This window comes from Achromobacter sp. K91, from assembly GCF_003576205.1.
GTDB classification, from domain to species: Bacteria; Pseudomonadota; Gammaproteobacteria; order Burkholderiales; family Burkholderiaceae_B; genus Achromobacter; species Achromobacter aegrifaciens.
This window is the reverse complement of record NZ_QWFB01000026.1, coordinates 338376-450665: the sequence shown is the minus strand read 5'-3', so window position 1 is coordinate 450665 and position 112290 is coordinate 338376. Positions and strand designations below refer to the sequence as shown.

General features: G+C 65.4%; 109 protein-coding genes and 2 tRNA genes (2 of these 111 running past the window's edge). 64 read left to right on the top strand and 47 right to left on the bottom strand.

All coding sequences use genetic code 11. The features are described 5' to 3' along the window. A protein-coding gene (locus tag DXK93_RS09300; protein WP_054455364.1) for a glycosyltransferase family 4 protein crosses the window boundary here: on the bottom strand, window positions 1–423 show its 5' end (the start). It extends 702 nt beyond the left edge of the window; the window shows 423 of its 1125 coding nt (coding positions 1–423); the start codon lies at window positions 421–423; its stop codon lies off the left edge, out of view. After that, window positions 420–1412, bottom strand: coding sequence for a hypothetical protein (locus DXK93_RS09295; protein ID WP_119449895.1), 993 nt, complete (start codon window positions 1410–1412; stop codon window positions 420–422). Before DXK93_RS09295 ends, DXK93_RS09300 begins: the two co-directional genes overlap by 4 nt. A gap of 321 nt (window positions 1413–1733) precedes the next feature. On the opposite strand from DXK93_RS09295, the gene panB reads away from it, so the two are divergent. The 3 genes from panB (at window position 1734) to DXK93_RS09280 (ending at window position 4153) form a co-directional block, all read left to right on the top strand. Continuing rightward, window positions 1734–2579, top strand: a complete 846-nt coding sequence (panB, locus tag DXK93_RS09290; protein ID WP_119449894.1) for a 3-methyl-2-oxobutanoate hydroxymethyltransferase — start codon at window positions 1734–1736, stop codon at window positions 2577–2579. A gap of 56 nt (window positions 2580–2635) precedes the next feature. After that, the gene (locus DXK93_RS09285) at window positions 2636–3745 is read left to right on the top strand and encodes a YcjF family protein (protein WP_119449893.1); all 1110 of its coding nucleotides are present in this window, start codon (window positions 2636–2638) and stop codon (window positions 3743–3745) included. Window positions 3746–3940: 195 nt separating this feature from the next. Further along, window positions 3941–4153, top strand: coding sequence for a DUF1059 domain-containing protein (locus DXK93_RS09280; RefSeq protein ID WP_054455373.1), 213 nt, complete (start codon window positions 3941–3943; stop codon window positions 4151–4153). Between the two features lie 106 nt (window positions 4154–4259). Here DXK93_RS09280 and DXK93_RS09275 read toward each other — a convergent pair whose 3' ends face one another. Further along, window positions 4260–5300 (bottom strand): ornithine cyclodeaminase, encoded by a 1041-nt coding sequence (locus DXK93_RS09275; RefSeq protein WP_119449892.1) that lies wholly within the window; start codon window positions 5298–5300, stop codon window positions 4260–4262. A gap of 124 nt (window positions 5301–5424) precedes the next feature. Between DXK93_RS09275 and DXK93_RS09270 the strand changes: the two genes are divergently transcribed. The 3 genes from DXK93_RS09270 (at window position 5425) to DXK93_RS09260 (ending at window position 8072) form a co-directional block, all read left to right on the top strand. Further along, the gene (locus DXK93_RS09270) at window positions 5425–5850 is read left to right on the top strand and encodes an Lrp/AsnC family transcriptional regulator (RefSeq protein WP_119449891.1); all 426 of its coding nucleotides are present in this window, start codon (window positions 5425–5427) and stop codon (window positions 5848–5850) included. A gap of 254 nt (window positions 5851–6104) precedes the next feature. Then, window positions 6105–7037 (top strand): N-carbamoyl-D-amino-acid hydrolase, encoded by a 933-nt coding sequence (locus tag DXK93_RS09265; protein WP_175162049.1) that lies wholly within the window; start codon window positions 6105–6107, stop codon window positions 7035–7037. Between the two features lie 90 nt (window positions 7038–7127). Beyond that, complete coding sequence (locus tag DXK93_RS09260; RefSeq protein WP_119449890.1) at window positions 7128–8072, top strand: ornithine cyclodeaminase family protein; 945 nt, start codon at window positions 7128–7130, stop codon at window positions 8070–8072. A gap of 19 nt (window positions 8073–8091) precedes the next feature. Here DXK93_RS09260 and DXK93_RS09255 read toward each other — a convergent pair whose 3' ends face one another. Further along, window positions 8092–8991, bottom strand: coding sequence for a LysR substrate-binding domain-containing protein (locus DXK93_RS09255; protein ID WP_119449889.1), 900 nt, complete (start codon window positions 8989–8991; stop codon window positions 8092–8094). Window positions 8992–9113: 122 nt separating this feature from the next. On the opposite strand from DXK93_RS09255, the gene dkgB reads away from it, so the two are divergent. The 3 genes from dkgB (at window position 9114) to DXK93_RS09240 (ending at window position 15838) form a co-directional block, all read left to right on the top strand. Next, window positions 9114–9917 (top strand): 2,5-didehydrogluconate reductase DkgB, encoded by an 804-nt coding sequence (gene dkgB, locus DXK93_RS09250; RefSeq protein ID WP_119449888.1) that lies wholly within the window; start codon window positions 9114–9116, stop codon window positions 9915–9917. Between the two features lie 143 nt (window positions 9918–10060). Further along, window positions 10061–13585: an AAA domain-containing protein gene (locus DXK93_RS09245; protein WP_119449887.1), complete on the top strand. Its 3525-nt coding sequence runs from the start codon at window positions 10061–10063 to the stop codon at window positions 13583–13585. 228 nt (window positions 13586–13813) lie between these two features. Further along, window positions 13814–15838 carry a hypothetical protein gene (locus DXK93_RS09240; protein ID WP_119449886.1) on the top strand — a complete coding sequence of 675 codons (2025 nt, stop codon included), beginning with the start codon at window positions 13814–13816 and terminating at the stop codon, window positions 15836–15838. A gap of 20 nt (window positions 15839–15858) precedes the next feature. Here the strand turns inward: DXK93_RS09240 and DXK93_RS09235 are convergent, their stop codons facing one another. Continuing rightward, complete coding sequence (locus tag DXK93_RS09235) at window positions 15859–16638, bottom strand: fused MFS/spermidine synthase (protein WP_119449885.1); 780 nt, start codon at window positions 16636–16638, stop codon at window positions 15859–15861. 159 nt (window positions 16639–16797) lie between these two features. On the opposite strand from DXK93_RS09235, the gene DXK93_RS09230 reads away from it, so the two are divergent. Continuing rightward, window positions 16798–17853, top strand: a complete 1056-nt coding sequence (locus DXK93_RS09230; RefSeq protein WP_147400230.1) for a DnaJ domain-containing protein — start codon at window positions 16798–16800, stop codon at window positions 17851–17853. 18 nt (window positions 17854–17871) lie between these two features. Here the strand turns inward: DXK93_RS09230 and DXK93_RS09225 are convergent, their stop codons facing one another. The 5 genes from DXK93_RS09225 to DXK93_RS09205 form a co-directional block, all read right to left on the bottom strand. Next, entirely contained in the window at window positions 17872–18291 is a 420-nt protein-coding gene (locus DXK93_RS09225) for a universal stress protein (RefSeq protein WP_054455392.1), read from the bottom strand. A gap of 23 nt (window positions 18292–18314) precedes the next feature. Further along, window positions 18315–19298: a TerC family protein gene (locus tag DXK93_RS09220; RefSeq protein WP_054455394.1), complete on the bottom strand. Its 984-nt coding sequence runs from the start codon at window positions 19296–19298 to the stop codon at window positions 18315–18317. Window positions 19299–19467: 169 nt separating this feature from the next. Beyond that, window positions 19468–20244 carry an SDR family oxidoreductase gene (locus tag DXK93_RS09215; RefSeq protein WP_119449883.1) on the bottom strand — a complete coding sequence of 259 codons (777 nt, stop codon included), beginning with the start codon at window positions 20242–20244 and terminating at the stop codon, window positions 19468–19470. A 12-nt stretch (window positions 20245–20256) separates the two neighbouring features. Next, entirely contained in the window at window positions 20257–21171 is a 915-nt protein-coding gene (locus tag DXK93_RS09210; protein ID WP_119449882.1) for a 3-keto-5-aminohexanoate cleavage protein, read from the bottom strand. A 5-nt stretch (window positions 21172–21176) separates the two neighbouring features. After that, complete coding sequence (locus DXK93_RS09205; RefSeq protein WP_370126395.1) at window positions 21177–22400, bottom strand: ABC transporter substrate-binding protein; 1224 nt, start codon at window positions 22398–22400, stop codon at window positions 21177–21179. Window positions 22401–22540: 140 nt separating this feature from the next. Between DXK93_RS09205 and DXK93_RS09200 the strand changes: the two genes are divergently transcribed. Both DXK93_RS09200 and DXK93_RS09195 read left to right on the top strand, forming a co-directional pair. After that, window positions 22541–23290 carry a Crp/Fnr family transcriptional regulator gene (locus DXK93_RS09200; RefSeq protein ID WP_225588860.1) on the top strand — a complete coding sequence of 250 codons (750 nt, stop codon included), beginning with the start codon at window positions 22541–22543 and terminating at the stop codon, window positions 23288–23290. 129 nt (window positions 23291–23419) lie between these two features. Continuing rightward, window positions 23420–23914, top strand: a complete 495-nt coding sequence (locus tag DXK93_RS09195; RefSeq protein WP_054455400.1) for an Ohr family peroxiredoxin — start codon at window positions 23420–23422, stop codon at window positions 23912–23914. A 54-nt stretch (window positions 23915–23968) separates the two neighbouring features. Here the strand turns inward: DXK93_RS09195 and DXK93_RS09190 are convergent, their stop codons facing one another. Beyond that, window positions 23969–25108 carry an MFS transporter gene (locus DXK93_RS09190; protein WP_054455402.1) on the bottom strand — a complete coding sequence of 380 codons (1140 nt, stop codon included), beginning with the start codon at window positions 25106–25108 and terminating at the stop codon, window positions 23969–23971. A gap of 92 nt (window positions 25109–25200) precedes the next feature. Here DXK93_RS09190 and DXK93_RS09185 point away from each other — a divergent pair, with 92 nt between their 5' ends. After that, complete coding sequence (locus tag DXK93_RS09185) at window positions 25201–25968, top strand: helix-turn-helix transcriptional regulator (RefSeq protein ID WP_119449881.1); 768 nt, start codon at window positions 25201–25203, stop codon at window positions 25966–25968. Between the two features lie 30 nt (window positions 25969–25998). Here the strand turns inward: DXK93_RS09185 and DXK93_RS09180 are convergent, their stop codons facing one another. The 12 genes from DXK93_RS09180 to glmS form a co-directional block, all read right to left on the bottom strand. Further along, a complete protein-coding gene (locus DXK93_RS09180) occupies window positions 25999–27351 on the bottom strand; it encodes a type II toxin-antitoxin system HipA family toxin (protein ID WP_119449880.1) in 1353 nt (450 codons plus the stop codon). A 4-nt stretch (window positions 27352–27355) separates the two neighbouring features. After that, on the bottom strand, window positions 27356–27616 hold the full coding sequence (locus DXK93_RS09175; protein ID WP_054455917.1) for a helix-turn-helix domain-containing protein: 261 nt from the start codon (window positions 27614–27616) through the stop codon (window positions 27356–27358). 185 nt (window positions 27617–27801) lie between these two features. After that, window positions 27802–29022, bottom strand: coding sequence for a polysaccharide lyase family 1 protein (locus tag DXK93_RS09170; protein WP_054455409.1), 1221 nt, complete (start codon window positions 29020–29022; stop codon window positions 27802–27804). 12 nt (window positions 29023–29034) lie between these two features. After that, window positions 29035–30939, bottom strand: a complete 1905-nt coding sequence (locus DXK93_RS09165; RefSeq protein ID WP_119449879.1) for a Vi polysaccharide transport protein VexE — start codon at window positions 30937–30939, stop codon at window positions 29035–29037. Beyond that, complete coding sequence (locus DXK93_RS09160; RefSeq protein WP_119449878.1) at window positions 30932–32107, bottom strand: sugar ABC transporter; 1176 nt, start codon at window positions 32105–32107, stop codon at window positions 30932–30934. Before DXK93_RS09160 ends, DXK93_RS09165 begins: the two co-directional genes overlap by 8 nt. Continuing rightward, window positions 32085–32801: an ATPase gene (locus DXK93_RS09155; protein WP_054455412.1), complete on the bottom strand. Its 717-nt coding sequence runs from the start codon at window positions 32799–32801 to the stop codon at window positions 32085–32087. The genes DXK93_RS09160 and DXK93_RS09155 overlap by 23 nt, the downstream gene beginning before the upstream one ends. Window positions 32802–32810: 9 nt before the next feature. After that, on the bottom strand, window positions 32811–34151 hold the full coding sequence (locus DXK93_RS09150; RefSeq protein ID WP_119449877.1) for an ABC transporter permease: 1341 nt from the start codon (window positions 34149–34151) through the stop codon (window positions 32811–32813). A gap of 7 nt (window positions 34152–34158) precedes the next feature. After that, a complete protein-coding gene (locus tag DXK93_RS09145) occupies window positions 34159–35313 on the bottom strand; it encodes a polysaccharide biosynthesis/export family protein (RefSeq protein ID WP_054455416.1) in 1155 nt (384 codons plus the stop codon). 41 nt (window positions 35314–35354) lie between these two features. After that, window positions 35355–37409: a glycosyltransferase gene (locus tag DXK93_RS09140; RefSeq protein WP_119449876.1), complete on the bottom strand. Its 2055-nt coding sequence runs from the start codon at window positions 37407–37409 to the stop codon at window positions 35355–35357. Next, the gene (locus tag DXK93_RS09135) at window positions 37406–39886 is read right to left on the bottom strand and encodes a hypothetical protein (RefSeq protein WP_119449875.1); all 2481 of its coding nucleotides are present in this window, start codon (window positions 39884–39886) and stop codon (window positions 37406–37408) included. The genes DXK93_RS09140 and DXK93_RS09135 overlap by 4 nt, the downstream gene beginning before the upstream one ends. A gap of 39 nt (window positions 39887–39925) precedes the next feature. Next, complete coding sequence (locus DXK93_RS09130; RefSeq protein ID WP_119449874.1) at window positions 39926–41185, bottom strand: nucleotide sugar dehydrogenase; 1260 nt, start codon at window positions 41183–41185, stop codon at window positions 39926–39928. A 589-nt stretch (window positions 41186–41774) separates the two neighbouring features. Next, a complete protein-coding gene (gene glmS, locus DXK93_RS09125; RefSeq protein ID WP_054455423.1) occupies window positions 41775–43607 on the bottom strand; it encodes a glutamine--fructose-6-phosphate transaminase (isomerizing) in 1833 nt (610 codons plus the stop codon). A gap of 152 nt (window positions 43608–43759) precedes the next feature. Between glmS and DXK93_RS09120 the strand changes: the two genes are divergently transcribed. Further along, window positions 43760–44248: an Lrp/AsnC family transcriptional regulator gene (locus tag DXK93_RS09120; protein ID WP_119449873.1), complete on the top strand. Its 489-nt coding sequence runs from the start codon at window positions 43760–43762 to the stop codon at window positions 44246–44248. An 11-nt stretch (window positions 44249–44259) separates the two neighbouring features. On the opposite strand, the gene DXK93_RS09115 is transcribed toward DXK93_RS09120, so the two are convergent. From DXK93_RS09115 to DXK93_RS09090, 6 genes are all read right to left on the bottom strand, one after another. Further along, entirely contained in the window at window positions 44260–45318 is a 1059-nt protein-coding gene (locus tag DXK93_RS09115; protein ID WP_054455428.1) for a glycosyltransferase family 4 protein, read from the bottom strand. Beyond that, the gene (locus tag DXK93_RS09110; protein WP_054455429.1) at window positions 45315–46637 is read right to left on the bottom strand and encodes a UDP-glucose/GDP-mannose dehydrogenase family protein; all 1323 of its coding nucleotides are present in this window, start codon (window positions 46635–46637) and stop codon (window positions 45315–45317) included. Before DXK93_RS09110 ends, DXK93_RS09115 begins: the two co-directional genes overlap by 4 nt. Before the next feature lie 125 nt (window positions 46638–46762). Continuing rightward, window positions 46763–48175 carry an MFS transporter gene (locus DXK93_RS09105; protein ID WP_119449872.1) on the bottom strand — a complete coding sequence of 471 codons (1413 nt, stop codon included), beginning with the start codon at window positions 48173–48175 and terminating at the stop codon, window positions 46763–46765. Then, a complete protein-coding gene (gene glmU / locus DXK93_RS09100; RefSeq protein WP_119449871.1) occupies window positions 48148–49521 on the bottom strand; it encodes a bifunctional UDP-N-acetylglucosamine diphosphorylase/glucosamine-1-phosphate N-acetyltransferase GlmU in 1374 nt (457 codons plus the stop codon). The genes DXK93_RS09105 and glmU overlap by 28 nt, the downstream gene beginning before the upstream one ends. A 75-nt stretch (window positions 49522–49596) precedes the next feature. After that, window positions 49597–50358 carry a PhaM family polyhydroxyalkanoate granule multifunctional regulatory protein gene (locus DXK93_RS09095; RefSeq protein WP_054455435.1) on the bottom strand — a complete coding sequence of 254 codons (762 nt, stop codon included), beginning with the start codon at window positions 50356–50358 and terminating at the stop codon, window positions 49597–49599. A gap of 40 nt (window positions 50359–50398) precedes the next feature. After that, window positions 50399–51076, bottom strand: a complete 678-nt coding sequence (locus tag DXK93_RS09090) for a glycine zipper 2TM domain-containing protein (RefSeq protein ID WP_119449870.1) — start codon at window positions 51074–51076, stop codon at window positions 50399–50401. 131 nt (window positions 51077–51207) lie between these two features. On the opposite strand from DXK93_RS09090, the gene DXK93_RS09085 reads away from it, so the two are divergent. Continuing rightward, window positions 51208–51426, top strand: coding sequence for a DUF3717 domain-containing protein (locus DXK93_RS09085; protein ID WP_054455439.1), 219 nt, complete (start codon window positions 51208–51210; stop codon window positions 51424–51426). A gap of 18 nt (window positions 51427–51444) precedes the next feature. On the opposite strand, the gene DXK93_RS09080 is transcribed toward DXK93_RS09085, so the two are convergent. From DXK93_RS09080 to DXK93_RS09060, 5 genes are all read right to left on the bottom strand, one after another. Then, window positions 51445–52050: an SCO family protein gene (locus DXK93_RS09080; protein WP_119449869.1), complete on the bottom strand. Its 606-nt coding sequence runs from the start codon at window positions 52048–52050 to the stop codon at window positions 51445–51447. Between the two features lie 17 nt (window positions 52051–52067). Further along, window positions 52068–52961: a heme o synthase gene (gene cyoE / locus DXK93_RS09075; protein WP_054455442.1), complete on the bottom strand. Its 894-nt coding sequence runs from the start codon at window positions 52959–52961 to the stop codon at window positions 52068–52070. Between the two features lie 13 nt (window positions 52962–52974). After that, window positions 52975–54009, bottom strand: a complete 1035-nt coding sequence (locus DXK93_RS09070; RefSeq protein ID WP_054455925.1) for a heme A synthase — start codon at window positions 54007–54009, stop codon at window positions 52975–52977. A 71-nt stretch (window positions 54010–54080) separates the two neighbouring features. After that, complete coding sequence (locus DXK93_RS09065; RefSeq protein ID WP_054455444.1) at window positions 54081–54662, bottom strand: hypothetical protein; 582 nt, start codon at window positions 54660–54662, stop codon at window positions 54081–54083. A gap of 90 nt (window positions 54663–54752) precedes the next feature. Continuing rightward, on the bottom strand, window positions 54753–55559 hold the full coding sequence (locus tag DXK93_RS09060) for an SURF1 family protein (protein ID WP_054455446.1): 807 nt from the start codon (window positions 55557–55559) through the stop codon (window positions 54753–54755). A gap of 39 nt (window positions 55560–55598) precedes the next feature. Here DXK93_RS09060 and DXK93_RS09055 point away from each other — a divergent pair, with 39 nt between their 5' ends. Continuing rightward, complete coding sequence (locus tag DXK93_RS09055; RefSeq protein ID WP_006224570.1) at window positions 55599–55799, top strand: twin transmembrane helix small protein; 201 nt, start codon at window positions 55599–55601, stop codon at window positions 55797–55799. A 101-nt stretch (window positions 55800–55900) separates the two neighbouring features. Here DXK93_RS09055 and DXK93_RS09050 read toward each other — a convergent pair whose 3' ends face one another. The 5 genes from DXK93_RS09050 to coxB form a co-directional block, all read right to left on the bottom strand. Then, on the bottom strand, window positions 55901–56776 hold the full coding sequence (locus DXK93_RS09050) for a cytochrome c oxidase subunit 3 (RefSeq protein ID WP_042795688.1): 876 nt from the start codon (window positions 56774–56776) through the stop codon (window positions 55901–55903). Window positions 56777–56814: 38 nt separating this feature from the next. Continuing rightward, on the bottom strand, window positions 56815–57039 hold the full coding sequence (locus tag DXK93_RS09045) for a DUF2970 domain-containing protein (RefSeq protein ID WP_013390978.1): 225 nt from the start codon (window positions 57037–57039) through the stop codon (window positions 56815–56817). 9 nt (window positions 57040–57048) lie between these two features. Next, the gene (locus DXK93_RS32295) at window positions 57049–57174 is read right to left on the bottom strand and encodes a cytochrome oxidase small assembly protein (RefSeq protein ID WP_013390977.1); all 126 of its coding nucleotides are present in this window, start codon (window positions 57172–57174) and stop codon (window positions 57049–57051) included. A gap of 31 nt (window positions 57175–57205) precedes the next feature. After that, a complete protein-coding gene (gene ctaD, locus DXK93_RS09040; RefSeq protein ID WP_119449868.1) occupies window positions 57206–58813 on the bottom strand; it encodes a cytochrome c oxidase subunit I in 1608 nt (535 codons plus the stop codon). Window positions 58814–58917: 104 nt separating this feature from the next. Further along, a complete protein-coding gene (gene coxB / locus DXK93_RS09035; protein ID WP_054455449.1) occupies window positions 58918–60075 on the bottom strand; it encodes a cytochrome c oxidase subunit II in 1158 nt (385 codons plus the stop codon). A gap of 288 nt (window positions 60076–60363) precedes the next feature. Between coxB and DXK93_RS09030 the strand changes: the two genes are divergently transcribed. After that, window positions 60364–61176: an NUDIX hydrolase family protein gene (locus DXK93_RS09030; protein ID WP_054455451.1), complete on the top strand. Its 813-nt coding sequence runs from the start codon at window positions 60364–60366 to the stop codon at window positions 61174–61176. Window positions 61177–61218: 42 nt separating this feature from the next. Here the strand turns inward: DXK93_RS09030 and DXK93_RS09025 are convergent, their stop codons facing one another. Further along, a complete protein-coding gene (locus DXK93_RS09025) occupies window positions 61219–63933 on the bottom strand; it encodes a cation:proton antiporter (RefSeq protein WP_119449867.1) in 2715 nt (904 codons plus the stop codon). A gap of 184 nt (window positions 63934–64117) precedes the next feature. Here DXK93_RS09025 and cpdA point away from each other — a divergent pair, with 184 nt between their 5' ends. Next, a complete protein-coding gene (cpdA, locus tag DXK93_RS09020) occupies window positions 64118–64957 on the top strand; it encodes a 3',5'-cyclic-AMP phosphodiesterase (RefSeq protein WP_054455455.1) in 840 nt (279 codons plus the stop codon). Between the two features lie 343 nt (window positions 64958–65300). Here the strand turns inward: cpdA and rpoH are convergent, their stop codons facing one another. From rpoH to fghA, 3 genes are all read right to left on the bottom strand, one after another. Further along, window positions 65301–66185 (bottom strand): RNA polymerase sigma factor RpoH, encoded by an 885-nt coding sequence (rpoH, locus tag DXK93_RS09015; RefSeq protein WP_054455457.1) that lies wholly within the window; start codon window positions 66183–66185, stop codon window positions 65301–65303. Between the two features lie 213 nt (window positions 66186–66398). After that, complete coding sequence (locus tag DXK93_RS09010; RefSeq protein WP_119449866.1) at window positions 66399–67088, bottom strand: hypothetical protein; 690 nt, start codon at window positions 67086–67088, stop codon at window positions 66399–66401. Window positions 67089–67181: 93 nt separating this feature from the next. Continuing rightward, a complete protein-coding gene (gene fghA, locus DXK93_RS09005) occupies window positions 67182–68048 on the bottom strand; it encodes an S-formylglutathione hydrolase (protein WP_054455461.1) in 867 nt (288 codons plus the stop codon). Window positions 68049–68283: 235 nt separating this feature from the next. On the opposite strand from fghA, the gene DXK93_RS09000 reads away from it, so the two are divergent. From DXK93_RS09000 to DXK93_RS08985, 4 genes are all read left to right on the top strand, one after another. Then, entirely contained in the window at window positions 68284–69045 is a 762-nt protein-coding gene (locus DXK93_RS09000; protein ID WP_119449865.1) for a hypothetical protein, read from the top strand. Window positions 69046–69411: 366 nt separating this feature from the next. Continuing rightward, window positions 69412–74151 (top strand): glutamate synthase-related protein, encoded by a 4740-nt coding sequence (locus DXK93_RS08995; protein ID WP_054455466.1) that lies wholly within the window; start codon window positions 69412–69414, stop codon window positions 74149–74151. A gap of 8 nt (window positions 74152–74159) precedes the next feature. Then, entirely contained in the window at window positions 74160–75626 is a 1467-nt protein-coding gene (locus tag DXK93_RS08990) for a glutamate synthase subunit beta (protein WP_054455468.1), read from the top strand. A gap of 195 nt (window positions 75627–75821) precedes the next feature. Beyond that, window positions 75822–76460: an OmpW family protein gene (locus DXK93_RS08985; RefSeq protein ID WP_054455471.1), complete on the top strand. Its 639-nt coding sequence runs from the start codon at window positions 75822–75824 to the stop codon at window positions 76458–76460. A gap of 34 nt (window positions 76461–76494) precedes the next feature. Here the strand turns inward: DXK93_RS08985 and DXK93_RS08980 are convergent, their stop codons facing one another. After that, complete coding sequence (locus DXK93_RS08980; RefSeq protein ID WP_119449864.1) at window positions 76495–77367, bottom strand: LysR family transcriptional regulator; 873 nt, start codon at window positions 77365–77367, stop codon at window positions 76495–76497. A gap of 65 nt (window positions 77368–77432) precedes the next feature. Between DXK93_RS08980 and DXK93_RS08975 the strand changes: the two genes are divergently transcribed. The 26 genes from DXK93_RS08975 to DXK93_RS08850 all read left to right on the top strand — a co-directional run bounded on the left by DXK93_RS08975 (window position 77433) and on the right by DXK93_RS08850 (window position 97520). Further along, a complete protein-coding gene (locus DXK93_RS08975) occupies window positions 77433–78656 on the top strand; it encodes a YbfB/YjiJ family MFS transporter (protein ID WP_119449863.1) in 1224 nt (407 codons plus the stop codon). Between the two features lie 25 nt (window positions 78657–78681). Next, window positions 78682–79659: a tripartite tricarboxylate transporter substrate binding protein gene (locus DXK93_RS08970; protein ID WP_119449862.1), complete on the top strand. Its 978-nt coding sequence runs from the start codon at window positions 78682–78684 to the stop codon at window positions 79657–79659. An 18-nt stretch (window positions 79660–79677) separates the two neighbouring features. Next, entirely contained in the window at window positions 79678–80739 is a 1062-nt protein-coding gene (locus DXK93_RS08965) for a nitronate monooxygenase family protein (RefSeq protein WP_119449861.1), read from the top strand. A gap of 242 nt (window positions 80740–80981) precedes the next feature. Next, window positions 80982–81818, top strand: a complete 837-nt coding sequence (locus DXK93_RS08960; protein WP_054455481.1) for an ABC transporter ATP-binding protein — start codon at window positions 80982–80984, stop codon at window positions 81816–81818. After that, window positions 81815–82603: a lipid asymmetry maintenance ABC transporter permease subunit MlaE gene (gene mlaE, locus DXK93_RS08955; RefSeq protein ID WP_054455483.1), complete on the top strand. Its 789-nt coding sequence runs from the start codon at window positions 81815–81817 to the stop codon at window positions 82601–82603. Before DXK93_RS08960 ends, mlaE begins: the two co-directional genes overlap by 4 nt. A 12-nt stretch (window positions 82604–82615) precedes the next feature. Then, a complete protein-coding gene (mlaD, locus tag DXK93_RS08950; RefSeq protein ID WP_054455485.1) occupies window positions 82616–83113 on the top strand; it encodes an outer membrane lipid asymmetry maintenance protein MlaD in 498 nt (165 codons plus the stop codon). A gap of 81 nt (window positions 83114–83194) precedes the next feature. Next, on the top strand, window positions 83195–84001 hold the full coding sequence (locus DXK93_RS08945) for a VacJ family lipoprotein (RefSeq protein WP_054455487.1): 807 nt from the start codon (window positions 83195–83197) through the stop codon (window positions 83999–84001). 37 nt (window positions 84002–84038) lie between these two features. Further along, window positions 84039–84668, top strand: coding sequence for a phospholipid-binding protein MlaC (locus DXK93_RS08940; RefSeq protein ID WP_054455489.1), 630 nt, complete (start codon window positions 84039–84041; stop codon window positions 84666–84668). Window positions 84669–84837: 169 nt separating this feature from the next. Continuing rightward, window positions 84838–85650 carry an ABC transporter ATP-binding protein gene (locus DXK93_RS08935; protein WP_054455490.1) on the top strand — a complete coding sequence of 271 codons (813 nt, stop codon included), beginning with the start codon at window positions 84838–84840 and terminating at the stop codon, window positions 85648–85650. After that, complete coding sequence (locus DXK93_RS08930; protein ID WP_054455492.1) at window positions 85647–86459, top strand: ABC transporter permease; 813 nt, start codon at window positions 85647–85649, stop codon at window positions 86457–86459. Before DXK93_RS08935 ends, DXK93_RS08930 begins: the two co-directional genes overlap by 4 nt. A gap of 5 nt (window positions 86460–86464) precedes the next feature. Beyond that, window positions 86465–86710: a BolA family protein gene (locus DXK93_RS08925; protein ID WP_013390953.1), complete on the top strand. Its 246-nt coding sequence runs from the start codon at window positions 86465–86467 to the stop codon at window positions 86708–86710. After that, window positions 86710–87975: a UDP-N-acetylglucosamine 1-carboxyvinyltransferase gene (gene murA / locus DXK93_RS08920; RefSeq protein WP_119449860.1), complete on the top strand. Its 1266-nt coding sequence runs from the start codon at window positions 86710–86712 to the stop codon at window positions 87973–87975. Before DXK93_RS08925 ends, murA begins: the two co-directional genes overlap by 1 nt. Next, complete coding sequence (gene hisG / locus DXK93_RS08915; RefSeq protein ID WP_054455497.1) at window positions 87972–88649, top strand: ATP phosphoribosyltransferase; 678 nt, start codon at window positions 87972–87974, stop codon at window positions 88647–88649. The genes murA and hisG overlap by 4 nt, the downstream gene beginning before the upstream one ends. 53 nt (window positions 88650–88702) lie before the next feature. Further along, a complete protein-coding gene (gene hisD / locus DXK93_RS08910; RefSeq protein WP_054455499.1) occupies window positions 88703–90007 on the top strand; it encodes a histidinol dehydrogenase in 1305 nt (434 codons plus the stop codon). Then, the gene (hisC, locus tag DXK93_RS08905; RefSeq protein WP_119449859.1) at window positions 90004–91092 is read left to right on the top strand and encodes a histidinol-phosphate transaminase; all 1089 of its coding nucleotides are present in this window, start codon (window positions 90004–90006) and stop codon (window positions 91090–91092) included. The genes hisD and hisC overlap by 4 nt, the downstream gene beginning before the upstream one ends. A gap of 1 nt (window position 91093) precedes the next feature. Next, window positions 91094–91681 carry an imidazoleglycerol-phosphate dehydratase HisB gene (gene hisB, locus DXK93_RS08900; RefSeq protein WP_013390948.1) on the top strand — a complete coding sequence of 196 codons (588 nt, stop codon included), beginning with the start codon at window positions 91094–91096 and terminating at the stop codon, window positions 91679–91681. A gap of 35 nt (window positions 91682–91716) precedes the next feature. Next, the gene (gene hisH / locus DXK93_RS08895; RefSeq protein ID WP_054455503.1) at window positions 91717–92412 is read left to right on the top strand and encodes an imidazole glycerol phosphate synthase subunit HisH; all 696 of its coding nucleotides are present in this window, start codon (window positions 91717–91719) and stop codon (window positions 92410–92412) included. Between the two features lie 56 nt (window positions 92413–92468). Then, entirely contained in the window at window positions 92469–93209 is a 741-nt protein-coding gene (gene hisA / locus DXK93_RS08890) for a 1-(5-phosphoribosyl)-5-[(5-phosphoribosylamino)methylideneamino]imidazole-4-carboxamide isomerase (protein ID WP_054455505.1), read from the top strand. Beyond that, on the top strand, window positions 93206–94024 hold the full coding sequence (gene hisF, locus DXK93_RS08885; RefSeq protein ID WP_119449858.1) for an imidazole glycerol phosphate synthase subunit HisF: 819 nt from the start codon (window positions 93206–93208) through the stop codon (window positions 94022–94024). Before hisA ends, hisF begins: the two co-directional genes overlap by 4 nt. 283 nt (window positions 94025–94307) lie before the next feature. Then, window positions 94308–94712 carry a phosphoribosyl-AMP cyclohydrolase gene (gene hisI / locus DXK93_RS08880; protein WP_054455509.1) on the top strand — a complete coding sequence of 135 codons (405 nt, stop codon included), beginning with the start codon at window positions 94308–94310 and terminating at the stop codon, window positions 94710–94712. Next, window positions 94709–95059 (top strand): phosphoribosyl-ATP diphosphatase, encoded by a 351-nt coding sequence (locus DXK93_RS08875; protein ID WP_054455510.1) that lies wholly within the window; start codon window positions 94709–94711, stop codon window positions 95057–95059. The genes hisI and DXK93_RS08875 overlap by 4 nt, the downstream gene beginning before the upstream one ends. Before the next feature lie 17 nt (window positions 95060–95076). Next, on the top strand, window positions 95077–95445 hold the full coding sequence (locus DXK93_RS08870; RefSeq protein WP_054455512.1) for a histidine triad nucleotide-binding protein: 369 nt from the start codon (window positions 95077–95079) through the stop codon (window positions 95443–95445). A 14-nt stretch (window positions 95446–95459) separates the two neighbouring features. Continuing rightward, complete coding sequence (gene tatA / locus DXK93_RS08865; protein WP_054455514.1) at window positions 95460–95690, top strand: Sec-independent protein translocase subunit TatA; 231 nt, start codon at window positions 95460–95462, stop codon at window positions 95688–95690. Window positions 95691–95761: 71 nt separating this feature from the next. Beyond that, a complete protein-coding gene (tatB, locus tag DXK93_RS08860; protein WP_054455516.1) occupies window positions 95762–96286 on the top strand; it encodes a Sec-independent protein translocase protein TatB in 525 nt (174 codons plus the stop codon). After that, window positions 96283–97074 carry a twin-arginine translocase subunit TatC gene (gene tatC, locus DXK93_RS08855; RefSeq protein WP_054455518.1) on the top strand — a complete coding sequence of 264 codons (792 nt, stop codon included), beginning with the start codon at window positions 96283–96285 and terminating at the stop codon, window positions 97072–97074. Before tatB ends, tatC begins: the two co-directional genes overlap by 4 nt. 77 nt (window positions 97075–97151) lie before the next feature. After that, on the top strand, window positions 97152–97520 hold the full coding sequence (locus DXK93_RS08850) for a helix-turn-helix domain-containing protein (RefSeq protein WP_054455520.1): 369 nt from the start codon (window positions 97152–97154) through the stop codon (window positions 97518–97520). A 26-nt stretch (window positions 97521–97546) separates the two neighbouring features. Here DXK93_RS08850 and DXK93_RS08845 read toward each other — a convergent pair whose 3' ends face one another. After that, window positions 97547–98707: a trypsin-like peptidase domain-containing protein gene (locus DXK93_RS08845; protein ID WP_054455522.1), complete on the bottom strand. Its 1161-nt coding sequence runs from the start codon at window positions 98705–98707 to the stop codon at window positions 97547–97549. Window positions 98708–98726: 19 nt separating this feature from the next. Between DXK93_RS08845 and DXK93_RS08840 the strand changes: the two genes are divergently transcribed. The 3 genes from DXK93_RS08840 (at window position 98727) to DXK93_RS08830 (ending at window position 101780) form a co-directional block, all read left to right on the top strand. Then, window positions 98727–99503, top strand: a complete 777-nt coding sequence (locus DXK93_RS08840; protein WP_054455525.1) for a Nif3-like dinuclear metal center hexameric protein — start codon at window positions 98727–98729, stop codon at window positions 99501–99503. Between the two features lie 268 nt (window positions 99504–99771). Then, complete coding sequence (locus DXK93_RS08835) at window positions 99772–100398, top strand: glutathione S-transferase family protein (protein WP_119449857.1); 627 nt, start codon at window positions 99772–99774, stop codon at window positions 100396–100398. Between the two features lie 50 nt (window positions 100399–100448). Continuing rightward, window positions 100449–101780 carry an MFS transporter gene (locus tag DXK93_RS08830; RefSeq protein WP_119449856.1) on the top strand — a complete coding sequence of 444 codons (1332 nt, stop codon included), beginning with the start codon at window positions 100449–100451 and terminating at the stop codon, window positions 101778–101780. Window positions 101781–101813: 33 nt separating this feature from the next. Here DXK93_RS08830 and DXK93_RS08825 read toward each other — a convergent pair whose 3' ends face one another. Further along, on the bottom strand, window positions 101814–102842 hold the full coding sequence (locus DXK93_RS08825) for an AraC family transcriptional regulator (RefSeq protein ID WP_054455530.1): 1029 nt from the start codon (window positions 102840–102842) through the stop codon (window positions 101814–101816). A 144-nt stretch (window positions 102843–102986) separates the two neighbouring features. Between DXK93_RS08825 and DXK93_RS08820 the strand changes: the two genes are divergently transcribed. Continuing rightward, on the top strand, window positions 102987–103754 hold the full coding sequence (locus DXK93_RS08820) for an aldolase (RefSeq protein ID WP_119449855.1): 768 nt from the start codon (window positions 102987–102989) through the stop codon (window positions 103752–103754). A 117-nt stretch (window positions 103755–103871) separates the two neighbouring features. Here DXK93_RS08820 and mscL read toward each other — a convergent pair whose 3' ends face one another. Then, window positions 103872–104318, bottom strand: coding sequence for a large conductance mechanosensitive channel protein MscL (gene mscL, locus DXK93_RS08815; RefSeq protein ID WP_042795720.1), 447 nt, complete (start codon window positions 104316–104318; stop codon window positions 103872–103874). Window positions 104319–104458: 140 nt separating this feature from the next. Between mscL and petA the strand changes: the two genes are divergently transcribed. The 12 genes from petA to DXK93_RS08755 form a co-directional block, all read left to right on the top strand. Continuing rightward, the gene (gene petA / locus DXK93_RS08810; RefSeq protein WP_054455534.1) at window positions 104459–105094 is read left to right on the top strand and encodes a ubiquinol-cytochrome c reductase iron-sulfur subunit; all 636 of its coding nucleotides are present in this window, start codon (window positions 104459–104461) and stop codon (window positions 105092–105094) included. Between the two features lie 74 nt (window positions 105095–105168). Continuing rightward, complete coding sequence (locus tag DXK93_RS08805; RefSeq protein WP_054455536.1) at window positions 105169–106557, top strand: cytochrome bc complex cytochrome b subunit; 1389 nt, start codon at window positions 105169–105171, stop codon at window positions 106555–106557. A 23-nt stretch (window positions 106558–106580) separates the two neighbouring features. Next, a complete protein-coding gene (locus tag DXK93_RS08800; RefSeq protein WP_054455538.1) occupies window positions 106581–107432 on the top strand; it encodes a cytochrome c1 in 852 nt (283 codons plus the stop codon). Between the two features lie 154 nt (window positions 107433–107586). Continuing rightward, complete coding sequence (locus tag DXK93_RS08795) at window positions 107587–108198, top strand: glutathione S-transferase N-terminal domain-containing protein (protein WP_006388039.1); 612 nt, start codon at window positions 107587–107589, stop codon at window positions 108196–108198. A 12-nt stretch (window positions 108199–108210) separates the two neighbouring features. Beyond that, on the top strand, window positions 108211–108660 hold the full coding sequence (locus tag DXK93_RS08790; RefSeq protein ID WP_054455540.1) for a ClpXP protease specificity-enhancing factor: 450 nt from the start codon (window positions 108211–108213) through the stop codon (window positions 108658–108660). Window positions 108661–108727: 67 nt separating this feature from the next. Beyond that, a tRNA-Thr gene (locus DXK93_RS08785) sits at window positions 108728–108803 on the top strand. Window positions 108804–109023: 220 nt separating this feature from the next. Beyond that, window positions 109024–109782 (top strand): GAF domain-containing protein, encoded by a 759-nt coding sequence (locus DXK93_RS08780; protein ID WP_054455542.1) that lies wholly within the window; start codon window positions 109024–109026, stop codon window positions 109780–109782. Between the two features lies 1 nt (window position 109783). Then, the gene (locus DXK93_RS08775; RefSeq protein WP_082401081.1) at window positions 109784–109990 is read left to right on the top strand and encodes a sulfatase; all 207 of its coding nucleotides are present in this window, start codon (window positions 109784–109786) and stop codon (window positions 109988–109990) included. Window positions 109991–110157: 167 nt separating this feature from the next. Beyond that, window positions 110158–110233: transfer RNA gene (locus tag DXK93_RS08770), tRNA-Asn, on the top strand. A gap of 134 nt (window positions 110234–110367) precedes the next feature. Further along, the gene (gene gcvA, locus DXK93_RS08765; RefSeq protein ID WP_147400229.1) at window positions 110368–111282 is read left to right on the top strand and encodes a transcriptional regulator GcvA; all 915 of its coding nucleotides are present in this window, start codon (window positions 110368–110370) and stop codon (window positions 111280–111282) included. Window positions 111283–111379: 97 nt separating this feature from the next. After that, window positions 111380–111853 (top strand): RidA family protein, encoded by a 474-nt coding sequence (locus DXK93_RS08760; RefSeq protein WP_054455544.1) that lies wholly within the window; start codon window positions 111380–111382, stop codon window positions 111851–111853. A 17-nt stretch (window positions 111854–111870) separates the two neighbouring features. Next, on the top strand, window positions 111871–112290 hold the start of the coding sequence (locus DXK93_RS08755; protein WP_119449853.1) for an aminotransferase class V-fold PLP-dependent enzyme. It continues 777 nt past the right edge of the window; only the first 420 of its 1197 coding nucleotides appear in the window; its start codon is at window positions 111871–111873; its stop codon lies beyond the right edge, outside the window.

Sequence of the window (112290 nt, the reverse complement as noted above, 5' to 3'; positions counted from 1 at the left end):
GCACACGCAGATGACGCGGTTGGTGCCCCATTTGGCGCGCACCCGCGCACCCAGGCTGTTGGCGCTGCGGTCGGTGTGCTGCGTGTAGACCATGAAGGGACGCCGCGCCCCCATGCCCACGGTCGCCAGCATGCACAGGCGGTGGTCGGCCGAGCCGTTGACGTGGACCACGTCGAACTGTTCGTCGCGCAGCAGGGCGCGCAGACGGCGCAGCGCGCGCAGCTGCTGCAGCGGACGGCCCTTGAATTCCAGGGCCAGCGTGCGAACGCCGGGCAGGGCCGCGGCCTCGGCCAGCAGGCGGCTGCTGGCGGGCGCGGCCACGGTCACCTGCGACTTCTCGCACAGGATGCGCGCCAGCGACATCACGTAGGTGGTGTGGCCGCCGCCATCGCCTTGGTGGAAATTGGTGTACAGAATCTTCATGGGGTCATACTCGAAAACGGCTGCTCGGGCAGCAGGCAGCTCCAGTCGCGCTTCTCGAACACGTCATCCCCCAGCCGGCTGGCGGGCGACAGGTTGTAGACCTTGATGCCGCGTTCGCCGAGCAGCCGGCTGGCTTGCCGGAAGGCGGGTTCGATGTGTCCGGAGAATTGCCGGTCCAGCGCGGTGGACAGCTGCGTTGCCGCGCTTTCATAGAATCGGGGTCCCGCCGCAGCCGTCAGGTCCAGGCCGTGCAGGTATATGGTTTTCGCGCCCAACCACGCCAGCAGCTGCAAGCCCGTATAGGCCACGGTGCCGCCGCCGAACAGGCCGCGCGGCGGGTCCAGGCTGAAGCCGTGCGCATGCACCGGGTTGCGCGCGTCGAACAGCACCAGTCCGGGGTCGTCGGCCAAGCGCGCTTCCAGCTGCTCGGGGCGCGCGCGCGGCTGCAGCGCGCGCTGGTGCACTTCTTCGAACAGCGCGATGCGGCAGCGCACGTCCTTGCGGTCGAACAGGAAGCCTATCCAACGGTAGACCTCGGGCGTGACGAACAACGTCAGATCCTGCGCCAGCACTTGCGCCACCAGATCGCGCCTGCGGTTGACGAAACCGGCATCGAGCATGGCGTAGTAGTCAAAGCGCAGGGTAGGGTGCTGACGCCGCAGCGCGATCGAGCCGTTGACGCCCATCGTCACATCCAGCCGGCAACGCGCGTAGTCGATCTGAGCCACCGAGGGGCCGCTCAATATCAGATGGGCGTCGGCTGCGATGTCGCGCGGCAGTTGATCCAGCGGGGTGGTGGCAGGGCCTTGCACGCCGCGCAGTTCACATCCTGTCAGCCGCTCCTGCCCACCGCGCTGAACCGTCACAAAGGGCCACAAGGTTTCGTTGTGCCGGTATGCGGCGGGCCGGGTGTGGCGATAGAAGTAACGCAGGCCCTTGGTCAGCGGACGCGAACACAGCAAACGTGGAATGAGCCCGGGACTAGGCATGAGCAATGTTGCGCGGAAGCCGCGAAATAACCTTGTAAGCGGCGAATTCTACGCAGGCAGACCTGTCGAAAAAGCGAGTGAACCCTTGAAGATGTAACGCTTTTATGGAAACTCCAAAACGTCCCTAAATTTGTTGCCGACGCTTTCCACAGAGCACGGCATCGCGGCGCCCCAAAACTTTCGATTACGTTTTGCCGCAAAGATTAGCCTGCTGGGCACAGCCATGCGCTAGCTGCGGGGCCGCGCCTGCGGCCTTCCGCTACGATGCGGGTATCGCAATGTCCCGATTCAAGCAATCAACCCTGGATAGGAAGAATTTCGATGTCTACGACCGCCACCCTGAACACGGCTGCCGCCCACGCACCCCGCCTGAGCGTGCCCGCGTTCCGCGCGCGCAAGCGCCAGGAGCCGCTGGTGATGCTGACGGCCTACACGGCGCGCATGGCCGAACTGCTGGACCCGCATTGCGACGCCCTGCTGGTGGGCGACAGCCTGGCCCAGACGATCTACGGACTGCCTTCCACCGTGCCCGTCACGCTGGACATGATGATTGCGCACGGCGCCGCCGTGGTGCGCGGCTCGCGCCGGGCGCTGATCGTCGTCGACATGCCTTTCGGCAGTTATGAGGAAAGCCCCGAGCAGGCCTTCCGCTCCGCCGCGCGCATCATGAAGGAAACCGGCGCGGGCGCGGTCAAGCTCGAAGGCGGCCAGAGCATGGCGCCGACCGTCGCCTATCTGTCCGCGCGCGGCATCCCGGTCATGGGCCATGTCGGCCTGACGCCGCAAGCCGTGAATATCCTGGGCGGCTACGGCGCGCGCGGCCGCGGCGAAGCCGAATACGCCCGCATCGCCGCCGACGCCGCCGCCGTCGCGGACGCCGGCGCCTTCTCGCTGGTGATCGAAGGCGTGGTCGAGCCGCTGGCGGCGTCGATCACCGAGGCCGTCGCCTGCCCGACCATAGGCATAGGCGCATCCGCGCGCTGCGACGGCCAGGTGCTGGTGGTGGACGACATGCTGGGCATGTTCGAGCGCACCGCGCGCTTCGTGAAGCGCTACGACGACCTGGCCGGCCGCATTCAGCAGGCGGCGCAGACCTATGCCACCGAAGTCCGCGCGCGGACCTTCCCCGAATCGGCCCATCTCTACGGCGCAGCGGGCGGCGCCTGATGGCGGCGCGCGTTTCTCGCTAGAATCTTTCCCATGCCTTTCTACGCACACACCTCATGAGCACGCCCCGCATGGACACGCCCCAGCTGCAGGACGCCATCGCGGACGCCATCAGCACCGCCACGCGCGGCGCCGGGCGCGTGAACATCCTGGTCGCGGGCAAGACCGGCGTGGGCAAGAGCACGCTGATCAATGCCGTATTCCGCGGCGACCTGGCCAAGACCGGCGCGGGCAAGCCCGTCACCCAGTCGACCCAGGAATTCACCCGGGCCGGCCATCCGCTCACCATCATCGACACGCGCGGCCTGGAGGTCGGCGACTACGAGCGCTCGCGCCAGCAGCTGGCGGACCTGATCCAGGAACGCTCCGCCGCCGACGATCAGGACCGGCACCTGCACGTGGCCTGGCTCTGCATCCAGGACAGCAGCCACCGCGTCGAAGACGCGGAAATCGAACTGTGCAACATGCTGTCCGATGCCGGCATCCCCGTCGTGGCGGTGCTGACCAAGGCGCGCAAGAACAGCCCCTTCGTCGACGAAGCGCGCAAGCTGCTGCCGCGCGCCAAGCAGGTGGTGGCGGTGCGCGCGCTGCCGGAATGGATCGAGGAGCTGGACGCGGAACTGCCGCCCATGGGCCTGGACAACCTGATCGAGGCCACCGCCCTGCACATCCCCGAGGCGCAGCAGCGGGCCTATGCCAACGCGCTGTCCACCCGCAACAAGAAGGCCCTGGAAGTAAAAAAAAAGCGGGCTGAGATAGAGGTCAACGTGGCCGCGGGGCTGGCCGCGTCGGCCGCCGCCGCGCCCATCCCGTTCTCGGACGCCGTTGCGCTGGTGCCCATCCAGGTCGGCATGATCGCCAAGATCGGCATCACTTTCGGCATGGAACTGAATACCGCCGCCATCACCACGCTGGTCACCTCCACGCTGGGCGCGTCCGCGGCCACACTGATCGGGCGCTCGGTGGTCTCCGGGCTGCTGAAATTCATCCCCGGCGCGGGCAGCGCAGTGGGCGGCACCATTGCCGCCACCACCGCCGGCGCCATCACCAAGCTGCTGGGCAATGCCTACGTGGCCGTGCTGTACGACTTCTGCCTGAAGCATCCGGGCAAGGACATCGACATCGCGATGATCGCCCAGGCCTTGAAGCAGCGCGTCAGCTTCTGAAGCCCGCTGCGGCCGCACTGGTATCCGTGCACTAGTGTCAAGCGGCACCTGGCGAATTGCGCCGCAGCTGTAGCGCCAGATCTATACTTTTCAGACCGCCCCCGCCGCTGCGACGCGCCAGCGGCCCGGACGTCCCGCGCCGCGCGCCGGATGCTCTTGCGCAGGCCCAGGCAGCCTGCGCGCAGGGAGACGTTCATGACCCGCAAATACATCGATTGCCGCGAATACCCCAGCGCAATGAACTGCACGGTGGCGCTGGCGGCGGATTCCGAAGGCGAATTGCTGGAAGCCGCCGTGCAGCATGCAACCACGGTGCACAAGCATGCCGACACCCCCGAGTTGCGTACGCAGCTGAAGTCGCTGTTCCACGACGGAACGCCGCCGGTTGAAATACCCAGCCGCACATGAGGCGGCCGCCATTGGCGCCGGCGTGGTTCGCCACGCCGGCGCTTGCGCCCATCAAAGCGTCACGGAAGCGTCCCGGTTTGCGCGGACGGCTCCGCGCGCGCCGGCATCAGGCCCGGGCCGCAACAGGTTGAGCGGCCCGTACCGCTTCGAACAGATTCTTCGGATCGGGCAGTTGCGGCGCAACCTCGATGCGGGCGCCCACGCCATGGCGCACGGCGGCGTCGCGCAGCCAGCGCAAGGCCGAGAAGTCTTCCAGCGCAAAGCCCACCGAATCGAAGATGGTCACGTCGGCTGCGTTCTTGCGTCCGGCGGATTGGCCCGTCAGCACCCGCCACAATTCCGTCACCGCGAAGTCGGCAGGCATCTGCTGCAGGTCACCCTCGATGCGTGTCTGCGGCTCGTATTCCACGAACACCGGGCCCGCGCGCAGCACGTGCGCATGCAGTTCCGTCTTGCCCGGGCAGTCGCCGCCGACAGCGTTGATGTGCATGCCAGGCTCGACCATGTCCGCGGTCAGGATGGTGGCGTAGGCCTTGTCCGCTGTCACCGTGGTGACGATGTCCGTGCCCTTGACCGCCTCTGCCGCACTATCGAAGCGCACCACGCGCAAGCCGGGCACTGAAGCCAGATTGCTTTCAAGCTTGCGTGTGGCGCCTGCGTCCACGTCATAGACGTGCAGCGTGTCGACGCCGAGGATGTAGTGGAAGGCCAATGCCTGGAACTCGCTCTGCGCGCCGTTGCCGATCAGCGCCATCCTGCGCGACTCCGGCCGGGCCAGCGCGCGCGCCGCCAAGGCGGAGGTCACGGCCGTGCGCAGCGCGGTGGTCAAGGTCAGCTCGCTGATCAGCAGCGGCTCGCCCGTGCTGACCTGCGCCAGCGCGCCGAATGCCATCACGGTGGACAGGCCGGCCTGCGGATTGCCCGGGTGGCCGTTCACGTATTTGAAGGTGTAGTACTCGCTGTCGGCGGTGGGCATCAGTTCGATCACGCCGGTTGCCGAATGGCTGGCCACCCGCGCGCTCTTGTCGAATTCCTGCCATCGAAGAAAGTCCGACAGCAGGTAGTCCAGCAGACCGGAAAAGACCTGTTGCGGGCCTTGCAGGGCCACGATTTTGGCCACGTCGGAAGTTGAAAGCAGCGTCGTCAATTTGTTCTCCCCGAGTTATGGAACAGAAATTCTGGGGGATGGGCAAACCAATTAATAGTGACAACAATCAACACAAAACGCTAAGATTCTGCCACTCTGACAGCAATAATTAGCACTTTTCACAATGGACACGCTAGATCAGAACCTGCTCGGCCTGCTGCGCGCCGATGCCCGCATGTCGGTCGCCACGCTCGCGAAGAAGCTGGACGTCTCGCGCGGCACCATCGACAACCGCATCCGCAAACTGGAAGAGCGCGGCATCATCCGCGGCTACACCGTGCGCCTGCGGCCAGAGGTGGAAACCGAAGATATCGTCGCCTGGATGAGCATTGCCGTCGAAGGCCACGAAACCCGCAAGATCGTGAGTCTGCTGATGGGCGAACCCGCCGTGGCGGGCCTGCACGACACCAACGGCCGCTGGGATCTGCTGGCCGAGCTGCGCGTGCCCACCATCGACCAGCTGTCCGAAGTGCTGGACCGCCTGCGCACGCTCAAGGGCATCGCCGCCACCGAAACCAGCATCCACCTCAAGACCTTCAAGGCGCTTTGAGCGCCGGCATACGGGGAAACCCGATATAAAAGTTTGCATGGGCCCCATGACGCCGCGTTATGCATAAGGTCGCGGCGGCTTGTGTCCGCCCGACCGAATTCCCCGCCAGATCATCGTCTTAGCGTAGCGCCCGGCGTAATTTCCCTGGCTCGCCGCCAGTCGCCACAGCGGTTCCGGATTTCCGCCCGTGCATGCATGCTTGCGCCTTCAGCCTGGAGATCCACATCGTGAGTAATGCATACCCCGCCCGCAAGATGGGCCTGGCGGTCGCCCAGATGGGCGCTGTGAACCTTGCCGATTCCCGCGCGGCCGTGGTCCGCCGCCTGGTCGAAATGATGCGCGAGGCCGCCGCCCGCCGCGCGGAGTTTGTCGTTTTTCCCGAGCTGGCGCTGACCACTTTCTTTCCGCGCTACTGGATGGAAGACGCCGAGGCCGTCGAGCGCTACTTTGAAAAAAGCATGCCCAACGCCGACGTGCAGCCGCTGTTCGACACCGCGCGCGAGCTGGGCATAGGCTTCTACCTGGGCTACGCCGAACTGACGCCCGAAGGCCGCCAGTTCAACACCGCCATCCTGGTGGACCGCAGCGCCAGAATCATCGGCAAGTACCGCAAGATCCACCTGCCGGGCCACTCCGACCACAAGATCGGCGCGCCGTTCCAGCACCTGGAGAAGAAATTCTTCGAGGTCGGCGACCTGGGCTTCGGCGTTTGGGAAACCAACGACGTGAAGATCGGCATGTGCCTGTGCAACGACCGCCGCTGGCCCGAGACTTATCGCGTCATGTCGCTGCAAAGCGCCGAGCTGATCGTGCTGGGCTACAACACGCCGTCCCTCAACATCCACTGGAACGAGCCCGCGCACCTGCGCACCACCACGCATGAGATCGTGCTGCAGGCCAGCGCCTACCAGAACGCGGTGTGGGTCGGCGCGGCCGCCAAATGCGGCCATGAAGACGGCCACCACATGATAGGTAGCTCCATGATCGTTGCGCCTTCCGGCGAGATCGTGGCGCGTTCCAGCGGCGAAGAAGACGAGGTGATCACCGCCCGCATCGACCTGGCCATGGGCCAGGCCTTCCGCGACCATGTGTTCAACTTCGCCAAGCACCGCAATCCGCAGCATTACAAGCTGATCGTCGAGCGCACCGGCGCGGGCGATCCGCTGCCCACGGCGGCCATCGACTGAAGGCGACGCCTGCCCGCGGCGCGGGCGGGCGCCTTCCGCGCTGCTAGACTGCCTGCTGGCCCACAGACCGACCCGCAGCAGGCAACAACCATGCGCTTCATCGACACCGAACAAACCCGCAACGCCCTGTCCTTCGACGCCGTCATTCCCGCCTTGCGGGAGGCCTTCCGCGGCAGCGCCACCGTGCCGCCGCGGCATGTCCACGCCATCCAGTCGGGCAATGCGCACGGCACCTCGCTGATCATGCCCGCCTGGAGCGACCGCGGCTACTTCGGCGTGAAGATCATCAACATCTTCCCCGAGAACACCCACCAGGGCCTGCCCGGCCTGCACGCCACCTACAACCTGTACAGCGCCACCACCGGCGTGCCAATAGCCCAGGTCGACGGCGACATCGTCACTGTGTACCGCACGGCGGGCGCGGCCGCGTTGGGCGCGGATTACCTGGCGTGCGCCGACGCCAGCACGCTGCTCATCGTGGGCTCCGGCCGCATCGCCGGCCTGGTGGCGCAGGCCATGCGCACCGTGCGCCCGATCCAGCGCGTGCTGGTGTGGAACGTGCGTGCGGCCGGCGCCGAGAAGCTGGCGGGCGAGCTGCGCGCGCAGGGCTTCGATGCCGCGGCCGCCGCCGACCTGGAAAGCGCCGCACGCCAGGCCGACATCATCAGCTGCGCCACGCTGTCCACCGTACCGCTGATCCACGGCGCCTGGCTGCGTCCCGGCGTGCACCTGGACCTGATCGGCAGCTTCAAGCCCGAAATGCGCGAGACGGACGCGGCCTGCTTCGACGGCACCTCGGTCTACGTGGACACCGGCGAAGCGCCCACCAAGTCCGGCGACCTGCTGGCCGCCTTCGAGGCCGGCGCGCTCAAGCGCGAGGACATCCGCGGCGACCTGCACCAACTGGCTGCCGGTGAGCTGCCAGGCCGCCGCGACGATCAGGAAATCACCGTGTTCAAGGCCGTGGGCAGCGCGCTGGAAGACCTGACGCTGGCGACACTGGTGTACGAATCGGTCAGCGGCGAACGCGCCTGAACGCGCAGCGTCCGCGCCCCTATTCGAAACCGCGCGGGCCCAGCGCCTGGACCATGTAGTCGATGAAGGATTTGATGCGCGAAGAGATCGCGGTGTTGCGGTAGTACACCGCGTTGATCGGCTGGCGCACGTCCTGCGTCTGCTTCACCAGCAGCTGCTGCAAGGCGCCGCTGGCGCGGTCTCCGCGCGTCATGAAATCCGACAGGCAGACGACGCCGCCGTCGTTCAAGGCCAGTTGCCGCAGGGTTTCGCCGCTGAACGCGCGCACGTGCGGCTTGATGTGCAGGGCCTGGCCGTCGGCCTCCAGCAGGGGCCATTCGTTCAGCGCTTCCAGCTGGCTGAAGCCCAGCAAAATGTGCGAAGCCAGATCGGCCACGCGCCGCGGCGTGCCATGCGCGTCCAGATAACCGGGACTGGCCAGCACGCGCACGCGGCTGTGGCCCAGTGGCACCGCATGCAGCGATGAATCCTTCAGGCGTCCGATGCGGATGGCCAGGTCGGTGCGGCGCTCCAGCAGGTCGATGTTGCCTTCGTTGCTGTTCAGTTCCAGCTCCACCTGCGGATAGCGCTTGCGATAGCCCGGAACCAGCGGCGCGATCACATGCAGCATGAAAGGCGAGGCTGCGTCCACCCGCAAGCGCCCGGCCGGCTGGTTGCGGCGCAGGCTCATCAGTTCCTCGCTTTCTTCCACCGCGGCCACGATCTTGCGCGCCTGCTCCAGATAGGCGCGGCCTTCCTCGGTCAATTCCAGCCGCCGCGTGGTCCGGCGCATCAGCGTGGTCTGCAACTTCTCTTCCAGCCGGCTCATGGTCCGGCTGGCGGCGGAAACGGTCTGTCCCAGCACGTCTGCGGCAGCGGTGATGGAGCCGCTGTCCACGATGGCGATAAAGACCTGCATTTCATCGAGGGTCGTCTTCATTCTTGCATTTATATCAAAAGTCTTTCGTGCATACCGGACTTTTTCCGCAAGTATCCGACGGGCACACTGCAGGCATTCCCGGGTATCTGCGCCCGGATCCGCGAACCCATCAGGAGTTACCCATGAACATTCCCGCCTTTGGCGTCGGCACCTTCCGCTTGCAAGGTCAAGCCGTCATCGATTCCGTGCGCAACGCGCTGGATCTTGGCTACCGCGCCATCGACACCGCGCAAATCTACGAAAACGAAGCCGAGGTCGGCCAGGCCATCGCCGAATCCGGCGTGCCGCGCGAGGCACTATTCGTCACGACCAAGATCTGGGTGCCCAACTACGCCCGCGACAAGCTCATCCCCAGCCTGAAGGACAGCCTGGCCAAGCTGCGCAGCGACTACGCGGACCTGACCCTGATCCATTGGCCCGCGCCTGGCAACGGCGTGTCCATCGAGGAATTCATGAGCGCGCTGGCCGAGGCCAAGACGCAAGGGCTGACCCGCCAGATCGGCATCTCCAACTTCCCCATCGCCGAAACCCGCGCCGCCATCGCCGCCGTGGGCCGCGAGCAGATTGCCACCAACCAGATCGAACTCAGCCCCTACCTGCAAAACCGCAAGCTCGCCGCCTTCCTGCAGGAACAAGGCATCCCGGTCACGTCGTACATGACGCTGGCCTATGGCAAGGTGCTGAAGGATCCGGTCATCGGCCAGATCGCCCAGCGCCACGACGCGACGACCGCGCAGGTCGCGCTGGCCTGGGCGCTGCAATTGGGCTATGCCGTCATTCCTTCGTCGACCAAGCGCGAGAACCTGGCCAGCAACCTGCTCGCCCAGGACCTGCGGCTGACGGACGAGGACATGGCGCAGATCGCGGCGCTGGAGCGCAATGGGCGCGAAGTGAGTCCGGAAGGCTTGAAGGCGCAGTGGGACTGAACGGCCCGTCTCGACTTTCCGCCTGACGATGCGGGACCTGCCGCCCGGACTACCCACGCCCATCAGATAAGATGTCGCCCGTTGGCGCCGCGACGGCCTGTAGCCGATATCCTGCAGCGTACTAAACGGGGAAGGGCGGAAGGATGGACCAGAAGTCGTTGGCATATGCTCACTATTGGCGCAACTCATTGGCTGATGCCGAATTGGGGCGCGGCGCCTTGTCGAAAGGCGACATAGCCAACTTCCTGCCGCTACGCTGGGCAGGCCGCCACGGCGTAGCGGACGAGGAGATCGTCAAGCAGTGCTTTGCCAACGAGGCCGACGACGTCAAGCATGTGGACGTCATGATCCGCCCCAGGGTGTATGCGTCCCGGCTCGAGCATGGCAAGGAAAAGCGCACCGGCGCACCGCAATTCACCACGCCGCTCGTCACTTCGGCGCTCCTCGCCCGCGATGGCCGCTTGTATCCTCAGGCAGGCACGGTCATCCCGCGCGATCTGCTCGATCCTCTTGAACGCGGCATGTACACCGTGGGCGCGTTGGAAGAACTGGATCGCTTTCTCGGCAAGGATGCCGTGCCCCAAGTCGAAGTACCAATGGCCTGCGATGAGGGCTCCGCCGAGCACGATCGCAAGTTCGATACGCAATGGCTGGACTATCAATCCGGCTGCCAGAAACTGCTCGACGCGGTCTGCCCCGGCTGGCCTGCCGCCCACGAGGGCTTCGATCTGATGGACTACGGCTATCTGGTGAAGAAGCAGTCCGTTACCGGCGCGAGCCAGCACATCCTGAAGCTGTACGACCATATCGTCCACTCGAACGCGGACGCACCTCTATTCGATCGGTATGCGGGCGAACAGGTCGACGCGCCCGAACCTTGCCTCGATTCCCTGGAGAAATTCTCCGCCCGCCTTGGCCATGCGAACGACAGCTACCCGCTGGCCGCTGCGCAACGCGATGCGCTGACGCATCTGATGGCAAGCGGGGCTGGCGAGATCCTCGCCGTCAACGGGCCGCCTGGCACTGGCAAGACCACCCTGCTGCTCAGCGTCGTGGCTTCGCTATGGGCAAGATCGGCGTTGGCGGGCGAAGCCCCGCCGGTCATCGTGGCGGCGTCGACCAACAACCAGGCCGTCACCAACATCATCGACGCATTCGGCAAGGATTTCGCGCCTGGAAGCGGACCGTTCTCCGGGAGATGGCTGCCGGACATCCACAGCTACGGCGCCTACTTCCCGTCCGCTTCCCGCCTGGCCGAAGCGGCCAAATACCAGACCCAGCTCTTCTTCAACAGCGTCGAAAACGCCAGCTACGTCGCGCAGGCCAAAGACCACTACCTGGCCGCGGCACGGCTCGCGTTTCCCGGGAGCAGCGTCGACTGCGTCCAGACGGCCGTCGACACAGTGCAACAATGCCTGCTCGCCGAGGCCGCCAAGCTGAGGGGCATGGAAAGCAGCTGGCGCCAACTGGTCCAGGCCCGCAAGCTGGCGGCGGACGAGCTGGGCGAGGACCCTGAAAAATGTCAGGCCGATCGCGAGGCGCGAGCAAGACAGCTGGATGAAGCCTGCAAGCGCAGCCAGCAACTGGCCGATGACTGGGAAGCCTACCTGGCCAATGAGTCACTGCTCTACACCCTGTTCGCATGGCTGCCGCCTGTGGCGAAAAAGCGCATGCAACGAGCGGCGCTCTTCATCAAGAAGGCGGCCGTTCCCCAATTGCAACTGCAGGACTGGCAATCCATCGCGCAGATCGAAACCGCCCTCCGCACGCTGACCAGCGCCAGCCGCGCGGCCCTGCAAAAGCAGCAAGCACGGGTCGAACATGGCGCACAACTGCTGCGTGGTCTCCAGGCAGGCCGCACGGCCTGGAAAGACATCCTGGCGCCCCTTGGCCTCCATGGCCCGAGCGCGGAAGATACCGCGTTGAACGAGGCCGACAAACTGGCGGATACGCGTATCCGATTTCCCATTTTTCATCTGGCCGCGCACTATTGGGAAGGCCGCTGGCTGTTGGAAATGGAGAAGCTGCTGCCTGACCTGGAGCAGGAGCCGAAGAAGCGGGGCGCCAGCGCTCTGAAAAGCCGCTGGCAACGGCGCATGATGCTCACTCCTTGCATCGTCTCCACATTCCATATGCTGCCTTCGCTCATGAAGGTCCGACGCAAAGACGGATCGAATTTCGTTGACGACTATCTGTACGGCTTCGCCGACCTCCTGATCGTCGACGAGGCGGGCCAGGTTCTTCCGGAAGTGGCTGGCGCGTCGTTCGCGCTGGCGAAGACCGCCCTCGTGATCGGCGACACGCTGCAGATCGAGCCGATCTGGTCCGTGCCCCGGCAAGTCGACGTCGGCAATCTCGCCAGCGCCGGACTTCTGCAGCCGCGGGAGGGCAGGCAAGCGAACTATGACGAGCTTTCCGAAGGCGGCAAGATGGCCGCCTCTGGCAGCGTCATGCGCATCGCCCAGAACGCCAGCCGGTGGCACTACGATGCCGATCTCTCGCGTGGACTCTACCTCTATGAGCATCGGCGCTGCTTCGACGAGATCATTGGCTACTGCAATGCTCTCAGTTACCACGGCAAACTGTTGCCTATGCGCGGCGGCAAGCTCACCGCCAGCCCGAAAATGCAGGACGGCTTGCCCCCGCTAGGCTACCTGCATGTGGACGGGATATGCGAATCGGGCGCCGGAGGCAGCAAGCGCAACATGCTTGAAGCCGAGGTCATCGCCGCATGGCTGACCGAGCAGCGCCCGCGACTGGAAACGCACTATGGCATGCCTCTGGCCGACATTGTGGCGGTGGTCACGCCATTCAGCGGTCAGGTGCGCGCGATCAGCGCGGCCTGCCAGGCTGCCGGCATACGGATCGGCAAGCAGAACGGAGAGATGACCGTTGGAACCGTCCATGCGCTGCAAGGCGCAGAGCGCCCGGTCGTAATCTTCTCCTCCGTGTACTCCAAGCATGCCGACGGGCCCTTCATCGACAAATCGAGCAGCATGCTCAACGTAGCCGTTTCGCGGGCAAAGAATGCCTTCCTGGTATTTGGCGACATGGATACCTACTCTCAGGCGCACAAAGGCAGCCCGCGCGGACAGCTCGCACACCTGTTGTTCGCCGCGGCGTCCAACGCGCTGGAATTCCCGCATCGCCCGCGCCAGGACCTGGTCACTCCACGGCAGGCATTGCGGCAACTGCTCGATGCCGACGAACACGACACGTTCCTGCGCGAGACCCTGGCCAACGCCCAACGCCAAGTCCACATCGTGACGCCCTGGATACGGCCAGGCTGCATGGAAGAAACCGGCATGCTGGACGCGATGTCTGCCGCGGTACAGCGCGGCGTAGCCGTGCGCGTCTATACGGACAAGGGATCGAATCTGGCCTCGCAGGACCCCGCCGAACGCAGCAGGAAGGAACTCCATTTCGAATCGTCCCTGGCGAGCCTGCGGCGTTGCGGCATTGAATCCGTCGTCGTGCGCATGGTGCATAGCAAGATCGTAATCGGGGACGAGGACGTATATTGCGTCGGTTCGTTCAACTGGTTCAGCGCGCGCCGCAACGAAGCCGCAGCCCGCCACGAAACGTCCCTGGTCTACCACGGCCCGAACATCAGGAACGAGATTCTCGTCATGCAGCAGAGCCTGGAGAAGCGGCGCACAAAAAGCTGACCACGCAGAAGAACAGCGTTGCGGGCCTCGCCCCGTCGGCGGCAATCGCTGTCGCGCATGGTGCAAATGAACCATTGCAAATCCAGGGACTAATACTTTCAGATACTAGCGAACCGGCTTAGGCGCGCCTATATATCGCACCTACGGGCGCAATCTTCACTGTCGTCATGTCGTCTTGCCTCAAAACGCCGCCCTCGCGCTGAAAGCCTGTCTCCACTGGAGTACGCCATGGCTGCAAAGAAGCAAGCGGGGCGCGCCGCCCCGGCACGCAAGACGGCGGACAAAAAACGGCAGGCCGCCACAGTCAGCACGGCGGCGGCCAAGACGCCCCGGCCCGCACCGAAGCGCAAAAGCCGCAAGCCGCCGCCAGCGCTGCCGTTTCGCCGCACCGCCAAGCCCGACGCCTTCGACGTCCGCGACCTGCCGTTCCGCCCCAACATCTCGGTCACGCCCAAGACCGAGATGATTCCCGCAATGGGGTTGACGGTGAAGCACCAGGAAGACACCTCGGCCTGCACCGGCTTCGCCTTGTCCACCGTGGTCGAATACCTGCTGCGCAAGTCGGAGCGCGAACCGCGCCCGGCCATTTCGCCATTCATGCTGTACTCCATGGCCAGGCGCTATGACGAGTTCCCGGGGTCGGTCGACGACACGGGATCGAGCCTGCGCGGCGCACTCAAGGGCTGGTTCAAGCACGGCGCGTGTTCCCAGGAATTGTTTCCGGCCCTGGCCATGCCAGCGGCGGCCAACGAGACCGCCGACGACTGGTGGCTGGACGCCGTCAAGCGCCCGCTGGGCGCCTACTACCGCATTGACACGCGCAACATCGTCGAAATGCACGCGGCGCTCAACGAGGTCGGCATCCTGTACGCCAGCGCGGGCTGCCACGCCGGCTGGGACGATGGCCATGGCGTCACCCCGCAGAAGGCGCCGTCCACGCCGGGAGCCCAGCCGTTCTGGATCATCCCGCCCGACAAGCAGGACGCCGCCACCGACGGCCATGCCTTCGTCATTGTTGGCTATACCCAGGACGGCTTCCTGATCCAGAACTCCTGGGGCGAGGAATGGGGAACCCATGGCATGGCGGTGCTGACCTACGACGACTGGATGCGCAACGCCATGGATTGCTGGGTGGTGCAACTGGGCGTGGTCACGCACGAGCACACCAAGATATCGAACAGCATCACGCTGCGCACCGACGGCAAGAAGGTCACGCTGGCGGCGGGAACCGTGTTGCGCAACCGCGAGATCTCGCCCTTCATCGTCAACGTGGGCAACAACGGCAAGCTCAGCAACAGCGGCACGTTCCGCACCACACCCGACGATCTGCGCGCCATTGTCGACGTCCATATGAACGCCGCGCGCGAGAAGTGGGGCTTGAAGGACAGGCCCATGGACGTCTGCGTCTATGCGCATGGCGGCCTGGTGGGTGAAGAAGATGCGGCGGAAGCCGCCGCCGAATGGATACCGCTGCTTTACGAGAAGCAGATTTTTCCAGTCTTCCTGATGTGGGAAACGGACTTCATCACCACCGTGAAGAACATCATCCAGGACGCCGCCCACAGCGTGCCGCGCACCACGGGCGGCCTGGGCGAGCGGCTGGAGCGCTGGTGGAACCAGCGCCTGGAACGCTGGCTGGCCAGGCCTGGCACCGTGATCTGGGGCGAGATGAAGCAGAATGCCCAGGCCATGAGCGAACCGGCGCCCAAGGGCATGACGCAGGAAGAAGCCGCGATGATCATGCTGTACAAGCACTTCAAATCGCATGTCAGCGAGGGCCGTGTGCGCCTGCACATCGTCGGCCATTCGGCCGGCGCCATCGTCGCCAGCCACTTCGTGCACCGCTTGACGGCGGACGGCGGCAAACTGGAGTCGCTCAACCTGATGGCCCCGGCAGTCACGCTGGACACCTTCCAGAAACTGGTCGTGCCGCACCTGAAGACGCGGGTAAAGCGCTATCAGCAGTTCCATCTTTCCGACCGTGCCGAGGAAGACGATCCCACCTGCGGCCCGTACCGCCGTTCGCTGCTCTATCTGGTGAGCGAATCCTTCGAAGGCGGCACCACCACGCCGCTGCTGGGCATGGAGCGCTATTTCCGCGGCGCCGGCATTCCTTGCGACGCCGTGCATATATCACCCGCGGGCAGCCCCGCGCCCGGCTCGGCCAATCCGCCCGTGGCGGCCAGCACGCACGGCGGCTTTGACAATGACAAGGGCACTCAGCAGCAGATCATTGCGTTCATCAAGCGTTGAGGGCAGGGACCAGCCGGTCGCTATCTCAACTCCAGCGTCGCACCTATGACCTTCATCGTCGGCATCAGCTGGCGCCACGCATCCTTGGACATGGACGATGGCCGTCTGAGTTCGGCCGCGGCGGGATCGTCCAGCAGGTCGCCCTTGCAGGCGAACACGATGCTGTTGGTCATGTCGTCATCCACCACCTCGAACATGGACGAACCGAACGAGGCCCGCACCCGGTCCATGTAGTCATGATGGTCCGGGTGATTGACGTGGAAATTGATCACCAGGATGCCGTCCTCGCGCAAAGCGCGGAAACAATCGGCGTAGAACTCCGCCGAGCACAGCGGGCCCGGAATCCCGCCGATGCCGAACCCGTCCAGCAGGATCACGTCGGCATGGTCCGACAGGCCGCGCATATGGTCGGCCGCGTCGGCCTGCAGCACGCGGAAGCGGTCGTCGTCGCGCGGCACCATGAAGGCTTCGCGCAGGGCAATGACTGCCGGATCGATTTCCACCACGTCGATAGCGCTGTCCGCCAGATAGCGATGGCAGAACTTGGGCAGCGAGCCGCCGCCCAGCCCCACCATCAGGATGCGGGCGGGAGCCGGATTGAAAAGCACGAAGCCCATCATCATCCGCGTGTACTCCAGTTCGAGCGCATCGGGGTTGAGGGTGGACATGCTGCTCTGGATTTCCTGCTGCGTGAAATGCAGGGTGCGGCGGGTGCCCGAGTTCTGGATAAAGGGCCGGGGAGCGGCCGCTTGCGGCTCTGCAGGCGGGAAATCTGAGGAGGTTTGGGCGTCGTCGGGCATGAAACGGAGTGGCGTGCAGGAAAATGGGAAAAGATACCACTGCGCCGCGCACCCACCCAGCGATGTAGTCTCTTTGGCTGATACCGACGTCCATGATTGCAGCGTAAGCTCGCCGTGCAGGAAGCTGAGCGCCCGGCTTCGGAACGCGGACCCATGGCAATGGCTGGCATACATACCCATTACGACACGCTCCAAGTTTCGGAAAATGCCAGCGATGAAGTCATCCGCGGCGCATACCGCTATCTCTCGCAGAAATGGCATCCGGACAAGAATCCTGACAATCCCGAGGAAGCCAAGCGCGTCATGGCGCGCCTGAACGAGGCCTACGCGGTGCTTTCCGATCCGAAACGCCGCCAAGAGCATGACGCGTGGATCGCCGAGCAACGCGCCGCCGGCGCGCCCGGCGGCAACGGTGGCGGGACGAACGGGAAAGCGCCGCCGGATTCCGGATCCACCGATACGCTGCGCGACTATTACGCCACCGAAATCGCCAAGGGACGCAATTTCTGGATATGGCCGCTGGCCTTCATCGGCTGCGCCATGGCGTTGGGCCTGGCCGCCAACCTCGTTCCATCGCTGGCCAGCCTGCTGATGAAATACCGCTACCTCACCCTGCTGCTGCTGCTGGCCGGGGCATCCGCGGTGACGACCTCGGCCAGGAAAAAACACCGCGATCAACTGCTGCAACAGCACGAGACCCGGATTCTGGAGCAACGGTACACGGAACACATGCGGCAAAAGACCGTACGGCAGGTGGTCATCGGCGTCTCGGCCGTATTGGCAATCAGCGGCCTGCTTGCCTATTACGGCATGGGCTGGAATGAACGGCAAGACCAGCTCCAGGCCGCCAAGCCGGACAGCAAGAAGCCTGCGCCGGCCAAGCCTGCGTCCCTCCAGATCGAGAACGCCTGCGGCCGGGACTTGAGATTCGCGGTGCACTATCTGCCCGACGGAGGCGAATGGCGCACCGAAGGCTGGTGGAACGTGGAAGCCAACAGTTCCACCGGCCTGCGCGGCGACCTGGGATTGATCGAATCCACCAACGCCATCTTCTACTACTACGCCGAATCGCTGGATCGGAAAATAGTCTGGCAAGGCCGCGACGACGACGAGACTGACGCGACCTATGCGTTCAAGGGGCGCAACTATCGCTTCGACCGGGTTCGCCTGGCCCGCGACGCCGATGGCAGCTATCAGCTCAAGCTCACCTGCTAGCGCATCAGCCGCGGACGTTCAGATCAGCAGCACCGGACAAGGCGCGTGGGCAATGACCCGCGAACACACCGACCCCAACAATGCGTCCAGGAACGGCGCCCGATGGTGCGACCCCATCACGATGGCCGTGGCCCCCACCTTGACCGCATGCGCCACGATCTTGTCCGGCGTGTGGCCCGTAAGCTCGTGGCACTCGAAGCCGACCTGGCCCGCGCGCAGGATCTCGACCACGGACTTCATTGCCTTGTCGCTCTCTTCGTGGTGCCAGGCGTCGATGTCGGCCTGGCCGATGAAGGCTTTGACGTCGCCCGTCACGTCGGGCTCGCAATGCAGTACATGCACCGTGAAATCCCGGTTCAGCAAAGGGCCGTCAACCAGATAGCGCGCCGCGGCATCGCTGTGGCTGGACCCATCGGTGGCAAGAATGATCGTGTTCATGACAGATCTCCGGTTCGTGGGACTCATCCCTTATGGCGCGCAGCCCTGGCCGCGGCCCGTCTGGGCAGGATCAGGCTGGCGCCCACGGATGCCAGCAGGATAAGGCCTACCGCCCCTAGCGACCACTGCACCGGCACATGGAACCATGGCGCGGCCAGCATCTTGCCGCCGATGATGATGAGCACCGCGGCAAGTCCGTGCTTGAGGTAGCGGAAACGTTCGCGCATGTCGGCCAGCAGGAAGTACAGCGCCCGCAGGCCCATGATGGCGAAGATGTTGGAAGTAAAGACCAGGAACGGGTCGGTGGTGACGGCGAAGATGGCGGGAATGCTGTCGACCGCGAACACCACGTCGCTCGCCTCTATCATCAGCAGCACGACGAACATGGGCGTGGCATGCCGCAGGCCGCCGATGCGCACAAAGAACGACTCGCCGTGATAATCCTTGGTGATGCGCATCGACGAGCGCAACAGGCGCACCAGCGGATTGCGGGCAATGTCAGGCTGATGGTCCGCCCGGGCCAGCATCTTCGCTCCCGTCGCCACCAGCAGCACGCCGAACACATAGAACAGCCAGTCGAATTTCGACAGCAGCCAGACGCCCGCCAGGATCATGCCGACCCGCATCACGATGGCGCCCAGCACGCCGTACAGCAGTACCCGGCGCTGCAATTCCAGCGGCACCACGAAATAGCCGAAGATCAGCGAGAACACGAACATGTTGTCCACGGACAGGGACAGTTCGATCAGGTAGCCGGTATAGAACTCCAGCGTTTTCCGGTGCGCAATGTCGCGCCCCAGGGTGGCATCCAGATACCACCACATCAGGGCGCCGAACAACGCGGCCAGCGCCATCCATACGCCCACCCAGAACAACGCTTCGCGGGGCCGCACGCGGTGCGCATGGCGGCCTCCCAGCACGTAGAGATCCAGCGCCAGCACGACCAGCACAAAGCCTACGAACCCCGCCCACATCGGCAGGGTGGCAAAGGTCTCGACCCGATTCATCAGGACCTCCCGCCGTCGCTGCAAAACCGCTATGCGACAGCCAGCGGTACACAATGCATGTACGAATCCAGTCTAGAACTTCGGGAGGCGTCGAACAATTCGCCTGGATCGAACTGACGCTCAGGTTTTTCGGAACCTTCGCGGCACGCGGGGCGCCGACATCGGCAACTCAGCCCAGGTATTCCACGTTGCCGCAGACGGAAATGCTCTGGCCGCTGATGATGGCGCCTTCGTCTGAACACAGATACGCCACCTGATTGGCCACGTCCTGCGGGCTGGTCATGCGGCGCAACGACACCTTGTCCACAAGCTGCTCGCGCATGGCGTCGTTGGTCACGCCGCCGGCCGCGGCGCGGGCCGCGATGACCCGCTCAACCCGGTCGCCCGACACCACGCCCGGCAGCACGGAATTGACGCGGATGTTCGACGGCCCCAGCTCCATGGCCCAGGTCTGCGTCAGGCCAGCCAACCCGAACTTGCTGGCGCTATAGGGCGTGCGCAGCGAAAAGCCCAGCCTGCCCGCGACGGACGAGATGTTGACGATGGACCCGCCGCCTGCCGCCCGCAGCAGCGGCACGGCGCTGCGCGCGCACAGGAAGGTTCCGGTCAGGTTGACATCCAGCGTGCGCTGCCACGCGTCCAGCGCGGTTTCCTCCAGCCGGTTGGTCGGGCCGGCCACGCCAGCATTGTTGACCAAGGCATCGAGCTTGCCCCATTTCCGGGCCAGTTCGCCGAACATGGCTTGGACCTGCGCTTCGCTGGATACGTCCGTCACGCTGACGCCCAGGCTTGGATGCGCTGCGGCAGCGGCCTTGCAAGCCGCTTCGTCCACGTCGCAGACGTGCACCTCGGCGCCCGCCTCCAGAAACTTGCGTGCGATCGCCAAACCTATGCCTTGCGCGCCCGCGGTGACGAGGACGTGTTTTCCTTGCAGTGAATTGCTCATGGCTTTTCCTGGTCAGAGCGCGAACTCGGGCCGGATTCCGCTCTTGAGCGGCAGTCCCAGGATCTCGCGCGCTTCGGCTGGCGTGGCGGGTTCCATGTCCATTTCACGGATGATGCGCACGATGCGCTCGGTCAATTGGACGTTGGTGGCCAGTTCGCCGTGGCGGTAGTACAGGTTGTCTTCCAGGCCGACCCGCGCGTGGCCGCCCAGCAGCAGGGCGGCCATGTTGGCCTCCAGCTGCGCGGGGCCGATGCCGCTGACGCAGAAGATGCTGTTCCTGGGCAGCAGATCCACCATCATCTGCAAATGCCGCACCGAGAACGGCATGGCATTCTGGAAGTTGCGGTGCACGTTCATGACCAGGTTGATGAAGTGCGGCCCTTCGTCCAGCCCTTCTTCGATCAGCGTCGTGGCGTCCTGCAGGATGTGCGTGGGGCTGAAGACTTCCCATTCTGGCTTGATGCCGCGCGCCTGCATGCCGGCGGCCAGTTCGCGGGCCTTGGTGAGCGGCGTGTTCATCAGGTATTCGCGGTCGCCGAACGCAAGGTTCAAGGTCGTGGCGTCCAGCGTGCACATCTCGGCGCCGGCGTCCATGCCCTTGAGCCGCTCTTCCCACAGGATCTCCCACGTGCCGGGAGAGGTTTCCTTGACCATGTCGCCATGCACGCCGCCGCCGGTGGAGTTGTTCAGCACGATGTCGCAGCGGTCGCGGATGAGCCGGTTCATTTCCCGGTACACCGAAGCGTCGCAGGTCGCCTGGTCGTCGGGACGGCGCGCATGCAGCGCCACCACGCTGGCGCCCGCGTTATAGCAGCGGTACACGTCCTCCGCGATTTCCAGCGGCTGCGTGGGCAGGTGCGGATTCTGGCTTTTGAATGCCATGCCCCCGGTCGGGGCGATGGTCACGATGACTTTACGTTTGCTCATGAGGGTCACTTCCAGAGCGCGCAGCGGCTCTCTTCCTTGGTGGTGAATGCCTGGTTGCCGTCGATGGTCTGCACGACGTTGAAGTAGTCCCAGGGCTCCTTGGACTGTTCCGGCGTCTTGACCTGCAGCAAGTACATGTCGTGCACGACGCGACCATCCGGCCGCACCACGCCGTTCTTGATGTAGACGTCGTTCAGCTTGTTTTCGCGCAGATAGGCCAGCACGCGGTCGGCATCGTCCGTGCCCGTGGCCTTGACCGCGCGCAGGTATTGCAGCGCCGCCGAGTAGTCGGCCGCCTGCAACGAGGAGGGCATGGCCTTGCGCTTTTCAAAGAAGGCGCGGGCCCAGGCGCGGGTCTCGTCCGACGCATTCCAGTACCAGCTGTCCGTCAGGTACATGCCTTGCGAGGCGGGCAGCCCCATGGCGTGGATATCGTTGATGAACATGATCAGGCCGGCCAGGCGCATGGTCTTGGTGATGCCGAATTCGTTGGCGGCCTTGATCGAGTTGGTGGCATCCGCGCCTGCGTTCGCCAGGGCCAGGATCTCCGCCTTGCTGCTTTGCGCCTGCAGCAGGAACGAAGAAAAGTCGCTGGCCGATAGCGGATGCTTGACCGATCCCACCACCGTGCCGCCGCCGGCCTGGACCACCTTGGTCGTGTCCGCCTGCAATGCGTGGCCAAAGGCGTAATCGGCAGTCAGGAAGTACCAGCTCTTGCCGCCTGCCTTGACCACGGCCGCGCCCGTACCGCGCGCCTGCGCCACGGTGTCGTAGGCGTAGTTCAGCGTGTAGGGCGTGCATTGTTCATTGGTCAGCGCCGGCGCGCCCGCGCCCACCACGATGATGGGCCGCTTCTTGTCAGCGGCGACCTTGGACATGGCCAGCGCCGTACTGGAATTGGTGCCGCCGATCAGCATGTCCAGACCTGCCTGGTCAAACCATTCGCGCGCCTTGGCCGAGGCGATGTCCGCCTTGTTCTGATGGTCGGCCGTCAGCAGCTCGATCTTTTTGCCGTTGATCTCGCCGCCCATCTCCTGGATCGCCATCTTGATGGCCTCGGCGCCGCCGGGGCCATCCGGCCCCGAGTACACGCCCGACATGTCGGTGATGAAGCCGATTCGAATAACATCGTCTGAAATCTGCGCCTGGACCGCAGGGGCGTGCAGCAGCGTCACGGCCAGGCCGCAGGCCAGGGCGCTGCGGGACATCATGCCTTGCATGGGCAACATGCTTGTCTCCTCTTGTGGGTTTTGGCGTCTGGCACCTCGGCTATTCTGGTGCCGGCCCCAGACCGCGGACAGTCATCATGGTGACAAAGCGCCCTAGGGTTTACCTGAGCGGCGCCACAACGGCTACGAAGGAGGCACACATGGGCGAACGGCTTGCCGACGCCGGCGACGAACCCTTGAGCGCACGGCGGCGGCGCGCGCAAGGCGCGGTGGACAAGATGCTCGACGTCGTCCCTTGGTACAAGGGCCTGCCGGAACTCGAACGCGACCTGATCCGCGCCGAGTTGCGCGTGGTGACCCTGGCCGCGGGCGAGTTCCTGTTCCGCGCGGGCAGCCGTTCGCCAGGATGGTACGGCGTGGTGCAAGGCCTGGTGAAATGGTCCTCGCCCGGCGCGGACGGCAAGTCCCTGTCCCTGGCCGGCTTCAGCACCGGCAGCTGGTTCGGCGAAGCCACCATGATCCGTCGCGAACGGTTCGAGTACGAGGTGGTTGCGCTCCGGCCCAGCCAGATCGTGATACTGCCGCGCGAGACCTGTGAACGGCTCTGGAACAACAACATCGAATTCACCAAGGCGCTGATGATGCATCTCGCGCAGCGCGTGGACTGGCTGATGAGCAGCTTCACGTCCAACGTGCTGCTCGACGTCGACACGACGGTGGCGCGCGCAGTCGCCGCGCAGTTCAACGCGGAAAGGCATTCCGGCACCAATGGACGGCTGAAGGTCTCCCAGGAAGAAATCGCCGGCTTGTGCGGCATTTCGCGGCAACGCTGCAATGCAGCGCTTGCGCGACTCGCCCGCGCGGGCGTGCTGGAAACCTACTATGGCGGGCTGGCCATCCTTGATGTGGACGAGTTGCACCGGCTTGCCAATGTCAAGAAGAGCGCCTAGGAAGCTGGCGTCGACGGTACAAGAAAAGATGCCAGTCAGAACAGAAATTCTGTCTTTGCGCCTGTTGGGGACAACTCTATAGTTGCCGCGGAAAAAAACCAACCGCTTATCCGCACTTGAGGAGTTCCCATGAAAGCCCCGTCCGCGCCCTCTGTTTCGCTCCTGGAGCCCTATGCCGGCGCAGAGGACCTGCCCCTGTACACGACCACCGTCTCCGTAACCGGCGGCGCCTCCGGACACGGCAGATCGTCCGGCAGAGCGGTCTCCAACGACGGCGAACTGGAACTCGAACTCAGGCTGCCCAAGGAGTTGGGCGGCAATGGCGGCGGCACCAATCCCGAGCAATTATTCGCAGCCGGCTTTGCCGCATGCTTTCATGGCGCCATGAAGCTGGTCGCCACGAAGAACCGCGTCCCGCTGCCGGCGGATTTCGCCATCCACTGCACCACGACTTTCGCGCGCGAAGCCTTCGACGGCCTGTTCTGCATCAAGGCCAGGCTGGAGATTTCCTTGCCCGGGCTGCCCAAGGACGTCGCCCTGGCGCTGGTCCACGAGACGGAATCGATCTGCCCGTACTCGAAGATGGCGGACCAGGGGATCGCGTCGTCGGTGCATCTCAGCTGAAAGCCAGGCACCCTCGCTCGAACGGGACCGGATGCATCAATGGCAGCGGTCCTGTCACCGACCTTCGACTTGCCGCGTCTTCGTCACATACGCGATCGCTGCAAGCGCCGCACACCCGCCCAGCAACACATCCAGCCTTTGCCCTCGTCCGGCAAGGACCAGCCCAACTCCAAGCAGGTTGTAATAGACCAGGCTCAGGATCGCGCCAGCAGTCCCCGCGACATGCACATAGGCGCATAGTGCATGCGCCAAGACGTTGGGAATCGCGATCGCGTAGGCCGCCGCGATCAAGGCCATTCCGATGAGAAACGCGGAACTCCCGATAAGCGCGGCGACCAGCGCCGCACCTAGCGCCATCAGACCGATACCCAGCAGGACGAGGCGTTCGGACGCTACCCCCCGCCGCAGCAACGCCGTGTTGAGGGCTGCGCCGCACAGCGATGCCGCGGCCAGCGCCAGGCCGCTTTCACCGAAACCCAACCAGGCCTCCTGCGAGCGGGCGAAAAGAAAAGGACCCAGCTGGTAATAGCCGAAGATCGCCAGGTTGAAAATGGCGATCAGCGTCGCGCTGCGCCAGATCGCCCGGTCTTGCAGCATGGCGCGCAGCGTCGGCCAGAAGGGCGCCGCCGTGTGCGGCAGAGGCCGAGTTTCCGGCCAGCGCAACGCGCTGGCCCCCAGCAGCGCCACCGCGAGCAGGACAAGCGCGAGGAAAACGCCCTGGACCCCGCCGGCCGCCGCGATCTCTTGACCGGCATACATGCCGACGGCAGGGCTCGCGGCCAACGCCATTCCCAGAATCGAGAAGACGCGGGCCAACGTCGGACCCTGATAGCTATCCCGCAGCGCCGTCTGCGTTACGATTGAGCCCGCGGCCGCGCCGAAGGCGCAGATCAATCTGGCCGCGAGCAACTGCGTGAAATCACCCGCCGCCATGGCCCAGCCCGCACCCAGCGCGTATAGCGCCAGTCCTGCCAGCAGCGCCGGTCGGCGGCCCCGGAAATCGCACAGACGCCCCCAGACCACCACGCCAAAGGCAAAGGCCACGAACCACAGCGACAGCGTCTGCGCCGCGTCCTCGGGCGTGGCTTGATAGGTGGCGGCGATCAGCGGCAAGGCGGGGCTGTACATCGTCTCGACGATCTGCGGAAAACTCAGCAGCAGGATAACGAGCACAAGAGGCGGACGGCGGAACATGGCGGTATCGGTAAACGTAGAGCCCGTTTTTTAGCCGGGCGCTGCCGTCGCCGTTGTAGCCAGGAAGACAAAAAACATCGGAACCCGGACAAATGGCCAGGCTTGCACCCACCGACGCATTCAACCCCGACGCCATGGCCCAGCCGGTGACGGGCATCGCGTCGCGCCTGATACGGCACGATTCCGGCCCGCATAGCCACGGCCGGGGCCAGCTGCTGTTTGCCCATGCGGGCTCCATACGCCTCGCAATGCCGGGGTTGATCGCGGTGTTGCCTCCCATCCGCGTGGCGTGGATACCGCCAGGAACCGAGCACCGCGTCCTGATCCGCGGCGAAGTCGAGTACCGCTCGATCTATCTGGACCTGGCGCGTGTCGCGGCGCCGGCGGCCGCCGCCGCCATACTCTCGATGACGCCGCTATTGCGCGAGGTCTTCGAGCGCATCAGCCTGGAACCCTTCGACACCGACTGGTCCCAGGGCGCGCCGCGCAACCTGCTGGCCGTCTGCATGGACGAACTGCGCGCGGCAAGACGGGAACCCATGCTGCTGCCCGTACCCACGGACCGCCGCCTGGCCGGTCTGGACCTGGAGGAACTGCCGCCCGAACTGGAAGCCCTGTCGCAACGCGTCGGCGCGAGCGCGCGCACCATTACACGCATCTTCCAGCGCGAGACCGGCATGAGCTATCAGGCCTGGCGGCAGCTCTGGCGCCTGCTGCGCGCGGTGGATCTGCTGGTTGCGGGCCAGAGCGTGACCGCAGTGGCGTTCGATCTGGGCTTTTCCAGCGACAGCGCGTTCATTGCGTACTTCCGCCAGATGACGGGGGAAACGCCGGGGCGGTATGTACTCAACGAGCGATGAATTGCAGTAGCCGCTACGCACGCGGCAAAGCTACGCGGCGAGCCTGTCCGCCGCCGCCTGCAAGCCGCCGAGTATGCCGTCTGCCACCGCCTGCGGAAATCCGGGCGGCAATCTGGCGCGGACCATGCGCACCGCCTCGGGCGTGCGCGCGATCAGATCGTCCACGACGAACTGGACTCCCTGGCCGTCCGGCGTCACGACGCCATGTCGCGCGCCCACCGTCAGCCAGTGGCGCCGCTGGATGTCGCGCATGCGCCAATGCGGGTTCTTCGAACGCACCGCCATCGCCATCTTCGCGCGGACGGGCGACAGTTTGCCTGGCCCTTCGCCCAGGATCGGATAAGCGGACAGCATGTCGTATAGCGGCGTAAGTTCGTAGGCCCCGCCAGGCCGCAGGAACAGGCTGAAGTTCTTCGCGTGGCCGTCCGTTGCGCACAGCATCCAGAACAGGACCTGGGCCTGGAAAAACGTCCGCCGGTCTTGCTCTGCGTGGCGCGAGGTTTCGAGCAGACTCATGATGCGGTCGATGCCGGGTCCGCCGTCCGCCTCGTACTTCAGGTGCGGCGGGGTGCCGGTGGCCTGGCACATGTCTTCCTGCGGCAGGCGGATGAGACTACGCTTTCCGTTTTCGGCGTCCTGCCAGCGGCGGTCGAAACGTTCGACGGCGAGCACCTTCACGTCTTCGAAGCTGAGTACTTCCGTGCGCGCCACGGGCATGCCGTAGGCAGCCAGGATCTCCGAGCACAGCCATTCGTTTTCCACCGATTCGCTCAGGTCGAACTTCATATTGCCGACCAGCCCCAACGGCAACTTGAGGATGTGAGTCGTCGGCGTGGCGCCTTGGGGCAAGCACCATTGCCCGTCCATCCGCAGCAAGGCGGTCTTCTCTTGCGCACCTGCGATGGAAATGCGGAAATCATCCTCAGCGATGGCCAGGCCGCCGAGAGGCGCCGGCGCCAGAACGCTGCGCAACAGCTGCGCAACCTGGGCATCGTTCAAGGGCGAGGCTTGCACCGACGTCACGTCGGCAGGCGCTGTTCCCGCAGGCAGGATCTGCAAGGCGCCCGCGCAATCGCGGCCGATCTCGGCAAGCAAGGCGAACGCGTCGGTCGAGCCTGCCCGAAACCGGCGCGCAACCCGTTCGCGGATTTCCTTGCTGTCGGGCAGCAGGTTTTCGAAGTATGCGCGGACGACGTCGCCCCGATGCGGGCCATTGCCCGGCGTGAAGGGCAGGGACAGCGACAAGGGCCTGCCCGGCGCGGAGGCGACCCAGTCCTTGTCGTACTGCAGGACCTCGCCGGCGTGGGGTCGATTGCTCCACTCTCCGACATAGGTGCCATTCATCCATAGGCCCAGGACCTGCGTGTGTGAGCGTCGCCCCATGGCTTTACCAGCTGGGTTCGGATGTTGTTTCGGGTCCCGGCTGCGCCCCTTGCTGGCGCAAGACCATTTCGACCCCCAGGATGCTCAACAGCTGCAGCAGCCGGTCTGCGCTGACCTTGTCGGCATTGCGCTCCAGGGCGGACAAGGTCTGTTGTGTGACCCCAAGGCGCAAGGCCGTGGCCGCCTGGGTCAAGCCGGCCTCTTTGCGGAACCCCTGGAGCAGGGCCGGCAATTGTGTCGCGGTGCGTACGGTGAAATCCATAATACAAATCCCAAGCTGTATTTCAGATATACAAAGTCTAGGCTGTAAACCTGAAATACACAATGTGATTTGTGGTTCTTTTACAGCCTATGATTTGTATTTCTTAAAAACAAATCATAGGCTGTATTTCACGGATAACGCCAGGCTTCAACCCGCATGGTCCGGCTCCGCTTCTGCGAACCGGGCGACTACCGGCCTGCTGATCCCCCGCAACCCGTCCCGATCCTGGACACCGGCAACGGCGTATCGCCGCCCGTATTCCCTGCGTACTTGCGGATCTTCTCCGCCAGCTCCGTCGTAGGTTTTTCGTAGCCGTAGCAATAGGGCGGCGTCGGCGCAGCCTCGGGCCTGTAGTCCTGCAACACCGGCTTCGCATCGCCCAGGTACAGATTGTCCTTCAGGCGCAGGAAGGCCTTGTAGTCCCGCGTATAGCCGTGTTCGTCCTTCCGCGTTTCATAGGCTCCGCGGTCCGATTCGCCGTTTTCCAGCGCGCTGCGCTTGGCGGCGATGGGAATGTAGTGGCAGTAGTTCACGTTGATGCCTTCCACCGTCGGGAAGAACTCGGGCTCCACGCATTTGCGCTGCGTGGAGTTCTTGAAGATGTTGCCTTCGACCAGCGCCTTGGCCTCCAGGCTGAAACTCATGCCGTAGAAATCCCAGTCTTCCAACAGATTGTTGAAGAGATGGAAGGTGCCGAATTGCCCGCGCGGATTGCGCTGCACGGTGTTGAGGAAGTAGTTATGGTGCAGCGTCACGCGCGCGATCGAATCGCGGTCGTAGTTTGCGTAAAGGTTCTTCGAGGTGATGTTGTTGAGCAACATGACCTTGTTGGAATTGTGGAACTTGGTCCATGAGATCGTCACATCGGTCGAACCGTTCTTCACGTTCAGCAGCCGGTCCGACATCCGCGACAGATCCATGTGGTCCACCCATACGTCGCGGCTGTTGTTGGCCACGTTCACCGCTTGCGTCAGCCGCGACAAGCGTCCGTCTATGGTCAGGTGCGTGAGGATGACGTTCTTGCTGCCATATACGCCCAATCCGTCGTCGATCAGGGTCACGCGCTTGCCGCGCCCGTCGATGGTCGTGTTGGACGGCACGCGCAGCTGCTTATCCAGGACGATGGTCATGTCGGAGGCGAAGCGTATCCAGGTGGGTCCCTTCTTTGCCTGCGCGAGCGCGGCGCGCAGCGTTCCGGGACCCGAGTCCTGATCGGACGTAACGTCGATGAACTTTCCGCCCAGGCCGCCCGTGGCCTGGGCGCCGTAGCCCTCGCGCTGCTGCAGCAGCGCGGCGACGGACGGACAATGCTCGTCCGGACTTTTGCATGCGTCGGCGGCGGCCGCAGCCCCGCCGTACGACATGGCCAGGACAAGCAGCCAGCGCGCGGTCTTGATTGCAGCCTTCATCGGCATTCGCTCCTATTGCTGCGCGGACTTGTCCGCGGCCGTGACGTGGCGCCAGATGCCGCCGCTCAGGCGCAGGTTTTCCGGAGGACCGGCAAGATGCTCCCTGAGCCGTTCGAAATAGGCCTGCTGCCAACGCAGGGAATACGCCTCGGCGTCCTCGCCAGGCTTGGGCGCGGGCAACATCTCCAGCGTATAGGCGACGCGACCGTTCTCCCAGCGCGGTGCGTAGAACACCGAGGGCACGCCCATGCGATGCGCGAGGTGGGCCGCGAAGCCGGAGTACGTCACGTCCTGTCCTTCGAAGGTGGTCCGTGGCGCCGCCGGATTGGCCGCCCCGTCTATCGCCAGGCATAGCACATAGCCCGAAGTCAACGCGCGCATGCAGGCCTTGGCGACCTGCGCCTCGGTCTGGTCGGCAGTGGAGATCAGGGCTGCGGAGTAGCTGCTCTGCGCGATGCTGGGCGCGGTCGCCAGCCAACGCGACGGAATGCCCACCAGTTCCAGCGCCATCAACCCGGCGTACATGGGACCGACGTGCGCGGTGGCGACCACCACGCCCTTGCCCCCCGCCAGCAGCGGCGCAAAGAAGCGCTCGCCGGTATCCAGCTCTCCCAACACCTGCATGGCTTCTTCGACGCTCTCCTCGCGGCATTCGAGCCAGTCGAACAGCAGATGGTCCACCAGGTGGCCCCAGCGCGCTCGGCGCTCCCATTGCGCGCGGTCGATACTGGTGTCGCCGCGCATCGACCAGGCCCAGTCCAGGCGCGCCTGCGGGATCGGGGCGGTGTGCAGCCGTTCCTCCAGCTGCGCCATGGCCTCGTCGAAGGTCGCCGGCAGCCGCTGGCCGCGTTGCGCCACGTACTGTCCAAAGAGCGCCTCGGCCTCCTGCTTGCGCCCCGCCTGCGACAGCGCGCTGATGGCCGCACGCTGCCAAAGCTGCTTTTCGGGCGACTTCTCCAGCAGATGCATCATCTGGTCGGCCGCCGCGTCGTACTGCAGCGTGTAGCGCAGCGCGCGTGCGTAGAAAGCCCGCGTCTGTTCCAGGTCTGGCGCCAGGTCGATGGCCTGCTTCAACGGCGTCAGGGCTTCCTTGTAGCGTCCGGCGCGCAGCAGGGTCTCGCCATGCAACGTCAGCAGCCTGACATCCGCGGGCGCCGCGCTCAGGCCGGCCTCGAAGTGCGCCAGCGCATGCACCTTGCGGTCATTCTCGTTGCCGCGCCGCAGATGCGCCAGGCCCAGGCACGAGCGCAGGACCGCGCAGTCGTGGCCCGCGTCCAGGGCTGCGCCGCCAAAGCGGATCGCCGCCTCCACCCTGCCGTCATCCAGCAAGGCGCGCACCGCCATCGTCGCCACGCGCTCGTTGGGCAGTTCTCGCGGGTCCAAGGCGGCAGCCATGCCGGCCGCCTCGACCGTATCGCCGTTGCGCACGAAAGCCATCAGCCAAGGGTAGGCTTCGCCGGGTTCGTTTTCCGCCAGGTTCCGGGTCGCGCGTGCGACCTCGGCAGCCTCGGCCACACGGCCGGCCTGCACCCGCAACTGGATGCGCGCCGCATGCAGCGCCGCCGCGCCGGGTTCGATGCCGGCGGCGGCGTCCGCCTCGGCGATGGCGCGGTCCCATTGCTCGGTGCGTCCGAACAGGCTGGCGAGCAGGCGGCGCTCGTCGGCGCGCGCGGGATAGACCGCGACCATGATCTCCAGCGCGGCGATCGCGGCGCCTAGCTTGCCTTCCCGCACCAGGGGCGAAACCAGCAAGCGGCGGGCGTCGCGCCAACCGTCCGCGGCCTCGCGCAGCGCCGGCTCCAGCATGGGCATGTCGTTCAGCGGCTCGGCCGCGGAATGAATCTGCTTGATCACGTCACGCAAGCGTGCCGTGGCATCAGTGCCGGCGGGACGATCCGCAATTGCCGTATCAACCATGACGCAATCCCCTCAACAACGCCAACGCCACCCGAGCGATGAACATCAGCACAAAGCCCAGCGCCAGCGCCTGCAGCAGCAGGATTCCGGTACGCGGACTGCTCGGGCGGTCCGTGGGTACTGGCTGCGCGATGATGGACAGGTAGCGTTGCAGCCGCAGCGTGTCCGTCATGGCCTGCTGGTAGGTCTGCTGCGCCAGGGTCAGGTTCGAATCCGCGAACGCCTGGGCGTTGCGCAGCGCTTCATAGGACTTGAGCTGCTTCGCTTCCGTGTTGCCCGCGCCGCTCAGGCGCTGGCGCACGGCCGCGATCCGCTTCTTCAGAGAAGCCACCTGCATCTCGGCGGGCCGCAGCATGAAATGGTCCTTGTTGCCCAACGCGCGGATCTTGTCGAGATTGATCTGCGCGGTGTTGAGCTCCCCTTCGAGCTGGCTGGACAGGTTCAGCAGCATCGTCACCGTGGCGGTGGGATCGATATTGCCGTGCGTGGTCCGCCACGCGGTCAGCGTTTCCCGGGCGGCCAGCGCCTTCTGCTCCGCCAGCTTGACCGCCTCCTCGCTCACTTTCAGCTTGTCGGCGACGCCTTTCTCGTTCATCGAGCTGACGAAGCTCTCGGCCAGCTCGATCAACGCCCGGGACAGCAGCGCGGCATCCTCAGAGGAAAACGCGCTCACGCGCAGCACGTCGATCTGTTCCAGCGCGTTGAAGGAGACCTTTACCGAGGCCTGGTAGGCGCGATAGAGATCGTCCTCGCTTGAGTCCTCTGCAAGATGATTCACAGGGTCCATGCCCGCGCGGATCAGGTACTGGCGCAGGCCGACCTTCTTGTCGAGCTGCTGCATGGCATCGCGCGACTTGAGGAAATCGGCGACCGCCCAGCCATCCACGAAGCCGCCGAGCATGCCGCCCGCGTTGCCCGTGGTCAGCAGGCTGGCCGCAGCCCCCCCGCCGCCTTGCTGCCCGGAGGCCGACTGCACGAAAAAGCGCGATTCCGCCTCGTAGCGGGGCGTGGCGAAGAGCAGCAGATACGCCAGGGCGCACGCGACCGGCGCCAGCACGATGAGCGTGTTGATCCAGCGGTGACGGCGCCGCTCTCGCAGCGCCGATTGCCGCTCGCGGCGGCGGCGTTCGATTTCGGACCTGCCCTCAGAGGCCGATTCCGCCCTCATCGAAGCCGCCTCCGAGGACGTCGTCGCCTGTGCCGGATTCGCTCCTTGATCGTCGCGGGGGGAACCTGCGGATGCACTGGTCGAGGTCGTCTTCGATGCTGAGTGCGCTTCGTTCATAAATCAAACCCTTGAAGCAATAGTCCGCCAACTGATTCTGGCGGTAACTGGAAAGAATGAGTGTCCGGCCGACCAGGCGCTCTTCGAACAGAGCCAGCCACAGGCGGGTGAAACGGCAAGGCTCGAAAGGGATGGCCCCTTCGATCACGTAGACATCGAACGCCGGCGCCAGCGCCAGCGCGAAGGAAAACTCCTGCCGCGCGTAGAGCGGCCAATGCTCCATGGGCTTGGCCAGGGTCCTGGGATCGCTGACCAGGTCCGCGACCAGTTCATGCGTGGCATCCGCGTCGATCTCGTACATTTCGCTGACGAAGTCGATCATGCTCAGGCCGTTGGCCTTGCCGCGGATGAATCCCTGGCGCCCTATCGCCCAGGACACGTTGCCATCGTGCTTGACGAAGCCCTGGCGCGGCGGCCGCAGGCCGCACAGCACATCGACGATCTGGCGATGCAATTCCGGCGCGGGCGACAGCAGCGCATAGCGCCCGACCGGAATATCGAGATCGACATTGGAAAGCAGCGCTTGCCTGCTTCCGAATGCATAGGGCTCGTCAGTGACGCCATTGAAATGGATCATCCACTTCCCTCACATCGGCTGGACGTTGGGACGGGCCAGCCGCTCGGCCGCCAACGCAAGCACCATCAAGAAAACCAACGAGGTCAGGAAGTATCCCAAGCTCGCATCGTGCGAGGCGTAAGCCTCGAAATACGCGGAGCGCAGCAGCTGCATGCCGTGCGCCAAAGGCAGCCACAGCATCCAGGGCCGCAGGTTCTCTGGCAACTGTTCCGAAACAAAGAACACGGCCGCGAAGATCTGCAGAAACCGTTCGATGATCGGCGCGAGCCTGAGAAAGAAATGCCAGTAGGTCGCGATCGATCCGAACAACACGCCCAGCGCAGCCCCGAAGCATCCCATCAATACGACGAAAAGCAGAAAACCGGACCAGCTTTTCGGCAGCGTCACGAGTTCCAGCGCATGGCCCGCGCTGATCAGTACCAGGAACACCACCAGATATACCGACACATAGATGAACGCCTGCACCAGCGCGCACATCAAGGGAGTAACGCCCTGGAAGTTCAGCAAACCGCGGGCAGATACGTAGGCCGTGCTGCTCCGGAAGGCGATCTGCCGGAACATGATCCAGGTCGTCGCGCCCAGCAGCGAGAACGTCTGCACGTCCATGCCCATGATGTAGTGCGTGCCCATCAGGATGTACAGCGACGAAATCAGCGTCAACAGCACGACCGGGCCCACCAGCGCCCATACCAGGGCGATCCGGCTCTCGCCATGCATCACGCGCAGCTGGTAGATGAACATCGCCAGCAGCGTGCGGCCGACCGGCCGGACCTTCACGGAATGGCTCGGATCATGTCCTTCATGCAGGTCCTGCAAGCGGGCCCGCAATATCGCGAGATCGCCGGCCTCGTCCTGCGGCACTTCGACTTCCAGCGCAATGTCGTTGCGCGAGGCGTGGCGGCGCGCTTCGCGCGCCTCGTCCTGCTTGCGGCGATCCACGCGGCGCGCATGCGCCGCGGCCAGCCGCTCGTCTTCCGCCACCAGCTTGGCTGGCATGTAGCCGGGCGCGAACACTTCGACGCCGTCGCGGATATCCATTTCCAGCAGGCGCACGATGACGCGCAGGCGCCGGCGCGAAAAATCCGCCAGCGTCTCATCGACGTTGCTGCGCGCGATCTCCGCGTCCAGCTCCGCCTGCACCGCCTCGTACACCGCCCGCCGGGCAGCCACGGAGTCGTGCGGCTCGCCCTGCAGGCGCGCGACCAGGGGCTTGAGCAGTACGGCCGGCGTGGCCTTTGCTTCAAACAATGCCGCCGGATCCAGGCGCCATGCCGCGACGCCGGCTCCTACTGCGTAGCTACTGTCCTTACGGCGCGAACGCCAGCCCTTGATCCTGTCCTCGTTACTCATCGACACGCTATTGGCTTATGCCGGACGAGCCGCCCGAGTCGCTGTCAATGGCGCGCGTGGCGCTGAAGCCGGCGCTCATCGTGACGCGGAACGCGGACAACACCTTCTGCACCTGCGTGAACGGCGCATCCGAGATATAGATGGCCTGGCCTTCCTGCACGGTGAATTCGCGCGCCAGCGCCACTTGCTCCGGACGCGTTAGATCGAACTGATAGACCACCGGCAGCAGATCCGGCTTGCCCTCGGCGCCGGCCTTCGCAGGCGTGAACAGGAACACGGAACGCGGGTCCGCCAGCTTGTCGTCCAGGCCGCGGGAATCCGCCAGCGCATCCAGCACGCTGTAGTTGCGCTTGCTGATGGCCACGCGCCCCTGGGTGCCGGCCGCGCCCAGCACGGTCAGGTACTCCTTCGAGTCATAGGCGGTGATGACATCGCCCGCGCGCAGCAGGATGTCGTTGTTCTGGTTGCGGTAGATATCCGACAGCCGCACCGACGCCACCTGGTTGTCGCGGCGCAGGCTGATGACGAGCTGTTCGGGGTTCGTCTGCACCGGCGCGGCCTGGGCCAGCGCGCTGCTCAGGCGCTGCGAGGTCTGGGTGATGGGATACATGCCGGGCTTGGTCAGGTTGCCCTGCACCGTCACCATCTGGCCGCGCGCGTCCGCGGCGCGCGTCACGCTCACGTCGGCGCCGACAACCAGCCTGGCCAGACGAGCGACGACGGCATCATGCAGCTGCGCCAGGGTCATGTTGGCGGCGTGGAACTTGCCGAGGATGGGAAACGTCACGTTCCCTGCCGGGTCGATCTCCTGGTTGCCCAGGTCGCTCACGCCGGAGGGGTCCGCCGCGAACACGCCCAGCCCGCCGCGCTCCCAAACCTTCACATTGATGCCGTCGCCGGGAACCAGGCGGTCGAATCCGGCCTGCGTGAGATCGCGGTAGCGCACGGGAAAATCGGCCACATCGGGCACCCGGCTGGCCTGCACCAGTTCGCGCGAGACGGGCATCACGATGACGTCCTTGTCATCGTGCGCGCCCGTCATTTCGCTCAGCATCGGGCCGGAACGGGGCAGCTGGCACCCCGCGAGAGTCAGCGTGGCAAGAACCACCATGGTCAGGGCTGCCTTGCGTCGCAGCCCTGAACCCGGGACGTACATATGCATAAGATCCTTTCGTTTCCGCAGCTTGATCGGTTGGACGCCAATCAGGCTTGCATCAGGCGCATGGGTTCGATATCCATGCGTTCGTCGTTCTCGGACACCACGGGCATGCACAGGCCCATGAACTTGGTCAGCATGGCGTCAAGCGAGAACAGCTTCTGCGCGCGGTGACGGCTGTGCTGCCTGAGCTGCTCGTTGCTGCGCACCTGGTCGACCATGGATGCGACTTTCTCGCAGGCCTCGTGCAGATCCGGGTGATCCACGCAACTGAGCAGATGGCCGGTCTCGTTCTCCACAAAGCACTCGCCAGCGCCGCCAGCGGGAGTCGAGATCACCGGCACTCCCACCAACTGGGCTTCGATCAGCACGTTGGGCAAGCCTTCGTAGCGCGACAGCAGGACGCTGGCATCCATTTGCGAATACCAATAGCCCACGTGGTTGGAAAGACCGACCAGCAAGAGCCTGTCCGTCACGCTCAGCTCTTCGGCCAGGGCCTCGATGTTCTCGCGCAGCCGTCCGTCTCCAACGATGACGAAGCGCGCCTGCGGCCTGTCCTTCAGGTACATCGCCGCCAGCTTGATCCACAGCTGCGGCCGCTTGTCCGGCTCCAGGCGGAACACGCCGCCTATCGTCTCGGTGGCGTCGTTCGTGCTTTCCTGAAAGGCCTTCCACTTTTCCTCATCCACGGCCGAAGCGTCCGTCGACAGATCGGGCACGCCGTTGTAAAGGATGTGAAAGCGCGTGATCGGGATGCCCAGCCATTCCGAGTAGGCTTCCGCGGCCTTGCAGCTGTTGCTGACGAAAACCACCCCCGGTACCTGGGCCAGGGCCTGGTACAGCTCGGGATATTCTTCGCGGAAGCGGTCCTTGCGGATGTTCGGCGGCAGTCCGCGGAAGACCAGGTGTATGGTCGGGGCGCCAGCCAAAAGCGCCGCCAGCGCGCCGAACAGGCAGGTTCCGTCCTGCCACAGGCTCACCACGTCGAACGGGTTCTCGCGCAGCACAGGCGTAAGCCGGGTCACACCGTAGTGCACCGGAGGCGGCAACTGCTCCAGCAGACGGCTCAGGCTGCCCTCGGGCATGGATTGATGGGACACCGACACGGCCGGCAGCTTGTTGATCTCCGTGACCGGAATCTGCGCCTTCACCAGCACCGGCAGGAAGAAATCCAGCCCCTGCTTCTTGGTGGAACCCGCGGGCTCGGTGTGCTGCTTGACCATGACTTCGACTTTCTTCGGCATCATGATCACGTCTGCCGGCCGGCGCTCGGGCGACTCCGCCAGGCGGGTCAGTTCGCCCGCAAGCCGCGTCAGCTGGCGCTCGGCGCCGCCGGGGCCAAGACTGCCCGTGACCAGCGCCACCGACACCGGCTTCTCCGCCGACTGCTCGACGATCTTGCGGTCGCGGAAGTGCAGGATCGCATGCTTCATGGACACGATCCTGACATCCTTGCCCACCAGCCCCTCTTCCGACTCGAAGCGTTGGTAGAAGGCGTAGTCGCTGGCCAGGTCGTTGGCCAGCTCCGCCGCCTTGCTGCCGGGCGTCAGGTGCTTCATGACGGGCGCGATCGCGTCGAACGCGTCGGCCAGCAGTCCGCGCTTGCGCAGGCGCTTGGCGAACTCGACGCGCATGTTGCGGTCGGTGTTCTCGGAAATCAGCCGGCGAAAGAGTTCGTCGGACTGCTCGTGCGCGCGGATGTCGCTAAGCAGCTTGGCCCGCGCGAACAGGCGGTTGGGATTCTGCGTCGAGGGCGGCAGATGATGGTCGACCAGGGCCAGGGCCTCATCGATCTTGCGTTCCTTCACCAAGCGCGTCGCGCAGTAGCGGACGATCAGGAAATCGTCCGGGCACTCCTGCAACAGCGTGGCCCACTGCTCGGCCATGCCTTCGTTCAGGCCCGCCGCCTCCTTCAGCCTGAGCAGCAGGAAGCGGACCTTGGAGTCTGCCATGTGGTCGCGCGCCAGTTCCTGGGCGCGGGACAGGTTTTCCTGGGCGACTTGAACCCGCACCGACGCCGTGACGATCTCTTCCAACCGGGCTTGCACCGCTTGCAGATCGGATGCAGCCTCCGCTCGCTCGGTAGTCAATGGGGGATTCATGCTGCCTTCCTCCGGTTGATCTTCTCGATCCACACGAGGCAGCGTTCGATGTAGTGATCGAACTGCGCCGGATTTTCGGAACGTTCCTGCAACTTGCGCCAGTACGGCAGGGCCTGTTCGAAGCGATGCAGTCGCATGGCGCCCACGGCGGCCAGGCGCAGGCCGATGGGGTCTTCCGGAACCAGCTTCAGGATGCGCTCGCCCAACGCCAGGCGTTCGGTCGTGCTGGCCGAATCCAGCGCACGCGCTTCGGCGTACAGCACGGCGATGATGCGCCGCTTTTCATGGTCGACTTCCGACATGCCGGGCCACGACTGCGCAACACGCTCCAGCAGGTTCCAGGCTGCCTGGTGATCGCCGGAGGAAAGGATCTCGCGCGCGCCTCGGATGGCGCGGGGTCCCAGCCTGCCTAGCTGGCGCTGCGCTTCGTCCTTGGCGCCCTGGTCCGCGCCGGCATGGTCGAGCACGGTCTTGTAGGCGTCGATGGCCTCGCCATACCAGCCGCCGTGGAAGGCTACCCGCGCAAAATGCAGCTGGGTGCTGAACGAGGCGGAATCGCCGGCGGCAGCTTGCTCGAGGTGCCGCATGGCGGTCTTCTTGTCGCCTAGCGCGTCGGCCGCGCGGCCGCGCATGGCATGCAGTTCCGGGAAATCGATCTGGCTGTCCAGCGCGATGTCGGTAAGGTCGATGACTTCCTTGTGATTGCCCGCCACCAGCGCGGCCCGCACGCCCAGGCGCATCGCACGCTCGAAGGCGCGCTGGGCGCGCACGCCGGCCAACGCATCGGGAGTCAGCAGGCGATGCGCGCAGATGCGCTCCGCGGCATCGCGCAGGCGTCCTTCTTCCAGCGCGCGGTTACCTTCCTCGGCCCAGGCCTGCGACTGCGAATTCAGCCAGGCAACGATATCCTCCTGCTCGCTGCTTGCCAGCTTGCACGAGACCGCCAGCGTGGCGGCGGCCATGATGCTGCCGCGCCACGAGGCTTCCTTGACCAGCTCCAACGCGTCGACATCATTGAGCACGGGCGACTCGGATGCCAGGTTGCGCAGTCCGGCGCGATCGCCGGCCAGCAGCCGGTCGCGCCACAGCATGGCGAAACCGCGGCCATACGCGGGCATGGCCGCACGGACCTCGTGGACCCAGCGTATGGCGGATTCCATGTCGCCGCTGGCCTGCAGCAGCGCGAGCACGGTGTCGGCGGCTTCCACCGCGATCGCGTCTTCCGGAGAAGAGATGCGGAACAACTGCTTCCAGTTGCCCAGGGTCTCGTCCACATATCCCAATTGGCCCGCGGAAATCGCCGCGATGCGCACGATTTCGGGGGTTTCGATCTCATCGCCCAGCAAGCCTGCAGCCAGCGAGTACGCCACGTCATGGCGTCCCAGCTTGAACTGGTTGCGCATCAGGATCTGCTCAGCCTTGCTGCCGGACGCCACCGCGCCGTCGGCGCTGCCCAGAAGCGCCAGCGAACCTTCGTAGTCGCCCAGCTCTTCCTGGATGCGCGCAAACAACAGCGTGTGGTCGGGCAAGCCGGGATGGCGGCGCAGCACCTCGCGCACGCGGCGCGAGGCTTCGCGCAGTTCGCCCGAATCCCAGAGCTTCTCGATGCGGTCGGCGCTTTCATCGGCGGAGAGCTTGGGCGCGGAGGGCTGCGTCGTCGACGCATCCAGGCGCGGACGCATGAAGGTCTTGAACCACTCTGCGCACAGGCGTTCGGCGAAAGCCGGCGTGTAGTGGGTCAGGTCCAGTCCGCCATTTTCCATGGCCTCGGCCTGGCCGATCTTGTTCATCAGCGGCGTCGGGTCGTAGCAAGGCACGCCGATGCGCTGCGCGCTGGCGAGCACCGCGGCGATCAGTTGCTGGCGTTGCTCGATGGGCGCGTTGTCCGGCGTCATGGCATTGACGTGCGTGACGAACACCACTTTGTCGCGGCCCAGCAGGTCGACCAGCTGGTTCATTTCCTGCTCGATCTCCTCATCCGTCTGGTCACGCTTGACGATGCGGGCGAGCAGGTTGCGGTCGTCCGGCGTAAGCGCCTTGAAGACCGGGTCCTGGTCCAGCAGCGCGCGGCGCTCGGCCAGGCGGTCGGCGTGGGCCATGGACCAGAACATCCGGGTGCGCGTGCGGTCGGCGAAGAACTCGCTGAAGTAGCGCACCAGGTAGTTGGACTGTATCGGGTAGCCGTCTATGGTCAGCAGCTTGCGCGAAGACAGTTCGACCACGTAGAGGTCAGCCGGCTTGTGGGCGCCTTTGCGCGCCTGCTCGCCATTCGAAGGCCGGAAGATCACGCGCTGGACGTCGGCAGGGATGTCGCCCTGGCCGAACATGAATCGCGCCTGCTGCAGCGCCTCGGCGCTGGTGTGCACGAAACCGTAGTTGCGCCCGAGTTGCAGCTTGATCGGGTAGCGGCCCACGGCATCGCGCAGCGGCGTATGGATGCGGCAGGTTCCAATCGGAGCGGTGGTAAAAGCAGCCATTCGGAGGCTCTCCTCTAGTGATCGATAGTGAGCCTGAACTTAAAGAGTCCAGTACAGGAGGTCGGACTGAAGCCGTTTGCTGTCGAGCACGGACTTCAGGTCGCACACCATGCCGTCGCTCTTGACCAGCGTCGGCAGGTCGTCCCAAAAGGTGTTCATGGTTTCACGGTGCGGCACCGCCAGGATCAGCACATCCATGTCGCGGAACTGGTCGCGCTCGACGAGCTTGATGCCGTACTCGTGCTCCATCTGTTCCCGATCGGCCATCGGGTCGCACGCGACCGGGGTGATGCCGTAGGCGCCCAGGGCGTTGTAAAGATCGACCACCTTGGAGTTGCGGATGTCGGGCACGTTTTCCTTGAACGTCATGCCCAGGATGCCGACGCGGGTCGTGGCATTGAGGCGGCCGTTGCGGGCCAGGGTCTGGACCACCCGCGAAGCGACGTGGCTGGCCATGCCGTCATTGATGCGACGGCCCGACAGGATGACCTCGGGGTGATAGCCAAGCTCCTGCGCCTTGGACGTCAGGTAGTACGGATCGACGCCGATGCAGTGACCGCCCACGAGACCAGGCGAAAACTTCAGGAAGTTCCACTTGGTGCCGGCGGCTGCCAGCACTTCCGAGGTGCGGATGCCGACCAGATCGCAGATCTTCGACATTTCGTTCATCAGCGCGATGTTGATGTCGCGCTGCGTGTTCTCCAGCACCTTCGCCGCCTCGGCGACCTTGATGGAAGAGGCGCGGTGCACGCCGGCATCGATGATCTTCTCGTACACGCCAGCAATGACTTCCAGCGACTCCTCGTCCTGGCCGGACACGATCTTGACGATCTTCTCCAGCGGATGCTCGCGGTCGCCCGGATTGATCCGCTCGGGGCTGTAGCCCAGCTTGAAATCGACGCCGCAACGCAGGCCGGACACCTTCTCCAGCTCCGGTCCGCAGATTTCCTCGGTGGCGCCGGGATGGACGGTGGATTCAAAAACCACGATGCAGCCTGGGCGCAGCACGGGGCCGATCGAGCGGCAGGCGCGCACCAGCAGCGAAAAATCGGGGTTGTTCTTTTCGTCGACGGGGGTCGGTACGGCCACGACGAAGAAATCGCAGCCTTCCAGTTCCGAGATCTGGTCGGTGAACTGCATCGGGGAGGCAAGCAACACGTCGCGTTCGATCTCGCCGGTCCAGTCATCACCCTCTTTCAGCCGTGCGATTCTCCGCTTGTCCACGTCAAAGCCGATGACATCAAAGCGCTTGGAAAATGCGACGGCTACGGGCAGGCCGACATATCCAAGGCCACACACTGCGATTCTCTTTACCACGGGGGACCTCACTGTTTTCGTCGTGTCGAAGACACTAGAAATTGACACCCGGGGGCACGAAATCGATGCAGAATCGAATATGTTTGCCCCGGTTCGGGCGGGCGTATTGCTTAAGAATATTTACAGCTCGATACTTGATTAGGCGTACCAAGCGGCGAGCCAACGAATCGTATAGGTGGCAAACAGCAAAATTCTTTCTAAATATTTTTATTGCTGTGCAAGTAAGTCGGATTTGTCGCAATAAACCCCGGGAAATCCCTCAAACAATTACATTCATTACATAAACCGCAACATGGCCGGCCAACGAGATTGTTAGCAAATATATAAAAGGGTTTTTGTTGGTCCGGTTTAACCAAAATGAAAAAACATAATGGCGGCGCGGGGTTATTTATTAATAGCTCGGCGCAATGTCATATTCAAAAACAGCCTGGCTACAGTCATTATTCAGAAATAACAAAGCCTGACTCCCGCTCCCCGGACAAGTAAGTATTCGCACACGCGCCGCCCCAAAAAGCAAAAAGCCCACCGGGCGGGTGGGCTTTTTGCTCGATATGGCAGCGACGGTCCGGCCTTACTCCACCGTCACGCTCTTGGCCAGATTACGCGGCTTGTCCACGTCCGTGCCTCGCGCGCACGCCGTGTGGTACGACAGCAGCTGCAGCGGGATGGTGTGCAGGATGGGCGAAAGCTTGCCGTAGTGCTCGGGCATGCGGATCACGTGCATGCCTTCGGCGCTCTGGATCTTGCTGTCGGCATCGGCGAAGACATACAGCTCGCCGCCGCGCGCGCGCACTTCCTGCATGTTGGACTTCAGCTTTTCCAGCAGTTCGTCCTTGGGCGCGATGGTGACCACGGGCATGTGCTCGGTCACCAGGGCCAGCGGGCCGTGCTTGAGTTCGCCGGCCGGGTAGGCTTCGGCGTGGATGTAGCTGATTTCCTTGAGCTTGAGCGCGCCTTCCAGGGCGATCGGGTAGTGCATGCCGCGGCCCAGGAACAGGGCGTTTTCCTTGGAGGCGAAGCGGTCGGCCCAGGCCATGATCTGGGGCTCCAGGGCCAGCACCGAGCCGATGGCCACGGGCAGGTGGCGCAGCGCCTTCAGGTGTTCGGCTTCCTGCTCTTCGGTCAGATGGCCGCGCACCTGGGCCAATGCCAGGGTCAGCAGGAACAGCGCGGTGAGCTGGGTGGTGAAGGCCTTGGTGGAAGCCACGCCGATCTCGACGCCGGCCCGCGTGATGTACGACAGCTTGCACTCGCGCACCATGGCGCTGGTGGACACGTTGCAGATGGTCAGCGTGTTTTCCATGCCCAGCGAGCGCGCATGCTTGAGCGCGGCCAGGGTGTCGGCGGTTTCGCCGGACTGCGAGATCGTGACCACCAACGAGCGCGGGTTGGGCACGCTGTCGCGATAGCGGTATTCGCTGGCGATTTCCACGGCCACGGGGATCTTGGCGATGGACTCGATCCAGTACTTGGCGGTCAGGCCCGCGTAGTAGCTGGTACCGCAGGCCAGGATCAGCAGGGAATCGACGTCCTTGAAGATCTTGTAGGCCTGGTCGCCGAAGAGTTCGGGCGTGATGGCTTCGATGTCCTGCAGCGTGTCGCCCACGGCGCGCGGCTGCTCGAAGATTTCCTTCTGCATGTAGTGGCGGTAAGGGCCGAGTTCGGCCGCGCCGGTATGCACGTGCACGGTGTGGACTTCGCGGTCCACGTTCTTGCCGTTGGCGTCCACGATCCAGACGCGCGAGAGCTGCAGGTCGACGACGTCGCCGTCTTCCAGGTAGATGATCTGGTCGGTGGTGCCGGCCAGGGCCAGCGCGTCGGAAGCCAGGAAGTTCTCGTTCTGGCCCACGCCCACGACCAGCGGCGAGCCTTGGCGCGCGCCGACCACGCGGTGCGGCTCGTCGCGGCAGAACACGGCGATGGCGTAGGCGCCATGCAGGCGGCGCACGGCGTTCTGCACGGCTTCGAACAGGTCGCCGGCATACAGGTGGTTGACCAGGTGCGCGATCACTTCGGTATCGGTCTGGCTTTCGAAGACATAGCCCACGGCCTGCAGCTCGGCGCGCAGTTCGTCGTGGTTCTCGATGATGCCGTTGTGGACCAGCGCGATGCGCGGCTCGTCGTTGCCCAGGCGCGAGAAGTGCGGGTGGGCATTGTGCGTGGCCGGCACGCCGTGGGTAGCCCAGCGGGTGTGGGCGATGCCGGTGAAGCCGCTGACCTTGTCCTGCGCAACCTGTTCGGCCAATTCGGCCACGCGTTGCGTGCTGCGCGTGCGGCGCAGATGGCCGTCGGCGTAGACGGCGACGCCGCAGGAGTCGTAGCCGCGGTACTCAAGGCGCTTGAGGCCTTCAACGAGGATCGGGGTGATGTCGCGCTGGGCGACGGCGCCAACAATGCCGCACATAGGAGAGTGCTCCGGTAAGTTCGTGTACCGACGCATTGTGCTCGTCCCCGCAAGAAATTTGATTTCTTTATGCAGTAAAAAATGGAAGTTAATTCCCTTACATGATTGTGATTAAATAATATTTCTTCTAGATCATTTTTTTGAAATTAATCATGCAAAACGCACAGATTTCCCTGCCAGAGCTGGATGATCTGGACCGGCGCATTCTTGAACAGTTACAAGAAGACAGCTCGCTGACCAACCAAGAGCTGGCGCAACGCGTGCATGCCTCGCCTCCGACCTGCCTGCGGCGGGTGCGGCGGCTGGTGGATGAAGGGGTGATAGACAGGCAGGTGGCCATCCTGGCGGCGGAAAAGCTGGGCAGCACGCTGACCGCCATCGTCGAGATCACGCTGGACGTGCAGGCGGCTGAGAGCCTGGACGCGTTCGAGCAAAGCATGCTGGCCGAGTCCGCGGTGCTGCAGTGCTACCGGGTATCGCCCGGGCCGGATTTCGTGGTGATCGCGCAGGTGAAGGACATGCCGGCCTATCACGCGCTGGTGCACCGCGCTTTCACCGCGCAGGCCAACGTGCGCAATGTGCGCACGTTCTTCTCGGTGCATCGCGCCAAGTTCGAGACCCGGATAGACCTGCGGACCTGAGGCAGGTCGGATCAGCGGCGGGCGATCAGGCGCTCGAACTGCGCCAGGTAGCGGTTGCCCATCTTCTGCACGTCGTGCTCGTCTCGCACGTAGGCATAGGCGCGCTCGGTGACTTCCTGGCGGAAGGCCGCGTCGTCCAGGCAGCGCGCCATGCCCTGCGCCATGGCCTGGAAATCACCCACGGCGCACAGCACGCCGCGTCCGTCGGCCAGGCTTTCCTTCAGGCCGCCAGCATCGGTGGACACCACCGGCACGCGTTGCAGGAAAGCATCCAGCACGCTGCTGCCCAGGGCCTCTTCCTCGGAGCTCATGACGAACACGTCGAGGATGCTGTAGAAATCTTCCACGCCCTTGCGAAAGCCGGCGAAGCGATAGACGTCCTCGATGCCGAGCTTGCGCGCCTCATCCTTGGCCTGCTGCTCGCGGTCGCCGCCGGCGCCGAAGTGCAGGAACACGAAGTCGCGGCGCGTCTTGGCCAATTCGGCCACGGCGCGCACCAGCGTGACCGGGTCCTTGTCGCGGATCAGCGCGGCCGACGTGGCCATGACCTTCCTGCCGGCCAGATCGAATTCCCGCACCAGCTGGGCGACATTCTCGGTGTCGATCTGGTGCGGCTCGACGGCGCTGCGGATGATGACGGGCTCGATCCCCAGGCGGCGCGGCTCGCCGGCGGCCATCTCGCTGATCGCCACGAACAGGTCGGCGTGGCGCCACTTGAAGCCGGTCTTCCATTCGTCGCCGGGTTTGACCACGAAGGACGTGCGGCGGGAAAACGCCACCGGCCGGCGGTGCAGCCATTTGGTGAGGACCGCCCAGGTGATGGTGTTGGCGGTCTGGGCATGAACTATGTCGTAGCGGCCGGCGCCGGCCAGGAAGGCCAGCTGCCCCGGCACGTTGCGGCAGGTATGGGCCACGAAGCCCTCCTGGCGCGCGCGCTCGGCCAAGGGCGCGCCTTCGCGGCACATCACTTCGACGTCGTGGCCAGCCTTGCGGAATGCGCGCATGCAGTACAGCGTCTGCCGTTCGCCGCCGCGCCAGCCCTTCTCGAAGTTCAGCTGCAGGATCTTCATGCGCGGCCGATGCCCGAGTACTCGAAGCCCAGGCCGCGCACGTCCGCGGGCGTGTAGAGATTGCGGCCGTCGATGATAAGCGGAGTCTTGAGCAGGGCTTTGACGCGATCGAAGTCGGGCGCGCGGAAGACCTTCCATTCGGTCGCGATCAGGAGCGCATCGGCGCCGTCCAGCGCGTCGTACATGTCGGTGGCGAAGCTGATGCCGGGCTTGCCGGCCAGCGCGCGCGCGGCCTCGTGCATGGCGACGGGGTCATAGGCGCGCACCTCGGCGCCGCGGCGCGTCAGTTCGGCGATGACAGTCAAGCTGGGCGCTTCGCGCATGTCATCGGTGTTGGGCTTGAAGGACAGGCCCCACAGCGCGATCTTGCGGCCCTTGAGGTCTTCGCCGAAACGCGCCACCAGTTTTTCGGACAGGCGGAATTTCTGCGCGTGGTTGGCAGCCTCGGCGGCCTCGATGACGCGCATGGGCAAGGCGTTCTCGGCGGCTGTGTTGACCAGCGCCTGCACGTCCTTGGGGAAGCAGGAGCCGCCGTAGCCCGCGCCGGGATACAGGAAGTGATAGCCGATGCGCGGGTCGGCGCCGATGCCGCGGCGCACTTGTTCGATATCCGCGCCCAGGGCTTCAGCCAGGTTCGCCATTTCGTTCATGAAGGAAATGCGCGTGGCCAGCATGGCGTTGGCGGCGTACTTGGTCAGCTCGGCCGAACGCACGTCCATCACCATCAGGCGGTCGTGGGTGCGCTGGAAGGGCTCGTAGATGCGGCGCATGACGCCGATGGTGTAGTCGTCGTCCGCGCCGACCACGACCCGGTCCGGGCTCATGAAGTCGTTGATGGCGGCGCCTTCCTTCAGGAACTCGGGATTGGACGCCACGCTGAAGGGGATGTCCACACCGCGTGCGGCCAATTCACGCGCCACGACATCGCGCACCTTGTCGGCCGTGCCCACCGGCACGGTGGACTTGTCCACGATGAGCTTGCGAGACGTCATGTGGCGAGCGATGTTCTGGGCGGCGGCCAGCACGTATTTCAGGTCGGCCGAACCGTCCTCGCCGGGCGGGGTGCCGACGGCGATGAACTGCACGTCGCCGAAAGCCACGCTCTGCGCAACGTCGTCGGTGAAATGCAGGCGGCCCGCCTGCACGTTGCGGCGCACCAGGTCTTCGAGGCCCGGCTCATAGATGGGAATGCCGCCCTGGCGCAAGAGGGCGATCTTCGCCGCGTCCACGTCCAGACACATGACGTCGTTGCCCATGTCGGCCAGGCACGCCCCCGACACCAACCCCACGTAACCGGTACCCACGACCGTGATCTTCATGCCTGAACGCCTTCAAAATAGGTAATCGTTGCGCCAGATGACTCAATCCGGCGCTGGCCGTCATTATAGAAGCGGCCCGGGGCCCAAGCCCGCCGGCGCCACAATGGCGGCCTCGCGGGACCGTCCTAGGGCCGCAACTTGCTGAAGCGAACCGTATTGACCACCACCGCCAGCCCGGCGCAGATGGTCCCCAGCACCAGCGCCAGGCCAGGGCCATGGGCCAGGCTGATGCTGAACGCGATCGCGACCAGCGCCGTGCCGAAGCTCTGGCCGAAGACCCGGGTGGTGGCCTGCAGGCCGCCCGCCGCGCCGCTGCGCGAACGGGGCGCGGCCGACAGCATGGCGCGGTTGTTGGGCGTCTGGAAGAAGCCGAAGCCCATCCCCGCCACGAACATGCCCGCGATGATGGGCCAGTTCGACACCGTGGCCGGCAGCGCCGCCAGCCACAGCATGCCGACCACCATCGCCGCCGCGCCCATGCCGCTGAGCGTGGCGGCCGAATAGCGGTCGGACAGCCGCCCCGCGAGCGGGGCGATGATGGCGGTGCCCACGGGCCAGGCGCCCATCAGCATGCCCACTTCCAGATACGGCCGCCCCAGCACCTGCTGGAAATAGAACGGCAGGGACACGTAGGACGCCATCTGCGCGGCGAAGGTGCAGGCCGAGGCGCCTACCGCAAAGGCCAGCGGACGGATGCGCAGCAGATCCACCGGCACCAGCGGCGCTGGCTGCTTGCCCACGCGCCGCACCAGAACCAGGCCGATGACCGTGGCGATCGCCACCAGGCCGATACCGCGCAGCAGGTCCATGCCCATCATGTCCACGCCCGAAATGAAGACGCCCAGGGTCAGCATGCACAGCAGCGCGCTGATCCAGTCCAGCTTCACGTTGTTGCGCGGTACTTCCGGTAGATGCCGCAGGCCCAGCATCGTCAGCGCGCAGATCGGCAGGTTGACGGCGAAGATCCAGGGCCAGGGCGCCACCGACAGGATGGCCGAACCGATGGTCGGTCCCAGCACCGACATGATGGCCACGGTGGTGGCGTTGATGCTGATGCCGCGTCCCAACAGCTTCAACGGGTAGATGTTGCGCACCAGTCCGCCGAACATGCACATGAGCGACGCCGCGCCTATGCCCTGGAACACCCGCGCCGCGGTCAGCTGCCACAGCGTGCCGGCCAGGGCGCAGCCCAGCGAGGCCAGGGTGAACAGCATCAGGCCGAAGGTGAACATGCGGCGAAAGCCGATGCGCTCGGCCAGCGCCGACAAGGGCAGCAGCATCATCACCACCGCCAGGTTGTAGGCGTTCACGATCCAGACCGCCTGGGCCGGCGACGCGTTGAGGTCGACGGCGATCGTGGGCAGCGCCACGTTGGCGATGGTGGTGTCCAGAACCGACAGGCTGATGCCTGTCATCACGGTGGCCGCCGCCCAGTAACGGCGCGGCGTCGGCAGGCCGTCGGGCGGCGCGGGCTTGGCGCCGTTGGCCGGCGCCTCTCCGCTCTGCCCCGTCACGATTTCTTGACCGGGCGCTGCCATCCGTCGACGGTGACCTGCTTGGCGCGCGACACCGTCAGTTTCTCGGCCGGCGCGTCGCGGGTCAGGGTGGTGCCTGCGCCCAGCGTGGCGCCGCGGCCGACGCGCACCGGCGCCACCAGTTGCGTGTCCGAGCCGATGAAGGCGTCGTCCTCGATGACGGTGCGGTGCTTGTTCACGCCGTCATAGTTGCAGGTGATGGTGCCCGCGCCCACGTTCACGCGCGCGCCGATATCGGCGTCGCCGATGTAGGCCAGGTGGTTGGCCTTGCTGTCCTCGCCCAGCACGCTCTTCTTGATCTCGACGAAGTTGCCGACGTGGCTGCGGTCGCCGAGTTCGGCGCCCGGACGCAGACGGGCGTAGGGGCCGACGCGCGCATCGCGGCCGACCTGCGCCTGCTGCAGATGGCTATAGGCCTCGATGTGCGTGCCCGGGCCAACGCTGACGTCGCGCAGCACGCAGTGCGGGCCCACGCGCACGCCGTCGGCCAGCGACACCTGGCCTTCGAACACGCAGCCCACGTCGATGAACACGTCGCGTCCGCAGGTGAGCGAGCCGCGCACGTCAAAGCGCGCGGGGTCGGCCAGCGTGACGCCGGCTTCCAGCTGGCGGCGAGCCTGCTCGGCCTGCCAGCGGCGCTCCAGTTCGGCCTGCTGCACGCGGCTGTTCACGCCCAGCGTTTCCCAGGACGCACCGGGCTGGGCCGCGCCCACCGGCACGCCGTCGACCACCGCCAGGCCGACCACGTCGGTCAGGTAGTACTCGCCCTGGGCGTTGTTGTTATCGATGCGGGACAGCCAGTCCTTCAGCTTCGCGGTCGGCGCGCTGAGGATGCCGGTGTTCACTTCCTTGATCTCGCGCTCGGCGTCCGAGGCGTCCTTGTGTTCAACGATGCGGCACACGTTGCCGCTGGCGTCGCGCACGATGCGGCCGTAGCCGGTGGAATCCGCCAGCACCTCGGTCAGCACGGCGGCGCCAGCGCCGCGCGCGTCCAACAGGCGCTGCAGGGTCTCGGGCTGCACCAGCGGCACGTCGCCGTACAGCACCAGGGTCACATCGTCCTTGCCATCGCCTTCAAGCAGCAGCGGCACGGCCTGCTGCACGGCGTGGCCGGTGCCTTGCTGCGGCTGCTGCAACACGAAGTGCAGGTCCGCCTGGCCTTCGTAGGCCTGTTTGACGCGGTCCGCACCGTGGCCGACCACAACGATGATGCGCGCCGGCTTCAGTTGGCGCGCGCTGTCCAGCACGTGGCCCAGCATCGGCTTGCCAGCCAGCGTGTGCAGAACTTTGGGGAGATCGGACTGCATGCGTTTACCCAGTCCGGCGGCAAGAATTACTACGTTAAGCATAGGTTCCAGTATGTTGAGTGGCGGTCGAGAGGCCTTGCGGCCGTCTCGCCCGACGATTTAAAGAGAGGACCGACGCTAGTTGGCGTCCGGTCCGGTTTTCTTGGCGGCCTTGCGGGGCGCGGCGGACTTGCGGGCCGCCGGTTTGGACGCCTTGGCTGCGGGCGCGGCCGCGGCCTTGGATTCGCCCGACTTGGGCTTGGCCGCGGCATCGGCGCCGGCAGCGGCAGGCGCGGCCGGCATGGAAGCCGCAGTGGCAGCGGCGATCTGGTTGAACTGCTGCTGCAGCAGGTCCCACCAGGCCTTGGAAGCGGATTGCGCCGCGGCGCCCATTTGTTCGCTCATGCCCGGCGCGGCGGATTGCTGCTGCCCTGCGGGCTCTTCGCCCTTGGCCTTGCCGCTTTCGGCGGCAGGGCTGGAGGCCGTCGTCTTGGCCGCGGACTTGGGGCCGGGCTTCAAGCCCAACACGACTTCCAGCGGCGAAGCCGCGCCGCTGTCCTGGAAGGCGCCCATGTCCAGATTGGCGGCGCTGTCCACGAAGGCGCGCAGCGTGCTGATGGTGGAGCGTTGGACTTCCATGCCCTGGATCGTGCTGGACAGCATGGACAGGTTCATGCGCAGCCAGTTTTCCACGGAGCGGAGTTCCGCGATGCGGCGGTCCAGGTCTTCCAGGTTCATCGGGGGAGCCATGGGCAGGCTGCTGGCCAGGCCTCCAGGTCCGGTCAGGCCCGCCCAGGCCTGGCGCATCATTTCCATGCTGGCCAGGAGCGGGTTGCCCGACAGGTCGGAATGCTGGCCCATGCCGGGCAGAACGAACGGGTTCGTGTGTTGGTCGCTCATTCCTGGTCTCCCCTAAGACAGATGTCGCCGGCAGGCGGGATCATCCGCGCAGCAGCTGATTGTTCTCCACGCGCACATGATCGCCCGACGCAAAAGCGAACGGCTGCGCGCTGCGGAATTGGCGCGTGCTGCCGTCATTCATGCGCACCGTGAGTTCATAGTGCGTCACCGTTTGTTGCTGTCTGATATTACGCTCAACTTCACGGCCTGCCAAAGCGCCGCCCACCGCGCCCAGCACGGTCAGGGCCGTCTTGCCGCTGCCGCCGCCGAACTGGTTGCCCACGACGCCGCCGACCACGCCGCCGCCGATGGTGCCGATGAGGTGGTCGCTATTGTCCTTGACGGGTACCTGCACTTGTCGGACCGATTCCACCACGCCGCAGGTGGCGCAGGCTTGCGGCGCTGGCGATTGGGGCGCGGGGCGTTGGGCGGGAGCCGGCGCCTGGGCCTGAGCCTGGGGACGCGGCGCAGCGGACGCCTGCGCCCCTTGCGCGGGCGCGGGCGGCACGGCGGCCTGCGGCGCGGGCGCCAGGTTGGCGTCTTCGGGACCGGCCTCGGCCACGGGTTCGTCGGCATGCGGGTTGGCCGAAGGCGAGGGCAGCCAGCCCATCACGGCGGCCACGCCCACCGTACACATGACGATGACGGCGATCGCCGCGGCAGCGACCAGGGGATGGATGGCGCGGCGCGCAGATTCAATTTTGGCGGATGTATTCATGACGATGCTCCATCGTTACTAACCGGCAGTGGTATAGCACCCAGGCACGGTTTCGGCGTGTTGCGATGGTGACGCTTCTTTGCAGGACGCGGGCCGGTGGACAGCCATTCCCATTCGTGGACAATAGGCGGATGGATCCCATTACCCTGCCCCAGCTCGAACAGGCCATCAACTACTGGCGCAATATTTCGCCCTCGGTGGGCGACGAATCCCGCCTGTGTCCCGAGGCTGCCGCGCTGGCCACCCCTTACGCGCTCATGATCATGGCGCACCGGCGCGAGATCCCTGCCGCAGAACTGAGCGAGCCGGCCCGCGCCGCGCTTGCCGGCTGGGCCGCCGCCGGCAAGTAAGCCAGCACGGCCGCCTGATCAGCCCTTGAGCAGGGCCTTGATATCCTGCGTCAGGGCTTCCACCCCGATGTTGTTGTTGGCCAGCACGCGCGATTCGCCCTTGCCGTCCAGCAGGTAGAACGCGGCCGTGTGGTCCATGGTGTAGCTGCCGTCCTTGGTCGGCGCCTTGGCGTAATAGGCCTTGAAGGATGCGGCGGCCTTCTTTACCTGGTCCGGCGTGCCGGTCAGCCCCAGGAAGCGCGGATCGAAGGCGGTGACGTACTGCTTGAGGACCTCGGGCGTATCGCGCTCGGGATCCACCGAAATCAGCAGCACCTGGACGCGGTCGGCGTCCGGCCCCAGCTTCTTCATGACTTCGGTCAGCTCGGCCAGCGAGGTCGGGCACACGTCCGGACACTGCGTGAAGCCAAAGAACACGACCACCACCTTGCCGGCGAAATCGGACAGCTGGCGCGTCTTGCCGTTGTAATCGACCAGCTCCATGCCGCGACCCAATTGGGTGCCGCTGATGTCGCTGCCCTTGAATACGGGCGCGCTGTCGCCGCAGGCGGCCAGGGCGGCGGTGAAAGCAGCGGCTGCGCCCAGGCGCAGGACCAGCCGGCGGCTGGTGGAAAACACGGACATCGACAACCTCCAGGGGATCAGCGCAGCAGGCCGACCCAGTGGTCCACCAGCAGGGCGCCGAACAGCAGCGCCAGGTAGAGAATGGAAAAACGGAACATGCTGCGCGCCAGCTCGTCGCTGTAGGCGCGATAGAGCCGCCATGCATAGGAAACGAACATGCCGCCCAGCACCAGCGCGGACACCAGGTAGAGTTCGCCGCTCATGCGGATGGCATAGGGCAACAGCGTGGTGGCGACCAGCGCCACGCTGTACAAGAGGATGTGCAGGCGCGTGAACTGGTTGCCGTGTGTGACCGGCAGCATCGGCAGCCCGGCCTTGGCGTAATCGTGGTTGCGGTAAAGCGCCAGCGCCCAGAAGTGCGGCGGCGTCCAGATGAAGATGATCAGCACCAGGATCCAGGCCTCGGCCGGCACCGAATCCGCCACGGTCGCCCAACCGAGCGCGGGCGGCATGGCGCCCGACAGGCCGCCAATGACGATGTTCTGCGGCGTACGCGGCTTCAGGATGACGGTATAGATGACGGCGTAACCCACGAAGGTGGCGAAGGTCAGCCACATGGTCAGCGGGTTGACCAGGTGATACAGCACGAACATGCCGGCGCCGCCCAGCAGGCCGGACATGCTCAGCACCTGGAAAGCCGAAATCGTGCCGCGCGCCGTGCCGCGGCGCGCGGTACGCAGCATGCGGGCGTCGATTTCCTGTTCGATCAGGCAATTGATGGCGAAAGCGGCTGCGGCCAGCAGCCAGATGCCCAGGGTGCCGAACAGCACGCGGCGCATGTCCGGAATGCCGGGCGCCGCCAGGAACATGCCGATCACGGCGCAAAACACCGCCAACTGCGTCACACGCGGCTTGGTAAGGACGAAATACTGGCGGAACAATCCGGGCTGGGGAGCGGCAATACTGGTCATAGTGGGCCCTATTTTAAACGCGCACCGAATTGGGGCCGTAGCCCCCGGCGGGCGCACGTCCAGCTGTGGACAAACGCACCATCAACACCACCGCGGCCAGGGTCAGGCCGGCGGCGCCTCCATTGTGCAGCACCGCGATCAACAGCGGCCACTGGAAAAAGATCGTGGTCAAGCCGGTCAGCAGCTGCGCGCCCAGCAGCGCCAGCATCAGCGTGGCCGGTCCGCGCAGGCCGGGCTCGGCGCGCAGGCGCCAGGCCAGTATGCCCAGGTACAGGAACACCACGAAGGCAAAATTGCGGTGGACCCAGTGGATCGCGGTCAGCGCCGGCTGGGAAATCATCTCGCCCGATGGCAATTCGCCCAAGGCCCGGATGATCGAATAGCCGCCATGGAAATCCATTTCCGGCACCCAGGCTCCGTGGCACATGGGGAAATCCATGCAGGCCAGCGCGGCGTAATTGGTGCTGACCCAACCGCCCAGGGTCACCTGCACCAGCAGCAGCGCAAACCCCCCGGCCACCCAGGGTTTCCAGCGTGCGGCCGCAGCCGCCACGGCCAGGTGCGGACGCTCGCGCGCCGACAGCCAGGTCATCAGCGCCAGCACCGACAGGCCGAACACCAGGTGCGCGGTCACGACGACGGGCATCAGCTTGTGGGTCACGGTCCAGGCGCCGAACGCGCCCTGCACGCAAACCGCAATCAGCGTCACGACGGCCAACTTGGGCGAACGGCCCAGCTGGCCGCGGTAACGCCACGCCATGTAGACGATGCCGATGATCAGCATGCCCAGGATGGTGCCGACATAGCGGTGGATCATTTCGATCCAGGCCTTGGACAAGGTGACCGGGCCGAAAGGCATGGCCTGCGATGCCTCGTGGATGTCGCCCATCGCGCCCAGCGGCGTCACGCTGCCGTAGCAGCCGGGCCAATCGGGGCAACCCAGGCCGGAATCCGTCAACCGCACGAAAGCGCCGAACATGATGAGGTCCAGCGTCAGGAACCAGGTAAAGAAAACAAGCTTGCGATAACGCGCTTTGATGCGTTCGATTTCCATAAACATCCAATCTGCAACGCCGCGCGCGATGCGCGCGACGCATTGAAACCATGCCAGCCCGAGGCTCAGCCTATTCTCGAGCTGTAGACCAGCTTGCTGATGTCCTTGCGCACCTTCACGCCATCGGCCTCGGCAGGGTACTGCATCATCAGGTTACCCAGCGGGTCGATCACCCAGATCGGCGCCTCCAGCCCGGGCTGGCCCGCCGCAGTATCGCGCGCCAGCAGGAACCGCGCCAATTGGTCTGGATTGGCGCGCACCATGACCGTGCCCTTGTAGGCTTCCAGCACCTTGTCCGGCACGGGCGCATCGTCGGTGATGAACCAGACGCGCGCCAGCCGGTCGACGTTCTTGCCCTGGCTGGCATGGCTGTTGCGCGCGATGAAGAGCTTGCGGGCGCAGCTTTCCGGGCAGGCGCCGCCATCGGCGGCCACCAGCAACCATTTGCCCTTCAGGCTCTGCAGGTCGAAGGGCTGGCCGTCCAGCGTGGTCAGGCGCAACTCCGCGGCCGCGGGCATGGGCCGCTGCGGATTCAGGAGCGCGCCGTAATTGCTGGACTCATCGGGCCACCATTGCGGATTCATGTAGACCACGACCGCCGCGACGATGGGTGCGAGCGAGCACAGGAACACCAGCAGCATCGGCATCAGGGAGCGCTTGCGTGCGGGCTTGGTAGAGGAAAGGTCGCGAGCCACTTTGTATCCTGTCGTCTTGCGGGTTAAGAGTCGGCGTCCCGGTCAGGCGCCGGGCGCGTTCTGCGCGCGCCGCATGCGCCGGATGGCGCCCCCCAGCACCACCAGCCATGCGACGGCGGCAATCGAGGCAAAAGCAAACCACTGTACGGCATAGGACGTGTTCTGCTGAAAGTCCACGGACGGCTGCGGCCAGTCGCGCACCAGGCCATCGTCCGCGTTGCCCGCGGCCTGCGACAGCACCGTGGGCAGCAGGGCCAGGCCGGTGGATTTGGCGTATGCGTCCAGCGGCAGGTTCTGCACCTGCGGCAAGACGCCGCCCGCCACGGGCAGCGAGGCCGGCAAGGCGGACTGCTCCGACCCTCCCAGCGACCAGATCTCGAACAGACGCGGCACGCGAGGCGACAGCTCGCCCGTCACCGTCTGCGGCCCTTCGGGCGTGACGGGCAGCGGCGGCTGCGAGGGGCCCTGGCCCTGAACCCCCATGACGCGCGGAATCCAGCCGCGCAGCACCAGTACGGCGCGGCGCGCATCGGCGTCCAGCAGCAGCGGCGTGGCCAGCCAATAGCCGGGCTTGCCGTCATGGTTGCGGTTGTCCAGCAGTACACTGAATTGCGGCAGCCAGACCCCGGTAGCCTGGGCCGAACGCCAGGCAGTCATATCGGCGGGGTCGGTAGCCGGGCTCAAGGGCAGCGGCGCTTGCTTGCGGCCCGCTTCGATAGCGGCCAGAATGGCGCGTCGCTCATCGCCGCGGCGCAATTGCCATTGCCCCAGCGATGCCAGGATGACCACGGCGGCACCCAGCAACAGCAAGGCGGCTACCGTGTATCGGGTTGAATGCGGTCGGGCCATATTTCTACAATAACTACTCTGATTCGTCCGGAGACCACCATGCGCGTTTTCGTCGTCCTGGCCTTTATCGGGATTCTGGCCAGCCTGGCATCGGCCCTGGTCTACCTGATGCGGGACAAGGGAACCACCAGCCGAACGGTCAACGCGCTGACGGTGCGCATCGGATTATCGGTGGCCCTGTTCCTGTTCGTGCTGTTCGCCCATCACATGGGCTGGATCGAAAGCACAGGCCTTAGATAGGCATACGGGCCGCGGGTTCCCGCAAGTGCACGATCGCAGATGAGTAAAACGCGCCAGTTCTCGCACAAGAACTGGCGCGCTTCATTGGTTCCGCGTAACGATCAGAACCAGTACACGAACAGGTACAGGCCCAGCCACACCACGTCCACGAAGTGCCAGTACCAGGCGGCGCCTTCGAAACCGAAGTGATGGTCGGCCGTGAAATGCCCGCGGATCAGGCGGATCAGAATGACCGTCAGCATGGTGGCGCCCAGCAGCACGTGGAAGCCGTGGAAGCCCGTCAGCATGTAGAACAGCGACCCGTAGGCGCCCGAATTGAACTTCAGGTTCAGTTCGGTATAGGCGTGGTGGTATTCGTAAGCCTGACAGGCCACGAAGACGAAGCCCAGGACCACGGTGGCCAGCAGCCAGAAGATGGTCTTGCCGCGATGGTTTTCGCGCAGTGCATGGTGGGCAATGGTCAGCGTGACGCCGGAGCTCAGCAGCAGCGCCGTGTTGATGGTGGGCAGCCAGAACGGACCGACGGTCTGGAAGTGCTCGACCACGCCCGCAGGACCGAAGTTCGGCCACACGGCCTGGAAGTCGGGCCACAGCATCAGGCGGTGGTCCATGTCGCCCAGCCACGGCGTGGTGATGGTGCGCGTGTACCAGAGGGCGCCGAAGAACGCCGCGAAGAACATGACTTCCGAGAAGATGAACCAGCTCATGCCCCAACGGTAGGAACCGTCGATGCGCTTGCTGTTCAGGCCGATCTCGGATTCGTGGATGGCGTCGCCAAACCAGTAGTACAACACCACGATCAAACCGATGAAGCCCGCCAGCAGGGTCCACTTGGCCCAGCTGACGCCGTTGATCCAGGCCGCGGCGCTCAGGCCCATGAACAGCAGCGCCACAGCCGTACGCACGGGATGACCCGAGTCGGCGGGCACGAAGTAATACGGTGCCTCTTTACCTTGAACCGAGTGGCTTGCACTCATGGCTTTCTCCCTGGTACAGATTTATAGAATTAAGTGATTCAAGTCAGGCTGGAAACGGCCCAACGCACAATTAATACCAGCACAGTAACGAAGATAGCCGCTGCCAGCAGCCCCGCCACGATCACATGGACCGGATTGAGCTTGGCGACGTCTTCCCGATGGCCCGCCCCCTTGCGCACGCCGAAGAACCCCCACGCCACCGCCTTCATCGTCTGAAGGAAACTCAGCTTGCGCTGCGAGGTTTCGCGCAGGTCGTCGCTCATGGCCCGCGCCTAACTGACAGCGACGCCCGACAGCAGGGCCGAGCCGCGCAGCACGGTCCAGGCAAACACGGCAATGACGAATGCCAGCAGGACCAGACCTGCGATCTTGTTGCGGCGGCGCTGCTCGGGTGTCATTGCTGTGCTACCTGAAACATGAAAGGCTGCCTTACTTCACTTCGGGCGGAGTTTCGAACGTATGGAACGGCGCCGGCGACGGCACGGTCCATTCCAGGCCTTCGGCGCCTTCCCACGGCTTGGCCGCGGCGGGTTCGCCCTTGCCCATGTAGCAACGCACCATCGCCCACAGGAAGATCAGCTGCGACAGGCCGAACCAGAATGCGCCGATGGTGGCCATCTGGTGGAACGTCGTGAACTGACCGGCGTAGTCGGCGTAGCGGCGCGGCATGCCTGCCAGGCCCAGGAAGTGCATCGGGAAGAAAGTGACGTTGAACGAGATCAGCGTCGACCAGAAGTGCAGCTTGCCCAGCTTTTCGCTGTACATGCGGCCCGTCCACTTGGGCACCCAGTAGTAGGCGCCGGCGAAGAGAGCAAACAACGAGCCCGCCACCAGCACGTAGTGGAAGTGCGCGACCACGTAGTAGGTGTCGTGGACCTGGATGTCGATCGGGGCCACCGACAGGATCAGGCCGGTGAAACCGCCCATGGTGAACACGAAGATGAAGCCGATCGAGAACAGCATGGGGGGCTCGAACGTCATGGAGCCGCGCCACATGGTGGCGACCCAGTTGAACACCTTCACCCCGGTCGGGATGGAGATGAGCATGGTGGCGTACATGAAGTAGAGCTGACCCGTGACCGGCATGCCGGTGGTGAACATGTGGTGCGCCCACACGATGAAGGACAGCACGGCGATGGAAGCCGTCGCGTAAACCATCGAGGCGTAGCCAAACAGCTTCTTGCGGGCGAACGCGGGCACGATGGCCGACACGATACCGAACGCCGGCAAGATCATGATGTAGACCTCGGGGTGCCCGAAGAACCAGAACACGTGCTGGTACAGCACCGGGTCGCCGCCGGCGGCCGCGTTGAAGAAGCCCGTGCCGAAATGACGGTCGGTCAGCACCATGGTGATGGCAGCGGCCAGCACCGGCATCACGGCCAGCAGCAGGAAGGCGGTGATCAGCCAGGTCCAGCAGAACAGCGGCATCTTCATCAGCGTCAGGCCGGGCGCGCGCATGTTCAGGATGGTGACGATGATGTTGATCGCGCCCATGATGGACGAGGCGCCCATGATGTGCAGCGCGAAGATCGCCAGGTCCATGCCGGGGCCCATCTGCAGCGACAGCGGCGCGTACAGCGTCCAGCCGGCCGCGGTGGCGCCGCCGGGCACGAAGAACGAGGCGGTCAGCATGATCGCGGCCACCGGCAGCAGCCAGAAGCTGAAGTTGTTCATGCGGGCGAACGCCATGTCGGAGGCGCCGATCTGCATCGGGATCATCCAGTTGGCGAAGCCCACGAAGGCCGGCATGACCGCGCCGAATACCATGACGAGGCCGTGCATGGTGGTGAACTGGTTGAAGAGTTCGGGGCGGAAGAACTGCAGGCCCGGCTCGAAGAGCTCGGTGCGCAGCAGCAATGCCAGCGTGCCGCCTTCCAGCAGCATGACAAACGAGAAGATGAGATACATCGTCCCGATGTCTTTGTGGTTCGTGGCGAAAAGCCAGCGGCGCCAGCCGGTGGGGATGGCGTGGTGGTGGTCATCGTGACCGTGGCCGTGGCCCGGCGACACGTGGTCTACAGTGACGCTGCTCATGATGGACTCCTTCCTGCTGAGTGCCGGGCCCGATCGACGGGGCCGGCAGGGTATCTCTAACTAAACGGAACCGGTTCTGCGAGGGTGTGCCGAGGCGCGCGCAATCAGCGCGCAGCCTGCACGTCCTTCGGTAGAACCGTCGGGTCCTGCCCCTTGCCTGCATTGCTCCAGGCATGGCGCGTATAGCTGATGACCGCTGCGATTTCGACATCGTTGAGCTGCCCGCCGAATGCCGCCATCGCGGTGCCGGGCTTGCCCTTCAGCACGGTGTTGATCTGTTCGGCCTTCGGGCCCAGAACAACCTTGTCTCCGTCGAGCGGGGGGAAACTGCCCGGGATGCCCTTGCCGTTGGCCTGGTGACAGGCAACGCAATTCGCCGCGAAAACCTTTTCGCCGCGGGCAACCAGTTCGGCTTCCGTCCACTCTTTATTTGGATCGTCGGCGTTTGCCGCCATCTTCTTCTTTTGGTCTTCAACCCACTTGTCGTAGTCGGCCTGCGCCATGACTTCCACGACGATGGGCATGAACGCGTGATCCTTGCCGCACAGTTCCGCGCACTGGCCGCGGTAGATACCGGGCTTGTCGGCGTTGAACCAGGTGTCGCGCAGGAAGCCGGGGATGGCGTCCTGCTTCACGCCGAAGTCCGGAATCATCCACGAGTGGATGACGTCGGCTGCGGTCAGCACGATGCGGACCTTCTTGTTCGCCGGGACGACCAGATGATTGTCCACTTCCATCAGGTAGAACTCGCCCTTGGGTTCGCGGTTCTCGATCTGAGCGCGCGGGGTCGAGAGCGTGGAGAGGAACTTGATGCCGGTGGCCGAGCCGTCGAGGTACTCGTAGCCCCACTTCCATTGGTAGCCGGTGACCTTCACGGTGAGGTCGGCGCTGGAAGTGTCTTTCATCGCAACCACCGTCTTGGTGGCCGGCAGCGCCATGGCGATGACGATGATGAACGGGATGACGGTCCAGGCGACTTCCACGCCCAGATGTTCATGGAAGGTCGCGGCCTTGTGGCCACGCGATTTGCGGTGCGCCCAGATGGAGTAGAACATCACTCCGAAGACGCCGATGAAGATCACGATACAGATCGTGAGCAGCATCCAATGCAACCACATGATGTCGCGCGAAATTGCCGTGACACCTTCATGCAGGTTGAGCTGATTGACCTTCGGGCCGCCGGGCATGTCTTGCACCTGAGCACCTGCCACGCTGCCAATCAGCATCGCACAAGCCCCCAGTATCCCTCTCCACTTCTTCATGCTTACCTCGAAACACGGCGCGAAGGTCCGTTCGCTAGTGGCGGAAGTCGCCGGAACCGGGCAACGCGCAATTATTAGATGGTAGGGCGTGACGGGGAGATAGAGCGGCCCCTGTCGTTCCCACTCGAAATCACAAAGAAACTGGCGGATTATAGCGGACGCGCAAACAGATGTAAGTTAGTGCCCTTGAATTCATCCGGCCCGCCCCCATCTGGCCGCGCCCCTTGACCACGCGCCGTAAACAGGGTGGCATAAAATCGTCGGCAACATCATCACCACGGTTTCACGATGCCCAAGCAGTTGTCCGACTTGTACGCCGACCTGCGCGCCCGCGCGCAAGAGCCCGCCCCGGAAGGCGCGCGCGCTTTATATATAGCGGGGCGTCGCTGCGGCTGGGCCACGCATGCGGCGTGCGATGCATTGCGCGATGCGCCCGGCATCGCAACGGACGGCGCGAGCCTGCGCATCGGCGCGGACCTGCAGCCCGGCGCAAACCTGAACGGCGTGCTTGAACAGGCCGCGCAACTGTTGCGCCAAGCCAACTGCCTACGCGGCTGGCGCGACGAATTGCTGGATGTTCTGGACGGCGACGAGCCGCTGGGCGTGATCGAACGCGCGGCGGTGCGGCCGCTGGGCCTGCTCACCAAGGCCGTGCATCTGAATGCGTGGACGCCGGACGGCCGCCTGTGGGTCGCGCGCCGCGCGCTCAGCAAATCCACCGATCCCGGTATGTGGGACACCTTGGTCGGCGGCCTGGCCGGCAGCCGCGAGGATCTGGAACTGGCGCTGGTGCGCGAATGCGGCGAAGAGGCGGGGCTGGACGCGCCCGACCTGACGCAACGTTCGCCCCTGCGCACCATTCTGCGTATCCACCGCCGCCTGCCCGAGGGCTATCAGGTCGAGGATGTCCTGACCAGCACCTGCGTGCTTGCGGCTGACGTGCGCCCCGCCAACCGGGACGGCGAGGTGATGGAGATCGCCACCATCGACGCGGCCACGGCCGTGCGCCAGGTGGCGGAAGGCGAATTCACGCTTGAAGCAGCGCTGGTGATCGTCGAAGACATCATGCAGCGCCGCGCGGCCGGCGAGATCCCGGCCTGAGCCTCGCGGTCCGAGGCTGCGCAGGCAGCCCCGACCCCTGAATCAACGTGGAACGATGCCCGGCTCGCCCAACGCCGGGTTGTCCGTGACGTTGCCGGCGAGATTCCCGGGGAGGTCGCTTGCAGGCGGCGCATCCGCCCCCGCGGCCTCGCGCGCCGCTTGGGTATCAGTGCCGGACGCCGCGCCCGCCGCTTCCGCGGCTTCGGCGGCCTGTGCCGGGCTGGGCGCCGAAGCCGGCGCGGGGACCGGTGCGAGCGCGGCATTGGCCTGCGAAAACTGCTTCCACACTTCGATCGCGCGCAGGCGTTGCTTGGCCACGACCTGGATGCGTTCGCGCAGATGCTCGTCGCGCGCCAGCAGGGCGTGGAAATCGCGCGAGGACAGCATCAGCAGCTTGCTGTAGCCCAGCGACGTCACCTCGGGCATCAGCTGCTCTTCACCGAGCAGGCCAAGTTCGCCGAAGAATTCGCCGCTGCCCAGTTCGATCATGGTGTTGTCCGGCAGATGCACTGCCACGGCGCCCGAGGCCACGAAACACATCTCTTCGCCATGGCGGCCCTTGGTCAGCACGCGCTGGTCCGGCAACGCCAGTCGCGGCTTGAGCAGCTTGCTGATGGCCCGCAAGGAATCGGCGGACAGGCCTTCGAACAGCGGCACGCGTTTGATCAGGTCGGCCGCGCTCATTTCGATGTCCAGCGGCGGGTGCTTGTCGATGTGGGCCCAGCGGCTCTTCAACTGCGCCATCAGGTCGGCGTAGACCTCGCCGCTGATCAGGAACTGCTCAAGCATGTCGCGGTAACGGATGCGCTCCATTTCGCGGGCCACGCGGCCCAGGTAGCTTTCCTGCAGCCACTGGGCGTAGGACGGATATTGCAGGTTCAGGGCCTGCATGGCGTTTTCGATCAGGTCCAGGCGGCGCTGGTGCAGGGACACGATGCGCTGCGTGGCTTCCTCGCCCAGCAGGGGGGTGATCTGTTCGCGCGCGAAGGCAATCAGGCGCTGCGCGACCGACCGCTTGCTCATCAGGTTGGCGAAGCGCTGGCCCAGTTCGCGCGCCAGCCAGCCCTGGAAGCCGAACAGGTAATGCAGGCGCAAGGCCAGCCGGAAACCGGTGGAATAGCGCACGTCGGCGACGATGGCGCGCTCAAAGCCCGGAATGCCCCCCAGCCGGATCGCGTCCTCCAGCCGTTCGGCCCGCGCCAGCAGGGTTTCGGCCATGCGCCAGTCCACGATCTGCGCCTTCAGGATGTCGAAGAACATTTCCTCTTCGCGCTGCGCCACGATGGCCAGTCCCACCGCCACGCGCTGGTCGTCCGTCATCTGGCTGACCTGACCGTCGTGCACGCTGGTCAGGCTGGCGTCGAACACGGCGCGGATGCGGTCGCGGACCTCGGTGCCGATATGCTCGGTCTTGGCGACCTCTTCGGTCTTGCCCTGCAGATCTTCCAGCGCCACGGCCAGGGCCTGGTTGCGGATGGTGCGCTCCACCGGGGACAACTGGTTCAGGCCCAGCATGCGGATCAGCGGCCGCAGGCTGATGCCGTTGATGAACAAGGTCAGCAGCACGTAGCTGGTGGTGGCCACCGCGATGAACTGGCGCGCCTCTTCGGCCACCCCGGTCTGCTCCGTCACGGCCAGCGCCAGCGCCAGCGAGACGGCTCCGCGCAGGCCGCCCCACAGCATGACGACCTTATAAGGATTGCTGACCTTGGTCCCCAGCCGGGTCAGCCCCAGCAAGGGCAGCAGGCCGAAGACCACAATTGCGCGCGCCACCAGCGTGGCAACGAACACCACCGCCACCAGCGCCAGTTCCTGCCAGTCGGCGGCCGCCATCAGCTTGGGAATCAGCATGGCCGCGAACAGGAAGATCAGCGAGTTGGCCCAGAAGCCGAACTGCTCCCAGGCGCTGGACAAGTATTCGAACGTGGTGGGCGACATGCGCGTGCGGCCGGTGGAGCCCACCACCAGGCCGGCGATCACGGTCGCGACCACGCCCGACACGTTCAGGTAGTGCTCGGAAATAAAGAAGGACAGATAGGCCAGCGTCAGGGTCAGCGTGATTTCCGCGGTGGGAAAGCCGCGCAGCCAGGCGAACAGGAAGCAAGCCAGCCGGCCCATGGCGAAACCCGCCACGCCGCCGCCGATGAAGTGCACGATGAAGTCGTTGAAGATGCCGCTGGCGGTGAGTTCGCCATGGCCGCCCAGCACGGCCAACAGCACGGAGTACAAGGCAATGGAGGCCGCGTCGTTGAAGAGGCTTTCGCCTTCGACCAGCGTGGTCAGGCGCTTGGGCGCGCCCACTTCGCGGAAGATGCCCACCACCGCCACGGGGTCGGTGGTGGCGACGATGGCGCCCAGCAGCAGGCAGACCACCAACCCGTAGGGCGAAATGGCATCCAGCGTGACCCCGACCACCACGGTGCAGACGACCACGGCCACGATCGCCATCATGAGGATGGGGCCGATGTCGTCCATCAGGCGTCGCACGTTCATGGACAACGCGGTCTCGAACAGGAGCACCGGCAGGAACACCATCAGGAAGGTTTCGGACGAAATCTCGAAGCGTTCCAGCGAATCCAGGAAGTCACCGATCCAGCTGGGCGCCCAGCCGTGAACGTGCACGATGATGCCGAGCAGACAGCCGACAATGGCCAGCAGCACCGAATAGGGCAGCTTGAGGCGGCCGGCCAGGGGCGGCATGAAGCAGACCAGCGTCAGCAGACCTGCCAGGCCGAATACGAGAAAACCTACATCCATGTTCTGTGGGCGGAGCTTATGTGAAGTTCCACAAGAATAGCGGCTTTTTCCTCCGGGACCGGCGCAGGAACTGCCAGGAATCGAGGAGAATGCACGTTTCGTTACCCCAATGCGGACAAGCGATACGCGTCGCGCCATGTTTTTTGGGTAATGTGGAATCGCACAAACTTTGCAGGAGCGGCACTTGGCCCGGATCCATTCCCTGACCCGGCGCGACGATGCGCCCGCCATGCTGGTCCAGCTGACCGACAGCCATCTGTTTGGCGAACCTGAAACCTCGATGCTGGGCGTCAACACGGACGCCAGCCTGCGCGCGGTGCTGCGCCAGATCGAGGCGGACGGCAAGCACCCCGATCTGCTGCTGGCGACCGGCGACATGTCCCAGGACGGCGAGGCCGCGGCCTATCGCCGGCTGGCGCGCGTCCTGTCCGAGGCGCCCGCCCTGGCGCAGGCCAGCATCCGCTGCCTGCCAGGCAACCATGACCTGCCGGCCGTGATGCGCCAGGAACTGCCGCAATGGTCGGTTCCGGTGACGGACGTGGGCGCCTGGCGCGTGGTCGCGCTGGACACCACCGTGCCCGGTTCCAACGCCGGCCATCTGCCCGCGAGCCAGCTCGATCTGCTGGAGGCCGCGCTGGCCGAAGCTCCGGGCCGCCACACGCTGATCGCCATGCATCACAACCCCATGCAGATCGACAGCCACTGGCACGATTCGATGATGATCGACAACCCCCAGGCCCTGTTCAAGCTGTTGACGCGCTGGCCGCAGGTCCGCGTGCTGCTGTGGGGCCATGTGCACCACGAGTTCGACCGCCGCCGCCACAATCTGCGCATGCTGGCCACGCCCTCGACCTGCTTCCAGTTCAGCATCCGCGACGGCAAGCATGTGGTGGACAACATGGCGCCCGGCTACCGCTGGATCAAGCTGTACCAGGACGGTTCGATGGCAACGGGCGTGCGGCGCGTGCAGGACGCGCTGTGGCATGGCGCCAGGACGGCCGCGGACAACGCCCAGGCGGCCTAGCCAGGCCGCGCCTCTTGCTTCGTCAGCGCACGGCGTTTGCCGCTTGAGTCGACTGCAAGCGCGAACCGGACGCGCATAAAAAACGGGGCACCAGATATGCATGGTGCCCCGCAAGCATCCGTCTCATAGGGGAGGGGAAAGAGGAGAAGCCGAGACGGATGACAAGACTGCTAACCGAAGTTCGCGGTCTACATGAAGTTAGGCGGTGCGATCCTCATTAAGTTTCTCGCGCCGCGCAAAATTTCAGCCCAAATTTGTATCAATTTATTCATGCTCGGCCGCAGCCCACCAGAAAAGCAAAAGGGCCGCTGATAGCGGCCCTTCGCATGGTTCGGCAACCGCCTCAAGAGGCAAGATTGCCGCGCATCTTCTTCAGGGCGGCCGCTTCGATCTGGCGGATGCGCTCGGCCGACACGCCGAACTCCTGGGCCAGTTCGTGCAGCGTGGCGCCGCCGTCGTCCTGCAGCCAGCGGGCTTCGACGATGCGGCGCGAACGCGGATCCAGCGCTTGCAGCGCGTCGGTCAGGCCGGCGCTTTGCAACTGGTCGCGGGCGGCGCGTTCCAGCACCCGGGTGGGTTCCTGGCGGCCCTCGTCGGACAGGTAGGCGATGGGCGCGTAGCTGTCGTCGTCATCGTCCTGGTTTTCAAGCGACATGTCGCGGCCGGACAGGCGCACTTCCATTTCGCTCACGTCTTCGCGGCGCACGTTCAGTTCGCGCGCGATGTGGTCGACCTGTTCCGGATCCAGCGTCTGGCCGTCGGGGCGCATGCTGCGCAGGTTGAAGAACAGCTTGCGCTGGGCCTTGGTGGTCGCGACCTTCACCAGGCGCCAGTTGCGGATGATGTATTCGTGGATTTCAGCCTTGATCCAGTGCACGGCGAATGACACCAGGCGCACGCCGCGCTCGGGGTCGAAACGCTTGACGGCCTTCATCAGGCCGACGTTGCCTTCCTGGATGAGGTCGGCATGCGGCAATCCATAGCCCAGGTACTGGCGCGCCACCGACACCACCAGGCGCAGGTGCGACAGAATCAGTTCGCGCGCGGCGCCCAGGTCTTCCTGGTCGCGCAGGCGGCGGCCAAGCTCGGTTTCACGTTCCGCGGACAGGACCGGCAGGCGGTTGACCGAGGAGATATAAGCGTCGATCGTGCCAAGTGCGCCCGGATTGGCAATGGCCAACGCCAGGGCGTTGCCGGAAGCGGCCAACGAGGTACTGGGTTGCTTCATAGCGGGGGTCTCCGGATGGCGAAGGGATAACGACATGGATTCGATGTTAGCACTCTAGTATTGGGAGTGCTAATTCGACTATTGCGGCGCGTCAAAGTTTCATTCGTCGCATTATGTCCCCGTTTATTTTTTTAGAGTGGGGCGCCGCCGTGGGCAACCGAGCGCTGGCGGCAGATGGCCAGCCCCTGAATCCGGGCGCGGCCGCGGCTTGCCCTACCAACCCAGGCGCTTCAAGCCTTCGGCCGTAGCCTCGCCGTCGGGCCGCACGAACAGCGCCCCGCGCGGATCCATCAGCACCTGGTAGCGGGCGCCGTCGAACAGCGGCATGTACGCAGCGCTGCCAAATTGGACATCGACGAACGGGAACCAGTTCGGGAAATTCTTCTTCAACGATGCCAGGTCCGGCGCCGGCCAGTCATCCAGCGCGTGGACCGAGCGCGTGGCGGAGGCCTCGCGCGCCGCATCGCTATAACGGCCCGACAGGCGCTCCAGCCGGTATAGCGGCGGCACGCCGGCCATCAGCGCCGGCAGCCGCCAGCGCACGACCCGGGCATCGATCTGCCACTGGTCCCCATAGAGGACATACTGCTTGGTGCCCGTGCCAGGCGCGCTGGCGCTGACCTGGAACTGGCCGTCGGCCACCTGGCGCACTTCAACATGCGCCACCGGCTCGTCGGCCGTCAGGCGGAAGAATTGCACCAGCGAAAGGGCCAGCAGGCCCGACACGCATCCCAGCAGCACCAGCATCAGGCCGAACAGGCGGCGCACCGGCCGGAACTGGAACACCCTGCGGCCACGCTCGTCGCGCGGGCCGCCGCGGCCCAGCAGCATGACGATGCCCGGCAGCAGGACGACGACGGCGCCCAGCAATATCCAGACGAAGGGAGCGATTCCGTTGATCAAATCAGGCGTTCCTATTGAGCACAGACCGCAGGCGGCGCGCCGGGGCGCGCAAGCAGCCTGCCGCGGCAGGCCCGCCAGTATAGAAGCGCGCCCTCAGGGCGCCGGTTTTCCAAGCCGCTCGACGTGAAACCGGATGTGATCCTCGATGAACGTCGAGATGAAGTAGTAGCCGTGGTCATAGCCCGGGTGGCGCCGCAGGTCCAGCGGCTGGCCCGCAGCGGCGCAGGCGGCCTCGAATACCTCGGGATACAACTGTTCGGCCAGGAATTGGTCCGACTCGCCCTGGTCGATCAGGATGCCGGCGGGAAACGGGTTGGTGGCGCCGCGCATCAGCGCGGACGCGTCGTAAGCGGCCCAGTCCTCTGTCTTGTCGCCCAGATAGGCGCCGAACGCCTTCTTGCCCCAGGGGCATTGGCTGGGCGCGGCGATGGGCGCAAATGCCGACACCGAGCGGAACTTGCCGGGGTTGCGCAGCGCGAGCACCAGCGCGCCATGGCCGCCCATGGAATGGCCGAAGATGCCGGTGCGCGACGCGTCGCCGGGCAGGGCCTCGCCCGTGACGATGCCGTGCAGTTCCTGCGTCACGTAGCTGTACATGCGATAGTGGTCCCGCCAGGCCGGGGTGGTGGCGTCCAGGTAGAAGCCCGCGCCCGTGCCCAGGTCCCAGCTTTCGTCCTCGCCAGCCACGTTGGCGCCGCGCGGGCTGGTATCCGGGGCGACCAGCATGACACCGAGTTCCGCAGCCAGCCGCTGGGCGCCCGCCTTGATCATGAAGGTCTCTTCCGTGCAGGTCAGGCCGGCCAGATAAAACAGCACCGGGACCGGACCGTCTTCGGCCTGCGGCGGAATGTAGACGGAGAAGCGCATGGGCAGGCCGATCTCCGCGGACTCGTGGCGGTAATAGCGCTGCCAGCCGCCGAAGCAGCGATGCTGCGAAATGAGTTCCAGGGCGACTGCCATTACTTTCCTCCGATCGGAATGATGCGAAAAAAACGTCTCGCGGATTAGGGGATATCCACGGTACGACGTTCCGTCGCCGAATGTTAACCTGGGCTTTACAGGGTACGAACGACAGAAAAAAAGCGATTTCCTGCCCTGACCATGATCACGGGACTTGACCAGCGCCCACCGTGGCACTATTTATATACCGTGAGCGAAGACAACCCGTTCTTCCAAATACGCAAGTCCTGACACTATGGCCCGTCTGCCCCGTCTGTACGCCCCTGGGCTGCCCCAACTGGTGCAGGCCAACTTCATCCAGCCGCTGGCGGCGCCGTCGCAACCCGCGCCGGCCGACATACTGAATCAACTGGCCACGTGGCTGGGCGAATCCGCCCAACGCCACCGAGTCTCGGTTCACGGCTGGCTGCTTGCCAACGACCGCATCCTGCTGCTGGCCACGCCCGCCGACGAGGAAGGCCTGCCGCGCCTGATGCAGACGCTGGGCCGCAACCTGGCGGCGCGCTTGCGCGGCGGCCGGGTCTTCGCCGGCCGCTACCGATCCGCCTTGCTGGAACCGGGCGCCTGGGTGCTGCCGTCGCTGGTCTGGCTAGAAACCTATCCGGTGCGCAGCGGCGCCTCGCAGGATCCCGACTCCTGGCCGTGGTCCTCCGCTTCCAGCCATACCGGCAACACCACCGCCGCGCCAGCGCAGTGGCAATCGGACCACGCGGACTACTGGGCCTGCGGCAATACCCCGTTCGACCGCCAGGCCAATTACCGCAAGCGCTTGCAGGACGGCCTGTCGCGCGAGGAAACCCAGCGCATCGACCAGGCGGTCTCCGGACAATGGGCGCTGGGCGGTCCCGCTTTCATTGCCAGTCTGGCCCATACCGCCAGCCGCCGGGTTGCTCCCGGCCAGCGCGGACGTCCGCGCAAGAAGCCAGCCGCAGCGTCGTCCGATGCCGAACCGAGTTCTGCGCCGCCCACCACGACGCCCACGTCGACCTCTTCCTGATTACGAACCCGCCTGAACGGCGGGTTCTTCACTTTTGCGGGCCACGCCGTTCGGGCCGGCCTGCGCATTTGCGTTTCCGCAACGTCGACTCAGGCTCAGGCTGCTGAAAATCGCCAAATAATTAGGGACATATAATAAGAAAAACCGCGTTTTATCGGGCGCGCACGCACCCTGCTGGTGCATACCCCCCTGGGGAGGCCCATTTGGTGCGGCTCTTGATGCGTCACCTAATTAAAGACCGATGACGGGTAACATCAAAAATAAGGGACACACCCTATTTATTCCTATTGCACCCTACTCATGTCGGGGGTATTGTCCGTCTCCTGCACTGCAACATTACGACGCAGGCCCACTGCGGAGCGCGCCATGCCCCAAATCACCCCGATCGACTCCTGTCCCCCGCCCAAGGCGACCCCCATCGATGCCAGCCGCATCGGACTGCCGTCTGCCCAGGGCCTGTACAACCCGAAGAACGAGCATGACGCCTGCGGCGTCGGTTTCGTCGCCCATATCAAGGGCAAGAAAAGCCACGCCATCATCCAGCAGGGTCTGAAGATCCTGGAAAACCTGGACCACCGCGGCGCGGTCGGCGCGGACAAGCTGATGGGCGACGGCGCCGGCATCCTGATCCAGATTCCCGACACGCTCTACCGCGACGAGCTCGGCCATCAAGGCATCACGCTGCCGCCTCCCGGCGAGTACGGCGTGGCCATGGTGTTCCTGCCGAAGGAAACGGCCTCGCGTCTGGCCTGCGAACAGGAACTGGAACGCTCCGTGCGCGCCGAAGGCCAGGTCGTCCTGGGCTGGCGCGACGTGCCGGTGGACGTCGACATGCCCATGTCGCCTGCCGTGCGCGCCTGCGAACCCGTGATCCGCCAGCTGTTCATCGGCCGCGGCGCCGACGTGATGGTGCCGGACGCGCTGGAGCGCAAGCTGTACGTGATCCGCAAGACCGCCAGCCACGCCATCCAGAACATGCATCTGGCGCACGGCAAGGAATACTTCGTGCCCTCGGCCTCGGTGCGCACCGTGGTCTACAAGGGCCTGCTGCTGGCCGACCAGGTCGGCCGCTACTACCGCGACCTGGCCGATCCACGCACGGTGTCGGCCCTGGCGCTGGTGCACCAACGCTTCTCGACCAACACGTTCCCCGCCTGGCCGCTGGCCCACCCGTACCGCATGATTGCCCACAACGGCGAAATCAACACGGTCAAGGGCAACTTCAACTGGCTGCGCGCCCGCGAAGGCATGATGCAGTCGGCCGTGCTGGGTGAGGACCTGAAGAAGCTGTACCCCATCGTCTACGAAGGCCAGTCGGACACCGCCACGTTCGACAACTGCCTGGAACTGCTGGTGAACTCGGGCTACTCGCTGGCCCACGCCATGATGATGATGATCCCGGAGGCCTGGGAACAGCACACGCAGATGGACGAAAGCCGCCGCGCTTTCTACGAGTACCACGCGGCCATGATGGAACCGTGGGACGGCCCCGCCGCGGTCGCGTTCACCGATGGCCGCCAGATCGGCGCCACGCTGGACCGCAACGGCCTGCGCCCGGCCCGCTACCTGGTCACCGATGACGACATGGTCATCCTGGCTTCGGAAGCCGGCACGCTGTCCATCCCCGAAAACCGCATCGTCAAGAAGTGGCGCCTGCAACCGGGCAAGATGTTCCTGATCGACCTGGAACAGGGCCGCATCATCGACGACGCCGAGATCAAGCTGCAGCTGGCCAACAGCCGGCCGTACCGCCAGTGGATCGAACGCCTGCAGATCAAGCTGGAATCGCTGCCGGCGCCGCGCCAGGCCGCCGTCGCCACGCAGTCGTCCGTGTCGCTGCTGGATCGCCAGCAGGCTTTCGGCTGGACCCAGGAAGACTACAAGTTCATCCTGGAACCCATGGCCACGACCGGCGAAGAAGTCATCGGCTCGATGGGCAACGACGCCCCGCTGGCCGTGCTGTCCGACCGCGCCAAGCCGTTCTACAACTACTTCCGCCAATTGTTCGCGCAGGTCACGAACCCGCCGATCGACCCCATCCGCGAACAGCTGGTGATGTCGCTGGTGTCCTTCATCGGCCCCAAGCCGAACCTGCTGGACATCAACAACGTCAACCCGCCGCTGCGCCTGGAAGTGTCGCAGCCGGTGCTGGATTTCGCCGCCATGGCGCAGATCCGCGACATCGAGCAGGTCACGGGCAAGAAGTTCCGCAGCTTTGAGCTGGACATCACCTATCCCGCCGCCTGGGGTCCCGAGGGCATCGAAGCCCGCGTGGCCGCGCTGTGCGCGCGCGCCGTGGACGCGGTGCGCAGCGGCTACAACATCCTGATCGTGTCCGACCGCCTGGTCGACAGCGAGCGCGTGGCCATCCCCGCGCTGCTGGCGACCTCCGCGGTCCACCAGCACCTGATCCGCGCCGGCCTGCGCACCAACACCGGCCTGGTCGTGGAAACCGGCTCGGCGCGCGAAGTGCACCACTTCGCGCTGCTGGGCGGCTACGGCGCCGAAGCCATCCACCCCTACCTGGCGCTGGAATCGCTGGGCAAGATGAACGACCCCGAAAAGGCGGTCAAGAACTTCATCAAGGCGATCGGCAAGGGCCTGAACAAGGTCATGTCCAAGATGGGCATTTCCACGTACATGTCCTACACCGGCGCGCAGATCTTCGAAGCCGTGGGCCTGCAGACCGCGCTGGTGAACAAGTACTTCACCGGCACCGCCTCCAACATCGAAGGCATCGGCATCTTCCAGGTGGCCGAGGAAGCGCTGCGCCAGCACCGCGCCGCCTTCAGCACCGATCCGGTGCTGGCCAACGACCTGGACGCGGGCGGCGAATACGCCTATCGCGTGCGCGGCGAAGAGCACATGTGGACGCCGGATTCCATCGCCAAGCTGCAGCACGCTTCGCGCGCCAACAACTACCGCACGTACAAGGAGTACGCGCAGATCATCAACGACCAGAGCCGCCGCCACATGACGCTGCGCGGGCTGTTCGAGTTCCGCTTCGATCCGTCGCGCGCGATTCCGCTGGACGACGTCGAATCCGCCAAGGAAATCGTCAAGCGCTTCGCCACCGGCGCCATGTCGCTGGGCTCGATCTCCACCGAGGCGCACTCGGTGCTGGCCGTGGCCATGAACCGCATCGGCGGCAAGTCCAACACCGGCGAAGGCGGCGAGGACGAACTGCGCTACCGCGCCGAAATGCGCGAAGGCAAGAGCACCATCAAGGACGGCGATACGCTGGCCTCGGTGCTGGGCTCGGACCGCATCGAAGCGGACGTCGAACTGAAGAAGGGCGACTCGCTGCGCTCCAAGATCAAGCAGGTGGCCTCGGGCCGTTTCGGCGTGACCGCCGAATACCTGTCGTCGGCCGACCAGATCCAGATCAAGATGGCCCAGGGCGCCAAGCCCGGCGAAGGCGGCCAGCTGCCCGGCCACAAGGTGTCGGAATACATCGCCAAGCTGCGCTACTCGGTGCCGGGCGTGGGCCTGATCTCGCCCCCGCCGCACCACGACATCTACTCGATCGAAGACCTGGCCCAGCTGATCCACGACCTGAAGAACGTGAATTCCAAGGCTTCGGTGTCGGTCAAGCTGGTGTCCGAAGTGGGCGTGGGCACGGTGGCCGCGGGCGTCGCCAAGGCCAAGGCCGATCACGTCGTGATCGCCGGCCATGACGGCGGCACGGGCGCATCCCCGGTGTCGTCCATCAAGCACGTGGGCACGCCCTGGGAACTGGGCCTGGCCGAAACGCAGCAGACGCTGGTGCTCAACCGCCTGCGCAGCCGCATCCGCGTGCAGGCCGACGGCCAGATGAAGACCGGCCGCGACGTCGTCATCGGCGCGCTGCTGGGCGCCGACGAATTCGGCTTCGCGACCGCGCCGCTGGTCGTGGAAGGCTGCATCATGATGCGCAAGTGCCACCTGAACACCTGCCCGGTGGGCGTGGCCACGCAAGACCCGGTCCTGCGCAAGAAATTCCAGGGCAAGCCCGAACACGTCGTGAACTTCTTCTTCTTCATCGCCGAGGAAGTCCGCGAAATCATGGCCCAGCTGGGCATCCGCAAGTTCGACGACCTGATCGGCCGCGCCGACCTGCTGGACATGCGCTCGGGCGTGGAGCACTGGAAGGCCCAGGGCCTGGACTTCGCCCGCGTGTTCCACCAAACGCAATCCGACGCCGACGTGCGCCAGACCGAAGAGCAGGACCACGGCCTGGCCGGCGCGCTGGACCACCAGCTGATCGAGCGCAGCAAGCCCGCGCTGGAACGCGGCGAGAAGGTGTCCTTCATCGTCCCCGTGCGCAACCGCAACCGCACCATCGGCGCCATGCTGTCGGGCGCGGTGGCCGCGCGCTACGGCCATGAGGGCCTGCCGGACGACACCATCCACATCCAGTGCAACGGCACCGCCGGCCAAAGCTTCGGCGCGTTCCTGGCCCACGGCATCACGATGGACCTGGTGGGCGAAGGCAACGACTATGTCGGCAAGGGCCTGTCGGGCGGCCGCATCATCGTGCGCTCGCCCAACGACTTCCGCGGCTTCGGCCCGGACCACATCATCGCCGGCAACACCGTGCTGTACGGCGCGCTGGCGGGCGAGGCGTTCTTCAACGGCGTGGCCGGCGAACGCTTCGCGGTGCGCAACTCGGGCGCGGCCACCGTCGTGGAAGGCACCGGCGACCACGGCTGCGAATACATGACCGGCGGCACCGTCGTGGTGCTGGGCACGACCGGCCGCAACTTCGCGGCAGGCATGTCGGGCGGCGTGGCCTACGTGTGGGATCCGGAACGCACGCTCAAGCAGCGCGCCAACCTGTCCATGGTCGAACTGGAAAGCATCGTGCCGCACGCGGAACAGCTCGCCCAGAACAACATCGACGTCTGGCACAGCGCGCAGCGCGGCGGTGAACGCGAAACGGACGAAACCATCCTGCGCCGCCTGGTGGAAGATCACTTCCGCTACACCGGCAGCTTCCGCGCCCGCGAGATCCTGGGCGACTGGGAAGCCTCGCGCGGCAAATTCGTGAAAATCATGCCGACGGACTACCGCCGCGCATTGGGTGAAATGTGGCGTGCAGCCAACCCGCAACAACTGGCTGCGTGAGGGATACCATGGGAAAGATTACCGGCTTTATGGAATTTCAGCGTCTGCAGGAGGCCTCCGAGGCCCCGCAGAAGCGGCTGAAGAACTGGCGCGAATTCGTGCTGCACCTGAGCGACGATCAGGCCAAGCAGCAGGCGGCGCGCTGCATGGACTGCGGCATCCCGTTCTGCAACAACGGCTGCCCGGTCAACAACATCATCCCGGACTGGAATGACCTGGTGTACCGGCAGGACTGGAAGCGCGCGCTGGACGTCCTGCACTCCACCAACAACTTCCCCGAGTTCACCGGCCGCATCTGCCCGGCGCCGTGCGAAGCTGCCTGTACCTTGAACATCAACAGCGACGCTGTCGGCATCAAGTCCATCGAACACGCCATCATCGACAAGGGCTGGGCCGAAGGCTGGGTGTCGCCGCAGGTGCCGGCGCGCAAGACCGGCAAGAAGGTTGCCGTGGTGGGCTCCGGCCCCGCGGGCATGGCATGCGCGCAGCAGCTGGCCCGCGCCGGCCACTCGGTGACGCTGTTCGAAAAGAGCGACCGCATCGGCGGCCTGCTGCGCTACGGCATCCCCGACTTCAAGCTGGAAAAGCACCAGATCGACCGCCGCATCTCGCAGATGGAAGCCGAGGGCGTGGAATTCGCGCCGTCGACCTACATCGGCAATCCCAGCGACCCCGTGGCCGACGGCCTGACGGTGCGCACGCCGGAATCGCTGCTGGCCGAGTTCGACGCGGTGGTGATGAGCGGCGGTTCGGAAACCCCGCGCGACCTGCCGGTGCCCGGCCGCGAGCTGTCGGGCGTGTACTTCGCCATGGACTTCCTGCGCCAGCAGAACAAGGCGGTGGCGGGCGACCGGCTCACCAACCAGACGCTGGCCAAGGGCAAGCACGTGGTGGTGATCGGCGGCGGCGACACGGGTTCCGACTGCGTCGGCACCAGCAACCGCCATGGCGCGGCCTCGGTCACGCAGTTCGAGCTGATGCCCCAGCCGCCGGAAAGCGAGAACAAGACCATGACGTGGCCGTACTGGCCGCTGAAGATGCGCACCTCGTCGTCGCACGAAGAAGGCTGCGAGCGCGACTGGTCCGTGACCACCAAGCTGCTCCAGGGCAGCAATGGCAAGGTCGAAAAGCTGATCGGCGCACGCGTCGAATGGTTCAAGGACGAAGCCACCGGCCAGATGAAGATGCGCGAAGTCGAAGGCTCTGAATTCGAGATCAAGGCCGACCTGGTGCTGCTGGCCATGGGCTTCGTGTCGCCCGTGCAGACGGTGCTGGACGCCTTCGGCGTGGACCGCGATGCCCGCGGCAACGTACGCGCCAATACCGACGACTACCGCACCAACGTCGAGAAGGTCTTCACGGCCGGCGACATGCGCCGCGGCCAGTCCCTGGTGGTCTGGGCCATCCGCGAAGGCCGCCAGTGCGCGCGCTCGGTGGACGCCTACCTCATGGGCAGCAGCGAACTGCCGCGCTGATCGCCAACGATCAGACTCAGCCGGATCGCCGCCGAGCGCATTGCGCCGGCGGCGAATTTTTTTCCCGCGCCCCCGCCTGTTGCAACATAACCACTTTTCGATTGCGGTCTTTTCACGATTTGACACACATCAAGCGGGCCGGACGCCAGGTTTGAGAACCTGTCGTCTCACCCAATGGAAAGATCGGAGAAGAGAATGTTTTCGCTGAACGGCCGTATCCGCGCCACCGCCATCGCCGGCCTGATCGCCGCTGGCACGCTCGCCGCCCCCGCGCACGCCCACGAAGCGGGCGACGTGCTGTTCAAGGTCGGCGTGACGCAGGTCCGCCCCTCGTCCAACAACGGCACCGTGCTCAACGGCAGCGTCGGACTCGACGTCAACAACAACGTACGCCCGAGCTTCACGCTGACCTACATGGCCACGCGCAACATCGGTATCGAACTGCTGGGCGCCTGGCCCTTCCAGCATGACGTCAGCGGCAGCGGCCTGGGCAAGATCGGCTCGACCAAGCAATTGCCGCCGACGCTCAGCCTGCAATGGCACATCCTGCCCGACAGCATGATCCAGCCGTACATCGGCGTGGGCATCAACTACACCCACTTCTTCGACACCAAGGCGGAAGGCGCGCTGAAGGGTTCGGACCTGAAGCTGGGCGATTCCTGGGGCGTGGCCGCTCAACTGGGCGCTGACTTCAAGATCAACGAGCGCTGGTTCATGAACGCAGACATCCGCTACATCGACATCCGTTCCAAGGTGAAGCTGGACGGCCAGCACATCGGCACCGCGCGCATCGATCCGTGGGTCGCGACGATCGGCGTCGGCTACCGCTTCTAAAGGCAAAAGGGCCGCGCACCAGGCGCGGCCTTCCTCAGTCTTGCGGCGCCTCCAGCTTGTGCCGCAGGGCCTGCAACGCCGGCGTGTCGTCGTCGGCGCGCCAGACCAGCTGGGTCAGGGCCCGGCCATGCGAGCCGGACAGGGCGCCGATGCGCACCGTGTGCTCCGCCCCCAGCACCGCCAGCACCGAACGCGGCACAATCGCCACGCCCGAACCCGCCGCCACGCAGGCGACGATGGCGTGGTACGAGGCGAACTCCATCACCTTGCCGGGCGCGATGCCTTCCTGGTTGAGCCAGGATTCCAGGATGCGCCGGTATGAGCATCCCGACGCGAAGGCAATCACGCTGCGGTCGCCCAGGTCCTTGGGACTGTCGATCGGATCCCAGGCCAGCGGCGAGATCAACGCCAGTTCTTCCTTGAACGCGTCCATCGTGGCCAGGCCATCGCCCGGAAACGGCTGCGCCACGAACGCGGCCTCGATTTCGTAGTTGCGCACCTTGGCCGCCAGCGCGGCCGACGTGCCGGTCACCAGTTCGATCCGCACCTGCGGCCAGGCCGCGTGATAGGCCGCCAGAATCGGCGGCAGGCGCGCGGCCGCCGTGCTTTCCATGGTGCCGATGCGCAGCACGCCCTGCGGCGAGCCGTCGCGTACCGCGGCCTGGGCTTCGTCCGCCAGGCGCAGCAGCCGGTCGGCGTAGGACAGCAGCACCCGCCCCTGGTCAGACAGCACCAGCCGGCGGTTCTGCCGCCGGAACAGCGGCGCCTCCAGCGAGGCCTCCAGCTGCTTCAGGCGCGTCGACACGTTGGACTGCACGCGGTTCAGATGGGCAGCGGCGCGCGCCACGCCGCCCTGGTCGGCAACCGCCTTGAAGATCTGCAGCGCATCCAGGTCCAAGTTTCTCATTTTGAGAACTCACTATCTTAATAATTCACTATTAATGATATTAGTACAGCCGTAGAGTAAGGACCATGTCAACGCCCAATTACCCTTCCTCGTCACGCAGCGCTGCCGCCCTGGCATGGCCGGCGGCGCTGGCCCTGGCCGCCGCCATGGGGATAGGCCGGTTCGCCTTCACGCCGGTCTGGCCCCTGATGGCCCAGGAAACCGGCCTGTCGCTATCCCAGGGCAGCTGGCTGGCTTCGGCCAACTACGCGGGGTATCTGCTGGGCGCGCTGGCTGCGGTCGCCTGGCCCATCCGCCGGCTGCGGGGCACGCTGGCGGCCAGCCTGCTGGCAGTGGCCCTGCTGACGCTGGCCATGCCTGTCTGGCATGGCATGGCGGTCTGGTGCGCGCTGCGACTAGCCGCCGGCTACGCCAGCGCCAGCGCCTTCATCTGCGTGGCGGCGTGGCGGGCGGTACCCGCAGGCGATCCGCGCGAAGCGGGCGCGTCCGCAGTGACCTACGCCGGCGTGGGCGCGGGCATTGCGCTGACGGGGCTGGCCTGCCTGGCGCTGGCAGCCTGGGACGCGCGCGCCGACACGGTCTGGTTCGCGCTGGGGGCGCTGGCGCTGGCCCTGTCCGCGATCGCCTGGCCGGGGTTGCGCCGCCAGGCGGCGCCAATGCCAGCGCAATCGGCCAGCGCCGCCGCACCCGCCGCCCGGCTGCCACGCGACATCCCCGCGCTGGCGCTGCACTATGGCGCGTTCGGCGTGGGCTACATCATTCCGGCCACCTTCCTGCCGGCGATGGCGAAGGAAATCATTCCCGACCCGGCCATCTTCGGCTGGGCCTGGCCCCTGTTCGGCATGGCCGCAGCGGTGTCCTGCCTGCTGGTGCCCCGCCTGGCACGGGGCCGCGACAGCGTGCAAGTCTGGCGCGCCGCCCAGGCGCTCATGGCGCTGGGCATGCTGGCCGTGGCGCTATGGCACCACATCGCCGCCGTGATCGTGGCCGCGGTGCTGGTGGGCGGCACCTTCATGGTGATTACACAGGCGGGAATGCTGGCCGCCAGGCGTTCGGCCGGCGCCGCCGCGCCGCGCGCGGCGGCCCTCATGACCGCGGCTTTCGCCGCCGGCCAGATCCTGGGACCGCTGTTGGCGTCCTGGGCGGCGCATTGGGGCGCCGGGCTGCCGCAAGTGCTGGCGGCCAGCGCGGCACTGTTGGCGTTGTCCGCATGGCGTTTGGGAAAGATCACGACAGATGACGTGGCCGCTGGGCATAATGCGATCGGCCCGCGGGCCCGTTCACATTAAAAAAACAAAACCAGGAGTCATCTGTATGAAAGCATTGCGTCCCCTTATTGCCGCCCTGGCAGCCACCGCCGCCTTCAGCGGCGCCGCCCAGGCCCAGACCACCGACTGGCCGTCCAAGCCCATCACCATGATCGTGCCCTACGCGCCGGGCGGCTTCGCCGACACCCGCGTGCGCCTTTTGGCGCGCAAGCTGGGCGACACGCTGGGCCAGCCCATCGTGGTCGAGAACAAGGCAGGCGCCGGCGGCGTGGTCGGCACCAACCTGATCGCGCGCGCGGCGCCGGACGGCTACACCATCGGCACCGGCAATCTGGCGCCCATGGCGGTCAACCCGACGCTGATGAAGGACATGCCCTACGATCCGCAAAAGGATCTGGCCCCGATCATCCTGATCGAAAACAGCCCGCTGGTGCTGAGCGTGAACAACGAACTGCCGGTGAAGACGCTGGCGGACCTGATCGCGCTGGCCAAGAAGCAGCCCGGCAAGCTGTCCTTCGGCTCGTCCGGCGTAGGCGGCGCACACCACCTGTCCGGCGAAATGTTCCGCGAACAGGCCAAGATCGACATCGTCCACGTCCCGTACAAGGGCGGCAGCCTGGCCGCGACGGACCTCATGGGCGGCCATATCTCGATGATGTTCGAAATGGGCTATTCCGCGCTGCCCGCGATCCAGGGCGCCAAGATCCACCCCATCGCGGTCACGTCCGCCAAGCGCCTGGCCGTGCTGCCCGACGTGCCCACCATGGCCGAATCCGGCCTGCCGGGCTTCGAGTCCTACAACTGGCAGGGCATCGTCGCCCCCGCCGGCACGCCCGCGCCCATCATCGCCAAGCTCAACGCCGAGTTCAACCGCATCCTGAAGGAACCGGACGTGCAGAAGGCCATCGCCGACACCGGCAGCCAGGCGGGCGGCGGCACGCCCGAGGAATTCGGCGCCTTCATCAAGAGCGAAACCGAGAAGTGGGCCCACGTCATCAAGGCTGGGAACATCCAGCTTCAGTAACCTTCCAGGAGTAATTCCATGGCTACCCGTCTGATTGATCTGCTCAAGCTGCACCATCCCATCGTCCAGGCCCCCATGGCCGGCGGCGCCACGACGGTGGAGCTGGTTTCCGAAGCATCGAAGGCGGGAGTCCTGGGTTCGCTCGGGGCGGCCTATATGAGTCCCGAGCAGATCGAGGCGGCGGCGCGCGACATCCGTGCGCGCACGCCGCTGCCGTTCGCCATCAATCTGTTCGCATCGGTGCCGGAAGAACCCATGCGCGGCGACGCCAGTCGCATGCTGGCGCTGATGGCGCGCTACCACCAGCAGCTGGGCCTGCCGGCGCCCGCCGCGCCCGGCCCGCAAGCCGATCCGCTGCCGCAACAGATCGAAGCCATCCTGCGGGTGCGTCCGGCCGTCTTCAGCTTCACCTTCGGCCGCATGCCGGCCGCGGCCATCGCGCGCTGCCGCGAACTGGGCATTCTGACCGTGGGCACCGCGACCACCGTGCGCGAAGCGGTGGCCCTTGAAGCGGACGGCGTGGACGCCATCGTGGCGCAAGGCGCCGAGGCCGGCGGCCACCGCGGCACCTTCCTGGACGGTTTCGAGGAATCGCTGATCGGCACCATGGCGCTGGTGCCCCAGGTGGTCGACGCAGTCTCTGTCCCTGTTATTGCATCTGGCGGCATCATGGACGGCCGCGGTATCGCCGCCGCCTTGGCCCTGGGCGCCGATCTGGCACAAATGGGGACGGCCTTCTTGACGACCGAGGAATCCGGCATCAATGAAGCCTACAAGGCGCTGCTGCCCGCCTCCCGGGCGGAACAGTCGCGGGTGACCCGTGCGTTTTCGGGCCGGCCCGCCCGCGGCATCGAAAACGCCTTCATGCGCGAGGCCGACGCGATTGCGGCCGACATCCTGCCTTACCCCATGCAGAACGCATTGACGCGCCCCATGCGCACGGCGGGCGGCAAGGCCGGCAACACCGACATGCTGTCCCTGTGGGCCGGCCAGGGCGCGCCGCTCGCGCGGCGCGAGACCACCGCCGACCTGGTCGCGCGGCTGGCCCGGGAGACCGCGGCGGCGCAGGCGCGCCGCTGAGCATATTGTTCCCTGAACCGAAAACACTGTTCCACGCGCGGGCTCTCGCGTTGTGATTACAAAGCGTCGGGCTACAATGGCGCCTCGCCGCCGGGAGCCCAGGCCCGACCTCGCCCCCGGCATATGAGTAACAGGGCGCTTCCCGACGCCGCCTGTCTTCGCCGCGCCGGCCATGAATTTTGCCGGTCGCATCGACCGGACAGCAGGGCAAGCTCCGCCGCCGAAACACCCTTTCGTTGCCCATGCCCGCTCAAACCAGCAAGACCCCGGAATTCGCCCTGCGCCTGGAAGGTGTGGCGCTAGGCTATGGTGATTTCACCGTCTTGCGCGACATTTCCATGGACGTGCGCGCCGGCCAGGTGGTCGCCATCATGGGCGGCTCGGGTTCGGGCAAGACCACGCTGTTGCGCGCGGCCACCGGCCAGCTCACCGCGCAGCGGGGCCGGGTGCTGGCCTTCGGCCAGGACATGGCCCACGTCAGCCGCACCGAACTGCAATCGCTGCGCACGCGCATGGGCGTCCTATTTCAGCAGGGCGCGCTTTTCACTGACCTGAACGTTTTCGAGAACGTGGCCTTCCCGCTGCGCGAACACACCAAACTGGCGGAGCCCGAAGTCACCGAGCGCGTGCTGGACAAGCTCGACGCCGTCGGCCTGCGCGCAGCCGCGCACCTGAAAGTGGCGGAAATCTCCGGCGGCATGGCCCGGCGCGTGGCGCTGGCCCGCGCCGTCGTGCTGGAACCCGAACTCATTCTGTATGACGAGCCGTTTGCGGGGCTGGACCCGATCTCGCTGGGCATTACCGCCCGCCTGATCCGCAACCTGGCCGACCGCCTCGGCTGCGCCTCGGTGCTGATCACGCACGACGTGCATGAATCGTTTGCCATCGCGGACCAGGTGTACCTGGTCGGCCAGGGCAAGCTTGCCGCGGCCGGCACCCCCGAAATGCTGTCGGCCTCGCAAGACCCCTACGTGCAACAGTTCCTCAAAGGGGAGCCCGACGGCCCCGTCGCGTTCCAATATCCCGAGACGCCCGCTTTCAAGAAGTGGCTTTCGCAACAGGAGGGCCGCCGCGCATGAGCGGATCCAACAACGCCATCGGCGCGCTGGGCGGCTGGGTGCGCAACCGCGTTTCCGGCATCGGCTACTTCACCCGGTTCTTCGGCGCCATGCTCGCTCGCAGCGGCATTGCGCTGTCGCGTCCGCGGCTGGTGTCGCAGCAGGTCCATTTCATCGGCAACTACTCGCTGCTCATCATTGCCGTTTCCGGCATGTTCGTGGGCTTCGTGCTGGGGCTGCAAGGCTATTACACGCTGAACCGCTACGGCTCTGAAGAAGCGCTGGGCTTGCTGGTGGCCCTGTCGCTGGTGCGGGAACTGGGACCCGTGGTCACGGCGCTGCTGTTCGCGGGACGTGCGGGCACCTCTCTCACGGCCGAAATCGGCCTGATGAAGGCCGGCGAGCAACTCGCGGCCATGGAAGTCATGGCCGTCGACCCCATCCGCCGCGTGCTGGTGCCGCGTCTGTGGGGCGGCATCATCGCCATGCCCATCCTGGCGGCGGTGTTCTCCATGGTGGGCATCCTGGGCGGCTGGGTCGTGGGCGTGCTGCTGATCGGCGTGGACGCCGGCGCGTTCTGGTCGCAGATGCAAAACGGCGTCGACGTCTGGAAAGACGTGGCCAATGGCGTCATCAAGAGCCTGGTCTTCGGCGTCACCGTGACGCTGGTCGCGCTCTATGAGGGCTGGCAAGCCAAGCCCACCCCCGAAGGCGTTGCCCGCGCGACCACGCGCACCGTGGTGGTGGGCTCCCTGGCGGTACTTGGGCTGGACTTCCTGCTCACCGCCTTGATGTTTGGAAATTGATACGGATCGATCATGTCTCGCGAAAAAACCGACTTCTGGGTAGGCCTGTTTGTATTGCTGGGCGCGGTCGCGCTGGCGTTCCTGGCGTTGCGCGCCGGCAACTTGAGCACCTTTTCTTTCGCCCCGACCTATACGCTGACGGCCAACTTCGATAACGTAGGCGGCCTCAAGGTGCGCGCGCCCGTCAAGAGCGCGGGGGTCGTCGTGGGCCGGGTTGCCGGCATCTCGTTCGATGACAAGACCTTCCAGGCGATCGTCTCGGTCAACCTGGAAACGGCCTATCAGTTCCCCAAGGACACTTCGGCGTCCATCCTGACGTCGGGCCTGCTGGGTGAACAATACCTGGGCCTGACCGCGGGCAGCGAAGAGGAAAACTTTGTCGACGGCGGCAAGATCCGCTACACGCAAAGCGCCGTGGTGCTTGAACAACTGATCAGCCAGTTCCTGTACGGGTCGGCCGAGAAGCAAGGCTCGAGCGCGCCGGAACCCGCCGCGAAAACGCCAAATTAAAGACAATGCGACAGACGCGGTAACAGCAGCGCGTCCAAGGTACGCAATATCATAAGAATCGTTGATAGGGATGCCCTGATCATGAATAAGAAAACCATTTGCAGGATTGCCACCGTTGCCGCCGCGGGCGCGCTGATGGCAGGCTGCGCCGCGCCGCAGAACCCGGATCCCCGCGATCCCTGGGAAGGCTTCAACCGGGGCGTCTACAAATTCAACGACACCGTCGACCGTGCCGTCTTCAAGCCGGTGGCGCAGGCCTACACCTTCGTCACGCCGCAGCCGGTGCGCAGCTGCGTGCACAACATCTTCAGCAACGTCGGTGACCTCTGGTCCGGCGCCAACAGCTTCCTGCAGGGCCGCGGCCACGACTTCGTCAACACGCTGGGCCGCTTCCTGTTCAACACCACCATGGGCGTGGGCGGCTGCTTCGACGTCGCCTCGGCCAACGGCGCGCGCCGCATCCCGAACGACTTCGGCACCACGCTGGGCGTGTGGGGCTTCAGCCAGGGTCCGTACCTGGTGCTGCCGTTCTTCGGCTCGTCGTCGGTACGCGACGGCGCTGGCCTGATCGGCGACTACGCGGGCACCACCTACGGCTACATGGGCGTCGATTCCATCGACAACGTGCGCCTGCGCAACTCGCTGTGGGGCCTGCGCGTGGTGGACACGCGCGCCAGCCTGCTGAGCGCCACCGACACCATCGACCGCGTCGCGCTCGATCCCTACAGCTTCGTGCGCGACGCCTATCTGCAGCGCCGCGCCGCCATGGTGCTGGGCCAGAAGGTGGACGACGAGTCCTCGCTGCCCAACTACGAAGACGACGAGGACGACGCCGCCCCCGCCGCGCAGCCGGCGGCTCAACCCGCGGCGCAACCTGCGGCCAAGTAAGCCGCGGGGTGCGCCCCAGTACAAGTAAGGAGTTTTGATGCGAGTTTCCTTTGTTTCCCTGCTGCAGCGTCTGGTTTTCACGGGCCTCGTGGCCCTGGGCCTGAGCGCCGGCGCGCAGGCCAAACCCGACCCCAACGGTTCTCCCGACCAGTTCGTGCTCGCCGCGGCCAACGAGGCCCTGGACGTGCTGAAGGCCGATGGCGCCGTCAAGGCGGGCAACACCGCCCGCATCAACCAGGTCGTCAACGAGCACATCCTGCCCTACGTCAACTTCCAGAAGACCACGCGCCTGGCCGCCGGCCGCTACTGGCGCCAGGCCAACGATGTGCAGAAAAAGGAACTGGCCGAGGCCTTCCGCGGCACGCTGGTGCGCACCTACAGCGGCGCGCTGACCCGCGTCACGTCCAGCACCACGGTGCGCGCACTGCCGTTCCGCGGCGACCCCAAAGCCGACGACGTGGTCGTGCGCACCCTGATCTCCCAGGGCAACGACCAGCCGGTGGGCGTCGACTACCGCCTGGAAAAGACGGCCCAAGGCTGGAAGATCTATGACATGAACGTCGAAGGCATCTGGCTCATCGAGAACTACCGCAACCAGTTCGCGCAGCAGATCAACCGCGACGGCATCGACGGCCTGATCAAGGCGTTGAACCAACGCAACCAATGATCGGCCTTGCGGCTGTCGCGGCCCGGCGCGCCCCAGTGGCCCGCCGGGCCGATTCTTTTAGGGACAGACCGGTCGGATACCCGGGGGAATGCCAGGGCTACCGGCCGGAACGGCAGCGACGCGCTTATATAATGATCAATTCGCTCTTTTCGGGCCATCTCCCGCCGTCATGTCCGCCGTCAGTCTAGAAAACGTCTCCAAGGTCTACTCCCCGCGCCAGCGCGGCTGGCAGAAGCTGCTCGGGCGCGCGCCCGCCGCCGGCTTCCAGGCGCTGGACAATGTCAGCCTGAATATCGAGCACGGCGAGTTCTTCGGCCTGCTCGGCCCCAATGGCGCCGGCAAGACCACGCTGATCTCGATCCTGGCCGGCTTGGCGCACGCCAGTTCGGGCCGCGCCACGGTCTGTGGATACGACGTCGTGGCCGACTACAAGTCGGCGCGGCGGGCTTTGGGCGTGGTGCCGCAAGAGCTGGTCTACGACCCGTTCTTCACGGTGCGCGAGACCCTGCGCATCCAGTCCGGCTATTTCGGCCTGCGCAAGAACGACGACTGGATCGACGAAATCCTGTTCAACCTGGGGCTGGCCGACAAGGCCAACTCCAATATGCGGGCGCTGTCCGGCGGCATGAAGCGCCGCGTGCTGGTGGCCCAGGCGCTGGTGCACCGCCCGCCCGTGATCGTGCTGGACGAACCCACCGCCGGCGTCGACGTGGACCTCCGGCGCACGCTGTGGGAATTCATTTCGCGCCTGAACAAGGCCGGCCACACCATCATGCTGACCACCCACTACCTGGAAGAAGCGGAAGCCCTGTGCGGCCGCATCGCCATGCTCAAGCGCGGCCGCATCGTGGCGCTGGACACCACCCAGGCCCTGATGGCCCGCGTCGGCGGGGTCGACCTGGAAGACGCCTTCGTGCGCATCATGCACGAAGGCGACGAGCAACCCGCGCCCGCCCTGCAACCCGAAGAGATCTCGTCATGACCCAGCCCGCCGCGACCGCCAGCCAGCCGCTGGTGCAGCCCCGCCTGGATGCGGGCTCCGGCTTCCCGACCTTGCTGCGCAAGGAATTGCTGCGCTTCTGGAAAGTCAGCTTCCAGACCATCGCCGCGCCCGTCATCACCGCGCTGCTGTACCTGCTGGTCTTCGCCCACGTGCTGGAAGGGCGCGTCATGGTGTATGGCAGCGTGCCCTACACGGCGTTCCTGATTCCCGGGCTCATGATGATGAGCATGCTGCAGAACGCCTTCGCCAATCCCTCGTCGTCGCTGATCCAGAGCCGCATCACGGGCAACCTGGTCTTCATGCTGCTGCCGCCGCTGTCGCACCGCGACATCTTCGCCGCCTATGTGCTGGCGGCGATCGTGCGCGGCCTCGCGGTCGGGCTGTGCGTGTGGGTGGTGGCGCTGTTCTTCGTGTCGCTGATTCCCACCCATCCGCTGTGGCTGGCCGTCTTCGCCGTGCTGGCCTGCGGCATCATGGGCGTGCTGGGCCTGATCGCGGGCCTCTGGTCCGAAAAATTCGACCAGCTCGCGGCCTTCCAGAACTTCCTCATCATGCCGGCCACCTTCCTGTCCGGCGTGTTCTATTCCATCCACACGCTCCCCGCCTTCTGGCAGGGCGTGTCCCATTGGAACCCCATCTTCTACACCATCGACGGCTTCCGCTACGGATTCTTCTCGGTGTCGGACGTCTCCCCCTGGCGCAGCCTGGCGGTGGTGACGGGGGTGTTCCTCGCGCTATCGCTCTATGCGCTGCGGCTACTGGCCAGCGGCTACAAACTCAGGAACTGACGTCCATGCTTCCCACTCCCGCGCAAGTCCGCCAATACATCGCGGACGGCCTGCCCTGTGAACACCTAGACGTGCAAGGCGACGGCTCGCATTTCGACGCGGTCATCGTCAGCACCGCCTTCGAAGGCAAGCGCCTGATCCAGCGCCACCAGCTGGTCTATGCCGCGCTCGGCGACCGCATGAAGGCCGAGATCCATGCGCTGTCCATGCGCACCCTGACTCCCGCCGAATACCAGCAAGCAGGCAAGTAATGGACAAGCTACGCATCACCGGAGGTTCGCGCCTGCAAGGCGAAATCTCCATCTCCGGCGCCAAGAACTCGGCCCTGCCCATCCTGTGCGCAGGCCTGCTGACCGCCGACGCGCTGACCCTCAGCAACGTGCCGCACCTGAACGACACGGCCACCATGCTGCGCCTGCTGGGCCGCATGGGCATGCGCGCCGAGCGTGACGCGGACGGCACGGTCACGCTGCAGGCCAACCAGGTCGACAAGCTGGAAGCTCCCTACGATCTGGTCAAGACCATGCGGGCCTCCATCCTGGTGCTGGGCCCGCTGCTGGCGCGCTTCGGCGAAGCCCGCGTCAGCCTGCCCGGCGGCTGCAGCATTGGCCAGCGCCCCGTGGACCAGCACATCAAGGGCCTGGCCGCGCTGGGCGCGGAAATCAGCATCGAACACGGCTTCGTGGTGGCGCGCGCCAAGCGCCTGAAGGGCGCCTCCGTGCGCACCGACATGGTCACCGTCACCGGCACCGAGAACCTGCTGATGGCCGCCGTGCTGGCCGAAGGCCGGACCGTGCTGGAAAACGCCGCCTGCGAACCGGAAGTGGTGGACCTGGCCGAACTGCTCATCAAGATGGGCGCTCGCATCCAGGGCCACGGCACCAGCCGCATCGTGATCGACGGCGTCGAGCGCCTGCACGGCGCCGAACACCGCGTCATCTCCGACCGCATCGAAGCCGGCACCTTCCTGTGCGCCGTCGGCGCGGCGGGCGGCGACATCGTCCTGCGCAATACCGACGCGGACATCCTCGGCGCCACGCTGGGCAAGCTGACCGAGGCCGGCCTCACCATCGAGACCGGCCCCGACTGGATCCGCTGCGCCATGTCCTCGCGCCCTCGCGCCGTGGGCTTTCGCACGCTGGAGTACCCCGGCTTCGCCACCGACATGCAGGCCCAGGTCATGGCGCTGAACGCCGTGGCCGAAGGCACCTCGGTCGTCGTCGAGACCATCTTCGAAAACCGCTACATGCACGTGCAGGAACTGCGCCGCATGGGCGCGGACATCGACATCGACGGCCACACCGCCATCGTGCGCGGCGTGCCGAAGCTGTCGGGCGCCACCGTCATGGCCACCGACCTGCGCGCCTCGGCCAGCCTGGTCATCGCCGGCCTCACGGCCGAAGGCGAAACCCTGGTCGACCGCATCTACCACCTGGATCGCGGCTACGACCAGATGGAAGTCAAACTGCGCGCCCTGGGCGCGAACATCCAACGCGTCACCAAGGAACAGGCATGAACGATGCCACCGTCATCCCCCCCTTGACCCTGGCCCTGTCCAAAGGGCGCATCTTCGAAGAAACCATGCCGCTCTTGGCCGAGGCCGGCATCGAAGTCCCCGAGAATCCCGAAAGCTCGCGCAAGCTGATCCTGCCCACCAGCGACCCCGGCCTGCGCCTGATCATCGTGCGCGCCTCGGACGTGCCCACCTATGTGCAGTACGGCGCGGCCGACCTCGGCATCGCGGGCAAGGACGTGCTCATCGAGCACGCCAAGGAGCAGCCCGGCGGCCTGTATCAGCCGATCGACCTGAACATCGCCAAGTGCCGCCTGGCCGTGGCCGTGCGCAAGGGCTTCGACTACGAAGGCGCCGTCCACCAGGGCGCGCGTTTGCGCGTGGCCACCAAATACGTGCAGTCAGCCCGTGAACACTTCGCGGCCAAGGGTGTGTACGTGGACATCATCAAGCTGTATGGTTCGATGGAACTGGCGCCGCTGGTGGGACTGGCCGACTGCATCGTGGACCTGGTGTCCACCGGCGGCACCCTGCGCGCCAACGACCTGGTCGCGGTGGAAGACATCATGCCGATCTCCTCGCGCCTGATCGTCAACCAGGCCGCGCTGAAGACCCGCGGCGCCCGCCTGCAACCGCTGCTGGACGCCTTCGAAAGAGCCGCTGCCCGCAACGCCTGACCCTCGCCCGCCGCGACGCCGCGGCGGCCGTTACCTGCTTGCTCCATGACGCCATGGCCCTGATCAATCGTCTCGACTCCCGCGATCCCGGATTCAAATCCGCCCTGTCCACGCTGCTGGCCTTCGAAGCCACCGAGGACGAATCCATCGACCGCGCCGCGGCCGGCATCCTGGCCGACGTGCGCGCCCGCGGCGACGCCGCGCTGGTGGAATACACGCAGCGCTTTGACCGCATGCCCGGCGCATCGGCCCAGACGCTGGAGATCCCCAAGGCGGACTGGCAGGCGGCCCTGGCCGCGCTGCCCGCCGCTCAACGCAACGCGCTGGAAGCCGCCGCCGACCGCGTGCGCAGCTACCACGAACGCCAGCGCGCCGAGACCTGGACCTACACGGATGCCGACGGCACCATGCTGGGCCAGCAGGTGACTCCGCTGGACCGCGTGGGCCTGTATGTGCCCGGCGGCAAGGCCGCCTATCCGTCCTCGGTGCTGATGAACGCCATTCCGGCCAAGGTCGCGGGCGTGCAGGAACTGGTCATGGTCACGCCCACGCCGGACGGCGTGCGCAATCCCATCGTGCTGGCCGCCGCGGCCATCGCCGGCGTGGACCGCGTCTTCGCCATCGGCGGCGCGCAGGCCGTGGGCGCGCTGGCCTACGGCACCGCCACCGTGCCGGCCGTGGACAAGATCGTCGGCCCGGGCAACGCCTACGTCGCCGCCGCCAAGCGCCGCGTGTTCGGCGTGGTCGGCATCGACATGATCGCCGGCCCCAGCGAAATCCTGGTCATCTGCGACGGCAAGACGCCGGCCGACTGGATCGCCATGGACCTGTTCTCCCAGGCCGAGCACGATGAACTGGCGCAATCCATCCTGCTGTGCCCGGACGCCGCTTTCATCGAAGAAGTGCAGGCCTCGATCGAACGCCTGTTGCCCACCATGCCGCGCGCCGACATCCTGCGCGTCAGCCTGGCCAACCGCGGCGCGCTGATCCTGGTCCAGGATCTCGAAGAAGCCTGCCGGATCGCCAACGACATCGCGCCCGAGCACCTCGAGATCTCCACCGAGAACCCCGAAAAATGGACCGCGCAGATCCGCCACGCAGGCGCCATCTTCATGGGCCGCTTCAGCTCCGAATCGCTGGGCGACTACTGCGCCGGTCCCAACCACGTGCTGCCGACCTCGCGCACTGCGCGCTTTTCCTCGCCGCTGGGCGTCTATGACTTCCAGAAGCGCTCCAGCCTGATCCAGGTTTCGCACCAGGGCGCCCAGAAGCTGGGCCGCATCGCCGCCGAACTGGCGCTGGGCGAGGGCCTGCAGGCGCATGCCGCCAGCGCCCAATACCGGATCGACCAGCCATGACCGTGCCGGGCCGCATCGCCGGCACCGTCCGGGCGGACATCCGCGAGCTGGCCGCCTATCCCGTGGCCCATGCCGAGGGCTGCATCAAGCTCGACGCCATGGAATGCCCCTACGAACTGCCCGAGGCGGTTCGCGACGACATCGCCCGTGCCGTGCGCGACACGCCGCTGAACCGTTACCCCGCGGCTGACCTGTCGGCGCTGCAAGCGGCCGTGAAAACGGCCTTCGGCGTGCCGGATGGGGCAGACGTGCTGTTCGGCAACGGCTCGGACGAGCTCATCCACATCGTGGTGCAGGCCTGCTGCAATCCGGGTGACACGGTGCTGTCGCCCTGGCCGTCGTTCGTCTACTTCGACATGGCCGCGCGCTTCGACCACGCCCGCTTCGTCGGCGTGCCGCTGACGGCCGACCTGACCCTGGACTTGCCGGCCATGCTGGCCGCCATCCAGGAACACCGGCCCAAGGTGGTGTTCCTGGCCGTGCCCAATAACCCCACCGGCGGCCTCTGGTCCGATGAGGATGTAGCGGCCATCATCGCCGCCGCCCCCGGCCTGGTGGTGCTGGACGAGGCCTACCAGCCCTTCGCCGGCCACACCTGGATGCCGCAGGTGCTGGACGCGCCGAACGTGGTCGTCATGCGCACGGTGTCCAAGATCGGCCTGGCCGGCCTGCGCTTCGGCTACCTGGCCGGCCACCCAGCCTGGATCGCGGAACTGAACAAGGTCCGCCCGCCCTACAACCTGGACGTGCTGACCCAGGCCACGCTGTCGGCCGTGCTGCGCCACAAGCCGGTGCTGGACGAACAGGCCGCCCGCCTGCGTGCAGACCGCGAACCGCTGGCCGCCGCCCTGGCCCAACTGCCCGGGGTGCGGGTATTCCCTTCCGCCGGCAACTTCGTTCTTGCCCGCTTTTCCGGCAAGTTGGACGGCAACGCCGTGCATCTTGCCCTGAAAACGCGCAAAATATTGATTCGCAACTTCTCCAACGCCCATCCGCTGCTGGCCGACTGCCTGCGCATCTCGGTGGGCGCCCCGGCCGAAAACGCCGCCTTGCTATCCGCCCTGCAAGAGATTTTGAGTGCTTAACATGCGTACCGCTGAGATCACCCGCAACACCAACGAAACCCGCATCCGCGTGGCCGTCAATATCGACGGCACCGGCAAGCAGACGATCGACACCGGCGTGCCGTTCCTGGACCACATGCTGGACCAGATCGCCCGCCACGGCCTGATCGACCTCGACATCAAGGCGGAAGGCGATCTGCACATCGACGCGCACCATACGGTGGAAGACGTGGGCATCACGCTGGGCATGGCCATCGCCAAGGCGGTCGGCACCAAGGCCGGCCTGCGCCGCTACGGTCATGCCTACGTGCCGCTGGACGAAGCGCTGTCGCGCGTGGTGGTGGACTTCTCCGGCCGCCCGGGCCTGGAATACCACATCCCCTTCACCCGCGCCCGCATCGGCGACTTCGACGTGGACCTGACGCGCGAATTCTTCCAGGGCCTGGTCAACCACGCCCTGATCACGCTGCACATCGACAACCTGCGCGGCGTCAACGCCCACCACCAGGCGGAAACGGTCTTCAAGGCCTGTGGCCGCGCCCTGCGCATGGCCATGGAAGTCGATCCCCGCATGGGCGACGTCGTGCCCTCCACCAAGGGCGTGCTGTAACACCTCCGCCATCCACCCGCAGCAGGCAGAAAGAAGTGACCACTATCGCCATCGTCGACTACGGAATGGGCAATTTCCATTCCGTCGCCCGCGCCCTGAAATACGCCGCCCCCGATGCCGACATCCGCATCTGCAGCCAGCCCCAGGAAATCGCCGCGGCCGACCGCGTCGTGTTTCCCGGCCAGGGCGCCATGGCGGACTGCATGCGCACCCTGAACGAATCCGGCCTGCGCGAGGCCGTGGTGCGCGCCGCGCGCGAGAAGCCTCTGCTGGGCGTCTGCGTGGGCGAACAGATGCTGTTCGATTCCAGCGAGGAAGGCGGCACCTCCTGCCTGGGGCTGTTCCCCGGCGTGGTGCGCCGCTTCTCGGGCCCCGGCTTTGCCGATCCCGTCAGCGATGACGCGGCCTGCCTGACCGACGCCGGCGGCGCCGGACTGGCCGACACCCGCCCCGAGCGCCTCAAGGTCCCGCACATGGGATGGAACAAAGTGCGCCAGACGCGCTCTCATCCTATCTGGGCCGGCATTCCGGACGAAACGCACTTCTATTTCGTCCATAGCTACTACGCCGACCCGGAAGATCCGGACCTGACTGTTGGTGAAACCGAGTATGGCCTTGCCTTTACCTGCGCGGTGGCGGCAGCTAACATTTTCGCGGTGCAGTTTCATCCCGAAAAGAGCGCCGAGCACGGTTTGCGCCTGTATCGCAATTTTGTAGACTGGCAGCCGTAGGCTCCGAGCCCACGCCCGCCAGCCCTTTCAACCCATATATTTTTTCGCTGCCCACCATGCTGCTGATCCCCGCCATCGATCTCAAAGACGGGCGCTGCGTGCGCCTGCGCCAGGGTGACCTGGACGATGCAACGGTGTTCTCTGAAGACCCCGCCGCCATGGCCACACGCTGGCTCGACCAAGGCGCTCGCCGCCTGCATCTGGTCGACCTGAACGGCGCCGTCGCCGGCAAACCCAAGAACGAAGCCCCCATCAAGGCGATCCTGGACGCTGTCGGCGACGACATCCCCGTGCAGATCGGCGGCGGCATCCGCGACCTCGACACCATCGAACGCTACCTCGACGCCGGCATCTCCTACGTGATCATCGGCACGGCCGCGGTCAAGAATCCCGGCTTCCTGCAGGACGCCTGCGGCGCCTTCCCGGGCCAGATCATCGTCGGCCTGGACGCCCGCGACGGCAAGATCGCCACCGACGGCTGGAGCAAGCTGACCCGCCACGACGTGCTCGACCTGGCCAAGAAGTTCGAGGACTACGGCTGCGAAGCCATCATCTACACGGACATCGGCCGCGACGGCATGCTGTCCGGCGTCAACGTCGAAGCCACGGTCCGCCTGGCCCAGCACGTGCGCATCCCGGTCTACGCATCGGGCGGCATCGCCGGCATCCAGGACATCGAAGCTCTCTGCGCCGTCGAGGAAGACGGCGTCGAAGGCGCCATCCTGGGCCGCAGCATCTACGAAGGCACGCTCGACTTCCAAGCGGCGCAGGCACGCGCCGACGAACTGGCAAAATGACCACCTCCAGCAGCACCCCCGCGGCCGGCGCGCCCGTGCAAAGCGCGCTGACCCGCCGCATCATTCCCTGCCTTGACGTCACCGCGGGCCGCGTCGTCAAGGGCGTGAACTTCGTCAACCTGCTCGACGCGGGCGACCCCGTCGAGATCGCCCGCCGCTACAACGAACAGGGCGCCGACGAACTCACCTTCCTCGACATCACCGCCACCAGCGACGGCCGCGACCTGATCCTGCCCATCATCGAGCAGGTGGCCTCGCAGGTCTTCATTCCGCTGACGGTGGGCGGCGGCGTGCGCCAGGTGTCCGACATCCAGCGCCTGCTGAATGCCGGCGCCGACAAGATCAGCATCAACAGCGCCGCCGTGGCCAATCCGGAACTGGTCCGGGCCGCCTCGGACTACCACGGCTCGCAATGCGTGGTGGTGGCGATCGACGCGCGCCGCGTCTCGGCCGCGGGCGAACCCGCCCGCTGGGAAGTCTTCACCCACGGCGGCCGCAAGGCCACCGGGCTGGACGCCGTGGCCTGGGCGCGCCGCATGGCCGCCTACGGCGCCGGCGAAATCCTGCTGACCAGCATGGACCGTGACGGCACCAAGTCCGGTTTCGACCTGGAACTCACCCGCGCCGTCTCGGACGCCGTGCCCGTGCCCGTCATAGCCTCCGGCGGCGTGGGCAACCTGCAGCATCTGGCCGACGGCGTCACCACCGGCCGCGCCAGCGCGGTGCTGGCCGCCAGCATCTTCCACTTCGGCCAGCACACTGTGGGCGAGTGCAAGCACTTCATGGCTGAGCAGGGCATCCCGGTCCGGATGTAGCCCCCCCGAAGCGCCTGCGGCGCTTCCCCCCCAGGGGGGCGCCGCAGCGGACCGGCAGAGCCCGGCTCCGCGCGGCCCCGCTTGTGTGGCGCCTCGAATTGCATAGGCCGGATTGCTTGGCACGCATTGAAAAACCCAGCTCGGCTGGCCTGGATTGGGGATAGTCTGGATCAGTTTGGGAGGCCCCTCTCAGGCGTGCAACAAGGTATTGCCGTAAGATTATGAGTCCCCACGCGCCAGTGGCGGCCTGCAAGGCGCCGCGCGAGGACAACGGATGAATGAGATGAGCAACGAACCCGCCTGGATGGCCGATGTCGTCTTCGACGAAAACGGCCTGATACCCGCCATCGCGCAGGACGCCGAAAACGGCCAGATCCTGATGGTGGCCTGGATGAACCGCGAATCGCTCGCCGAAACGGCCGCCACCGGGCGCGCCGTTTACTGGTCGCGTTCCCGCCAGCGCCTCTGGCGCAAGGGCGAAGAGTCCGGCCATGCCCAGGAAGTCCATGAACTGCGCCTGGACTGCGACGGCGACGTGATCCTGCTCAAGATCCACCAGCAAGGCGGCATCGCCTGCCATACCGGGCGCGCCAGCTGCTTCTACCGCCGCCTGGAAGGCCAGACCGACCAGGCATCCTGGATCACGGTGGACCCCGTGCTGAAAGACCCCGAACTGATCTACAAATGACCGCTCAAGCCGCAAGCGCCGCCGAAATCCTCGCGCGCATCGCCGATACCCTGGAAACCCGCCGTCCCGAAAACGGCGGCGATCCCCAAGCCTCCTATTCCGCCAAGCTGCTGGCCAAAGGCCCGGACGCCTTCCTCAAGAAGATCGGCGAAGAAGCCACCGAACTGGTCATGGCCGCCAAGGACGGCGTGCCCGACCGCATCGTCAGCGAAACCGCCGACCTGTGGTTCCATTGCCTGGTGGCCTTGACCCATTTCAAGCTTCGGCCCGAAGACGTACTGGCCGAACTGGCTCGCCGCGAGGGCCTGTCCGGCCTGGTGGAAAAGGCAAGCCGCCCGCAAGATTGAACACGGAACCCGGAAAAATGAGCGACAACTGTATTTTCTGCAAGATCGCCGCTGGCGACATCCCGTCCAAGAAAATCTACGAGGACGAGGACTTTGTTGCGTTCCACGACATTAATCCGGCCGCGCCGGTACATTTATTGCTGATCCCTCGACGTCATGTCACATCCATGCAGGATATTAAGGGGGAGGACGCAGAATGGTTGGGTAGAATGATGTCGTTAGCGCCGCGGTTAGCCGCTGAAAACGGTTGCAATCCGGGCCCTGATGGCGGATTTCGCATCATGATCAATTCTGGCGTCGAAGGCGGCCAGGAAGTCCCGCATCTGCATTTCCACATCATCGGCGGCTCGCGACCCTGGAAAGGGCGCGTGGCCCCCAACGCGTAATTCGGAGAAACATCATGGGTAGTTTCAGCATCTGGCATTGGTTGGTTGTCCTGGTCATCGTGGCGCTGATTTTCGGCACCAAGAAGCTGCGCAACATCGGCTCGGACCTCGGCGGCGCGGTCAAGGGCTTCAAGGAAGGCATGAAGGACGCCAACGGCGGCGACAAGCCGGCCGAACCGATCGCGCAACAACGCGTCTCCGGCGACACCATCGACGTGCAGGCCAAGGAAAAATCCAACTCCTGAGCGCCTGCTCGGCTCCCGGGCCGTCCTGAACAGGCCGGCCCTTATTGCATCCACTCCCGAGCGGCCGTCGAATGTTTGATGTCAGCTTCACTGAACTGATGGTGATCGGCGTCATCGCCCTGATCGTCATCGGCCCCGAACGCCTGCCCAAGGTTGCCCGCACCGTCGGCCACCTGCTCGGGCGCGCGCAGCGTTACGTCAATGACGTGAAATCCGATATCCAGCGCGAAATCGAGCTCGACGAACTGCGCAAGTTCAAGAGCGAAATGGAAGATGCCGCCCAGGGCGTGCAGAAGTCGCTGAACGAAACCCAGGCCTCGCTGCAGGAACCCGTCCAGCAGTTCCGCGCGGAACTCGACGAAGTCGCGCGCGAAGCCAACATCAAGGCCGAACCGGCCGTGGCCAGCGAAACGCCTGCCGATCCCGAACGCAGCATCGCGCCGCCGCCCGGCCAGAACCACAGCCTGGACCTGGATCTGCCGCCGGTGGCTGCGCCTGCGCCTGCCGCAACCCAACAACCCGCGCCCAGCGCGCCCAAGGCCGACGACGCCGCGCCCGCCGCCAAGCCCGTTGCGCCCTCCGGAACCCCGACGTGACCCAGGACGCCTCCCAAGAAGAAGGCCAGCAGGAGACCTTCATCTCCCACCTGGTCGAGCTGCGCACCCGCCTGCTGCGCGCCGCCGCCGCCGTGATCGGCATATTCATCGTGCTGTTCATCTACCCCGGCGCGTCGGCCATCTACGACGTGCTGGCCCAGCCGATGCTGGCTTCGCTGCCCGAAGGCACGCGCATGATCGCCACCGGCGTCATCACGCCGTTCATGGTGCCCGTCAAGGTCACGATGATGGCTGCGTTCATCCTGGCGCTGCCTGTGGTGCTGTACCAGGCCTGGGCCTTCGTGGCGCCCGGCCTGTACCGGCATGAAAAGCGCCTGGCGCTGCCGCTTATCGTTTCCAGCACTTTTCTGTTCATCGCGGGCATGGCGTTCTGCTATTTCGTGGTGTTCCGCACGGTGTTCCACTTCATCGCCACGTTCGCGCCGCAGTCCATCACGCCCGCGCCGGACATCGAGGCCTACCTGAGCTTCGTCATGACGATGTTCATGGCCTTCGGCATCACCTTCGAAGTGCCCGTGGCCGTGGTGCTGCTGGTGAAGATGGGCGTGGTCGAACTGTCCAAGCTGAAGGCAGCGCGCGGCTACGTGGTGGTGGGGGCCTTCATCATCGCCGCCGTGGTCACGCCGCCCGACGTGGTCAGCCAGTTCATGCTGGCAGTGCCTTTGTGCCTGCTGTATGAGGTCGGGCTGATCTGCGCCCGGCTGGTCACGCCCAAACCAGAAGCAGAGAGCGAGGCCGGTTCGGACTCGCTGACAGAACGCCACTGATCCCTTCGGACGGTCCTGCCCACAAAGCAGGACCGTTTCACCTTGTGGGCGGCCTGCGGCAACTCTACATTGCCCTTATGTCACTCGCCCAAAGACTGCATACCCTGATGCGCTGGCGCGGCATCAAAAGCCAGAACCAGCTGGCGCGCATTTCCGGCGTGCCGCAATCGTGCATCCATCGGATCCTCATGCGCGAAGACTGCTACTCGCCGTCTCGCGCCACCTTGCTGCGGCTGGCGCGGGCGCTGGACACCAGCGTGCCGTGGCTGACCGACGGCGTGGGGCCGGGTGGGGATACACCGCAAGACAGCGCATTCCCCCCGGACCATGCCCCGGACGGCTATTGCACGGAAATATGGGCGCTGCTGCGCACCCAATCCGAAAGCACCAAGAAAGCCATCCTGTCGGCGGTGCGCCTGATGGCCAAAGACCCCGCCGCGACCTGAGCTCCGTTCGCGGACCCGGCCCCGTCCTAGCGCGGCTTGCCCGGGCGCGTACCCACCACCACGGCCAGCTCGGCCGGCTTGCCGCTGCGCAATATTCCCAGCTTGGCGCTCTGGCCCGGCGGCAGCTGCGCGATCTCCGACAGCAGGCTGGCGGTATCCATCATCCGCTTGCCGTTGACCGACTGCACGATGTCGCCCACCCGCAGGCCGCCGCGCGCCGCCGGCCCGTCGCGCATCACGCCAGCGATGATCACGCCGGTGGTGTCGCGGTCCAGCCCAAAGGCGCGTGCCAGCTCCGGGGTCACGTCCTGCGGCTCCACGCCCAGCCAGCCGCGCTTGACCGCGCCGGTCTTGACGATCTCGTCCATGACCTTGCGCGCGATCTCGATGGGGGTGGCGAAGCCTATGCCCATCGACCCGCCTGATTCGGAATAAATGGCGGTGTTGATGCCCACCAGATTGCCGGCGGCGTCGACCAGCGCGCCGCCGGAATTGCCGGGGTTGATCGCCGCGTCGGTCTGAATGAAGTTCTCGTAGGTGTTCAGGCCCAGTCCGTTGCGGCCCAGCGCCGACACGATGCCCAGCGTGGTGGTCTGCCCCACGCCGAACGGATTGCCGATGGCCAGCACCACGTCGCCCACGCGCAAGCCCCGGTCCGGCGCCAGCGTGGCAGCGGGCAGGGCGCGCAAGGTGGCCAGCTTCAGCACGGCCAGATCGGTGTCCGGATCCGCGCCCACCACTTTCGCGGTATCGCGGCGGCCGTCGGACAGCGCAACCTCGATCGCTTCCGCGGCCTGCACCACGTGGTAGTTGGTCAGCACGTAGCCGTCCTGGTTCACGATCACGCCGGACCCCAGGCTGGTCGAGGCCTGCCGCCGGGTCACGCCCGGCACCTGGCCAAAGAACTGGCGCAGCACCGGATCGTCGGGCAGCGGAATCAGCGGCACGTTAACGTGCTTGGTGGTGTATACGTTGACCACGGAAGGAGCCGCGCGGGCCACGCCCTCGGCATAGGACGCCGTGGCCTGGGTGCGCGCAGCGGGCGGTCTTGCGGCGGCCGCTGCGGACTGCGGCCCCGCCGCGGGTCCGGCCAGCCGCAGCAGGTCGGGCCGCAAGGTCGTCACGACGAATAGAATACCCAGGCAGACCGTGACGGCCTGAGCAAAGATCAGCCAATATCGGCGCATGATTCTGATAGGACTAGCTATGAGTAAAGTGGACTCCCACGTCCTGGCCAACTGGCTGGACGACACCCTGCAAGCGGCGCGGTTCAAGGACTATTGCCCCAACGGGCTGCAGGTGGAAGGCCGATCCGAAATCGCACACATTATCGCCGGAGTCACGGCCAGCGAAGCCCTGCTGCGCGTGGCGGTCGAACGCGGCGCGGATGCGGTGCTGGTGCACCACGGCTGGCTCTGGCGCAACGAGGACCGCCGCGTCATCGGTACGCGCCGCGCGCGCATGGCCCTGGCCCTGAAAAACGACCTGAACCTGTACGCCTACCATCTGCCGCTGGACGCGCATCCTACGCTGGGCAACAACGCTCAGCTGGCGCGCGTGCTGGGCCTGACGCCCGCGCTGCGCGACGATGGCGCGCCGCAAACCTGTGGCCCCGACAACCTGGTCTGGCTGGGCGCCGCGCAAGGCGTGGCGACGCTGGGCCAGTTGGGCGAGCGCGTGGCCGAGCGCCTGGGCCGCCAGCCGCTGGTGGTGGGCGACCCGGACATGCCGCTGGCGCGCGTGGCCTGGTGCACGGGCGGCGCGCAAGGCATGCTGGGCGATGCGGCGGACGCAGGCGCCAGCGCCTACATCACGGGTGAGGTCTCCGAATCCACGGTGCACCTGGCGCGCGAAACCGGCGTGGGCTTCATCGCCGCAGGCCACCATGCCACCGAACGCTACGGCGCGCAGGCGCTGGGCCAGGCGGTCGCGGAACATTTCGGTATCAAGGTCGAATTCGTCGACATCGACAACCCGGCATAACCAGCAGCGCCCCCAAAGACACGCCCCCGCAAGGGGGCGTTTTCATTGCACGGCGCGCTATGGCCGTGCGCGCCGCTCGCGCCCGAATCGGCAGGACTCGGCTAGGGGAAAACCAGAGGGCGCGATCAAGGCGGCGCCTGTGCGTCGCATCTGGTCAATCGCGGTTCTCTCCCTGTCAATTCCGCACCCAGTCCACAGCCCTAGCATTCCATGCAGCCGCCCGCTGCCGGCCCTTTCCGGCCGGGCCTCCTACACACGGAGCCATTGAATGTTGACCCTCTACGACCACCCGCGCTCCGGCAACTGCTACAAGGCGCGCCTCTTTCTTGCGCTCATCGGCCGGGACTACCAAAGCCGGTTCGTCGACGTGCTGGCCCGCAAGAACCAGACCGCGGAATTCGAGCGCGTCAGCGCCTTCCAGCAGATCCCCGCGCTGACCGATGGCGACACCGCCATCTGGGACAGCCACGCCATCCTGCTGCATCTGGCGCATCACTACGCCCCCGAATGGCTGGCGCCGCTGCCGCGCATCGGCGCCATGCATGCCTGGATGTCGGTATCCGCCAACGAGATCGCCAACAGCCTCCAGCCGCTGCGCCTGACACACGTCGTCAGCAACGCCGAAGCCGCGCACCACCTGGGCGTAAGCGAGGCCCTGCTCGACGTGCCTGGCATGCAGGCCCGCACCGACCGCGTGCTGCAACGCCTGGACCAGCGTCTCGCGGGCCATGCCTGGCTGGCGGGCGGCGATGCGCCGACCGTGGCCGACATTGCCTGCTACGGCTACCTGGCGCTGGCCGAGGAAGCCGCCGTCGACATCGACGCCTATCCCGCCATCGCGGCGTGGCGCAAGCGCATACAGCAGTTGCCGGGGTATGTGCCACCGGGTCCCTGAGGCCCGCGCACAACGACAAAAACCACTATTACAAGACAAGAGGGAACGACATGGACGCCATCCAGGCCGCGCAGCCTATAGCCCAATCACACAAGAAACCGAATCTGTTCCGGGTCGCCGTTGCCACGGTCATCGGCACCGCCGTGGAAGCCTTCGACTTCCTCGCCTACGGTACCGCCGCGGCGCTGGTGTTCAACAAGATTTTCTTCCCGCAGTTCGATCCCGTGACCGGCACGCTGGCCGCCTTCGGAGCCTTCGCCAGCGGCATGCTGGCGCGGCCCATCGGCGGCATCCTCTTCGGCCATTTCGGCGACCGCATCGGCCGCAAGTCCATGCTGACTCTCAGCCTGCTGCTGATGGGCATATGCACGGTGCTCATCGGACTGCTGCCGACCTATGAACAGATCGGCATCTCGGCGGCGGTGCTGCTGGTGGCGCTGCGCGTCGGCCAGGGGCTGTCGTTCGGCGGCGAAATGGGCGGCGCCATGCTGATGGCGGTCGAACACGCGCCGCCCAAATGGAAGGCATTCTTCGGCAGCCTGCCGCTGGTGGGCGCGCCTCTGGGCATCCTGCTGTCGGTCGGTTCCTTCGCGCTGGTGACGCGGCTGCCGGAAGAGGACTTCCTGTCCTGGGGCTGGCGCCTGCCGTTCCTGGCCAGCGCCGTGCTCATCGTCGTCGGCCTGTTCATCCGCCACGGCATCGACGAATCGCCTGAATTCGAAGAGGTCAAGCGCGAGAAGGCGCGCAACAGACAGTCCGTGCAAGACAAGATGCCCCTGGGTGAACTGCTGCGCGCGCACGGCAAATCGCTGCTGCTGTGCATAGGCTGCAAGATCGCCGAGGTCACGCTGATCTACACATTCCTGGTGTTCTCGGTTTCCTACGCGGTGTCCAAGCTCGGCTTCAGCCGCGCCGACGCGCTGCATGCCTTGCTCTACGGCGCCGGCGTGCTGATGTTCACCATTCCGCTGTTCGGCGTGCTGGCCGACCGCATCGGCGCGCGCCGCGTCTGTGGCTGGGGCGGCATGCTGCTGGGACTCATGGCCATTCCGATCTTTCTCGCGGTGGGCAGCGGTTCGTTGATGGCATACAGTCTCGCCGTCTTCGTCGCCATGGCCTTCAACTACGCGATCATGATCGCGCCGCAATCCAGCCTCTACAGCGCGCAGTTTCCCGCAGAGCTGCGCTATTCCGGATTGTCCATCGGGGTCCAGTTCTCGGCCGCCATCGGCGGCGGGCTGGCGCCGCTGATCTCGGCCACGCTGGTGCAGAAATTCGACAGCATTCTTCCCGTCGGCGTCTATCTGGCCTTCCTCGGCATCGTGGCCGGCACCTCGGCGTTTCTCATGAAGCCCACGCCGCAGGACCTGCGCCGCGCCTGACGCGCAGGCACGGCAAGAGCAGGCGGCGCGACGCTACGCGCCGCCGTTGCCGCTTCTGGCAGTCTTGCGGTACAAGGCCGGCGACATGCCGAAGCGTTCATGGAAGCGGCGGATGAAATGGCTCGCGTGCTGAAAGCCGCAAGAGGCCGCGATCTCCTTGACCTCGACATGCGCACGCCGCGGATCCTCCAGCGCTTCCCTGGCCAGCTGCAGACGGCGTTCACGCACGTAGCTGGTGTATTGCAGCGAGCGCATCTTGAACAAGCGGTGCACCCAGCGCGTGGTCACGCGCAGCACATCCGCCACCGCCTGCACCGACAGTTCCGGATCGGTGATGTGGGCATCGATGTAGCTGGCCAGCACCTGCCAATTATCGGCGGGCCCGCGCGCATCGCCCGGTATCTTCTCCAGCGCCTGGCTGGTGTAGATCGAAGCCAGCAGCGCCAACAGCGCCTGTTCGGCAAACAGCGACGACGTCGGGTTCGATTCCGCCTTGTCGAAGAACACATGATGCAGGCACCGATGGGCGGTCTGCACCATGGGCAGGACGGCCACGCCGCGCTGCGCGGTGAACTGCGACATCGCCAGGCTGTGCGCGCCCAACAGGCGCGACAGCGGCCCCTTGACCACCACAATGCGCGAATCGGTGTACATCCGGATTTCCGATGGCAGCGCGGTCGTGCGGAAGATGATGTCGCCGGGTTCCAGCGGCAGCGTCGCATCGTTCTGCACGATGACGCCGTGTCCGGCAATCACAAAGCTCGCCAGGAACTCCGCATGCTCCAGATCGGCCGCATGTTCCGCGCGGTGCTGCACGCTGATCGGCGTGGACTCCAGACTCACCACCAGCCCGCCCGCGCGCAGCCTGCAGGCCTGCAATAGCAGCCTGGGCGGTTCGGTCAGGGCCCTGAATTCGCCCGGCAGCACCAGCTTGTCCAGTTCGCGCTCGTAGCCAGCGATCTCCTGCGCATAGAAAGGGCGGAACTGGGGCGCAAAGTTCAGATCCGCCTCGGAACAGGCGGGCCGGGCGGATGGATTCACTGTCTGGCGGGCGCGTGGCATGCTCGGAACACTCAGTCGGGTCGGCCAACACTGGCCGAAAGGCGCCGGCCTTCCTGTCGCGTTGAGTCAACCCTCGTTCGTGATCGGTCAATCGCTGGCGGCGGAGGCGGGCGTGTAATGGAGCCATTATCCCAAGGAGACCCCATGCTGGAAAAACAAGCCCATGCCGACGCCTTCTTTGCGCGCTCCGCGAACAAGCTCGACTTCGGGAACTGGAGCGAAGAAGAGAAGGTGGCCCTGAGCTGTCGCATTCTCGCCAGCGAAGGCCATTCGGAAACGCTGGCGGGCCAGATCACCGTACGCAAGGAAGACGGCACGTTCCTGACGACGCCCTTGGCCCAGGCCTTCGACGAGATCGTCCCGGCCTCGGTCATCCGCATCAACGACAACATGGACGTGCTCGACGGCCCCGGCACGCCGAACCCTGCCGTGCGCTTTCACTTCTGGGTCTATCGCCAGCGTCCCGACGTGCAATGCATCATCCACACGCACCCGCCCCATGTCTCGACGCTGTCCATGACGGGCCAGCCACTGGTCGTCGCGCACATGGACGCGACGCCGTTCCACAACGACTGTGCTCATCTGAAGGAATGGCCCGGCCTGCCCATTGCCGACCAGGAAGGCGAGATCATCTCGGCGGCGCTGGGCGCCAAGCGCAGCATTCTGCTGGCCAACCATGGCTTTCTGGCGGCCGGCTCATGCATCGAGGAAGCGCTGTACCTGTCGGTGCTGATCGAACGCGCCGCCCGCAATCAGCTGCAGGCGGCGGCCGCCTATGGCGAGGTGAAACCGGTGAACGATGCGCTGGCCGCCGAATCGCACGACTTCCTGCTCAAGCCCAGCATCGTGCGCGCAAGCTTCGCCATGTTCGCTCGGCGCGTCGAACGGCAAATGGCTGCGGAACGGGACTAGGGGAAGAAAACAGGCAGCGGATCGTTCAGCGGGGGCCGGCGTGCGCCGGCGGGAACGTCCGCCAGCCGCCGCCCGGATCCGCGTCTGCGTGGATTCCGGGCCTGCGGCAGCATCGGATCAGGGCTTTTTGAGCAGATCGCGGATTTCGCGCAGCAGCGCCACGTCTTCGGGCGTCGCAGCGGGCGCCGGCGCTTCCTCGGCCTTGGTGCGGGCCTTGTAGATGGCCTTGACCATCCAGAAGATCACGAACGCCAGCAACACGAAGTTGATGATGATCGTGACGAAATTACCCCACGCAAAAACGTTGGCGCCAGCCTTGGTCAGGTCGGCGTAGGTCATGGGGCCGTTGTAGCCGGCCGGCATCGACAGAACCAGGAACTTGTTCGAAAAATCGACCGAGCCTCCGAGGATGAAGTTGACCAACGGCATGACGATGTCCTTGACCAGCGAATCGACGATCTTGCCGAACGCCGCGCCGATGATGACACCGACCGCCAGGTCCACTGCGTTGCCTTTGACAGCGAAATCTCGGAATTCTTTGACGAAACCAGTCGCTTTGCTCATAAAAGCACTCCCTTCGTGATACGCCCGTGAGTGGGCTGGCGCTATAATACGCGGTTGCTATGTTGTTACAAATTCCCGCGAACCCGATGCCGCAGAAGTGATGCTACTCGTAGAGCGGGCGCATCAACAAGGATAGGAAGATGAGTCAGGATACGCTGGTGCACGATGATGACGGTGCGGTTGATCCCAACCTGCCACCTGATCCTTCGCGACGTTTCTGGGTTACCACCGCCTGTGCTGTGGGTGGCGTAGCAGGTGTCGCAACGGCAGTGCCGCTTGTGAGCACGTTTTCTCCCTCCGAAAAGGCCCGCGCTGCCGGGGCTCCCGTTGAAGTGGACGTCGGCGACATTCCCGTCGGCACCATGAAGACGGTTGAATGGCGCGGAAAACCGGTCTGGATCATCCACCGGTCGCCTGAACAACTCGCTGGTCTCAAGACCCAGGACGCCTTGCTGGCCGATCCTGATTCCAAGCGCCCCGGCTTCACGCCCAAATACGCCGAAAATGAAGGCCGCTCGCGCAAGCCCGAGCTCTTCGTCTGCGTCGGCATCTGTACCCACCTCGGCTGCTCGCCCACGTCCCACTTCGAGAAAGGCGGCAGCCTGGGCGCCGACTGGCAGGGCGGATTCCTCTGTCCTTGCCACGGCTCCACGTTCGATCTGGCCGGCCGTGTCTACAAGAACAAGCCCGCTCCCGACAACCTCGAAGTCCCGCCGTACCAATATCTCACCGACACCCGCATCATCGTGGGCGTCGATGAAGACAACAAGGCCTGACGCGCGCGTCGCGCTTTTTTCCCGAATTACGTAAGTAAAACAAATACGCCACGTATTAGAGAAGGAGCCGTTACATGGCTGGCGAGAAAACCGTCGAGACGACAGGCCTGTTGGGCTGGCTGGACCGGCGCTTCCCGGTGACCTCCACCTGGAAAGCCCATCTGTCCGAGTACTACGCACCGAAGAACTTCAACTTCTGGTACTTCTTTGGCTCACTGGCCCTGCTGGTGCTGGTGCTGCAGATCGTGACCGGCATCTTCCTGGTCATGCACTACAAGCCGGACGCCGAACGCGCGTTCCAGTCCGTCGAATACATCATGCGCGAAGTCCCGTGGGGCTGGCTGGTGCGCTACATGCACTCCACCGGCGCGTCGATGTTCTTCGTCGTCGTGTACCTGCACATGCTGCGCGGGCTGCTTTACGGTTCCTACCGCAAGCCGCGCGAACTCGTGTGGATCTTCGGCGTCGCGATCTTCCTCTGTCTGATGGCGGAAGCCTTCTTCGGCTATCTGCTGCCCTGGGGCCAGATGTCCTACTGGGGCGCGCAGGTGATCGTGAACCTGTTCGCGGCCATTCCCTTCATCGGCCCTGAGCTGTCCATCTGGATCCGCGGCGACTACGTCGTGTCGGATGCCACGCTGAACCGCTTCTTCGCCTTCCACGTCATCGCCATCCCGCTGGTGCTGGTGGGCCTGGTCGCGGCCCACCTGGTGGCGCTGCACGAAGTCGGCTCGAACAACCCGGACGGCATCGAGATCAAGCAAGGCCCGAAGGACAAGTACGGCCGCCCGAAGGACGGCATCCCGTTCCACCCGTTCTACTCGGTCCACGACCTGATGGGCGTGGCCGGCTTCCTGCTCGTGTTCGCGTTCATCGTGTTCTTCGCGCCGGAAATGGGCGGCTACTTCCTCGAGTTCAACAACTTCATCCCTGCTGACTCGCTGAAGACGCCTCCGCACATCGCGCCGGTCTGGTACTTCACGCCGTTCTACTCGATGCTGCGCGCCACCACCGACGAGTTCACCTGGGTGCTGGCGGGCGCTTCCGTGCTGGGCGCCATCGCGCTGCTCGTCAAGAGCAACCTGAAGGGCTTCATGCGCATCGCCGTCCCCGGCATCCTGATCGTCGTGGCCGTGCTGCTGCGCGTGATCGACGCCAAGTTCTGGGGCGTGGTCGCCATGGGCGGCACGGTCGTCATCCTGTTCTTCCTGCCGTGGCTGGACCATTCCCCGGTCAAGTCGATCCGCTACCGCCCGACCTGGCACAAGTGGATCTACGGCATCTTCATGGTCAACTTCCTGGTGCTCGGCTACATCGGTACGCAGCCGCCCAGTCCGCCGTTGAACATCACGTCGCAAATCGGCACGCTGCTGTACCTGGCATTCTTCTTCCTGATGCCGGTATGGAGCCGCCTGGGCACTTTCAAGAAGGTGCCCGACCGCGTCACGTTCCACGCCCACTGAGCCCACCAGATAACGGATTAACCATGATCAAGAAGCTGATTGGTGCCGTGGCCTTGATGCTCACGTGTACCGCCACCCTTGCCGCCGGAGGCGGCTACCCCCTGGACAAGGCCCCGTACCGCGTCAACGACATGTCGTCGCTGCAGAACGGAGCCAAGCTGTTCGTCAACTACTGCCTGAACTGCCATAGCGCGTCCTCGATGCGCTACAACAAGCTCAAGGACATCGGGCTGACCGACCAGCAGATCAAGGAAAGCCTGCTGTTCACCGGCGAAAAGGTCGGCGACATGATGAACGTCGCCATGACCCCGAAGGACGCCAAGCAGTGGTTCGGCACGACGCCCCCGGACTTGTCCGTGATCGCGCGCGCCAAATCCGTGAACGCCGGCCCCTCGGGCGCCGACTACATCTACACCTACCTGCGCACCTTCTACCGCGACACGGCGCGTCCCACGGGCTGGAACAACCTGGTCTTCCCGTCGGTGGGCATGCCCCACGCGCTCTGGGAAGTGCAGGGTCCGCGCGAACTTACGACCGTCGCCATGCACGAGGTCGAAGGCAAGGCGGGCGCCCCCAAAACCTGGGAACGCGTCACCACGGTGTACGATGCACAGGGTTTTTCCACGGTCAAGGCCGAACCGGTAGCCAACTACCACGGCCATGCCACCTTCGATGCCAAATTCAAGGCCGCTAACCCGGCCCAAGTCGCAACATACGACAACGACGTCGCCGACCTGACTGCGTTCATGTCCTGGATGGCCGAACCCGTCCAGACATTCCGCGTCCGTCTCGGCGTCGGTGTCATGTTGTTCCTGCTGCTGTTCTTCCTGGTTACCTGGCGCCTCAACGCCTCGTACTGGAAACACGTGCGCTAACCGCAACGCCCCGCCAGGTTTTTATCCGTCCCCGATTGCAAATGGGGACGGCATCAGCGGATAGGGCTGTACGCCTATCCCGCCTGGCAATTGGGGCCAGCGCCTGCTAGATTAAGGCGCTGGCCTTTCGTTTTTCAATAAAGGACTTACCGCCATGATGGTGCTCTATTCCGGAACCACGTGTCCGTTTTCGCAACGCTGCCGCTTCGTGTTGTTCGAAAAAGGCATGGATTTCGAGATCCGCGACATCGACCTGTACAACAAGCCCGAAGACATCTCGGTGATGAACCCGTACGGTCAAGTGCCCATTCTGGTCGAACGCGACCTGGTCCTGTACGAGTCGAACATCATCAACGAGTACATCGACGAGCGCTTCCCGCATCCCCAGCTGATGCCCGCCGACCCGGTCATGCGCGCCCGCACCCGCCTGTTCCTCTACAACTTCGAGAAGGAACTGTTCGTCCACGTCTCGACGCTGGAAGACCGCAGCGCCAAGCCCGACGAAAAGAAGCTGGCCAACGCCCGCCAGAACATCCGCGACCGCCTGGCCCAGCTGGCCCCCATGCTGCTGAAGAACAAGTACATGCTGGGCGAGGAATTCTCCATGCTCGACGTGGCCGTGGCTCCGCTGCTGTGGCGCCTGGACCACTACGGCATCGAACTGCCCAAGAACGCGGCTCCGCTGCAAAAGTACGCCGAACGCATCTTCTCGCGTCCGGCCTACATCGAAGCGCTGACGCCTTCGGAAAAAGTGATGCGTCGCTAAGGCTGTTGCGTGATGGGTGAAACTTCGACCAAACCGTACCTGATCCGCGCGCTGCACGAATGGTGCACCGATAACGGCTATACGCCCTATATCACCGTGCAGGTCGACGAGCACACCATGGTGCCCGTCGCCCATGTGCGCGACGGCCAGATCACGCTGAACGTGGGCACGCTGGCCACCAACCGCCTGGTGCTGGGCAACGAATTCATCGAATTCCAGGCCCGCTTCAGCGGCGTGACCGAAAACGTCTACGTTCCCGTGGGCGCCGTCAGCGCCATCTATGCGCGCGAAACCGGCGCCGGCATGGGCTTCGAAGTGCAGCCCTACGAACCGCCGGAAGCTGGCGCCCAGGGCGCGACGGCCACCGCCGCGCCCGAGGGCTCCGACGCCGACGCCGCCCCCGGCGACGACGGCGGAGACGACGACGAACCCAAGCGTCCGCGCCTGACCATCGTCAAATAAGGCATCCCCGCAAGGTCTGCATTTTTTTCATTACAATGCAGCCCTTCGCGTGCCCCAGGCACGCAGCGCCGGTGTAGCTCAGTTGGTAGAGCAGCTCACTTGTAATGAGAAGGTCGAGGGTTCGATTCCTTTCACCGGCACCAGATTCCAGATGCAGATCCGTCCTGAGACGATCTCAAAAACCCGCTCCGGCTATGACGGCGCGGGTTTTTTATTGCCTGCGTCATGAACGGAAAGCGTGAGGCCAAGCCAGCCCATTGCGCTTTGTCCTATTTACGCTGTCCCGAGCCCCGAAAACCGCCTTTCCGCGAAATCGCTGCCTACAATCGCGCCAAGTTCTGGCCTCAGGAGGCGCGGTTCCCCATGCAGACAAATCATCTCCCCGGCGTGCGGCAAAAACGCCTCTGGCAAAAGAGGTGGCCTAGAGAAGTCCTGTTCAATGGCCCGCCACTCCTCGTCGCCGGTACCGCCGCGGTGAAGAGCTGGCGCGAACCGCTGTTTGAACCCTGGATGTTCGGTCTGACGGCCGCCACGAGCGTCTGGCTGATTCTGGCAGCCCTGGTTCGCGTGGCTGCTGCACGCGCCGACGACGAGATGGATGGACCGGCCGCCGTCCACGAAGGTCTCGATGCAGCGGTCTCCACCATGCACACCATGCTTGCCGAATGGTGCGACAAGCGCAATTGTGGAACCGACCTGCGCACCACCTTCCACCGGGTCGTGCCTCCCGTTCATGAACCGCAGGAAATCGAGCAGATCATCAACTACGCGGGCGCTGGCGGCGAGGGTGCAGGACGAACCTTTCCCGTGCACACCGGCATCGCGGGCAGAGCTGTCCGCAGCAAGACACCGCTGGTGATGTCCAGCCAACACAGAACGGAAGATCAACTCCGCTCGGCACTAGTGCTTGAATGGGGGTATACCGCGGCCCAGGCCCGCCGTCTTGGACCCGGCCGCTATTCGGCTATGGCGGTGCCCGTCCTGGACCGTTCAGGCCAGCATCCCATAGGCGTGATCTACCTGGACTCGAGCGACCATGCGCTTTTCGAACGCAACGACGTTGCGGAAATCGTAGGCGCCGGCGCCAAAGCGATCAGCGACTTCGTCAGCAAAAGGTATTGATATGAACGCTGCCACCAACAAGAAACCTGACGCATTCTTCAAGGGATCCCGGCTAATTTCCAGGCCGGGCGCGGTAATCCAGGTTCGGGAACTGATGCTCACCGAATACGGGTTGCGTGCCATTACCAGTGCAAGCACGGGTATCCGGCAAGGGGCCATTGAAGAAGCTGGCCCACCGTCGCCGCTGAGAGGAATGGCTCCTGCCTGACCCCATTTGTACTGCGCCCGGTTTGGCTGCTTTTCGATACCGCAGATGGTCGCCGCATGCACTCGTGTCCTGGTGAGAAAGGCAAATATTCAGCGCGTCGACCCGTTACGCCTGCCCCGTTTTGCATTCTTCCGTTTTTTTGTGCATAATTCGCCCCCTCTACCTGTTCCCCGATAGCTCAGTCGGTAGAGCGACGGACTGTTAATCCGCAGGTCGCTGGTTCGAGCCCAGCTCGGGGAGCCAAAGAATGCAGTACTGAAGGGCCCGCAACTTGTTGCGGGCCTTTTGCATTGGGACGCGGTGCGCGCGCGCTGTTTGCCGGGCCGCGCGCGGCGTACGATGATGCGCATTCCCTCATCACCACATCGCCTGCCTCCATGCGTTCCGCGCGATCCCTGCCTGCCCTGGTTTCCCTGCGCGCCTTTGAAGCTGCCGCGCGGCGCATGAGTTTTTCCCTGGCTGCGCAGGAGCTCTTCGTAACGCAAAGCGCCATCAGCCACCATATCCAGCGACTGGAAGCCGAACTGGGCGTGGCCCTGTTCGAGCGGCTCACCCGCGCCGTGGCGCTGACCGCGGCGGGTCAGGCCTATTACGAGCGCGTACACGCGGCCTTCGAACTGCTGCGCCTGGGTACCGACGAGGTCCGTGCGCCCGAGACTGTGCGGCAGACGCTGCGCGTCGGGCTGCTGGCCTCGTTCGCCACGCGCTGGCTGGCGCCGCGCCTCGCGGCGTTTGCCGCCGCCCATCCCGACATCGATCTCCAATTGCAGCCCGACATCGGCCTGGCGGACGTTGCGGGCGGCGAGGTCGACGTCGCCATCCGCTACGGGCGCGGCGTGTGGCCAGGCGTGCGGGCTCGGCTAATCATGGCGGAGCGGCTGTCGGTAGTCTGCTCGCCCGCGCTGATCGCGGGCAGGAAACGGCCGCGCACGCCGCAGGATCTGCTGCGATTCCCGCTGCTGGCCTCGCATGCCCGCCATCCCTTCGAATGGGACGCCTGGGCGCGACATCACGGCGTGGACCTGGGCGGCGTGCGGCCCGTACGCCTGCATGACTACAACATCGTCGTGGAAGCGGCGCTGGCGGGGCAAGGCATGGCGATGGGCCGTCACCGCCTTATCGCCGCCCAGCTCGCCAGCGGCGCGCTGGTGGAGGCCCTGCCGAACGCCGCGCTCGAAGCTCCTCGCATCGGCTGGTGGTTCGTGACGCCGCGCGGCGCGCTTGGCGAAGCGGCACAGCGCTTCCACGCATGGCTGGCGCAGGCGGCCACGGAGCGGGGCGACACACATTAGTTTTACTCATGTGTACTGCGCGAAAATTGATTGGTCAGGGCCGGCAGCGGCCGATAGCATGAGGCTTGCCCATACTTTCCCTGTTCAGGAGTCCCTCATGACCCGCTCGATCTCCGGCCGCGTGGCCGAACTTGGCCTGACCCTCGAAGCCGCCGCCGCTCCCGCCGCCAACTACGTGCCCTTCGTGCAGGAAGGCAACCTGCTGTATATCTCGGGCCAGATCTCCCGCAAGGACGGCAAGGCCGCCTATCTGGGCCGCCTGGGAGACCAGGTTTCTGACGCCGATGGCGTGGCAGCGGCGCGCCTGTCGGCGCTGGGCCTGCTATCGCAGATCGCCGCCGCCACCGGCGACAAGCTGGATCGCGTGGCGCGCGTCGTGCGCCTGGGCGTGTTCGTGGCCAGCACGCCGGACTTCAACCGCCAGAGCGCCATTGCCAACGGCGCCTCCGACCTGATGGTCGAGGTGTTCGGCGACGCCGGCCGCCATGCTCGCAGCGCCGTCGGCGTGGCATCCCTGCCGCAGGGCGTGGCGGTCGAGATCGAAGCCGTTATCGCGCTCACGCAAGCCTGATCCCTGCCGGAGCCGCCATGTCCGCCCCCTTGACTCCCAGCGCCGTGGAAGCGTTGCGCGCCCAGACCCCTGGCGCGCACACCACCGTCCATTTCAATCACGCCGGCGCGTCGCTGCCCTCGGCCGCCACGCTGCATGCCATCCACGCGCACCTGCAACGCGAAGCGACGCAAGGGCCCATGGAGGCGGGCGTGCGGTCGCGGGAGCTGATCGAACAGGCTCGCACACTGGCGGCCCGGCTGTTCAACGCGGACCCGACCGAGATCGCGCTCACCGGCGGCAACTCGCCCGGCTGGGGCGCGGCTTTCGCGGCGATGGCGCCGTGGCGCGCCGGCGACCGCATCCTGGTGGGTCGCCACGAATGGGGCGGCAACCTGGCCGCCATGCGGCTCAAGGCGCAGCGTGCTGGCGCCACGCTGGAGACTATTCCCTCGGAC

Bases quoted from the DNA above. Each gene is read 5' to 3' on its own strand.
- DXK93_RS09295 (WP_119449895.1), bottom strand. From the start codon at position 1,412: ATGCCTAGTCCCGGGCTCATTCCACGTTTGCTGTGTTCGCGTCCGCTG.
- panB (WP_119449894.1), top strand. From the start codon at position 1,734: ATGTCTACGACCGCCACCCTGAACACGGCTGCCGCCCACGCACCCCGC.
- DXK93_RS09285 (WP_119449893.1), top strand. From the start codon at position 2,636: ATGAGCACGCCCCGCATGGACACGCCCCAGCTGCAGGACGCCATCGCG.
- DXK93_RS09280 (WP_054455373.1), top strand. From the start codon at position 3,941: ATGACCCGCAAATACATCGATTGCCGCGAATACCCCAGCGCAATGAAC.
- DXK93_RS09270 (WP_119449891.1), top strand. From the start codon at position 5,425: ATGGACACGCTAGATCAGAACCTGCTCGGCCTGCTGCGCGCCGATGCC.
- DXK93_RS09265 (WP_175162049.1), top strand. From the start codon at position 6,105: ATGGGCCTGGCGGTCGCCCAGATGGGCGCTGTGAACCTTGCCGATTCC.
- DXK93_RS09260 (WP_119449890.1), top strand. From the start codon at position 7,128: ATGCGCTTCATCGACACCGAACAAACCCGCAACGCCCTGTCCTTCGAC.
- DXK93_RS09255 (WP_119449889.1), bottom strand. From the start codon at position 8,991: ATGAAGACGACCCTCGATGAAATGCAGGTCTTTATCGCCATCGTGGAC.
- dkgB (WP_119449888.1), top strand. From the start codon at position 9,114: ATGAACATTCCCGCCTTTGGCGTCGGCACCTTCCGCTTGCAAGGTCAA.
- DXK93_RS09245 (WP_119449887.1), top strand. From the start codon at position 10,061: ATGGACCAGAAGTCGTTGGCATATGCTCACTATTGGCGCAACTCATTG.
- DXK93_RS09240 (WP_119449886.1), top strand. From the start codon at position 13,814: ATGGCTGCAAAGAAGCAAGCGGGGCGCGCCGCCCCGGCACGCAAGACG.
- DXK93_RS09235 (WP_119449885.1), bottom strand. From the start codon at position 16,638: ATGCCCGACGACGCCCAAACCTCCTCAGATTTCCCGCCTGCAGAGCCG.
- DXK93_RS09230 (WP_147400230.1), top strand. From the start codon at position 16,798: ATGGCTGGCATACATACCCATTACGACACGCTCCAAGTTTCGGAAAAT.
- DXK93_RS09225 (WP_054455392.1), bottom strand. From the start codon at position 18,291: ATGAACACGATCATTCTTGCCACCGATGGGTCCAGCCACAGCGATGCC.
- DXK93_RS09220 (WP_054455394.1), bottom strand. From the start codon at position 19,298: ATGAATCGGGTCGAGACCTTTGCCACCCTGCCGATGTGGGCGGGGTTC.
- DXK93_RS09215 (WP_119449883.1), bottom strand. From the start codon at position 20,244: ATGAGCAATTCACTGCAAGGAAAACACGTCCTCGTCACCGCGGGCGCG.
- DXK93_RS09210 (WP_119449882.1), bottom strand. From the start codon at position 21,171: ATGAGCAAACGTAAAGTCATCGTGACCATCGCCCCGACCGGGGGCATG.
- DXK93_RS09205 (WP_370126395.1), bottom strand. From the start codon at position 22,400: ATGTTGCCCATGCAAGGCATGATGTCCCGCAGCGCCCTGGCCTGCGGC.
- DXK93_RS09200 (WP_225588860.1), top strand. From the start codon at position 22,541: ATGGGCGAACGGCTTGCCGACGCCGGCGACGAACCCTTGAGCGCACGG.
- DXK93_RS09195 (WP_054455400.1), top strand. From the start codon at position 23,420: ATGAAAGCCCCGTCCGCGCCCTCTGTTTCGCTCCTGGAGCCCTATGCC.
- DXK93_RS09190 (WP_054455402.1), bottom strand. From the start codon at position 25,108: ATGTTCCGCCGTCCGCCTCTTGTGCTCGTTATCCTGCTGCTGAGTTTT.
- DXK93_RS09185 (WP_119449881.1), top strand. From the start codon at position 25,201: ATGGCCAGGCTTGCACCCACCGACGCATTCAACCCCGACGCCATGGCC.
- DXK93_RS09180 (WP_119449880.1), bottom strand. From the start codon at position 27,351: ATGGGGCGACGCTCACACACGCAGGTCCTGGGCCTATGGATGAATGGC.
- DXK93_RS09170 (WP_054455409.1), bottom strand. From the start codon at position 29,022: ATGAAGGCTGCAATCAAGACCGCGCGCTGGCTGCTTGTCCTGGCCATG.
- DXK93_RS09165 (WP_119449879.1), bottom strand. From the start codon at position 30,939: ATGGTTGATACGGCAATTGCGGATCGTCCCGCCGGCACTGATGCCACG.
- DXK93_RS09160 (WP_119449878.1), bottom strand. From the start codon at position 32,107: ATGAGGGCGGAATCGGCCTCTGAGGGCAGGTCCGAAATCGAACGCCGC.
- DXK93_RS09155 (WP_054455412.1), bottom strand. From the start codon at position 32,801: ATGATCCATTTCAATGGCGTCACTGACGAGCCCTATGCATTCGGAAGC.
- DXK93_RS09150 (WP_119449877.1), bottom strand. From the start codon at position 34,151: ATGAGTAACGAGGACAGGATCAAGGGCTGGCGTTCGCGCCGTAAGGAC.
- DXK93_RS09145 (WP_054455416.1), bottom strand. From the start codon at position 35,313: ATGCATATGTACGTCCCGGGTTCAGGGCTGCGACGCAAGGCAGCCCTG.
- DXK93_RS09140 (WP_119449876.1), bottom strand. From the start codon at position 37,409: ATGAATCCCCCATTGACTACCGAGCGAGCGGAGGCTGCATCCGATCTG.
- DXK93_RS09135 (WP_119449875.1), bottom strand. From the start codon at position 39,886: ATGGCTGCTTTTACCACCGCTCCGATTGGAACCTGCCGCATCCATACG.
- glmS (WP_054455423.1), bottom strand. From the start codon at position 43,607: ATGTGCGGCATTGTTGGCGCCGTCGCCCAGCGCGACATCACCCCGATC.
- DXK93_RS09120 (WP_119449873.1), top strand. From the start codon at position 43,760: ATGCAAAACGCACAGATTTCCCTGCCAGAGCTGGATGATCTGGACCGG.
- DXK93_RS09115 (WP_054455428.1), bottom strand. From the start codon at position 45,318: ATGAAGATCCTGCAGCTGAACTTCGAGAAGGGCTGGCGCGGCGGCGAA.
- DXK93_RS09110 (WP_054455429.1), bottom strand. From the start codon at position 46,637: ATGAAGATCACGGTCGTGGGTACCGGTTACGTGGGGTTGGTGTCGGGG.
- DXK93_RS09105 (WP_119449872.1), bottom strand. From the start codon at position 48,175: ATGGCAGCGCCCGGTCAAGAAATCGTGACGGGGCAGAGCGGAGAGGCG.
- glmU (WP_119449871.1), bottom strand. From the start codon at position 49,521: ATGCTTAACGTAGTAATTCTTGCCGCCGGACTGGGTAAACGCATGCAG.
- DXK93_RS09095 (WP_054455435.1), bottom strand. From the start codon at position 50,358: ATGAGCGACCAACACACGAACCCGTTCGTTCTGCCCGGCATGGGCCAG.
- DXK93_RS09090 (WP_119449870.1), bottom strand. From the start codon at position 51,076: ATGAATACATCCGCCAAAATTGAATCTGCGCGCCGCGCCATCCATCCC.
- DXK93_RS09085 (WP_054455439.1), top strand. From the start codon at position 51,208: ATGGATCCCATTACCCTGCCCCAGCTCGAACAGGCCATCAACTACTGG.
- DXK93_RS09080 (WP_119449869.1), bottom strand. From the start codon at position 52,050: ATGTCCGTGTTTTCCACCAGCCGCCGGCTGGTCCTGCGCCTGGGCGCA.
- cyoE (WP_054455442.1), bottom strand. From the start codon at position 52,961: ATGACCAGTATTGCCGCTCCCCAGCCCGGATTGTTCCGCCAGTATTTC.
- DXK93_RS09065 (WP_054455444.1), bottom strand. From the start codon at position 54,662: ATGCCGATGCTGCTGGTGTTCCTGTGCTCGCTCGCACCCATCGTCGCG.
- DXK93_RS09060 (WP_054455446.1), bottom strand. From the start codon at position 55,559: ATGGCCCGACCGCATTCAACCCGATACACGGTAGCCGCCTTGCTGTTG.
- DXK93_RS09055 (WP_006224570.1), top strand. From the start codon at position 55,599: ATGCGCGTTTTCGTCGTCCTGGCCTTTATCGGGATTCTGGCCAGCCTG.
- DXK93_RS09050 (WP_042795688.1), bottom strand. From the start codon at position 56,776: ATGAGTGCAAGCCACTCGGTTCAAGGTAAAGAGGCACCGTATTACTTC.
- DXK93_RS09045 (WP_013390978.1), bottom strand. From the start codon at position 57,039: ATGAGCGACGACCTGCGCGAAACCTCGCAGCGCAAGCTGAGTTTCCTT.
- DXK93_RS32295 (WP_013390977.1), bottom strand. From the start codon at position 57,174: ATGACACCCGAGCAGCGCCGCCGCAACAAGATCGCAGGTCTGGTCCTG.
- ctaD (WP_119449868.1), bottom strand. From the start codon at position 58,813: ATGAGCAGCGTCACTGTAGACCACGTGTCGCCGGGCCACGGCCACGGT.
- coxB (WP_054455449.1), bottom strand. From the start codon at position 60,075: ATGAAGAAGTGGAGAGGGATACTGGGGGCTTGTGCGATGCTGATTGGC.
- DXK93_RS09030 (WP_054455451.1), top strand. From the start codon at position 60,364: ATGCCCAAGCAGTTGTCCGACTTGTACGCCGACCTGCGCGCCCGCGCG.
- DXK93_RS09025 (WP_119449867.1), bottom strand. From the start codon at position 63,933: ATGGATGTAGGTTTTCTCGTATTCGGCCTGGCAGGTCTGCTGACGCTG.
- rpoH (WP_054455457.1), bottom strand. From the start codon at position 66,185: ATGAAGCAACCCAGTACCTCGTTGGCCGCTTCCGGCAACGCCCTGGCG.
- fghA (WP_054455461.1), bottom strand. From the start codon at position 68,048: ATGGCAGTCGCCCTGGAACTCATTTCGCAGCATCGCTGCTTCGGCGGC.
- DXK93_RS09000 (WP_119449865.1), top strand. From the start codon at position 68,284: ATGGCCCGTCTGCCCCGTCTGTACGCCCCTGGGCTGCCCCAACTGGTG.
- DXK93_RS08995 (WP_054455466.1), top strand. From the start codon at position 69,412: ATGCCCCAAATCACCCCGATCGACTCCTGTCCCCCGCCCAAGGCGACC.
- DXK93_RS08990 (WP_054455468.1), top strand. From the start codon at position 74,160: ATGGGAAAGATTACCGGCTTTATGGAATTTCAGCGTCTGCAGGAGGCC.
- DXK93_RS08985 (WP_054455471.1), top strand. From the start codon at position 75,822: ATGTTTTCGCTGAACGGCCGTATCCGCGCCACCGCCATCGCCGGCCTG.
- DXK93_RS08980 (WP_119449864.1), bottom strand. From the start codon at position 77,367: ATGAGAAACTTGGACCTGGATGCGCTGCAGATCTTCAAGGCGGTTGCC.
- DXK93_RS08975 (WP_119449863.1), top strand. From the start codon at position 77,433: ATGTCAACGCCCAATTACCCTTCCTCGTCACGCAGCGCTGCCGCCCTG.
- DXK93_RS08970 (WP_119449862.1), top strand. From the start codon at position 78,682: ATGAAAGCATTGCGTCCCCTTATTGCCGCCCTGGCAGCCACCGCCGCC.
- DXK93_RS08965 (WP_119449861.1), top strand. From the start codon at position 79,678: ATGGCTACCCGTCTGATTGATCTGCTCAAGCTGCACCATCCCATCGTC.
- DXK93_RS08960 (WP_054455481.1), top strand. From the start codon at position 80,982: ATGCCCGCTCAAACCAGCAAGACCCCGGAATTCGCCCTGCGCCTGGAA.
- mlaE (WP_054455483.1), top strand. From the start codon at position 81,815: ATGAGCGGATCCAACAACGCCATCGGCGCGCTGGGCGGCTGGGTGCGC.
- mlaD (WP_054455485.1), top strand. From the start codon at position 82,616: ATGTCTCGCGAAAAAACCGACTTCTGGGTAGGCCTGTTTGTATTGCTG.
- DXK93_RS08945 (WP_054455487.1), top strand. From the start codon at position 83,195: ATGAATAAGAAAACCATTTGCAGGATTGCCACCGTTGCCGCCGCGGGC.
- DXK93_RS08940 (WP_054455489.1), top strand. From the start codon at position 84,039: ATGCGAGTTTCCTTTGTTTCCCTGCTGCAGCGTCTGGTTTTCACGGGC.
- DXK93_RS08935 (WP_054455490.1), top strand. From the start codon at position 84,838: ATGTCCGCCGTCAGTCTAGAAAACGTCTCCAAGGTCTACTCCCCGCGC.
- DXK93_RS08930 (WP_054455492.1), top strand. From the start codon at position 85,647: ATGACCCAGCCCGCCGCGACCGCCAGCCAGCCGCTGGTGCAGCCCCGC.
- DXK93_RS08925 (WP_013390953.1), top strand. From the start codon at position 86,465: ATGCTTCCCACTCCCGCGCAAGTCCGCCAATACATCGCGGACGGCCTG.
- murA (WP_119449860.1), top strand. From the start codon at position 86,710: ATGGACAAGCTACGCATCACCGGAGGTTCGCGCCTGCAAGGCGAAATC.
- hisG (WP_054455497.1), top strand. From the start codon at position 87,972: ATGAACGATGCCACCGTCATCCCCCCCTTGACCCTGGCCCTGTCCAAA.
- hisD (WP_054455499.1), top strand. From the start codon at position 88,703: ATGGCCCTGATCAATCGTCTCGACTCCCGCGATCCCGGATTCAAATCC.
- hisC (WP_119449859.1), top strand. From the start codon at position 90,004: ATGACCGTGCCGGGCCGCATCGCCGGCACCGTCCGGGCGGACATCCGC.
- hisB (WP_013390948.1), top strand. From the start codon at position 91,094: ATGCGTACCGCTGAGATCACCCGCAACACCAACGAAACCCGCATCCGC.
- hisA (WP_054455505.1), top strand. From the start codon at position 92,469: ATGCTGCTGATCCCCGCCATCGATCTCAAAGACGGGCGCTGCGTGCGC.
- hisF (WP_119449858.1), top strand. From the start codon at position 93,206: ATGACCACCTCCAGCAGCACCCCCGCGGCCGGCGCGCCCGTGCAAAGC.
- hisI (WP_054455509.1), top strand. From the start codon at position 94,308: ATGAGCAACGAACCCGCCTGGATGGCCGATGTCGTCTTCGACGAAAAC.
- DXK93_RS08875 (WP_054455510.1), top strand. From the start codon at position 94,709: ATGACCGCTCAAGCCGCAAGCGCCGCCGAAATCCTCGCGCGCATCGCC.
- DXK93_RS08870 (WP_054455512.1), top strand. From the start codon at position 95,077: ATGAGCGACAACTGTATTTTCTGCAAGATCGCCGCTGGCGACATCCCG.
- tatA (WP_054455514.1), top strand. From the start codon at position 95,460: ATGGGTAGTTTCAGCATCTGGCATTGGTTGGTTGTCCTGGTCATCGTG.
- tatB (WP_054455516.1), top strand. From the start codon at position 95,762: ATGTTTGATGTCAGCTTCACTGAACTGATGGTGATCGGCGTCATCGCC.
- DXK93_RS08850 (WP_054455520.1), top strand. From the start codon at position 97,152: ATGTCACTCGCCCAAAGACTGCATACCCTGATGCGCTGGCGCGGCATC.
- DXK93_RS08845 (WP_054455522.1), bottom strand. From the start codon at position 98,707: ATGCGCCGATATTGGCTGATCTTTGCTCAGGCCGTCACGGTCTGCCTG.
- DXK93_RS08840 (WP_054455525.1), top strand. From the start codon at position 98,727: ATGAGTAAAGTGGACTCCCACGTCCTGGCCAACTGGCTGGACGACACC.
- DXK93_RS08835 (WP_119449857.1), top strand. From the start codon at position 99,772: ATGTTGACCCTCTACGACCACCCGCGCTCCGGCAACTGCTACAAGGCG.
- DXK93_RS08830 (WP_119449856.1), top strand. From the start codon at position 100,449: ATGGACGCCATCCAGGCCGCGCAGCCTATAGCCCAATCACACAAGAAA.
- DXK93_RS08825 (WP_054455530.1), bottom strand. From the start codon at position 102,842: ATGCCACGCGCCCGCCAGACAGTGAATCCATCCGCCCGGCCCGCCTGT.
- DXK93_RS08820 (WP_119449855.1), top strand. From the start codon at position 102,987: ATGCTGGAAAAACAAGCCCATGCCGACGCCTTCTTTGCGCGCTCCGCG.
- mscL (WP_042795720.1), bottom strand. From the start codon at position 104,318: ATGAGCAAAGCGACTGGTTTCGTCAAAGAATTCCGAGATTTCGCTGTC.
- petA (WP_054455534.1), top strand. From the start codon at position 104,459: ATGAGTCAGGATACGCTGGTGCACGATGATGACGGTGCGGTTGATCCC.
- DXK93_RS08805 (WP_054455536.1), top strand. From the start codon at position 105,169: ATGGCTGGCGAGAAAACCGTCGAGACGACAGGCCTGTTGGGCTGGCTG.
- DXK93_RS08800 (WP_054455538.1), top strand. From the start codon at position 106,581: ATGATCAAGAAGCTGATTGGTGCCGTGGCCTTGATGCTCACGTGTACC.
- DXK93_RS08795 (WP_006388039.1), top strand. From the start codon at position 107,587: ATGATGGTGCTCTATTCCGGAACCACGTGTCCGTTTTCGCAACGCTGC.
- DXK93_RS08790 (WP_054455540.1), top strand. From the start codon at position 108,211: ATGGGTGAAACTTCGACCAAACCGTACCTGATCCGCGCGCTGCACGAA.
- DXK93_RS08780 (WP_054455542.1), top strand. From the start codon at position 109,024: ATGCAGACAAATCATCTCCCCGGCGTGCGGCAAAAACGCCTCTGGCAA.
- DXK93_RS08775 (WP_082401081.1), top strand. From the start codon at position 109,784: ATGAACGCTGCCACCAACAAGAAACCTGACGCATTCTTCAAGGGATCC.
- gcvA (WP_147400229.1), top strand. From the start codon at position 110,368: ATGCGTTCCGCGCGATCCCTGCCTGCCCTGGTTTCCCTGCGCGCCTTT.
- DXK93_RS08760 (WP_054455544.1), top strand. From the start codon at position 111,380: ATGACCCGCTCGATCTCCGGCCGCGTGGCCGAACTTGGCCTGACCCTC.